The 115343-nt window shown below is 61.1% G+C and carries 101 protein-coding genes, 3 pseudogenes and 1 riboswitch (1 of these 105 running past the window's edge); of the genes and pseudogenes, 70 read left to right on the top strand and 34 right to left on the bottom strand.

All coding sequences use genetic code 11. The features are described from left to right. Window positions 1-187, bottom strand: partial view of a serine/threonine transporter gene (locus NPS56_RS20720; protein ID WP_274076336.1) — the 5' end (the start) only. 1094 nt of this gene lie to the left of the window's left edge; 187 of the gene's 1281 nt are visible here — the first part of the coding sequence; the start codon lies at window positions 185-187; the stop codon falls past the left edge of the window. A 342-nt stretch (window positions 188-529) separates the two neighbouring features. On the opposite strand from NPS56_RS20720, the gene NPS56_RS20715 reads away from it, so the two are divergent. The 5 genes from NPS56_RS20715 (at window position 530) to NPS56_RS20695 (ending at window position 4736) form a co-directional block, all read left to right on the top strand. Beyond that, window positions 530-913 (top strand): tautomerase family protein, encoded by a 384-nt coding sequence (locus NPS56_RS20715; protein ID WP_046817435.1) that lies wholly within the window; start codon window positions 530-532, stop codon window positions 911-913. A gap of 30 nt (window positions 914-943) precedes the next feature. Beyond that, window positions 944-1537 (top strand): TetR/AcrR family transcriptional regulator, encoded by a 594-nt coding sequence (locus tag NPS56_RS20710; RefSeq protein WP_274076335.1) that lies wholly within the window; start codon window positions 944-946, stop codon window positions 1535-1537. Between the two features lie 138 nt (window positions 1538-1675). Further along, entirely contained in the window at window positions 1676-2638 is a 963-nt protein-coding gene (locus NPS56_RS20705) for a 2-hydroxyacid dehydrogenase (RefSeq protein ID WP_274076334.1), read from the top strand. A gap of 146 nt (window positions 2639-2784) precedes the next feature. Next, window positions 2785-3852, top strand: a complete 1068-nt coding sequence (locus tag NPS56_RS20700; protein WP_274076333.1) for a phosphotransferase family protein — start codon at window positions 2785-2787, stop codon at window positions 3850-3852. A 116-nt stretch (window positions 3853-3968) separates the two neighbouring features. Then, window positions 3969-4736 (top strand): SDR family oxidoreductase, encoded by a 768-nt coding sequence (locus tag NPS56_RS20695; protein WP_007976320.1) that lies wholly within the window; start codon window positions 3969-3971, stop codon window positions 4734-4736. A 487-nt stretch (window positions 4737-5223) separates the two neighbouring features. Here the strand turns inward: NPS56_RS20695 and NPS56_RS20690 are convergent, their stop codons facing one another. The 5 genes from NPS56_RS20690 to NPS56_RS20670 form a co-directional block, all read right to left on the bottom strand. Next, window positions 5224-5475, bottom strand: coding sequence for a DUF1652 domain-containing protein (locus tag NPS56_RS20690; RefSeq protein ID WP_274076332.1), 252 nt, complete (start codon window positions 5473-5475; stop codon window positions 5224-5226). 172 nt (window positions 5476-5647) lie between these two features. Beyond that, window positions 5648-7144, bottom strand: a complete 1497-nt coding sequence (locus NPS56_RS20685) for a helix-turn-helix transcriptional regulator (protein WP_274076331.1) — start codon at window positions 7142-7144, stop codon at window positions 5648-5650. Window positions 7145-7191: 47 nt separating this feature from the next. Continuing rightward, window positions 7192-8100, bottom strand: a complete 909-nt coding sequence (locus tag NPS56_RS20680; RefSeq protein ID WP_274076330.1) for a LysR substrate-binding domain-containing protein — start codon at window positions 8098-8100, stop codon at window positions 7192-7194. A 5-nt stretch (window positions 8101-8105) separates the two neighbouring features. After that, window positions 8106-10310, bottom strand: a complete 2205-nt coding sequence (locus tag NPS56_RS20675; RefSeq protein WP_274076329.1) for a xanthine dehydrogenase family protein molybdopterin-binding subunit — start codon at window positions 10308-10310, stop codon at window positions 8106-8108. Next, a complete protein-coding gene (locus NPS56_RS20670) occupies window positions 10310-10774 on the bottom strand; it encodes a (2Fe-2S)-binding protein (RefSeq protein ID WP_274076328.1) in 465 nt (154 codons plus the stop codon). The genes NPS56_RS20675 and NPS56_RS20670 overlap by 1 nt, the downstream gene beginning before the upstream one ends. A 118-nt stretch (window positions 10775-10892) precedes the next feature. Here NPS56_RS20670 and NPS56_RS20665 point away from each other — a divergent pair, with 118 nt between their 5' ends. From NPS56_RS20665 to NPS56_RS20620, 9 genes are all read left to right on the top strand, one after another. Beyond that, the gene (locus NPS56_RS20665) at window positions 10893-11783 is read left to right on the top strand and encodes a LysR substrate-binding domain-containing protein (protein WP_274076327.1); all 891 of its coding nucleotides are present in this window, start codon (window positions 10893-10895) and stop codon (window positions 11781-11783) included. A gap of 305 nt (window positions 11784-12088) precedes the next feature. After that, on the top strand, window positions 12089-13018 hold the full coding sequence (locus tag NPS56_RS20660) for an amidohydrolase family protein (protein WP_274076326.1): 930 nt from the start codon (window positions 12089-12091) through the stop codon (window positions 13016-13018). A 4-nt stretch (window positions 13019-13022) separates the two neighbouring features. Further along, entirely contained in the window at window positions 13023-13928 is a 906-nt protein-coding gene (locus tag NPS56_RS20655; RefSeq protein ID WP_008059304.1) for an amidohydrolase family protein, read from the top strand. Between the two features lie 140 nt (window positions 13929-14068). After that, window positions 14069-15454: a UbiD family decarboxylase gene (locus NPS56_RS20645; protein ID WP_274076325.1), complete on the top strand. Its 1386-nt coding sequence runs from the start codon at window positions 14069-14071 to the stop codon at window positions 15452-15454. Continuing rightward, entirely contained in the window at window positions 15451-16089 is a 639-nt protein-coding gene (locus tag NPS56_RS20640) for a UbiX family flavin prenyltransferase (RefSeq protein WP_274076324.1), read from the top strand. Before NPS56_RS20645 ends, NPS56_RS20640 begins: the two co-directional genes overlap by 4 nt. Window positions 16090-16162: 73 nt before the next feature. Beyond that, the gene (locus NPS56_RS20635; protein ID WP_274076323.1) at window positions 16163-17209 is read left to right on the top strand and encodes a CobW family GTP-binding protein; all 1047 of its coding nucleotides are present in this window, start codon (window positions 16163-16165) and stop codon (window positions 17207-17209) included. Between the two features lie 245 nt (window positions 17210-17454). After that, window positions 17455-18816: a nucleobase:cation symporter-2 family protein gene (locus NPS56_RS20630; RefSeq protein ID WP_274076322.1), complete on the top strand. Its 1362-nt coding sequence runs from the start codon at window positions 17455-17457 to the stop codon at window positions 18814-18816. 12 nt (window positions 18817-18828) lie between these two features. Next, window positions 18829-20217 carry an amidohydrolase family protein gene (locus tag NPS56_RS20625; protein WP_274076321.1) on the top strand — a complete coding sequence of 463 codons (1389 nt, stop codon included), beginning with the start codon at window positions 18829-18831 and terminating at the stop codon, window positions 20215-20217. A gap of 140 nt (window positions 20218-20357) precedes the next feature. Then, on the top strand, window positions 20358-21503 hold the full coding sequence (locus tag NPS56_RS20620) for an XdhC family protein (RefSeq protein ID WP_274076320.1): 1146 nt from the start codon (window positions 20358-20360) through the stop codon (window positions 21501-21503). 53 nt (window positions 21504-21556) lie between these two features. Here NPS56_RS20620 and NPS56_RS20615 read toward each other — a convergent pair whose 3' ends face one another. Next, window positions 21557-22840: a Zn-dependent hydrolase gene (locus NPS56_RS20615; protein WP_274076319.1), complete on the bottom strand. Its 1284-nt coding sequence runs from the start codon at window positions 22838-22840 to the stop codon at window positions 21557-21559. Between the two features lie 139 nt (window positions 22841-22979). After that, window positions 22980-24464 (bottom strand): NCS1 family nucleobase:cation symporter-1, encoded by a 1485-nt coding sequence (locus NPS56_RS20610; protein WP_274076318.1) that lies wholly within the window; start codon window positions 24462-24464, stop codon window positions 22980-22982. A gap of 541 nt (window positions 24465-25005) precedes the next feature. Between NPS56_RS20610 and hydA the strand changes: the two genes are divergently transcribed. The 4 genes from hydA to NPS56_RS20590 all read left to right on the top strand — a co-directional run bounded on the left by hydA (window position 25006) and on the right by NPS56_RS20590 (window position 30611). After that, window positions 25006-26445 (top strand): dihydropyrimidinase, encoded by a 1440-nt coding sequence (gene hydA, locus NPS56_RS20605; protein WP_274076317.1) that lies wholly within the window; start codon window positions 25006-25008, stop codon window positions 26443-26445. A gap of 153 nt (window positions 26446-26598) precedes the next feature. Continuing rightward, entirely contained in the window at window positions 26599-27966 is a 1368-nt protein-coding gene (locus NPS56_RS20600) for an NAD(P)-dependent oxidoreductase (RefSeq protein ID WP_274076316.1), read from the top strand. Further along, window positions 27967-29241 carry an NAD-dependent dihydropyrimidine dehydrogenase subunit PreA gene (gene preA, locus NPS56_RS20595; RefSeq protein WP_274076315.1) on the top strand — a complete coding sequence of 425 codons (1275 nt, stop codon included), beginning with the start codon at window positions 27967-27969 and terminating at the stop codon, window positions 29239-29241. It begins immediately after the preceding gene. A gap of 296 nt (window positions 29242-29537) precedes the next feature. Then, on the top strand, window positions 29538-30611 hold the full coding sequence (locus NPS56_RS20590; protein ID WP_274076314.1) for an RHS repeat-associated core domain-containing protein: 1074 nt from the start codon (window positions 29538-29540) through the stop codon (window positions 30609-30611). 21 nt (window positions 30612-30632) lie between these two features. Here the strand turns inward: NPS56_RS20590 and NPS56_RS20585 are convergent, their stop codons facing one another. Further along, a complete protein-coding gene (locus tag NPS56_RS20585) occupies window positions 30633-31253 on the bottom strand; it encodes a TetR/AcrR family transcriptional regulator (protein ID WP_046817413.1) in 621 nt (206 codons plus the stop codon). Window positions 31254-31391: 138 nt separating this feature from the next. Here NPS56_RS20585 and copC point away from each other — a divergent pair, with 138 nt between their 5' ends. From copC to NPS56_RS20540, 9 genes and pseudogenes are all read left to right on the top strand, one after another. Further along, window positions 31392-31757, top strand: coding sequence for a copper homeostasis periplasmic binding protein CopC (gene copC, locus NPS56_RS20580; protein ID WP_274076313.1), 366 nt, complete (start codon window positions 31392-31394; stop codon window positions 31755-31757). Window positions 31758-31760: 3 nt separating this feature from the next. Then, window positions 31761-32108: pseudogene (locus tag NPS56_RS20575) on the top strand (copper homeostasis membrane protein CopD); the annotation flags it as partial. An 837-nt stretch (window positions 32109-32945) separates the two neighbouring features. Continuing rightward, window positions 32946-34244: an OprD family porin gene (locus NPS56_RS20570; RefSeq protein ID WP_425313640.1), complete on the top strand. Its 1299-nt coding sequence runs from the start codon at window positions 32946-32948 to the stop codon at window positions 34242-34244. Between the two features lie 276 nt (window positions 34245-34520). Further along, window positions 34521-35345 (top strand): NAD-dependent epimerase/dehydratase family protein, encoded by an 825-nt coding sequence (locus NPS56_RS20565; protein ID WP_274076312.1) that lies wholly within the window; start codon window positions 34521-34523, stop codon window positions 35343-35345. Between the two features lie 38 nt (window positions 35346-35383). Next, window positions 35384-36271: an SMP-30/gluconolactonase/LRE family protein gene (locus NPS56_RS20560; RefSeq protein WP_274076311.1), complete on the top strand. Its 888-nt coding sequence runs from the start codon at window positions 35384-35386 to the stop codon at window positions 36269-36271. 60 nt (window positions 36272-36331) lie between these two features. Further along, window positions 36332-37303: a TRAP transporter substrate-binding protein gene (locus NPS56_RS20555; RefSeq protein ID WP_274076310.1), complete on the top strand. Its 972-nt coding sequence runs from the start codon at window positions 36332-36334 to the stop codon at window positions 37301-37303. A gap of 78 nt (window positions 37304-37381) precedes the next feature. Beyond that, on the top strand, window positions 37382-37909 hold the full coding sequence (locus tag NPS56_RS20550; RefSeq protein WP_274076309.1) for a TRAP transporter small permease: 528 nt from the start codon (window positions 37382-37384) through the stop codon (window positions 37907-37909). Continuing rightward, on the top strand, window positions 37910-39190 hold the full coding sequence (locus NPS56_RS20545) for a TRAP transporter large permease (RefSeq protein ID WP_056852883.1): 1281 nt from the start codon (window positions 37910-37912) through the stop codon (window positions 39188-39190). Between the two features lie 130 nt (window positions 39191-39320). Beyond that, a complete protein-coding gene (locus tag NPS56_RS20540; RefSeq protein ID WP_274076308.1) occupies window positions 39321-40187 on the top strand; it encodes an aldose 1-epimerase in 867 nt (288 codons plus the stop codon). 67 nt (window positions 40188-40254) lie between these two features. Here NPS56_RS20540 and NPS56_RS20535 read toward each other — a convergent pair whose 3' ends face one another. Beyond that, the gene (locus NPS56_RS20535; protein WP_274076359.1) at window positions 40255-41061 is read right to left on the bottom strand and encodes a sulfite exporter TauE/SafE family protein; all 807 of its coding nucleotides are present in this window, start codon (window positions 41059-41061) and stop codon (window positions 40255-40257) included. A 161-nt stretch (window positions 41062-41222) separates the two neighbouring features. On the opposite strand from NPS56_RS20535, the gene NPS56_RS20530 reads away from it, so the two are divergent. Beyond that, a complete protein-coding gene (locus tag NPS56_RS20530) occupies window positions 41223-42086 on the top strand; it encodes an MBL fold metallo-hydrolase (RefSeq protein WP_274076307.1) in 864 nt (287 codons plus the stop codon). Window positions 42087-42207: 121 nt separating this feature from the next. Here the strand turns inward: NPS56_RS20530 and bkdR are convergent, their stop codons facing one another. After that, window positions 42208-42696, bottom strand: coding sequence for a Bkd operon transcriptional regulator BkdR (gene bkdR / locus NPS56_RS20525; RefSeq protein ID WP_008005367.1), 489 nt, complete (start codon window positions 42694-42696; stop codon window positions 42208-42210). 185 nt (window positions 42697-42881) lie between these two features. On the opposite strand from bkdR, the gene NPS56_RS20520 reads away from it, so the two are divergent. The 5 genes from NPS56_RS20520 (at window position 42882) to NPS56_RS20500 (ending at window position 49112) form a co-directional block, all read left to right on the top strand. Further along, the gene (locus NPS56_RS20520) at window positions 42882-44117 is read left to right on the top strand and encodes a 3-methyl-2-oxobutanoate dehydrogenase (2-methylpropanoyl-transferring) subunit alpha (protein ID WP_274076306.1); all 1236 of its coding nucleotides are present in this window, start codon (window positions 42882-42884) and stop codon (window positions 44115-44117) included. Between the two features lies 1 nt (window position 44118). Further along, window positions 44119-45177 (top strand): alpha-ketoacid dehydrogenase subunit beta, encoded by a 1059-nt coding sequence (locus NPS56_RS20515; RefSeq protein ID WP_274076305.1) that lies wholly within the window; start codon window positions 44119-44121, stop codon window positions 45175-45177. Then, window positions 45178-46449 carry a dihydrolipoamide acetyltransferase family protein gene (locus NPS56_RS20510; RefSeq protein ID WP_274076304.1) on the top strand — a complete coding sequence of 424 codons (1272 nt, stop codon included), beginning with the start codon at window positions 45178-45180 and terminating at the stop codon, window positions 46447-46449. It begins immediately after the preceding gene. An 18-nt stretch (window positions 46450-46467) separates the two neighbouring features. Then, the gene (gene lpdA, locus NPS56_RS20505; RefSeq protein ID WP_274076303.1) at window positions 46468-47850 is read left to right on the top strand and encodes a dihydrolipoyl dehydrogenase; all 1383 of its coding nucleotides are present in this window, start codon (window positions 46468-46470) and stop codon (window positions 47848-47850) included. 242 nt (window positions 47851-48092) lie between these two features. After that, window positions 48093-49112, top strand: coding sequence for a branched-chain amino acid aminotransferase (locus NPS56_RS20500; protein ID WP_274076302.1), 1020 nt, complete (start codon window positions 48093-48095; stop codon window positions 49110-49112). Window positions 49113-49176: 64 nt separating this feature from the next. On the opposite strand, the gene NPS56_RS20495 is transcribed toward NPS56_RS20500, so the two are convergent. Further along, window positions 49177-49518 carry an FKBP-type peptidyl-prolyl cis-trans isomerase gene (locus tag NPS56_RS20495; protein ID WP_274076301.1) on the bottom strand — a complete coding sequence of 114 codons (342 nt, stop codon included), beginning with the start codon at window positions 49516-49518 and terminating at the stop codon, window positions 49177-49179. Window positions 49519-49663: 145 nt separating this feature from the next. Here NPS56_RS20495 and NPS56_RS20490 point away from each other — a divergent pair, with 145 nt between their 5' ends. The 4 genes from NPS56_RS20490 (at window position 49664) to NPS56_RS20475 (ending at window position 54101) form a co-directional block, all read left to right on the top strand. Beyond that, window positions 49664-50719, top strand: coding sequence for a M4 family metallopeptidase (locus NPS56_RS20490; RefSeq protein ID WP_274076300.1), 1056 nt, complete (start codon window positions 49664-49666; stop codon window positions 50717-50719). Next, window positions 50716-51039 carry a protealysin inhibitor emfourin gene (locus tag NPS56_RS20485; RefSeq protein ID WP_274076299.1) on the top strand — a complete coding sequence of 108 codons (324 nt, stop codon included), beginning with the start codon at window positions 50716-50718 and terminating at the stop codon, window positions 51037-51039. Before NPS56_RS20490 ends, NPS56_RS20485 begins: the two co-directional genes overlap by 4 nt. Before the next feature lie 104 nt (window positions 51040-51143). Further along, window positions 51144-52952 carry a monovalent cation:proton antiporter-2 (CPA2) family protein gene (locus NPS56_RS20480; protein WP_274076298.1) on the top strand — a complete coding sequence of 603 codons (1809 nt, stop codon included), beginning with the start codon at window positions 51144-51146 and terminating at the stop codon, window positions 52950-52952. A 48-nt stretch (window positions 52953-53000) separates the two neighbouring features. After that, window positions 53001-54101, top strand: coding sequence for a DNA alkylation repair protein (locus tag NPS56_RS20475; RefSeq protein WP_274076297.1), 1101 nt, complete (start codon window positions 53001-53003; stop codon window positions 54099-54101). 180 nt (window positions 54102-54281) lie between these two features. Here the strand turns inward: NPS56_RS20475 and NPS56_RS20470 are convergent, their stop codons facing one another. Further along, window positions 54282-55187 carry a LysR family transcriptional regulator gene (locus tag NPS56_RS20470; RefSeq protein WP_274076296.1) on the bottom strand — a complete coding sequence of 302 codons (906 nt, stop codon included), beginning with the start codon at window positions 55185-55187 and terminating at the stop codon, window positions 54282-54284. 120 nt (window positions 55188-55307) lie between these two features. Between NPS56_RS20470 and NPS56_RS20465 the strand changes: the two genes are divergently transcribed. Then, window positions 55308-56954: a GMC family oxidoreductase gene (locus NPS56_RS20465; RefSeq protein WP_274076295.1), complete on the top strand. Its 1647-nt coding sequence runs from the start codon at window positions 55308-55310 to the stop codon at window positions 56952-56954. Between the two features lie 204 nt (window positions 56955-57158). Then, window positions 57159-58781, top strand: a complete 1623-nt coding sequence (locus tag NPS56_RS20460) for an MFS transporter (RefSeq protein WP_274076294.1) — start codon at window positions 57159-57161, stop codon at window positions 58779-58781. A 237-nt stretch (window positions 58782-59018) separates the two neighbouring features. Here the strand turns inward: NPS56_RS20460 and NPS56_RS20455 are convergent, their stop codons facing one another. Further along, a complete protein-coding gene (locus NPS56_RS20455; protein WP_272606185.1) occupies window positions 59019-59387 on the bottom strand; it encodes a DUF427 domain-containing protein in 369 nt (122 codons plus the stop codon). A gap of 243 nt (window positions 59388-59630) precedes the next feature. On the opposite strand from NPS56_RS20455, the gene NPS56_RS20450 reads away from it, so the two are divergent. Further along, a complete protein-coding gene (locus NPS56_RS20450) occupies window positions 59631-61574 on the top strand; it encodes a DNA topoisomerase III (protein ID WP_274076293.1) in 1944 nt (647 codons plus the stop codon). Between the two features lie 94 nt (window positions 61575-61668). Here NPS56_RS20450 and NPS56_RS20445 read toward each other — a convergent pair whose 3' ends face one another. After that, entirely contained in the window at window positions 61669-62544 is an 876-nt protein-coding gene (locus NPS56_RS20445) for a LysR substrate-binding domain-containing protein (protein ID WP_274076292.1), read from the bottom strand. 202 nt (window positions 62545-62746) lie between these two features. Between NPS56_RS20445 and NPS56_RS20440 the strand changes: the two genes are divergently transcribed. The 8 genes from NPS56_RS20440 to NPS56_RS20405 all read left to right on the top strand — a co-directional run bounded on the left by NPS56_RS20440 (window position 62747) and on the right by NPS56_RS20405 (window position 73142). Beyond that, the gene (locus NPS56_RS20440; RefSeq protein WP_274076291.1) at window positions 62747-64180 is read left to right on the top strand and encodes an ABC transporter substrate-binding protein; all 1434 of its coding nucleotides are present in this window, start codon (window positions 62747-62749) and stop codon (window positions 64178-64180) included. Window positions 64181-64255: 75 nt separating this feature from the next. Next, window positions 64256-64927, top strand: coding sequence for a dimethylsulfonioproprionate lyase family protein (locus tag NPS56_RS20435; protein ID WP_274076290.1), 672 nt, complete (start codon window positions 64256-64258; stop codon window positions 64925-64927). Beyond that, a complete protein-coding gene (locus tag NPS56_RS20430) occupies window positions 64924-65877 on the top strand; it encodes an ABC transporter permease (RefSeq protein WP_274076289.1) in 954 nt (317 codons plus the stop codon). The genes NPS56_RS20435 and NPS56_RS20430 overlap by 4 nt, the downstream gene beginning before the upstream one ends. Next, window positions 65874-66767, top strand: a complete 894-nt coding sequence (locus tag NPS56_RS20425; protein WP_274076288.1) for an ABC transporter permease — start codon at window positions 65874-65876, stop codon at window positions 66765-66767. The genes NPS56_RS20430 and NPS56_RS20425 overlap by 4 nt, the downstream gene beginning before the upstream one ends. 23 nt (window positions 66768-66790) lie before the next feature. Then, window positions 66791-68833: an ABC transporter ATP-binding protein gene (locus NPS56_RS20420; RefSeq protein ID WP_274076287.1), complete on the top strand. Its 2043-nt coding sequence runs from the start codon at window positions 66791-66793 to the stop codon at window positions 68831-68833. 275 nt (window positions 68834-69108) lie between these two features. Beyond that, the gene (locus NPS56_RS20415; RefSeq protein WP_274076286.1) at window positions 69109-70848 is read left to right on the top strand and encodes a dipeptidase; all 1740 of its coding nucleotides are present in this window, start codon (window positions 69109-69111) and stop codon (window positions 70846-70848) included. A 484-nt stretch (window positions 70849-71332) separates the two neighbouring features. After that, window positions 71333-72310: an alpha/beta fold hydrolase gene (locus tag NPS56_RS20410; RefSeq protein ID WP_274076285.1), complete on the top strand. Its 978-nt coding sequence runs from the start codon at window positions 71333-71335 to the stop codon at window positions 72308-72310. A 271-nt stretch (window positions 72311-72581) separates the two neighbouring features. After that, window positions 72582-73142, top strand: a complete 561-nt coding sequence (locus NPS56_RS20405) for a lipid-binding SYLF domain-containing protein (RefSeq protein WP_274076284.1) — start codon at window positions 72582-72584, stop codon at window positions 73140-73142. A gap of 74 nt (window positions 73143-73216) precedes the next feature. Here NPS56_RS20405 and NPS56_RS20400 read toward each other — a convergent pair whose 3' ends face one another. From NPS56_RS20400 to NPS56_RS20385, 4 genes are all read right to left on the bottom strand, one after another. Continuing rightward, window positions 73217-74470, bottom strand: a complete 1254-nt coding sequence (locus NPS56_RS20400; RefSeq protein WP_274076283.1) for an OprD family porin — start codon at window positions 74468-74470, stop codon at window positions 73217-73219. A 92-nt stretch (window positions 74471-74562) separates the two neighbouring features. Further along, window positions 74563-75867 (bottom strand): CitMHS family transporter, encoded by a 1305-nt coding sequence (locus tag NPS56_RS20395; RefSeq protein WP_274076282.1) that lies wholly within the window; start codon window positions 75865-75867, stop codon window positions 74563-74565. Between the two features lie 126 nt (window positions 75868-75993). Then, window positions 75994-77313: a dicarboxylate/amino acid:cation symporter gene (locus NPS56_RS20390; RefSeq protein WP_274076281.1), complete on the bottom strand. Its 1320-nt coding sequence runs from the start codon at window positions 77311-77313 to the stop codon at window positions 75994-75996. A gap of 42 nt (window positions 77314-77355) precedes the next feature. Further along, window positions 77356-78438 carry a 4-oxalomesaconate tautomerase gene (locus NPS56_RS20385; RefSeq protein ID WP_274076280.1) on the bottom strand — a complete coding sequence of 361 codons (1083 nt, stop codon included), beginning with the start codon at window positions 78436-78438 and terminating at the stop codon, window positions 77356-77358. A 160-nt stretch (window positions 78439-78598) separates the two neighbouring features. Between NPS56_RS20385 and NPS56_RS20380 the strand changes: the two genes are divergently transcribed. Then, window positions 78599-79489 carry a LysR family transcriptional regulator gene (locus NPS56_RS20380; protein WP_274076279.1) on the top strand — a complete coding sequence of 297 codons (891 nt, stop codon included), beginning with the start codon at window positions 78599-78601 and terminating at the stop codon, window positions 79487-79489. Between the two features lie 51 nt (window positions 79490-79540). On the opposite strand, the gene NPS56_RS20375 is transcribed toward NPS56_RS20380, so the two are convergent. Genes NPS56_RS20375 through NPS56_RS20360 form a run of 4 tightly spaced genes read right to left on the bottom strand, consistent with a single transcriptional unit; the run spans window position 79541 to window position 83643 of the window. Next, window positions 79541-80434: a polysaccharide deacetylase family protein gene (locus NPS56_RS20375; protein ID WP_274076278.1), complete on the bottom strand. Its 894-nt coding sequence runs from the start codon at window positions 80432-80434 to the stop codon at window positions 79541-79543. A gap of 55 nt (window positions 80435-80489) precedes the next feature. Further along, window positions 80490-81398: an NAD-dependent epimerase/dehydratase family protein gene (locus tag NPS56_RS20370; protein ID WP_274076277.1), complete on the bottom strand. Its 909-nt coding sequence runs from the start codon at window positions 81396-81398 to the stop codon at window positions 80490-80492. 50 nt (window positions 81399-81448) lie between these two features. Then, complete coding sequence (locus tag NPS56_RS20365) at window positions 81449-82183, bottom strand: SDR family NAD(P)-dependent oxidoreductase (protein ID WP_274076276.1); 735 nt, start codon at window positions 82181-82183, stop codon at window positions 81449-81451. A 41-nt stretch (window positions 82184-82224) separates the two neighbouring features. Beyond that, window positions 82225-83643 (bottom strand): APC family permease, encoded by a 1419-nt coding sequence (locus NPS56_RS20360; protein WP_274076275.1) that lies wholly within the window; start codon window positions 83641-83643, stop codon window positions 82225-82227. Window positions 83644-84076: 433 nt separating this feature from the next. Between NPS56_RS20360 and NPS56_RS20355 the strand changes: the two genes are divergently transcribed. The 6 genes from NPS56_RS20355 (at window position 84077) to NPS56_RS20330 (ending at window position 88007) form a co-directional block, all read left to right on the top strand. Beyond that, entirely contained in the window at window positions 84077-84892 is an 816-nt protein-coding gene (locus NPS56_RS20355; protein WP_274076274.1) for a winged helix-turn-helix domain-containing protein, read from the top strand. Then, window positions 84889-85371, top strand: coding sequence for a hypothetical protein (locus NPS56_RS20350; protein WP_274076273.1), 483 nt, complete (start codon window positions 84889-84891; stop codon window positions 85369-85371). The genes NPS56_RS20355 and NPS56_RS20350 overlap by 4 nt, the downstream gene beginning before the upstream one ends. A gap of 264 nt (window positions 85372-85635) precedes the next feature. Further along, a complete protein-coding gene (locus NPS56_RS20345) occupies window positions 85636-85797 on the top strand; it encodes a hypothetical protein (RefSeq protein WP_274076272.1) in 162 nt (53 codons plus the stop codon). A gap of 83 nt (window positions 85798-85880) precedes the next feature. After that, a complete protein-coding gene (locus NPS56_RS20340; RefSeq protein WP_274076271.1) occupies window positions 85881-86252 on the top strand; it encodes a hypothetical protein in 372 nt (123 codons plus the stop codon). Continuing rightward, the gene (locus NPS56_RS20335) at window positions 86249-87235 is read left to right on the top strand and encodes an AraC family transcriptional regulator (protein ID WP_274076270.1); all 987 of its coding nucleotides are present in this window, start codon (window positions 86249-86251) and stop codon (window positions 87233-87235) included. The genes NPS56_RS20340 and NPS56_RS20335 overlap by 4 nt, the downstream gene beginning before the upstream one ends. Before the next feature lie 271 nt (window positions 87236-87506). Beyond that, entirely contained in the window at window positions 87507-88007 is a 501-nt protein-coding gene (locus NPS56_RS20330) for an outer membrane beta-barrel protein (protein WP_274076269.1), read from the top strand. Between the two features lie 59 nt (window positions 88008-88066). Here NPS56_RS20330 and NPS56_RS20325 read toward each other — a convergent pair whose 3' ends face one another. The 7 genes from NPS56_RS20325 to NPS56_RS20295 form a co-directional block, all read right to left on the bottom strand. Beyond that, window positions 88067-89386, bottom strand: a complete 1320-nt coding sequence (locus NPS56_RS20325; RefSeq protein ID WP_274076268.1) for an OmpP1/FadL family transporter — start codon at window positions 89384-89386, stop codon at window positions 88067-88069. A gap of 148 nt (window positions 89387-89534) precedes the next feature. After that, window positions 89535-91427, bottom strand: a complete 1893-nt coding sequence (locus tag NPS56_RS20320) for an acyl-CoA synthetase (protein ID WP_274076267.1) — start codon at window positions 91425-91427, stop codon at window positions 89535-89537. Continuing rightward, window positions 91427-92383, bottom strand: coding sequence for a fumarylacetoacetate hydrolase family protein (locus NPS56_RS20315; protein ID WP_274076266.1), 957 nt, complete (start codon window positions 92381-92383; stop codon window positions 91427-91429). The genes NPS56_RS20320 and NPS56_RS20315 overlap by 1 nt, the downstream gene beginning before the upstream one ends. A 64-nt stretch (window positions 92384-92447) precedes the next feature. After that, window positions 92448-93539, bottom strand: coding sequence for a VOC family protein (locus NPS56_RS20310; RefSeq protein ID WP_274076265.1), 1092 nt, complete (start codon window positions 93537-93539; stop codon window positions 92448-92450). Window positions 93540-93627: 88 nt separating this feature from the next. Beyond that, the gene (locus NPS56_RS20305) at window positions 93628-94242 is read right to left on the bottom strand and encodes a TetR/AcrR family transcriptional regulator (protein ID WP_274076264.1); all 615 of its coding nucleotides are present in this window, start codon (window positions 94240-94242) and stop codon (window positions 93628-93630) included. 191 nt (window positions 94243-94433) lie between these two features. Continuing rightward, the gene (locus NPS56_RS20300) at window positions 94434-95078 is read right to left on the bottom strand and encodes a TetR/AcrR family transcriptional regulator (protein WP_274076263.1); all 645 of its coding nucleotides are present in this window, start codon (window positions 95076-95078) and stop codon (window positions 94434-94436) included. 2 nt (window positions 95079-95080) lie between these two features. Continuing rightward, the gene (locus NPS56_RS20295; protein ID WP_274076262.1) at window positions 95081-96739 is read right to left on the bottom strand and encodes a bifunctional 3-(3-hydroxy-phenyl)propionate/3-hydroxycinnamic acid hydroxylase; all 1659 of its coding nucleotides are present in this window, start codon (window positions 96737-96739) and stop codon (window positions 95081-95083) included. Window positions 96740-96970: 231 nt separating this feature from the next. Here NPS56_RS20295 and NPS56_RS20290 point away from each other — a divergent pair, with 231 nt between their 5' ends. The 9 genes from NPS56_RS20290 (at window position 96971) to NPS56_RS20250 (ending at window position 104959) form a co-directional block, all read left to right on the top strand. Next, window positions 96971-98143 (top strand): DUF1624 domain-containing protein, encoded by a 1173-nt coding sequence (locus NPS56_RS20290; RefSeq protein ID WP_274076261.1) that lies wholly within the window; start codon window positions 96971-96973, stop codon window positions 98141-98143. A 33-nt stretch (window positions 98144-98176) separates the two neighbouring features. Further along, a riboswitch (cobalamin riboswitch) is annotated at window positions 98177-98371 on the top strand. Between the two features lie 138 nt (window positions 98372-98509). Continuing rightward, window positions 98510-99523: an ABC transporter substrate-binding protein gene (locus NPS56_RS20285; protein ID WP_274076260.1), complete on the top strand. Its 1014-nt coding sequence runs from the start codon at window positions 98510-98512 to the stop codon at window positions 99521-99523. A gap of 8 nt (window positions 99524-99531) precedes the next feature. Beyond that, the gene (locus NPS56_RS20280; protein WP_274076358.1) at window positions 99532-100536 is read left to right on the top strand and encodes a FecCD family ABC transporter permease; all 1005 of its coding nucleotides are present in this window, start codon (window positions 99532-99534) and stop codon (window positions 100534-100536) included. Then, window positions 100533-101324: an ABC transporter ATP-binding protein gene (locus tag NPS56_RS20275; protein ID WP_274076259.1), complete on the top strand. Its 792-nt coding sequence runs from the start codon at window positions 100533-100535 to the stop codon at window positions 101322-101324. The genes NPS56_RS20280 and NPS56_RS20275 overlap by 4 nt, the downstream gene beginning before the upstream one ends. A gap of 23 nt (window positions 101325-101347) precedes the next feature. After that, window positions 101348-102682 (top strand): OprD family porin, encoded by a 1335-nt coding sequence (locus NPS56_RS20270; RefSeq protein ID WP_274076258.1) that lies wholly within the window; start codon window positions 101348-101350, stop codon window positions 102680-102682. A 108-nt stretch (window positions 102683-102790) separates the two neighbouring features. Further along, complete coding sequence (locus NPS56_RS20265) at window positions 102791-103399, top strand: trimeric intracellular cation channel family protein (protein WP_274076257.1); 609 nt, start codon at window positions 102791-102793, stop codon at window positions 103397-103399. A gap of 72 nt (window positions 103400-103471) precedes the next feature. After that, entirely contained in the window at window positions 103472-103837 is a 366-nt protein-coding gene (locus NPS56_RS20260; protein WP_274076256.1) for a hypothetical protein, read from the top strand. Next, on the top strand, window positions 103774-104292 hold the full coding sequence (locus NPS56_RS20255; protein ID WP_337994671.1) for a GFA family protein: 519 nt from the start codon (window positions 103774-103776) through the stop codon (window positions 104290-104292). Before NPS56_RS20260 ends, NPS56_RS20255 begins: the two co-directional genes overlap by 64 nt. Window positions 104293-104344: 52 nt before the next feature. Then, window positions 104345-104959, top strand: a complete 615-nt coding sequence (locus tag NPS56_RS20250) for a LysE family translocator (protein ID WP_274076254.1) — start codon at window positions 104345-104347, stop codon at window positions 104957-104959. A gap of 55 nt (window positions 104960-105014) precedes the next feature. Here NPS56_RS20250 and NPS56_RS20245 read toward each other — a convergent pair. The 3 genes and pseudogenes from NPS56_RS20245 to NPS56_RS20235 form a co-directional block, all read right to left on the bottom strand. Beyond that, a pseudogene (locus NPS56_RS20245) lies at window positions 105015-105212 on the bottom strand (GNAT family N-acetyltransferase); the annotation flags it as partial. 151 nt (window positions 105213-105363) lie between these two features. Further along, window positions 105364-107265 carry a potassium transporter Kup gene (locus NPS56_RS20240; RefSeq protein ID WP_274076253.1) on the bottom strand — a complete coding sequence of 634 codons (1902 nt, stop codon included), beginning with the start codon at window positions 107263-107265 and terminating at the stop codon, window positions 105364-105366. Between the two features lie 193 nt (window positions 107266-107458). Next, window positions 107459-107917 carry a winged helix-turn-helix transcriptional regulator gene (locus tag NPS56_RS20235; RefSeq protein ID WP_274076252.1) on the bottom strand — a complete coding sequence of 153 codons (459 nt, stop codon included), beginning with the start codon at window positions 107915-107917 and terminating at the stop codon, window positions 107459-107461. Window positions 107918-108016: 99 nt separating this feature from the next. On the opposite strand from NPS56_RS20235, the gene NPS56_RS20230 reads away from it, so the two are divergent. After that, window positions 108017-109264, top strand: coding sequence for an MFS transporter (locus NPS56_RS20230; protein WP_274076251.1), 1248 nt, complete (start codon window positions 108017-108019; stop codon window positions 109262-109264). Here the strand turns inward: NPS56_RS20230 and NPS56_RS20225 are convergent. Continuing rightward, window positions 109246-111168 carry a sigma-54-dependent Fis family transcriptional regulator gene (locus NPS56_RS20225; RefSeq protein ID WP_274076250.1) on the bottom strand — a complete coding sequence of 641 codons (1923 nt, stop codon included), beginning with the start codon at window positions 111166-111168 and terminating at the stop codon, window positions 109246-109248. The two genes, NPS56_RS20230 and NPS56_RS20225, sit on opposite strands and share 19 nt — an antisense overlap. A 258-nt stretch (window positions 111169-111426) precedes the next feature. Here NPS56_RS20225 and NPS56_RS20220 point away from each other — a divergent pair, with 258 nt between their 5' ends. The 5 genes and pseudogenes from NPS56_RS20220 (at window position 111427) to pqqD (ending at window position 115277) form a co-directional block, all read left to right on the top strand. Then, complete coding sequence (locus NPS56_RS20220; RefSeq protein WP_274076249.1) at window positions 111427-112359, top strand: transporter; 933 nt, start codon at window positions 111427-111429, stop codon at window positions 112357-112359. A 55-nt stretch (window positions 112360-112414) separates the two neighbouring features. Then, entirely contained in the window at window positions 112415-114511 is a 2097-nt protein-coding gene (locus NPS56_RS20215) for a PQQ-dependent dehydrogenase, methanol/ethanol family (RefSeq protein ID WP_274076248.1), read from the top strand. Between the two features lie 80 nt (window positions 114512-114591). After that, window positions 114592-114663: a pyrroloquinoline quinone precursor peptide PqqA gene (pqqA, locus tag NPS56_RS20210; RefSeq protein ID WP_003243383.1), complete on the top strand. Its 72-nt coding sequence runs from the start codon at window positions 114592-114594 to the stop codon at window positions 114661-114663. A 200-nt stretch (window positions 114664-114863) separates the two neighbouring features. Further along, window positions 114864-115140, top strand: a pseudogene (locus NPS56_RS20205) (pyrroloquinoline-quinone synthase PqqC); the annotation flags it as partial. After that, window positions 115140-115277: a pyrroloquinoline quinone biosynthesis peptide chaperone PqqD gene (pqqD, locus tag NPS56_RS20200; protein WP_274076357.1), complete on the top strand. Its 138-nt coding sequence runs from the start codon at window positions 115140-115142 to the stop codon at window positions 115275-115277. The pseudogene NPS56_RS20205 and the gene pqqD, both read left to right, overlap by 1 nt. Window positions 115278-115343 lie beyond the last annotated feature (66 nt).

Raw genomic sequence — 115343 nt, 5'->3', positions numbered from 1 at the left:
GCGCCAGCACCAGCAGCGGCCAGAAACCGCCCAGGCCCGCGTTGATCGGTAAAAACAGGGTGCCCGCACCAATCGCCGTGCCAAACAGGCCCAGCATCCAGGTGGTGTCCTGGCGATTCCAGCTCGAAAGCGTTGCGGGTGTCGCTGCTACAAAGCGTTCGTTAACGCTATTGGCCTGATCATTCATCCGGTGGGATCTCCACATTCCGGTCACTTGCCACCCGGCCAGAACGCGTCGGAATACCCGACAGGCAGCGCCCTGGCCGAAACAGGGGCGCGATTCTGGAGGATTAATGAACAGATGCAAAGACTTAGGTGAGGAACGGTGGTGCCAGATTGGCGTTTTCTCCCCCTGTAGGAGCTGGCTTGCCAGCGATTGGCCCTCAAGCCATGCGTCGATCGCACCGACGCAATCGCCAGCAAGCCGGCTCCTACAAATGGCGTTTCATCGCGCGATCGTATGATCGGCTTGATAAAGGTCATCCATCATGTATTTTAAATGAACCTGCCCACCTTCCGGAGTCTTCCCATGCCACTGGTTCGCGTCGATCTCAAAAAACAGCAGGACCCCACCTACGCCAAACGTATCGGCCAACAGATCTACGCCGCCCTGCGCAGCGCCATTGGCGTGCCGGAAAACGATAACTTCCAGATCCTCGCCGAACACGACGAACAGCATTTCATCTTCGACCCCCAATACCTGGGCATCCAGCGCAGCGACGGTCTGGTGGTCATCCAGATCACCCTGAGCGAAGGCCGAACCCTGGAGCAGAAGAAGCTGCTGTATAAAACCATCGTCGAAAACCTCAACACGCAACTGGCCGTGCGCCTGGAAGATGTTTTCATTAATCTGGTGGAAGTGAAGAAAGAGAACTGGTCGTTCGGCAACGGCATCGCCCAGTACGCCCTCTGACAGCCAACCCATAGACCTTGTGAGCCGCCCATGCCCCGCGTTTCCCGCAAACAAGCCGACCTCAACCGCGAAATCATCGTCGAGGCCGCCACCCGGCTGTTTCGCGAACGCGGCCTGCACGGGATCAGCGTCGTCGACGTGATGGCGGCGGCGGGCCTGACCCATGGCGGTTTTTATGGCCACTTCGAATCCAGGGAAGCGCTGGCCAGAGAGGCCAGCGAGCGGGCATTCAAGGAGGTGGGGGCGAAATGGCGCGAACGGATCACCGGCGAAGACAAAGCGCAGGCGCGGCGAGCCTTGATCGAACCTTACCTTTCGATCGAAAGCCGCGACAATCCCGGTGAAAGCTGCCCGGTGGTGGCCTTTGCCGGCGACATGTGCCACGAACCCACCGACAGCGGCTTGCGCGAACCCTTCATGGCCGGCCTGAACCGGCTGCTCGAGGCCTTCGGCAACCTGATGGACTCGGACGATGCCGTGCAAAACCGGCAGCAGGCGCTGGTGCAATATTCGCTGATGGTTGGCGCACTGACACTGGCACGGGCTACCCGTGGCGAGGCCCTGTCGGAGGAAATCCTCGAGGCGGCACAGACCTTCCTGACAGAGCCCCCTGCTCCGGTTTGAAATTTCGGTGCGATCAAAAAAGATCGCAGGCTGCGCCAGCTCCTACACTGAGGAGCATGGCTGTTGCCAATCTGCCCCGCAGCCAGCACTCTCAACCGACTTTCGAGCCCGACGTTCCGCTGCCCACAGGAGCAAAGCATGCCTGCAACCGTTCTGGTACTGGTTGAAACCATCAATGATTACCTGCCCATTCTCGAACGCCAGGGCTTTCACCTAATCCTGGCGCCCACGCCCGCCGAGCGCGCCGAGGCCATCAGCCGGCACAGTGGCCAGATCGATGCGGTCCTGACCCGTGGCCCGCTCGGCCTGTACGGCGATGAAATCGCCGCCCTGCCCAACCTCAAGATCATCTGCGTGATTGGCGCGGGCTATGAACAGGTCGACCTGCAAGCCGCCGCCGACCGGGGCATCACCGTCACCAATGGCGCCGGGGTCAACGCCTCCTCGGTCGCGGACCATGCCATGTCGCTGCTGCTGGCGCTGGTACGTGACATCCCCCGCTGCGATGCCGCCGTACGCCGGGGTGAATGGCCGAAAATCATGCGCCCTTCCCTCGCCGGCAAGCGCCTGGGCATTCTCGGCCTCGGCGCGGTCGGCATGGCCATCGCCAAACGTGCCGGCGCGGGCTTCGACATGAGCGTGAGCTACCACAACCGCCAGCACCGCAGCGATGTACCCTACAAGTTCTGCTCGACACCCACTGAACTGGCCCGGGCCTCGGACTTCCTGATCGTCGCCACCCCGGGGGGGCTGGGCACCAAGCACCTGATCAACAAGCAGGTGCTCGAGGCCCTCGGGCCCAACGGTTTTTTCGTCAACATCGCCCGGGCCAGCGTGGTGGTCACCGCCGACCTGATCAGCGCGCTCGAGCAACGGCGCATTGCCGGTGCCGCCCTGGATGTCTTCGATGCCGAGCCCAAGGTGCCGGATACCCTCAAGGCCCTGGCGAACGTCATCCTCAGCCCGCACGTAGCCGGACTGTCCCCCGAGGCCACCCAGGGCACCGTGGAACTGGTGGGCCGTAACCTCGTGGCGTTTTTTTCCGGCCAGCCGGTGCTGACCCCTATCGAGCTGCCGAAGGGCGTGACCCAGGCCGTCTAGCCGGACAATTCAAACAGGTGTATCAAAAGCAATGATTGCCCGGCAACACGCTCACCTATAAGGGCGGGCGGAGGTTGTGGGTGCCGGGTGCGCGCATTAGATTAGCCAATAGTTTCAGGCCACCAGAATAAGCAGAAGGGATAAGCATGGCGCTTACTGACCAATCCACCCGCACCCGCACCGGCGAAGAACTCGATGCCAGCCTGATCGACCCCTACCTCAAGGCCCACATTCCGGGCCTGAGCGGCCTGCCACGGATCAGCCAGTTCCCGGGCGGTGCGTCCAACCTCACCTACTTGCTCGAATACCCGGAACAGGAATTCGTCCTGCGTCGGCCGCCCTTCGGTCACAAGGCCAAGTCCGCCCATGACATGGGCCGCGAATTCCGCATCCTCAATCAATTGCGCGACGGTTTTCCGTACTGCCCGAAGGCCTACGTGCACTGCACCGACGAAGCGGTGATCGGCGCCGAGTTCTATGTGATGGAGCGGGTCAACGGCATCATCCTGCGCTCCGAACTACCGCCGGAACTGGGGCTGGACTCGGCGAAAACCCAAGCCCTGTGCAAAAGCTTCATCGACAAGTTCGTCGAGCTGCACCGGGTCGATTACAACGCCTACGGCCTGGGCGACCTGGGCAAGCCGCAAGGCTACGTGGCACGGCAGATCAAAGGCTGGAGCGAGCGCTACGAGAAAGCCCTGACCCCCGACGCGCCGCACTGGGAAGCGGTGAAAGCCTGGCTCAACGACAAGATGCCGGCCGATCACCCGACCTCCAGCATCGTGCACAACGACTACCGCTTCGACAACGTCATCCTCGACCCGAACAATCCGATGCAGATCATCGGCGTGCTCGACTGGGAACTGACCACCCTGGGCGACCCGCTGATGGACCTGGGCAACACCCTCGCCTACTGGATCGAAGCCGATGACCCGGCGCCGGTACAGCTGATGCGCCGCCAGCCCAGCCACGCACCGGGTATGCTGACCCGCCGTGAATTCGTCGATTACTACGCCGAGCGTTCAGGCATCAAGATCGACAATTTCGACTTCTACTACACCTACGGCCTGTTCCGCCTGGCCGGCATCGTGCAGCAGATCTACTACCGCTTCTACCATGGCCAGACCCAGGACAAACGCTTCGCGCAGTTCATTCACATGAACAAACTGCTGGAGCAGATGAGCCTGCAGGTCATCCAGAAATCCAGCCTCTGATACGACACAGCACTTGTAGGAGCCAGGCTTGCCTGCGAAGGCTGCCTCAAGTACGCCTTCGCCGGCAAGCCGGGCTCCTACGAACAGCGATTTCGGCTCCATAACAAGGAAAAACCATGTCCAAGACTCAGTTGTTCGACCTCGACGGCAAGATCGCTTTCGTCTCCGGCGCCAGCCGCGGCATCGGTGAAGCCATTGCCAAACTGCTGGCCCAGCAAGGCGCCCACGTGATCGTCTCGAGCCGCAAGCTCGAAGGCTGCCAGCATGTGGCCGACGCGATCATCGCCGCCGGTGGCAAAGCCACTGCCATCGCCTGCCACATCGGCGAGATGGAACAGATCAGCCAGGTCTTCGCCGGCATCAAGGAACAGTTCGGGCGCCTGGACATCCTGGTCAACAACGCCGCGACCAACCCGCAGTTCTGCAACGTGCTGGACACCGACCTCAGCGCCTTCCAGAAAACCGTCGACGTCAATATCCGCGGTTATTTCTTCATGTCGGTGGAAGCCGGCAAGCTGATGCGCGAAAACGGCGGCGGCAGCATCATCAACGTGGCCTCGATCAACGGCGTGTCGCCGGGTATTTTCCAGGGCATCTACTCGGTGACCAAGGCCGCGGTGATCAACATGACCAAGGTCTTCGCCAAGGAATGCGCGCAGTTCGGCATCCGCTGCAACGCCCTGCTGCCGGGACTGACCGACACCAAGTTCGCTTCGGCGCTGGTGAAGAACGAGGCGATCCTCAACACCGCGCTGCAGCAGATCCCGCTCAAGCGCGTGGCTGATCCGAGCGAGATGGCCGGCGCGGTGCTGTACCTGGCGAGCGATGCATCGAGCTACACCACTGGCGTTTCGCTGAACGTGGATGGTGGCTTCCTGTCCTGACGCTGACTTCCCGAATCACACCCACACTGTAGGAGCTGCCGCAGGCTGCGATCTTTTGATCTTGTTCTTTAAAGCAAAATCAAAAGATCGCAGCCTGCGGCAGCTCCTACAGGGGGGCATCGTCGTTCGGGTTACTGGGTGACACATCGCGTCACGGTGGTTTCGCGTGTCACTTGCCCTTCCGCCCGCACATCGCCCATCACCTGGGTGCTATCGGAGGTCTGGCAGGTCTTTTCAGGCGGTGGCGGTGGCGCGGCAGGTGGTGGCGGTGGCGGACTGCTGCAGCCGCCGAGAATGATTGCACAGAGCGACAGTGGTGCAAAAATGCGTTTCCCAAGACTTTTCATAGGATGACCCGCGAATAGGATGGACACATTTCTGTGACAACAGAACACCGCCGTAAAGTTCACGGGTGGTCGCAGAAATATCACTTCTGTCCATTATTATCGCGTATTCAATCGTCCGGGCAGGGCAAACCTGACAGTTTCTACACTACCGGGTCCGGGCGTTGCAGGCTGTTGCATTGCAGCTCGTAGCGCAGTTCTTCGAGGAGCGCGGCCACTGATTCGGGGGACTGCAACCTCGCCACGTTCAAACCGCTGACCACCAGATCGACTTGTCCGGACACCGGGTGGTAGAGCTTGATGGTCAATGAGTGATCGCCACTGACAGTGCACTCACAGGCCAAGGGCGACAAGGTCCGCTCGATTTGCGTGCGCAACTGGGACACCTGGATCATTGCGATAGCCCGGTGCGGCAATCAATGGTGCGGGTAATAAGCATGGCTGTTCCTTTTGCGGTTCAAGGCAGACGAATGCTCCGAAACTGTCATTCGCCCGCTCTTAGCCTAAGGTTTACCTCCTGCTTGCCAGAACCTGAATTTGCACCCCGGCGACTAGTGCATTTGCACCTTAACGCTGGCCCTTCGGACCCCATGCACTTGAAAACAACCCACGCTCGCGCGCCCAGACTATCGCCTCGCTGCGACTGTGCACATCGAGCTTGGAATACACCGTCGCGACGTGATTGCGCACGGTATTGGGCGCCAGTTTCAGGCGTGCGGCGATCTCCTTGTCCGCCAGGCCTTCACAGATCAATTCCAGCACATCGCGCTCCCTGGCCGTCAGGTCGGTAAAGGACACGCTGGGTAACTGCGGCGACTTGACGTGCTTCACGTTAGCGAGTTTCTCGATCAGGGTACGACTGAACCATGAGGCGTCTTTCATCACCTCTTCAATGGCCGACAGCAACTCAAGCTCGGTGCGTTTGCGCTCGGTGATGTCCATCAGCACCAGCAGATAGCAAGGGCTGTCCTGGATGTTCACGGTATCGGCACAAACGACACAATCGATCAGTTCCTCGTCTTTCCTGCGCACGCGTATATCAACGCGGTCCAGGCTTGCGGCTTTCTCCAGGGCGGTAAAGAGCCGTGTCCGCGCGCCTTTGTCATGGAAGAAGTCAATCTCGACGATGGTTTTGCCGAGCACTTCCTCGTTGGCGTAGCCGAGGGTAACGAGGAACGCCTCATTCACATCCATCACCACCTGATCGCTGGCGCCGCACACCAGAATCGGTACCGGGCTCAGGCGAAACGCCTTGGCAAAGCGTTCCTCGCTCTGGCGCAGGGCGACCTCGGCCTTGTGCCGGGGCTCTATGTCGACAAAGGAAAACAGCATGCAGGCTTCGTCATTGAGCTCCAGCGGCTGGCCGGCCACTACCACTTGCTTGCTGCCACCGTCGGACAAACGCAACTCGGCCTGCATCTGCGGTATGGTCGCGCCTTCCAGAAGGCGCTGCTTGGCCAATTCCTTATTTTCGGCCAGCTCCAGCACATCCAGCTCATAGGTCGAAGTACCGATCACCTGGTCGCGGGAGTAACCGGTCATTTCGAGGAAACCGGGGTTGACCTTGATGTAGCGCAAATCACTGAGGCGGCAGATCACCGCCGGTGCCGGGTTGGCGGCGAAGGTTTTCTCGAAGCGTTGCTCGGCACTGGCCCAGTCAGTGACGTCGTCCATGATCAACACCAGCGATTCCGGCTCATCCTCACTGTCGGCCAACACCATGCTGCGTACGCTATGGACCCAGGTGCGCTCTTCGTCCGCAACCGACGTCACTTCCACCAGTACATCGCTGAACGTCTCGCCCCGCGCCACCCGGTTGATCGGGTAGCTGTCGGCCGGCACCGGGTGATGGTTGCGATAGCGCAAGGCAAAACGCTTGGCGTACGCCTTGGCATCGGCGCCGAGTTCGCTGACCTGCGCGACTCCGTGCATGGCCAGCGCCGCGTCATTGGCCCACAGGATGCTCTGGTCGGGGTCGAGCAGAATCACCCCGTCGGACAGACCGGCGATGATCTGCTGCAACTGGCGGCGGTTGGTTTCCCGGGTCAAGACGTCCTGGCTCATTGGATCTCCACGTGTAGTGCCTTTGTGAAGATTACGACCACAGGCGTTCATGATCGTGCAGCCTGCCCATCGCGGTCTTGGAGGACCAGTTCACGCAGCGTATCGAGAAACAGCTTGAGCACCGGCGAATCATCATCCGCACGGTAGGTGGCGTATAACGGCACCTCCGGCAACGCCGGGGTCAGGCGCCGGAATACCAGCCCGGCGGGTGCCAACTGCTCGATGGACGCCGGCAGCAGTGCCACGCCAAAGCCGGCCCTGACCAGGCTGAGCAAGGTTTGTACTTCGATCACCTGTTGGCGGATCTGCGGTGTGAAGCCGGCCTGGATACAGCACTGGTAAAGAAAGTCGGCAAACCGCGACTGTTTCAGTTCCAGCGCCACGAACGGCTCCTGGGCAAGGTCCGCCGGTGCCAGGCTGTCGCGGCGGGCCAAGGGGTGGTCGACCGGCATGACCACCCGGATCGGCTCGTAGATCAGCAGCTCGTTGCGCAGTTGCGGATCGTCATAGCCGACCCGGAACACACAGGCATCGATGCGTTTTTCCTTGAGCGCCTTGACCTGTGCGGCAGGGGTCATTTCATGCAGGCGCCAGTTCACCTGCGGGTAGCGCTCGCGAAACAGGTGCAGGGCCCGTGGCAACACCCCCACCATCACCGAACTGATCATGCCGATTTCCAGCTCGCCCAACTGACCGCGGCCGGTTTGCCGCGTCAGGTCGAGGGCACGGTTGAGCTGCTCGAACACCAGCGGCGCCTGTTCCTTGAGCATCTGCCCGGCGGCGGTCAGCTCGACCCGGTGGTGGCTGCGCTCGAACAGCGGCGTGCCCAGTTCCTCTTCCAGCAATCGAATCTGCTGGCTCAGTGGCGGCTGGCAGATGTGCAGGCGGGTGGCGGCCCGGCCGAAATGCAGCTCTTCGGCCAGCGCCATGAAGTAACGCAGCAGTCGCAAGTCCATGCCGGTTATCCCAGGTTCAGCGGTGTAGAGCGCTGCCGCACCCCGGTCAGGCTGAACAGCGCATTGGCGATGGCCGGGGCCACCGATGGGCTGCCCAGTTCACCGACACCCCCGGGCTTGGCCGGATCGCCCTCGACCAACAGGATGTCGACCTCTGGCATGTCCGACATGCGCGTCACCCGATAGTCATGAAAATTGCTCTGCACCACCCTGCCCTGCTTGATGTCCAGTCGATCGAACAGGGCATGACCGAGGCCCCACATCAGGCCACCGTAGATCTGTTCTTCGACACCGCCGGGCGACACCGCCAGACCACAATCGACCACGCAGGTGAGCTTCTCGACCTTGATGGCGCCGTCCTGTTTCGACACGCGCGCCACGATGGCGATGAAACTGGTGTAACCCTGATTGGTGGCGATCCCCAGCGCCGTGCCATCGGGCAGCGGCTGATCCCAACCGGCACGCTCGGCGGCGCTTTTCAACACGGCGACATGCCGTGGCCGGTCCTGCATGTTGGCCAGGCGGAAGGCCAACGGGTCTTGCCCTGCGCCATGGGCCAGCTCATCCATGAAGCTCTCTACGGCGAACACATTGGGAATGAAGCTCACCGAGCGATACCAGCCACTGGGCACCTGGCTCTCGTGCCTGACCCAGGTCAGGTCGAGGTTGGCCGGGCGATAGGCGAAATCCCAGGCGGTGATGGCTTCCGTGGTGCTGTAGTCCATCTTGTCCGGACGCTCGAAATAGCCTGGCTCCCACTGTTCCGGCGAGGCTGGCGAGACCGCCTCCAGCTGCAACGCGGTCAGACGGCCCTGAGCATTCAGCGCTCCTTTGGCCCGGTGCAGCGTGGCCGGGTGCATGAACAATGAACACATTTCGTCTTCGCGGCTGTTCATCAGTTTCACCGGCACCCTGGCCTGCTGCGCCAGGTAAGCCACTTCGAACAGCCAGTATTTGGCCTCCCGCGCACCGAAACTGCCGCCCGACACCATCTCGTTGATGGTGACCTTGTCCTTGGCGATCCTGCACACCGTTTGCGCCGCTTCCAGCGCCGACGACGGCACCTGCACCCCACCCCAGTAAGTGATGGCGCCGTCCTTGACCTGTGCGGTGATGCAGATGGGCTCCAGTGGATTCTGCACCTTGTAGGGCATGCGGTAATCGGCTTCGAGCAGCTTCGCGGCGTTCGGCCACTGGCCGCTCACATCCCCGGCGGCCATGGCGGACACCCGTTGCGCGCCTTTGTCAGTCAATGCCGCTGCCTGGGCCTTGACCAGTTCATCGCTGTCGAACCCGGTCAGCGGCGAGTCGCTCCACTGCACCTTGAGCAATTCGCGCCCCTGGTGCGCGGCCCAATAATTGTCCGCCAACACCGCCACACCCGCGACGTTACCGCCCAGGACATCGGGCCGACCCGGCACCTCGATCACCTTGCGCACACCCGGTACTTGCAGCGCCGCCGCGCTGTCCACCGACACCACATTCGCGCCCACCACGGGAGTCCGTTGAATCACCGCCACCAACATGCCCGGCAGCACCACGTCGATGCTGTACTTGAAGCGCCCGCAAACCTTGGCCTGGGCATCGCGCTTGTGCCGCAGCTTGCCGATGTACTTGAACTGCGCCGGGCCCTTGAGCGTGACCTTGGCAGGCGCCGGCAAATGCGCGGCGACGCCCACCAGTTCGCCGTAGCCGAGGCTGCGTTTGCTCGGCGCATGAACGACGCGGCCTTCTTCGGTACTGCAGCTGTCGGGGCTGACCTTCCACTGTCTGGCCGCCGCCGTGATCAACAGCGAACGCGCCGTCGCGCCGGCCATGCGCAGGCGGTCGTACTCCAGCGATACGCTGGTGCTGCCGCCCGTGGAAAAGACTTTCCAGATCGGGTGAATGTAGGTGTCGAAAAACGGATCCTCCGGCGAGATTACCTGTACGGTCATCGGGTTGACGTCCAGTTCCTCGGCCACGCACGCGGCCAGCGCGGTATGCGTGCCGGTACCGGAGTCGTGCTTGTGCACCACCAGTTTCACCGTGCCGTCAGGCAGGATGCGCACCCAGGCGTTGGGTTCGAATTCACCGGCGGGCGCCGGGGCTTTAGGGTCCGTCGCAGCCATGCTCGAAGGCAGGTAAAACGCGACGGCCAGTCCAGACGCAACGGTCGCCGATTGCTTGAGAAACACACGCCGCGAAAGATTCACCTGAGAGGTCGTCATCACGCCTCCTTCGGCGCGTTGGCCGCTCGCTTGATCGCCTTGTTGATCCGCCCGTAGGTTCCGCAGCGGCACAGGTTGCCGGACATGGCATTGCGGATCGAATCGTCGGTGACCGCCGCACCGGTGTTGAGCAACGCGGTGGCGGACATGATCTGACCGGATTGACAGTAGCCGCATTGCGGCACATCTTCGGCAACCCAGGCCAGTTGCAGCGGATGCTGTGCGGTGGGCGACAAGCCTTCGATGGTGGTGATGCTGTGCCCCGCCACGGCGGCGACCGGCAACTGGCAGGAACGCACCGCGACACCGTCCAGGTGCACGGTGCAGGCACCGCACAGGCCCATGCCGCAACCGAACTTGGTGCCGGTGAGTTTCAAGTGGTCACGCAACACCCATAACAAGGGCGTGGAGGGCGAAGTCTCTACCAGCTCGCGTCGTTCGCCGTTTACCGTGAATTCGATCATTGTCAGGCTCCAAGAGAGCGGCCCGTCTTTGTGCAGGCCTGGTGCTCGATTATTGGGAGCCTTGGGAAAATCGGGCCAGCGACGATTTCTGCCATCCTGTGTAAGTAGGACTAACAGCATGTACAAGCGATACCCGTCGGTGCAGTCCATGAGTGCTTTCATCCAGGCAGCCCGCAGCGGCAGCTTCTCCAGCGCTGCGCGCAAGCTCGACCTCACCCACAGCGCCATCAGCCAGCAGATCCGCGCCCTGGAAGACTTCATCGGCCAGCCACTGTTCGTGCGCGAAGGCGGCGGCAGCAACCTGACCGACGCCGGGCAACTGTTCGCCAGCGTGCTGTCCGACGGCCTGGCGCAGATCGACCGGGCGCTGTCTTCGGTGAAAAACCGCAGCGTGGCGCAGCGGCTGACCCTGGATGTCGACAGTGAGTTGGCCCAGAGCTGGCTCAATCCGCGCCTGCCGCAGTTGCTGGATCTGCTGCCCGAGCATGAGGTGGTGTTGCTGTCGATGCCGCGCTCGGATCGCAGTGCGTTCGAACGCGTGGACCTGGCCTTGCGCTACGGTTATGGCGACTGGGAAGACTGCGAGATGACGCAGATTTGCGGGGATCGGGTGATGGCGGTGGCTGCGCCGGCACTGCTGGAACGCCATGGTGTGCAACTGCCGTTGAGTGCGCAGCAGATCCTTGAACTGCCGCTGTTGGGCTATACGCGACGGTCGTGGATTCCGTGGCTGGATGCGGCGGGTTTGCCTGCGGTCGAGCCTTCGGCACGGGTGGTGTTCGACAATGCGGCCAACCTGATTGCTGCGGCCGAAGCGGGTGTCGGCGCCGGGCTGGTGCGCGGTTTGCTGGCCGCCGATGCCTTGCGCAGCGGGCGGTTGGTGGTGTTGAACGAGGCGCAGATTGCGGCGCATTACAACCTGTATGCGGTATGGCCGCCGGGGCATGGTGAGCGGGTGGCGCCGGTGGTTGAGGCGATCAGGCAGTTGGCTTTGCGTACACATTACTGACGCCATCGCCAGCAGGCTGGCTCCCACATTGGAATGCAATCCCCTGTGGGAGCCAGCCTGCTGGCGATGAGGCCGGCCCAGCCAATACAAAACCATATCGAACGCATATCAAACCCCCGCCCAATTAATATTGTACGAACCCCACACCCCCTTCCAATACTTCCCCCCAAGCAGCCAGCGTCCCGAGCCGGATGCGACCAGGCGAGGGAATGCGTGAGTCTTCACGCATAGAAATGGCCGATTGCCCGGACGTGGCTGCTTGTGAACCGCAAGGTTCCCTTCCCGCTATCAGGAGATCGACTTCAATGATCATCGATATCAGTTGCTATCCCACGGATCTCGTGGACCTCGCCTGGAGGCATGACGGTGACCCGTTCACCGGCGAGCGTCTGCTGCAGATGATGGATGGCCCGTACATGGTCAACGGCAAACCTCGCCGCATCGACAAAGCCTTCATCCAGCCGCCCCAGGGCAACACCATCTACACCTGGACCGACGGCGATCTTAGCGGCCGCGAGTCCATCGACGCCTACATGGCCTACACCCTGAAGATGGTCCAGACCTACCCGGACCGCTTCATCGGCTGCTTCGTCTACAACCCGCGCTGCGGCGTGGAAAACGGCGTCGAGGCGATCGAGCGCTACGTCAAGGAACACGGTTTCAAGATGGTGCAGATGCAGGCCAACATGCACGCCTACCGTCCCGACCGCGCCCTGGACTGGGTGCGTCCGGCCTTCGAGAAGTGCGCCGAGCTGGGCATCCCGGTCAAGCTGCACACCGGCGACGGGCCCTACAGCATCCCGTCGGAATGGGTGCCGATGATCAAGGAATTCCCCAACGTCGATTTCATCATGGCCCACTTCGGTGTGCAGACCGGCGGCGTCTACGTGTTCGAACCGATGCAATGGGCGATGGAGCTGCCCAACGTCTACTGCGAATCCGGCTGGTGCCTGCAATCGCGGATCGTCGAGTTCGCCAAGGTCCTGCCGACCCACAAGATCCTCTTTGGCACCGACACCCCGCCGAACGAACCGGGCATGTGGCTGCGCCTGCTGGAAGTGCTGTGCCACGAACCGCCCCAGGGCCTGAACCTCGACGAGGACACCCTCGAGGAATACCTGGGTAACAACACCGCACGGATGATCGGCCTCGAACCGACCCCGCCGCCACGTTCCGTTTCCGAAGCAGAGGCGCAACTCAAGCGCCCCATCACCACACAACTGGCCAGGAGCTGAACCGATGATCATCGACACCCATCTGCACCCCACCAACCTGGTCGACGAGGCCTGGCGCCACACCGGCGAACCCTTCACCGGCGAGCGCATGCTCAAGCTGATGGACGGCCCGTACATGATCAACGGCAAGCCGCGCCGCATCGACATGGGTTTCATCCAGCCGCCACCGGGCAACACCGGTTACCGCGACGGCAACCGCCGCGGCCGTGAAGGCGTGCGTGACTACATGTCCTACGTCGCCGAACTGTGCGTGAAGTACCCCGACCGCTTCATCGGCAACTTCAACTTCAACCCGCGCTGGGGACCGGAAAACGGTGCGGCGGAGCTGGAATTCCACATCAAGGAATACGGCTTCAAGATGCTCAAGCTGCACGCCAACATGCACGGTTATCGCCCGGACCGGGCGCTGGACTGGCTGCGTCCGGCGATGAAGGTGTGCGCCAAGTACAACATCGTGGTGCTGATCCACACCGGCGACGGCCCCTACACCATTCCGACCATGTTCTACCCGATCATCCGCGAGTTCCCGATGGTCAATTTCATCATCGGTCACTTCGGCATCCAGACTGGTGGCAACTACTCGTTCGAAGCGTTCTGGATGGCCATGGACACGCCGAACGTGTACTGCGAATCCGGGTGGTGCTTCCAGTCGCGGATCGTCGAGTTCGCCAAGGACCTGCCGCGCAACAAGATCGTGTTCGGCACCGACTCGCCACCCAACGAACCGGGCATGTGGCTGCGCGAACTGGAGGTGTTGTGTTCACCGGCACCACAAGGGCTGGGCATCGACGAGGATCACCTTGAGGACTACCTGGGCAACAACATCGCCCGGTTGTGCGGCATCGAACCGACGCCGCCACCCAAGGACCTGGCCGAGGCGGACATTCGTCTGACCACGACCTACCTCTAGGTTCACGCGCCCCCCTGTGGGAGCGGGCTTGCTCGCGAAAGCGCCGGGTCAGTCGCTATCGCCGTTGAATGACACACCGCATTCGCGAGCAAGCCCGCTCCCACAGGGGCCGCGCCAATCTCATTCTACGAGGTGAAACCATGACCCTCTCGACGCTCGGCGATTCTCAGGATTTTCACGATTTTCTTGACGCCTATCGCCGGCAATACCCGGACGATGTGCTCACCATCGCGCAATCCCTTAGCGCCGATCAGGACGTCACCGCCCTGGTCGACGCCCTGGCCACCCAGGGCCGCGACCCGCTGTTGATCTGCGAAAAAGTCGGCAACTTCGGCGCGCCGGTGGTCACCAACCTGTTCGCCTCCCGCACCCGCATCGCCAGGATGTTCGGCGTGCCCCCGGCGCAACTGCACGAGACTTTCCAAAACCGCGCCAACCACCCCATCGCCCCGCGCTACGTGGAAACCGGCCCGGTGCTGGATGAAATCTTCGAAGGCGAAGCCGTGGACCTCGCACTGCTGCCGATGCTCAAGCATTTCGCCAGCGACCGCGGCCCCTACATCACCAACGCGATCATCATTGCGCAAGACCCGGTCACCGGCATCGCCAACATGAGCTATCACCGCTCGATGCGCCACGCCCGGCAGACCCTCGCCACCAGCCTGCACTCGCGCGGTCACCTATGGCGCATGCTGCAAACCGCTCGCGAGCGCGGCGAGGAATTGCACGTGGCCATGGTGGTTGGCGCGCATCCGCTGTTCATGCTCGCCGCGGCGGCACGCCTGCCCTTCGGCAGCGACGAACGCGCGGTGGCCGGCGGTCTGTTGGGCGAGCCGCTGCAACTGGTCAAGACGCCCCGCTATGGCATCGGCGTGCCGGCCTTCGCCGAGTTTGTGCTCGAAGGCGCCATCGACCCGACGGCCTACGCCGAAGAAGGCCCGTTCGGTGAATTCAGCGGCTATTCCTCGGACCGCTCGACCAACAATGTGCTGCGGGTCGACACCCTGATGAGGCGCAAGGACGCCTGGCTGGTGGACGTGGTCGGCGGTCGCTACGCCGAACACCTGACCCTGGCGCGGCTGCCCCGGGAAGCGGAAATGAGCGAGAAACTCAAGGCGCGTTTCCCGGCCGTCACCGCCGTGCACTACCCCAATTCCGGCACCCATTTTCATTGCTACGTGGCCCTGGAGCAGAGCCGCGACGGCGAGGCGCGGCAGATCATGCTCGCCCTGCTCGGCTGGGACCCGTACCTGAAAACCGTGATCGCGGTGGACAGCGACATCGACATCAGCGACGACAGCCAGGTGCTGTGGGCGCTGGCCACGCACTTCCAGCCGCACCAGGACATCTTCGTCATCGATGGCTTGCCCGGCAGCCCGCTGGACCCGTCGTCCTCGGTCAACGGCACCACCTCACGCATGGGCCTGGACGCCACGCGCGGTTCGGGATTCGACGGGATCAAGGCGCAGCTGGACCAGGACGTGGTCGAGCGTGCCCGTGATCTGCTCAAGAGCTTTGAGTCATGAACCGCCAGCGCCTGGTGGTCGGCATCAGCGGGGCGTCGGGTTTCATCTACGGCGTGCGCCTGCTGCAACTGCTCGCCGAACTCGACATCGAAAGCCACCTGGTCATCAGCCGCGCCGCACTGCTGACCATGGCCCACGAAACCGACTACAAACTGGCCGACGTCACAGCACTGGCCAGCCATTACCACCGCGCCGATGACGTGGCCGCCGGGATCGCCAGCGGTTCGTTCCGCTGCCTGGGCATGGTGGTCGCGCCCTGTTCCATGCGCACCCTGGCAGAGATCGCCACCGGCACCTCATCGGGCCTGATCGGCCGCGCCGCCGACGTCACCCTCAAGGAGCGTCGCACCCTGGTGCTGATGGCCCGGGAAACCCCGCTGACCCTCGCCCACCTGCGCAACATGACGGCGGTCACCGAAATGGGCGGCATCATCGCCCCGCCTGTTCCGGCCTTCTACGCCCGCCCGCAGGACCTGGCGCAAATGGTCGACCACAGCCTCGGCCGCGTCCTCGACCTGTTCGGCCTCGACGCCGGTACGGCAACGCGCTGGCGAGAACCATCAGTCACACAAATCCCCTGTGGGAGCCAGCCTGCTGGCGATGGCGATAGATCAGTCGCCATCGTCGCTGAATGACCCACCGCCATCGCCAGCAGGCTAGCTCCCACATTTGATCGCATTTCGGCAAAACACAGGTAAGGAGCTCTACATGAACACCCCCTTCAACGCCCCAACCCCCAACACCAAGATCCCCGTGACTATCCTCACCGGCTTCCTCGGTGCCGGCAAAACCACCCTGCTCAACTACATCCTCAAGGAAAACCACGGGCGCAAGATCGCCGTGATCGAGAACGAGTTCGGCGAAGTCGGCATCGACGGCGACCTGGTGCTCAGCTCGGAAACCGAAGAAATCTACGAGATGGTCAACGGCTGCGTGTGCTGTACCGCCGAGGTCCGCGAAGACCTGGTGCGCATCGTCCGTGAGCTGGTGGCGCGGCCGGTGCGGCTCGATCACATCCTGATCGAGACCAGTGGCCTGGCCGACCCGTACCCGGTGGCCCAGAGCTTCTTCATCAACGACCCAATTGCCGATGAGGTGGAACTGGACGCCATCGTCACCATGGTCGATGCCAAGCACATCGCCCAGCACCTGGAAGACCTGCAACTCGATGGCGTGGACAACCAGGCCGTGGACCAGATCGTATGCGCCGACCGCATCGTCATCAACAAGGTCGACCTGGTCAGCGAGGCCGAAGTGGAGGCCCTGAGCAAGAAAATCCGCTGGCTCAATGCCACGGCGGAGCTGGTGACCTCCAGTTATGCCGAAATCGACCTGTCGAAAATCCTCGGCATTGGCGCCTTCGAGTCCACGCAAAAACTCATGGAGATCGGCGCCGGGCACGATCACCACGCCGATGAACATCACCATGCCCATGACGAACCCGACCATGAGCACGACCCGAGCGTGACGTCGGTCGGCATCGCCGTGGATGGCGCGGTGAACCTGGGCGACTTCCATCGCTGGATCACCAGGCTGCGCACCGAACAGGCCGACAACCTGTACCGCATGAAGGGCGTGCTGGCGGTGGCCGATCAAGACCAGCGCTACGTGCTGCAGGGGGTGCACAGCCTCGTCGAGTTTCGCGCATCAACCTTGTGGGGCAGCGAACCCCGCTCGAGCAAGATTGTGTTCATCGGCCGCGACCTGGACCGCGCGGCCTTGAACCAGGGCTTCGCCGCCTGCCTGGCAGGCTGAACAAGGCATCGGAGCCGGTGGATGGCGGTTCCGGGCACATGAATGATTGATGCCCATTTTTCAGGACGACACAAACCCTGTAGGAGCTGGCTTGCCAGCGAAAGCGGTGCGTCTGTTGGCATGGATGTCGACTGATACGCCGCCTTCGCTGGCAAGCCAGCTCCTACAGGGGATGAGGCGCACTGAAAGGGCATCAGAACGAATACCCCTCTGTACCGAATAACAACAGCTAGAGGTGATTCCCCATGTCGTCAGCCAATACCCCCGCAACATCCACCGTCCATCCCGTCGACCGGATTCTGCCGGTCCGGCAAATGCTCACCCTCGGCCTGCAGCACATGGCCGTCTCGTACATCGGCGCCATCGCCGTGCCGTTGATTGTCGCCAGCGCCCTGAAAATGTCTCACGCCGACACGGTGGTGCTGATCAGCACCACGTTGTTCTGCTCAGGCATCGCCACCCTGCTGCAAACCGTCGGCTTCTGGAAATTCGGTGTGCGCCTGCCGATCCTCCAGGGCGTGGCGTTCAGCAGCGTGGGGCCGGTGATCGCCATCGGCACCAATCCGGAGGTCGGTTTCGCCGGGGTCTGCGGGGCCGTAATAGGCGCAGGGATTTTCACCATGTTGATGGCGCCATTCGTGGGTCGATTACGCCGGTTTTTTCCGCCGGTGGTTACTGGCTGCATCGTCACCGTGATCGGCCTGCAGCTGTTTCCCATCGCCTATGAGTGGGTCGGCGGTGGTCGCCATGCCAGCGACTTCGGCGCACCGGCGTACCTGGCAGTCGCCGCCGTGGTGTTGCTGAGCATCCTGCTGGTCAACCGCTACGGCAGCCCGATGTTGCGCAACATGGCGGTGCTGGTGGGCATGCTGGTGGGCGCGGCGCTGGCTTACGGGCTGGGCATGGGAAGTTTTCACAGCGTGCAGGAGTCGCCGTGGCTCACCGTGCCCTACCCGTTCTACTTCGGCCTGCCGACCTTCAGCCTGATCCCCATTGCCACCATGGTGGTGGTGATGATCGTGCAGATGGTCGAGTCCATGGGGCTGTTCGTGGCCATCGGTGACATCGTCGAAAAACCGGTCGAAGACAAGCAGGTGATCAACGGCCTGCGCGCCAATGGCCTGGCGAGCACCATCGCCGGCATGTTCGCGGCGTTTCCGTTCATTGCCTTCATGGAAAACGTCGGGCTGGTGATCCTCACCGGCGTGCGCAGTCGCTGGGTCGTCGCCGTCAGCGGCTTGCTGATGTGCTCGGTGGCGCTGGTGCCAAAGGCCGGGGCGATCATCGCCTCGATGCCGACTGCGGCCCTCGGCGGTGCCGGGGTCGCCATGTTCGGCGTGGTCGCCGCGGCAGGGATCCAGACCCTGGCCAAGGTCGACTACGAGCGCAATCGCTACAACGTGCTGATCGTCGGCTTCACCCTCGCCGCCGCCCTGGTGCCGGTGCTGGCGCCGGCCCTGTTCAAGCAATTGCCCGAGTGGTCGCAGCCGTTCCTGCACAGCAGCGTTGTCATCGCCTGCCTGGTGTCGGTGCTGCTCAACGCCACCCTCAACGGCGTCAGCGTGCCTGATGCCGCCGCCAGCAAATCCGCCACCCACAGCCTCTGACCGGAGCCGACCATGACTCAACTGCAAAACATCCTGATCAAGAACCCGGCGGCAGTGATGACCGGCCTGCGTGGCCCACGGGCCAGGGCCGGCGCCGTGGACATCCGCATCGTCAACGGGCGTATCGCCGAAATGGCCGCAGGCCTTGAAGCGCAACCCGGTGAGCGGGTGATCGACGCGCGCCATTCGTTGGTGTATCCGGGCTGGATCAACACCCACCATCACCTGTTCCAGAACCTGCTCAAGGCCGTACCCGAAGGCCTGAACCAGGACCTGCAAGGCTGGCTGGCCAGCGTGCCCTACCCGCGCCTCAACCGCTTCACCCCGCAACTGGCGCGGATCGCCGCGCAGCTGGGCATGGCCGAATTGCTGCTGTCGGGCGTGACCACCTGCGCCGATCACCATTACCTCTACCATGCCAACGGCACCACCGAGACCGGTGACCTGCTGTTCGACATGGCCGAAGCATTCGGCCTGCGTTTTGTCCTGTGCCGGGGCGGCGCGCTGGAGTCGGCCAGCGCGCATCCGGGGTTCTCGAAAACCGCGCTGCAACCGGAAACCCTCGAGCAGATGGTCGGTGACATCGAACGGCTCAAGTCGCGCTATCACCAGGACACCCCGGACGCCCTGCGCCGGGTGGTGGTCGCGCCGACCACGCCGACTTTTTCGCTGCCACCGACGCTGCTGCGGGAACTGGCCCACACCGCCCGTGGCCTCGGCTTGCGCCTGCACACGCACCTGTCGGAAACGCAGAACTATGTGAATTTCTGCCGCGAGAAATACAACTGCCTGCCGGTGGAATTCGTCGCCGAACACGAATGGCTCGGCCCGGACGTGTGGTTCGCCCACGCCGTCCACCTGCAACCCGGTGAAATCCGCATGCTCGCACAAACCGGCACCGGCATTTCCCACTGCCCGGTGAGCAATGCGCGCCTGGGCAGCGGCGTGGCGCCAGTGCCGCAGATGTTCGAGGCCGGGGTGCCAATTTCCCTTGGCGTGGATGGCGTGGCGTCCAACGAGTCCGGGAGCATGGTCGGCGAAGCCAACACTGCGTGGCTGATTCACCGGGCGGAGCAAGGCGCCTCGGCGACCACCGCCGAAGATGTCATCCACTGGGGCACGGCCGGCGGCGCGCAGGTGCTGGGGCTGGGGGCGGTCGGCACGCTTGAGATCGGTCAGGCGGCGGACCTGGTGGTCTACGGTCTCGACCACCCGCGCTTCTTCGGTTTCCACGACATCGCCGTGGCGCCGGTGGTGGCCGGTGAGCCGATTGCGGTGAAGTACAGCCTGGTCGGCGGCCGGGTGGTGGTCGATGACGGCGTGATCCCGGGGCTGGATGTGCAGCGGATGCGGGCCGAGGCGTGGGAGGGAGTGCGGCAGTTGATGAAGGTAGACGACTGACCTACCACCCCAAATCCCCTGTAGGAGCTGGCTTGCCAGCGAAAGCGGTGTGTCAGTTAGCAGAGATGTTGCCTGACCCGCCGTCTTCGCCGGCAAGCCAGCTCCTACAAGGGATCTCCGTCATTTTCGGGAGCGATTGCATGTCCGGCCTCAACGAACTCTTGCAAGCCATCGACACCGCCGCCCAGGCCGGCGAAGAAACCATCCTCGCCACCGTGGTCAAGGTCGAAGGCTCGGCCTATCGCCGTCCCGGTGCGCGGATGCTCATTCCCTTGCACGGTCGCACCGTCGGCACCGTCAGCGGTGGTTGCCTGGAGCAGGACCTGGCAAAAAAAGCCTGGTGGCTGACCGACTCCGGCGAACCGCTGGTGCGCCGCTACAGCACCGGCGCCACCGAGGACGAAGACGATGAGCAAAGCGCCCTGACCTTTGGCCTGGGTTGCAACGGCACAGTATTCGTCTTGCTCGAGCGCCTGCGCGCAAAATCCCCTGCACCGGCCATCGAACTGCTGCGCCGGGTGCGCGACCGTCAGCAACCGGCCGCCATGGCCACGGTGATCGGCACCTCTCGTTATGCCAGTGTCCGGGTCGGTGACCGCTTGCTGTCCGACACCGTGGGAAGCCTGCGCAACCTGCAATTGACCCATGGGATTCGTCGTGACCTGCACAAGACACTGACGCAGAAAAAGTCCTCGACACGGCTCTACAGCGACGCCCGTGGTGAGGTCGAGGTGTTTTTCGAGTACATCGCCCCGCCGCCGCGCCTGGTGATTTTCGGCGCCGGTCACGACGCACAGCCGCTGGTGCGCATGGCCAAACTATTGGACTGGCACGTTAGCGTCGTCGACAGCCGCAGCCACTTCGCCCGCGCCGAACGTTTCCCGCAAGCCGACGCCGTGGTCTTCGCCAGCCTCGACAACCCGTTGGACCTGTCCCCGCTGATCGATGGCGCCTTTGTGGCGGTGATGACCCACAGCTACCGCCAGGACCGGCACTGGCTTGGGCTGGCCCTGCAAGCCTCGCCCGCCTACCTCGGCCAACTCGGCCCCAGGGAGCGCACCGAACGCCTGCTGGCCGAAATCGGCCTGGGCACCTCAGCGCTGCACTACCCGATGGGTCTCGACCTGGGTGGCGATGCGCCGCAGAGCGTGGCGCTGGCGATACTCGCCGAGATGACGGCGGTGATGAGCCAGCGCCAGGGCGGGATGCTCAGGCATCGGAGCAAACCGATTCATCAGGTGGATCTGGTGGTCAGTGAAAAGCTTGAGCAGGCGACAAGCGTTTGATGATCAGGAAATCGCAGCCTGCAGCTGCTGCCGCAGGCTCGATCCTTTGCGTTTCAAGCAGCCTTCGCCCCCTTGGCCACCGCTGCCGAAGCCGCCAGCATCGCCCGCAACAACACCGCACACCCAGCCGCCAGGTCATCCGGGTTGGCATTCTCGATCTCGTTGTGGCTGATGCCGCCTTCGCACGGCACGAAGATCATCCCGGCCGGTCCCAGCTCGGCCAGGAAGATCGCGTCGTGCCCTGCGCCGCTGACGATATCCATGTGCGAAAGGCCCAGCCCTTGCGCCGCACCGCGTACTGCCTCAACGCAGCCCTTGTCGAAATACAGCGGCGGGAAGTCGGCGGTGGGGGTCAGTTCATAGGTCAGGCCGTGTTCTTCGCAGGTGGTTGCTATGACCTCGCGCACTTCGGCGATCATCGAGTCCAGTCGCGCCGGTTCGAGGTGGCGGAAGTCCAGGGTCATGCGCACTTCGCCGGGAATGACGTTGCGCGAGCCGGGATAGGCTTGCAGGCAACCGACGGTGCCGCAAGCGTGGGGCTGGTGACCGAGGGCAGCGCGATTGACCGCACCGACGATCACCGCGGCGCCCACCAGGGCGTCCTTGCGCAGGTGCATGGGCGTCGGGCCGGCGTGGGCTTCGACGCCGCGCAGTTTCAGGTCGAACCATTTCTGGCCGAGGGCGCCCATGACGACGCCGATGGTCTTGCGTTCATCCTCGAGAATCGGCCCTTGCTCGATATGCGCTTCGAAATAGGCGCCCACGGCGTGGCCACTGACTTGGCGGGTTCCCGCGTAGCCAATGGCATTGAGCGCTTCGCCCACCGTCACGCCCTCGGCGTCGACCTTGGCCAGGGTTTCTTCCAGGGTGAATTTTTCCGCGAACACACCGGAGCCCATCATGCACGGGGCAAAACGCGAGCCCTCTTCGTTGGTCCACACCACCACTTCCAGCGGCGCTTCGGTCTCGATGCCCAGGTCATTGAGGGTACGCAGCACTTCGACGCCGGCCAGCACGCCGAAGCAGCCATCGAACTTGCCGCCGGTGGGCTGGGTGTCGATGTGGCTGCCGGTCATCACCGGTGGCAGGTCCGGATTGCGTCCGGGACGGCGGGCGAAGATATTGCCGACGGCGTCGATGCTGACAGTGCAGCCGGCCTCCTCACACCACTTGACGAAAGTGTCCCGGGCCTGGCGATCGAGGTCGGTAAGGGCCAGGCGACACACACCGCCCTTGACCGTGGCGCCGAGCTTGGCCAGTTCCATGAGCGACTGCCACAGACGGTCGCGGTTGATGTGCTGATGGGTGGACTGCAGAACGTCTACGGCCGCGTTCATGGGGATCTCCTCAGGCTGTTCTTATGAGTTTTTCAGGCAATTCTGCGGTGTGTTTGAGGCCGCCTTCGCTGGCAAGCCAGCTCCTACAAGGGATCGCGATCACCTGTAGGAGCTGGCTTGCCAGCGAAGAGGCCCTCCCTTACACCGCAGATTTCACGACAGATGGACTGGGCCGCATCACGCACAACCCGTAATAAATCAACCCGCCAAGGGCCGAGCCGGTGAACCAGCCATAGCTGTAGAACCAGCTGAACACGTCGCTGCCCAGGGACAGCAGCGTCAACACCACCGGCACGCCGAACGCGAGAAAACCGTTCCAGTTCCACGCCGGGTACACGTCGTCGCGGTAGAGGCCGGCCAGGTCCAGCTGCTGTTTCTTGATCAGGAAATAGTCCACCACCATGATCCCGGCAATCGGCCCCAACAGACTGGAATAGCCGAGCAACCAGTTGGAATACACCGTTTCCAGGCTGACATCCGAAACAATCAGGCCAAGCTTTTTCAGCAGTTCATGGGCCATCAATGCCAACCCCACGAACCCCGTGAGCATCACCGCTTTGGTCCGGTTGATCGCCTTGGGGGCGATGTTCTGGAAGTCGTTGGTGGGTGAAACGATGTTGGCCGCGGTGTTGGTCGACAGCGTGGCGATGATGATCAGCGCCATGGCCAGCGCCACCCAGACCGGGCTCTGGATATGGCCGATCAGGGTCACCGGGTCGGACACCGTCACGCCCACCAGCTTCACCGAGGCAGCGGTCATCACCACGCCCAGGGAGGCAAACAGGAACATCGTCAGTGGCAGGCCGATGATCTGCCCGACGATCTGGTCTTTCTGGCTTTTCGCGTAGCGGCTGAAGTCGGGGATGTTCAGCGACAGCGTGGCCCAGAACCCGACCATCGCGGTCAGCCCGGCCGCGAAATAGCTGGCCACACCCGCGCCTTCTGGACGCTTGGGCGGGATCGCCAGCAGCTCGGTCATCGACACATTGGGCATGGCCCACACCAGCAACCCGACCCCCACCAGCACCAACAGCGGTGCCGAGAGGGTTTCCAGCCATTTGATCGACTCGGCGCCGCGAATCACCACCCACAGGTTCAGTGCCCAGAACACCATGAAGCCGATGACTTCGCCTGTGCCGCCCAGGGACTTCCAGCCCTCGAACACCGAGCCCAGGAACAGGTGGATCGCCAGGCCACCGAACATCGTCTGGATGCCGAACCAGCCACAGGCCACCAGGGCGCGGATCAGGCATGGGATGTTAGACCCGAAGATACCGAAGGACGAGCGCAGCAACACCGGAAACGGAATGCCGTACTTGGTGCCGGGAAAGGCGTTGAGCGTCAGCGGGATCAACACAATGATGTTGGCAAACAGGATGGCCAGCAGCGCCTCACCGACACTCAGGCCGAAATACGCCGTCAGCACCCCACCCAGGGTGTAGGTCGGCACGCAAATCGCCATGCCGACCCATAACGCCGTGATGTGCCATTTGTTCCAGGTTCTTTCACGCACCTTGGTTGGTGCAATGTCGTGGTTGTAACGGGGACTGTCGAGGACATCGCTGCCGGCTTCCAGCTCGAACAAGCCGTCGCGCTCGGTCACTTGCGATCTGATCTGTTGCATGGCCGCTCCACTGTTCTTTGAGTTATTTTTTGCTCATCGAGGGCTGGCGGCATCAATAAACGTGCCGGGTGCCCCGCTTGCGCATCGGGCAGTTCCATAAACACTCTGCAACTCACTGATGTTTATCAGTTTTATTGGGTCACCTCGGTTACTCGGCATGCCTCTCAGGCCAAATGCCCGCCAAGTTGTCCGAACAGTCAGGACTCAAACTGGTGCATCGATATTTTTTTCAAAGTCGCGCATCAACCATAGACCATCCTCAAACGGCTGATTTCACATAAGAAATCTTGACCATATTTGGATCCTGTCAAGTGCGTCAAAATGGTGAGAGGCCGCACCATTTTGCTGTTTTTTGTTTATATTTGTTATTTATCAAACAGTTAAAACAGTCATAAGCTTATAAAAAATAATCTTGCTCATTCCTATAACTAAGACTAGTTTTTATTCCTGACAGCGTTGACAGGATTAAGCCGGTTACCGCTCACGTCTATAAAACATCTAGAACCGGCATCAGCCGGTCATTGCCTGCGAGGAACTCGGAATGTCTCTGTTGATCCGTGGCGCTACCGTTGTTACCCATGATGAAAGTTATCGCGCCGATGTGTATTGCGCAGACGGCGTGATCAAGGCCATCGGCGAAGACCTCGACGTTCCCGCAGGTGCCGAGATACTCGACGGCAGCGGCCAATACCTGATGCCTGGCGGCATCGACCCGCACACCCACATGCAACTGCCCTTCATGGGCACCGTGGCCAGCGAAGACTTTTTCAGCGGCACGGCGGCGGGTCTTGCCGGCGGCACCACGTCGATCATCGATTTCGTGATTCCCAATCCGCAGCAGTCATTGATGGAGGCCTTCCATCAGTGGCGCGGATGGGCCGAGAAGTCGGCGTCCGACTACGGCTTCCACGTCGCCATCACCTGGTGGAGCGAGCAGGTTCGCGAAGAAATGGAGGAGTTGGTGATTCATCACGGGGTCAACAGCTTCAAGCATTTCATGGCCTACAAGAACGCCATCATGGCGGCCGACGACACCCTGGTGGCGAGTTTCGAGCGCTGCCTGGAACTGGGCGCGGTGCCGACCGTGCATGCGGAAAACGGTGAGCTGGTGTACCACCTGCAGCGCAAGCTCATGGCCCAGGGCATGACCGGGCCGGAAGCGCATCCGTTGTCACGCCCTTCGCAGGTGGAAGGCGAAGCGGCAAGCCGGGCCATCCGCATTGCCGAAACCCTCGGCACGCCGTTGTATCTGGTCCACGTCTCGACCAAGGAAGCCCTCGACGAAATCACCTACGCCCGCGCCAAGGGCCAACCGGTCTACGGCGAAGTGCTGGCCGGGCATCTGCTGCTGGACGACAGCGTCTATCAGCACCCGGACTGGCAGACCGCCGCAGGGTACGTGATGAGCCCACCGTTCCGTCCACGCGGCCATCAAGAAGCCCTGTGGCACGGTTTGCAGGCGGGTAACCTGCACACAACCGCCACCGATCACTGCTGCTTCTGCGCCGAGCAGAAAGCCGCCGGCAAGGACGACTTCAGCAAGATCCCCAACGGCACTGCCGGCATCGAAGACCGCATGGCGGTGTTGTGGGAGGAAGGCGTGAACACCGGGCGTTTTTCGATGCAGCAATTCGTCGCGCTGACCTCCACCAACACCGCGAAGATCTTCAACCTCTATCCGCGCAAAGGCGCGATCCGCGTCGGCTCCGATGCCGACCTGGTGCTGTGGGACCCGCAAGGTTCGCGCACGATTTCCGCCAAGACCCATCACCAGCAGGTCGACTTCAATATCTTCGAAGGCAAGACCGTGCGCGGTGTACCCAGCCACACCATCAGCCAGGGGCGCGTGGTCTGGGCCGACGGCGACCTGCGCGCCGAGCGCGGTGCCGGGCGGTACATCGAACGGCCGGCTTATCCGGCGGTGTTTGATTTGCTGAGCAAGCGGGCGGAGTTGAATCAGCCCGTTGCGGTGAAACGCTGAGAGCGGCCTGCGGCCTTTCGCGAGCAAGCTCGCTCCTACAGTTTGAAATGCATTCCCCTGTAGGAGCTGGCTTGCCAGCGAAGAGGCCGGCCCAGTCAACACAAAAACAATGCCCGACAGAGGCAGCACCTCAATTACCGTGAGGCCAACACCGTGATCAAGACCCTGACCCACCTCCCGCATCCCCATGAGAACGCGGCCGCCCTCGCCGGCCATTTCACCGACCTGGCGCCGCCACTCAACGATCGCCAGGCGCATCTGGAAGCCTCGCGTTGCCTGTATTGCTACGACGCGCCCTGCGTGAATGCCTGCCCGAGCGAAATCGATATTCCCTCGTTCATCCGCAACATTCACCAGGACAACGTCCAGGGGGCGGCGCAGAAAATCCTCTCAGCCAACATCCTCGGTGGCAGTTGCGCCCGGGTCTGTCCGACCGAGATCCTTTGCCAGCAGGCCTGTGTGCGCAACAACGCCCATGAATGCGCGCCGGTGCTGATCGGCCTGCTGCAACGTTACGCCGTGGACAACGCGCACTTCAGCGAACACCCGTTCGCCCGCAGTGCCGCCACCGGCAAGCGCATTGCCGTGGTCGGTGCCGGCCCCGCCGGGTTGTCCTGCGCCCACCGCAGCGCGATGCACGGCCACGACGTGGTGGTTTTCGAGGCCCGGGAAAAGGCCGGCGGCCTGAATGAATACGGGATCGCCAAATACAAACTGGTGGACGATTACGCACAGAAGGAGCTGGATTTCCTCCTGGAAATCGGCGGCATCGAAATCCGCCACGGGTACAAACTCGGGGATAACCTCAGCCTCAGCGACCTGCATCAACAATTCGACGCCGTGTTCCTCGGCATTGGCCTGGCGGCCAGCAAACAGCTGGGCCTGCCGCATGAAGACGCGCCCGGCCTGGTGGCGGCCACCGACTATATCCGCGAACTGCGCCAGGCCGATGACTTGAGCCAGCTGCCGCTGGCCGACCACTGCATCGTGCTCGGTGCCGGCAACACGGCTATCGACATGGCGGTGCAGATGGCCCGGCTCGGCGCCCGCGACGTCAACCTGGTCTACCGCCGTGGCGCCGAGGACATGGGAGCGACTCACCATGAACAGGACATCGCCAAGGCCAATCAGGTACGCCTGCTGACCTGGGCCCAACCGGAAGAAGTCCTGCTCGACGACCAGGGCCAGGTGCGCGGCATGCGCTTCGCTCGCACACACCTGGTTGAAGGTCGCCTGCAAACCACCGGCGAAACCTTTGAACAGGCCGCGGATGCCATCTTCAAAGCCATCGGCCAAAGCTTCGATTCCAGCGCCCTCGCCGATCCTTTAGCCCGAGAACTCAAGCGTCAGGGCGATCGCATAGAGGTGGACGAACACCTGCGCACCAGCATCCCCGGGGTGTATGCCGGCGGCGACTGCACCAGCCTCGACCAGGACCTCACCGTGCAGGCAGTACAGCACGGCAAACGCGCCGCCGAGGCGATCAACGCGCAACTGATGCTCAACGTGGAGGCTGCATAAATGGCCGATCTGTCGATTGTCTTCGCCGGCATCAAGTCCCCCAACCCGTTCTGGCTGGCCTCCGCGCCGCCGACCGACAAGGCCTACAACGTGGTCCGCGCCTTCGAGGCCGGCTGGGGCGGCGTGGTCTGGAAAACCCTCGGGGAAGACCCGGCGGCGGTCAACGTGTCATCGCGCTATTCGGCGCACTTCGGGGCTAACAGAGAAGTCCTCGGTTTCAACAACATCGAACTGATCACCGATCGCTCGCTGGAGATCAACCTGCGGGAAATCACCCAGGTCAAGAAGGACTGGCCGGACCGCGCGCTGATCGTGTCGCTGATGGTGCCCTGCGTCGAAGAGTCCTGGAAACACATACTGCCCCTGGTGGAAGCCACCGGTGCCGACGGCATCGAACTCAACTTCGGTTGCCCCCACGGCATGCCGGAGCGCGGCATGGGCGCGGCGGTCGGCCAGGTGCCGGAATACGTCGAGCAGGTCACCCGCTGGTGCAAGACGTATTGCTCGCTGCCGGTGATCGTCAAGCTGACGCCGAACATCACCGACATCCGCGTGGCGGCCCGCGCGGCGCACCGTGGCGGCGCGGATGCGGTGTCGTTGATCAATACGATCAACTCCATCACCAGCGTCAACCTGGAGCGCATGGTCGCCAATCCCATCGTCGGCAGCCAGAGCACCCATGGCGGCTATTGCGGCTCGGCGGTCAAGCCGATCGCCTTGAACATGGTCGCCGAAATCGCCCGCGACCCGCAGACCCTGGGCCTGCCAATCAGCGGCATTGGCGGCATCGGCAACTGGCGCGACGCCGCCGAGTTCATGGCCCTGGGCAGCGGTTCGGTGCAGGTGTGCACGGCGGCGATGCTGCACGGCTTTCGCATTGTCGAAGAAATGAAGGACGGCCTGTCACGCTGGATGGACAGTCAGGGCTACGCCAGCATCGCCGAGTTTTCCGGGCGTGCGGTGGGCAATACCACCGACTGGAAGTACCTGGATATCAACTATCAGGTGATCGCGAAGATCGACCAGGAGGCGTGCATTGGTTGTGGGCGCTGTCATATCGCTTGTGAGGACACTTCGCACCAGGCGGTGGCCAGCCTGAAAAAGGCCGATGGTACGCACGCGTATGAAGTGATCGATGAGGAATGCGTGGGTTGCAACCTGTGCCAGATCACCTGCCCGGTCGAGAACTGCATCGAGATGGTGCCGGTGGACACTGGCAAGCCGTTTCTGGACTGGAATCATGACCCGAGAAATCCCTATCACGTCAGTCCTTGAAATCTGCGGCCTCTGAACCGACGCCATCGCGAGCAAGCTCGCTCCCACAGTGGATTTGTGTCGTACATCAATCCTGAGTACACCAATGATCCCTGTGGGAGCGAGCTTGCTCGCGATAAAGCCGGTACAGTCACCATAAGCCTCAAGCCTTCAATCCAATCTCCTGCGACTGCACCCAGCGCTGATACCCCTGATCATCGCCGACACACCTTCCTGACTATCAGTTCTGCTAGTAGACGCCCCCCGAATTAACTACGAAGCTGACACGCATTCATTTCGCCAGCGAGGACTGCGCCATGTCAGCCCCAGCATTGAAGATTTTGCGCCGTTATGTATACGACCCATTGGATCGACTTATTGGTGTGGGACTTTTGCAGACCGAGGGCACCCAGCGTTTCTATCAAGAGAACCACCTGGCTACCGAGCTGGGACAACAGATACAACGAACAATCTTCCGCCATCAAGCCCAACCATTGGCGCAGAGTCAAAATGAAGCTGGTGTGAGCCAAACCACGTTGCTGGCAACCGACCAGGCGCATTCGCTGATGAAAACGGTGTCACGGATTAATCCACAGCAATTTGCCTATTGCGCCTACGGGCATCATCCTGTGAAAAGTGGTTTAAGTGCCTTGATCGGGTTTAACGGGGAATGTCCTGACGCTACAACGGGTCACTACCCACTAGGACAGGGCAATCGCTTTTTTAATCCTGTTCTGATGCGTTTTAACAGCCCGGATGAGCTCAGCCCTTTTAGTGAGGGCGGCATTAATCCTTATGCGTATTGTGGATGGGACCCGATCAACTTCGGAGACCCTACCGGAAATTCTCGCCTCGCGCACTTCAAAGCTCTATTGAGGAAAGCATCGCAAACCGCAGATGTTAACCGCGCTTCGGTTACCACAGCCACTTCTAGTGCCCGAGCAAATGCCCCATCACCAACACCCACTGCCATCGGTCACGCCACCTCGCTAAGTTCTGGCAGTTCACAAACAAAGTACCGGATACTGCCTCAGGAAGCGTCAACACCTAGCAGTTCGGCGCAACCATTTCCGCACCAACTAGGTCCTTTTAAACTGGACTCAAAAACCAAAAAAATATCAAAAAAAACATCAAAGAAAAATATCCAATACAAGGACAAACTCTACAACAACGCAAAAAAGTACGAAGAATTCAAAGAATCGTCGAATCTTCAGGCAATGTATACTGGATCACAAAAAACACACTGGGAAGACTTAACAAGTCAAATAGCATCTGAACCGAGTTCAATAAAGCGATGGAAACTAAGACAAAAGAGGATCTTCCTGGAGGTTAAGATCAGAAGCGTTACCATCGAAGAACTTGAAAGAACCAATAAATCAATCAGAAATTAACACTCTACAGAAGTATTAATCTCAAGGCTCCAACCCAATCCCCCGCAAAATCACACTGGTCACCGTCTGCACTGCCCGTTCAAACTGCATGTCCGACAGCGGCTGATGATCGTTGAGAATGTTCACCTGATGATCAAAGTCGGCGTAGTGCTGGGTCGAGGCCCAGATCATGTACAGCAGGCTTGAAGGCTCCACTGGCAGGATGCGGCCGTCGTCGACCCACTGGCGGATCTTCGCTTCCTTCATCTTGGCCCAGTCGTACAGGCTCGCGTCGAGCTTCTCGCCAAGGGTCGGTGCGCCGTGGATGATTTCGTTGGCCCAGACTTTCGAGCCGTAGGGGCGGCTGCGTGAGTGGTTCATCTTGGCGCGGATATAGCTGCTGAGCACCACGCGCGGGTCGTCGAACATCTCGAAGCACAGCGCATCCTGCTTCCACACTTCCAGCAGGTCGAACAGCACGGCGCTGTACAGTTCGGTCTTGGTGCTGAAGTAGTAATGCAGGTTGGAACGCGGCAGTTGCACTTCGGCGGCGATATCGGCCATGGCGGTGCTGCCAAAGCCTTTTTCGGCGAAGACCTTCTCGGCCCCCAGCAGAATTTTCTCGACGTTACTGCGACGGATCTCGATCTTGTGATTGCCCATGAGGGCTCCCTGACAACAACATTGAACAAGACTAGCACCGCTCTACGGCGCGGCGACAGAGGACAACCAAACTTCGTATAACCGCTCTGGCGCGGCTAGACTGACCACCACTTGAAACCTGCCGCCGAGGGACCCGACATGCGCTTGAAGAACACCCTGACCACCATCGCTCTGCTCGGCGCGCTCCTGTGCGCCTCATCTGTATGGGCTCACGCCCACCTGCAAAGCCAGACACCTGCTGCCGACAGCACCGTGAAGCCTCCCGCGGAACTGAGCCTGGTGTTTTCCGAAGGCGTCGAGGCCGACTTCTGCAAAGTCACGATCAGCCGCGACGGCGACGAGATCCTGGTCAAAAGCCTGGTCACCCAGGGTCCTGATAAAAAGACCCTGATTGTCACGCCGGCGGTCCCCTTCACCGCTGGAGACTACAAGGTCGAGTGGCATGTGGTGTCGGTCGATACCCACAAAAGCGAAGGCGCCTACGCGTTCAAGGTGGGCCAGTAATACATGGCGGATGCGATGGTGCTGTGCCGCTTCGTACATTTTTGCGTGGTGCTGATGTTGTTCGGGGCGTGGGTGTTCCGGCCGCTGCTGTTGGGTCGCCTCACAACGCTGGATCAGCCACTGTTGCGCCTCAGTCAGTGGCTGGCGGTCGTGGCGCTGGCCAGCGGTGTCGGCTGGTTACTGCTGGTCACCGCGAGCATGGCGGGCACCTGGGCGGCGGCGTTCGAACCGGCGATTTTGCTGCGGGTGCTTGGTCGTACTTTTTTCGGTGAAGTCTGGGGCTGGCACCTGCTGCTCAACGCATTGCTGGTGATCCTGCTGCTGACGCCATGGCGCTCCAGCCTCCCCTTGGCGCGGTAGCTGCCGTCTCTTTGCTGGGCACCTTGGCACCCATGTTTCCGGCTGACAAACCCTGTCCCTGTGGGAGCCAGACTGCTGGCGATGGCGGAGTATCAGCCTGCATCAATGTTGAATGTGAGATGGCTATCGCCAGCAGGCTGGCTCCCACAAATTACAGTGTGCTGCTGGGAGTGGTTGCTGGGAGTGGTTGCTGGGGCTTGGCGAGGTAGCTGCCGTCTCTTTGCTCGGCACCCTGGCACCGATGATTTCCGGCTGACAAACCCTGTCCCCTGTGGGAGCCAGCCTGCTGGCGATGGCGGAGTATCAGCCTGCATCAATGTTGAATGTGAGATGGCTATCGCCAGCAGGCTGGCTCCCACAAATTACAGTGTGCTTCTGGGAGTGGTTGCTGGGGCTTGGCGCGGTAGCTGCCGTCTCTTTGCTGGGCACCCTGGCACCGATGATTTCCGGCTGACAAACCCTGTCCCCTGTGGGAGCCAGCAGGCTGGCTCCCACAAATTACAGTGTGCTGCTGGAGTGGTTGCTGGGGCTTGGCGCGGTAGCTGCCGTCTCTTTGCTGGGCACCTTGGCACCCATGATTTCCGGCTGACAAACCCTGTCCCCTGTGGGAGCCAGCCTGCTGGCGATGGCGGAGTATCAGCCTGCATCAATGTTGAATGTGAGATGGCTATCGCCAGCAGGCTGGCTCACACAGGTTTTAACCATTGCCTTAAAGTCATCGTATAACTTCCGATTGACAACCCCTTAAAATCCCGCAAATATCTGCGCCAATGTTGTACGACGACGTATGACAAAAATAAAAACAAAAAGCAGCAAGGGAGCGTCACAGTGAGCAAGCTCGTCCGCGATTCGTCCGCCCGTACCCCACGCCCGTCCTTTACCCGTTTGCAGACGCTGAGCCTGATCGGTTGCAGCAGCCTGACCCTCGCCCTGCCCATCGCCTGCCAGGCCGAAGGCTTCACCGATGACGCCAAAGCCACGCTGAACCTGCGCAACGCCTACATCAATCGCAACTACACCAACCCGGCCTACCCCCAGGGCAAGGCGGAAGAATGGACACAGAACTTCATCCTCGACGCCAAGTCCGGCTACACCCAGGGCCCGGTCGGCTTCGGTGTCGATGTGCTTGGCCTGTACTCGCAGAAGCTCGACGGCGGCAAAGGCACCGGGGGTACGCAGTTGCTGCCGATCCACGGCGACGGCCGCCCGGCCGACAACTTTGGGCGCCTGGGCGTGGCTCTCAAAGGCAAGATCTCGAAAACAGAACTGAAGGTCGGCGAATGGATGCCGGTGCTGCCGATCCTGCGTTCCGACGACGGTCGCTCGCTGCCGCAAACCTTCCGCGGCGGCCAGGTGACCTCCACCGAGATCAGCGGCCTGACGCTCTACGGCGGGCAGTTCCGCCAGAACAGCCCGCGCAACGATGCGAGCATGGAAGACATGTTCATGAACGGCAAATCGGCCGCCTTCACCTCGGACCGATTCAACTTCGGCGGCGGCGAATACGCCTTCAACGACAAACGCACCCAGGTCGGCGTCTGGTATGCCGAACTCAGCGATATCTATCAGCAGCAGTATTTCAACCTTAGCCACAGCCAGCCCATCGGCGACTGGACCCTGGGCGCCAACCTCGGCTACTTCATCGGCAAGGAAGACGGCAGCGCCCTGGCCGGCGACCTCGACAACAAGACCGCGTTTGCCCTGCTCTCGGCCAAATACGGCGGCAACACCTTCTACGTCGGCCTGCAAAAACTCAGCGGCGACGACGTGTGGATGCGGGTCAACGGCACCAGTGGCGGGACCCTGGCCAACGACAGCTACAACTCCAGCTATGACAACGCCAAAGAGAAGTCCTGGCAGGTGCGTCACGACTACAACTTCGTCGCCCTCGGCATTCCCGGCCTGACCCTGATGAACCGCTACATCAGCGGCGACAACGTGCACACCGGCACCATCACCGACGGCAAGGAATGGGGCCGTGAATCGGAACTGGCCTACACCGTGCAGAGCGGTGCGCTGAAAAACCTCAACGTGAAATGGCGCAACGCGAGTATCCGCAAGGATTTCAGCACCAACGAATTTGATGAGAACCGGATTTTCATCAGCTATCCGATTTCGTTGTTGTAATTCCCGAAGATCGACCTCGTTCCTGTAGGAGCCGGCTTGCCGGCGAAGGCGATCTCGCGGACGCCTTCGCTGGCAAGCCAGCTCCTACAGGTCCGAGTGCCATCAGGGATCAATCACAGGGATCGAGATTTTCTCGGAGAATTGATCGTGACAACCCTCCGTCAAATTCCACCAATGTCGCGTTGACAAAAACCGGAAATCCTAACGATACTTCAGCAATGTCGTACGACAACCTACAACGACCCAATAATAACAACTGCTTGTCCAGGAATTCCCATGACAACCACTGCAACCGCCCAAACGCCCTTCAATCGCCTGCTGCTGACCGGTGCCGCCGGTGGCCTGGGCAAAGTCCTGCGCGAGAGCCTGCGCCCGTACGCCAATGTCATTCGCCTGTCGGACATCGCCGACATCGCCCCTGCCATTGATGATCGCGAAGAAGTCGTGCCCTGCGACCTCGCCGACAAAAACGCCGTGGATCAACTGGTCGAAGGCGTGGACGCGATCCTGCATTTTGGCGGCGTGTCGGTTGAGCGCTCGTTCGAAGAAATCCTTGGGGCCAATATCTGCGGCGTGTTCCACATCTACGAAGCTGCCCGCCGCCACGGCGTCAAGCGCGTGATCTTCGCCAGTTCCAACCATGTGATCGGCTTCTACAAGCAGGACGAAGTCATCGACGCCCACTCCCCTCGCCGCCCCGACAGCTACTACGGTTTGTCCAAGTCCTACGGCGAAGACATGGCCACCTTCTACTTCGATCGCTACGGCATCGAGACGGTCAGCGTGCGCATCGGCTCTTCGTTCCCCGAACCGCAGAACCGCCGGATGATGAGCACCTGGCTGAGCTTCGGCGACCTTACCCAGCTGCTGGAACGTGCGCTCTACACCCCGAACGTCGGCCACACCGTGGTCTATGGCGCGTCCGACAACAAGGACGTCTGGTGGGACAACCGTTACGCCAGCGCGCTGGGTTACAAGCCCAAGGACAACTCCGAAGTGTTCCGTGAAAAAGTCGAAGCCCAGCCGCTGCCGGCCGCTGATGACCCGGCGCGGATCTACCAGGGCGGTGCCTTTTGCGCGGCCGGCCCGTTCGGCGACTGATCGTCCTGATCCCCCCACAACCAAGGGAATGAGTTGCCATGAAAGCCGAATTGATTGTCGATGCGCGCAACACGGTAGGTGAAAGCCCGGTGTGGGTGTCTGAGGAAAACGCCCTGTATTGGGTCGACATTCCCGCCGGCGGCCTGCAGCGCTGGAGCGCGCTGACCGGTCATGTGCACGCCTGGAAAACCCCGCAAATGCTCGCCTGCATCGCCCGCCATCCCGACGGTGGCTGGGTCGCAGGCATGGAGAGCGGGTTCTTCCATCTGCATGCGCATGCCGACGGCAGCCTCGACAGCGAACCCCTGGCCCAGGTCGATCACGCCCGCCCGGACATGCGTCTCAACGATGGTCGCTGTGACCGCCAGGGCCGCTTCTGGGCCGGCAGCATGGTGCTGGACATGGGCGCCAATGCCGCCGTGGGCTCGCTCTATCGCTACAGCGCCGGCGAGCAAGGACCGCTGCCGGCGCAATTGAACGGCCTTATCGTGCCCAACGGCCTGGCCTTCAGCCCGGACGGCCGGACCATGTACCTGTCCGACTCCCATCCGCTGGTGCAGCAGATCTGGGCCTTCGATTACGACATCGACAGCGCCACCCCTACCAACCGCCGCCTGTTCGTCGACATGAACCAGCACGCCGGTCGCCCTGATGGCGCGGCGGTCGATGCCGAAGGTTGCTACTGGATCTGCGGCAACGATGCCGGGCTGATTCACCGCTTCACCCCCGACGGTCGACTGGACCGCTCCCTGGCCGTCCCGGTGAAAAAACCGAGCATGTGCGCCTTCGGTGGCACTCGCCTGGACACCTTGTTCGTGACCTCGATCCGCCCGGGAGACGACCAGGATGAACAGTCCCTGGCCGGGGGCGTGTTCGCCCTCGATCCCGGCGTCAAGGGTCTGCCGGAGCCGCACTTCAAGCAGTAAACGCAAACGTTTCACCGCTGTGCCTTGAATAAAAAAAACAACAAGACTGGAGACACCCCCATGGACTTCAAACGCACCTTGCTCGCCGCAGCACTCCCCCTCGCCTTCACCCTCAGCAGCGCCGCCCATGCGCTGGAAATCAAATTTGCCGACATTCACCCTGCGGGCTATCCCACCGTGGTCGCCGAAGAACAGCTGGGCAAGACCCTGGTGGCCGACAGCGACGGCAAGCTGACCTTCAAGATGTTCGCCGGTGGTGTACTCGGCTCGGAAAAGGAAGTGGTCGAACAGGCCCAGGTCGGCGCCATCCAGATGGCCCGGGTCAGCCTCGGCATCGTCGGCCCGGTGGTACCGGACGTTAACGTGTTCAACATGCCGTTCGTGTTCCGTGACCAGGCGCACATGCGCAAGGTCATCGATGGCGAAGTGGGCGACGAGATCCTCGCCAAAATCACCGATTCCGAATTCGGTCTGGTGGCCTTGGCCTGGATGGATGGCGGCACGCGCAACATCTACACCAAGAAACCGGTGCGCAACCTGGAAGATCTCAAGGGCATGAAGATCCGCGTGCAAGGCAACCCGATGTTCATCGAAACCATCAACGCCATGGGCGGCAACGGCATCGCCATGGACACCGGCGAAATCTTCAGCGCCCTGCAGACTGGCGTGATCGACGGCGCGGAGAACAACCCGCCGACCCTGCTCGAACACAATCACTACCAGAACGCCAAGTTCTACAGCCTGACCGGGCACCTGATCCTGCCTGAACCTATCGTGATGTCGAAAATCACCTGGGAAAAACTCACCCCCGAGCAACAGGCGTTGGTGAAGAAAACCGCCAAAGCCGCGCAGGCACAGGAACGTACCCTGTGGGACGCAAAATCGGCCAGCAGCGAAGAAAAACTCAAGGCAGCCGGCGTCGAGTTCATCACCGTCGACAAGAAACCTTTCTATGAGGCGACCGCCTCGATTCGCGAGAAATACGGCGCACCTTACGTCGACCTGATCAAGCGCATCGAAGCCGTTCAGTAACCCTCCCTGCACTCAAGAAAGGCCCGGCGCCACTGACGTGGGTATCTGTCAGTGCGCGCCCGGTTACGGTGGAACCCGATGAAGAATCTGCTGCTACGTTTCAATGACAAGCTCTACATGACCTGTATCTGGGTCGCCGGGCTCTCCGTGCTGGCCATTGCGCTGATCATTCCCTGGGGCGTGTTTGCCCGTTATGTGCTCGGCACCGGCTCCAGTTGGCCCGAGCCTACTGCAATCCTGCTGATGATGGTCTTCACCTTCATCGGCGCAGCGGCCAGCTATCGTTCCGGCTCGCACATGGCAGTGGCGATGCTCACTGATCGGATGTCGCCGCAACTGCGCCAGGCCATGAGCGTGTTTTCACAATTACTGATGGCGACCATCAGCCTGTTCATGGCGATCTGGGGCACCAAGCTTTGCTTGTCGACCTGGAACCAGTTCATGAGCGCCCTGCCGACCCTGCGAGTGGGCATCACCTACATGCCGATTCCCGTGGGCGGCGTGCTGACGCTGATTTTTGTTCTGGAAAAACTCTTGCTCGGCGATCAGAGCAACCGTCGGGTCGTGCGTTTCGACCTCGTTGAAGAAAACGAAGGGGCTGCCTGAATGGACGCTTTTATTCTGTTGGGCAGTTTTATCGCGTTGATCCTGATCGGCATGCCGGTCGCCTACGCACTGGGGCTCTCGGCGCTGATCGGCGCGTTCTGGATCGACATTCCGTTCCAGGCGCTGATGATCCAGGTCGCCGGTGGCGTGAACAAGTTTTCCCTGCTGGCGATTCCGTTCTTCGTGCTGGCCGGTGCGATCATGGCCGAGGGCGGAATGTCCAGGCGTCTGGTGGCGTTTGCCGGGGTGCTGGTCGGGTTCGTGCGCGGTGGCCTGTCGCTGGTCAATATCATGGCTTCGACTTTCTTCGGCGCGATCTCCGGCTCCTCGGTGGCCGACACCGCCTCGGTCGGTTCGGTGCTGATCCCGGAAATGGAGCGCCGCGGCTATCCCCGTGAGTTCGCCACCGCCGTGACCGTCAGCGGTTCGGTGCAGGCCCTGCTGACCCCGCCGAGCCACAACTCGGTGCTCTACTCGCTGGCCGCTGGCGGTACGGTGTCGATTGCCTCGCTGTTCATGGCCGGCGTGGTACCGGGCCTGTTGATGAGCGCGTGCCTGATGGTGCTGTGCCTGATCTTCGCCAAGAAGCGTGACTACCCCAAGGGCGAAGTCATCCCGATGCGCGAAGCGCTGAAGATCTGCGGCGAAGCGTTGTGGGGCCTGATGGCGATGGTCATCATCCTCGGCGGGATCCTGAGCGGGATCTTCACCGCGACCGAGTCCGCGGCCATTGCCGTACTCTGGTCGTTCTTCGTGACCATGTTCATCTACCGCGACTACAAATGGAGCGAGCTGCCGAAACTGATGCACCGCACGGTGCGCACCATCTCGATCGTGATGATCCTGATCGGCTTCGCCGCCAGCTTCGGCTACATCATGACCCTGATGCAGATCCCGGCGAAGATCACCACGATGTTCCTGACCCTGTCGGACAACCGTTACGTGATCCTGATGTGCATCAACGTCATGCTGCTGTTGCTCGGTACCGTGATGGACATGGCGCCGCTGATCCTGATCCTCACGCCGATCCTGATGCCGGTGATTCTCGGCATTGGCGTGGACCCGGTGCAGTTCGGCATGATCATGCTGGTGAACCTGGGGATTGGTTTGATAACACCGCCGGTGGGCGCGGTGCTCTTTGTGGGGTCGGCCGTGGGTAAAGTCAGCATCGAATCTACCGTCAAGGCCCTGCTGCCGTTCTACGGCGTGCTGTTCCTGGTGCTGATGGCCGTGACCTACATTCCTGCGCTGTCGCTGTGGTTGCCGCATCTGGTGTTGTAACCCGGCTGATCTTGCAACGCTTTGACTGTAGGAGCCGGTTTGCCGGCGAAGGCGTACTCAAGGACGCCTTCGCCGGCAAGCCGGCTCCTACATAGGGTAATCCGTGCATCTCTTTCCCTTGCTGGTGAACATGAAACCCACACTGCTCGAACTCGAAGACTCCTTCACCCGCCTCACCCTCGCCCCCGAACTCGGCGGCAGCATCGTCAACTGGACCGTGCGCAGCACCGGCCAGCCCTTGTTGCGCCACGCCGATGAGCAGGCCTTGAACACCGGTCTTCCCGGCAAACTGGGCTGCTTCCCTTTGGTGCCGTGGTCCAACCGCATCGCCGAAGGCGGCTTCGATTGCCCGCACGGCTGGCTGGCCCTGACGCCCAACAGCCCCGATCCGTTACCGATTCACGGCAGCGCCTGGCAGCAACGCTGGCAGGTGGTTTCCTCAACCGCTGACGAAGTGGTGCTGCAACTCGATAGCACCGAGCCCTTTGCCTATTGCGCCCGTCAACGCTTCCATCTGAGCGAAGGTCGGTTGAGCATCGAATTGAGCGTCACCCATCTGGCCGAACACCCTGCCTGGCATGGCCTCGGGCTGCACCCATACCTGCCGCGCAACGCCAACACTCTATTGCAGGCTACCGCCCGACAGGTCTGGTTGTGCGATGAGAGAAAACTGCCGACGCAACTGAGTGCGTTACCTGCCGAATGGGATTTCCAGCAGCCCAGGGCGCTGCCCCCCGCACTGGTCGACAACGGTTTCTGCCAATGGGATGGCCACTGCCTGATCCAACAACCCGACCTCGGTTACGAGCTGGACTGTCAGGCCAGTGGTAGCGATTACTATTTGCTCTATTGCCCGCCAGGCCTGGCGTTTTTCTGCATCGAACCGGTCAGCCACCCGGTCAACGCCCATCACTTGCCCGGTCGCCCGGGGTTGCGATTGCTGGAGCAGGGGCAATCCACTGAACTGGCCTTCACGCTGCAGTACCGCCCCTTGTAGGAGCCCGGCTTGCCGGCGAAGGCGTCCTGAAGTGCGCCTTCGCCGGCAAGCCGGCTCCTACAATATTTCAGAGGCCCGCCCGGAACAGCATGTAGGCTGAAACCACCAGGCAGATACTCGCAAACCCAACCTGCAACGCCCGCGCCGGCACGCGCGCGCAAAGTCTGCGGCCGACGATCATGCCGACGATGCTGGAAACGATGAAGGCCACGCCCAGGCCGTCGATGCGCACCCCGGCATGCAATGCGCCGATCACGCCGATGGCCGAGATCAGGCTGATGACCATCAGGGACGTGGCGATGATGCCGCGCATCTGCACGTCGGTCAGCTGCTTGAACGCCGGCACGATCAGAAAGCCGCCGCCCACGCCCAGCAATCCCGAGACCACACCGGTCACCGCACCCAGGGCCGCAAGGGTCGCGGTGCATTTGGCAGTCCAGGAGAAGCGCCCGGTTTGCTGGTCGAGCATGCAGTTCTTCTGGCCCCAGTTGGCATGGCCGTGGTCGCTCGGGCCTTCATCCTTGCGCTCGCGGCGCAACATCCGCGCGGCAACCATCACCATCAGCAGGCTGAACAGGATCATCAGGATTTTTTCCGGCAGCTGATGGGCGAAATAGATGCCCAGCGGCGAAAAAATCGCCCCCAGCAGGGCAATCAACAGCGCCGCGCGATAGCGCACCAGGCCATGGCGCAAGCCATCGATGGCACCGACCGCCGCCGCGCTGCCCACCGCAAACAACGCGACTGGCGCGGCCGCGGTCATGCTCCAACCCAGCCCCAGCACCAGCGCCGGCACCGCCAGAATGCCGCCCCCTGCCCCGGTCAAACCGAGCACCAGGCCCATGACCACCCCAAAAAAACTCGCCAGCAACATATAACGCTCGTAATCCATGACAGAGGCCGGGAACGCCCGGTATCGATAGAGTGACAGGATAGAGTCCGCCCGGATTTTTCGTTAGCAGAATTGTCGCAGGGCTGGTCAGCGCAGGGAAAATGAAACTACCCTCATGACTTACCTCTAAAGAAACAATCCACATGCCTGCCCTGATTGAAGCCTTTTTCGACGATGCCTCGTCCACCTACAGCTACGTGATCTACGAAGATGACGGCGGGCAGTGTGCGATCGTCGACCCGGTGCTCGACTACACCCCGGCAGCCGGACGCACCGGCACCCAACAGGCCGACCGGATCATCGCTTTCGTGCGCGAGCACCGCCTGCAGGTGCAATGGCTGCTGGAAACCCACGCCCACGCCGATCACCTGTCCGCCGCGCCCTACCTGCGGCGGGAACTGGGGGGCAAGATCGCCATAGGCCAGTCGATCTGCAAGGTACAGGGCGTGTTCAAGACCCTGTTCAACCTTGAGCCGGAGTTTTGCATCGACGGTTCACAGTTCGATCACCTGTTCGCCCCGGACGAGTCCTTCCGCATCGGCAACCTCAAGGCCACTGCCCTGCATGTGCCGGGCCATACCCCGGCGGACATGGCCTACCTGATCGGCAACGACCTGATCCTGGTCGGCGATACCCTGTTCATGCCGGACGTCGGCACCGCCCGCTGTGACTTTCCCGGCGGCGACGCCCACCAGATGTTCGCCTCGATCCACAAGCTGCTGGCCTTCCCCGCCAGCGTGCGCCTCTACGTCTGCCACGACTACCCGCCCGAGGGCCGTGAACCGCACTGCATGACCACCGTGGGCGAGCAACGCAAAAGCAACATCCACGTGCGCGACGGCATCGACGAAGCCGCCTTCGTCGACATGCGCACCCGCCGCGATGCCGGGTTGGGCATGCCGACGCTGCTGCTGCCGGCGATCCAGGTGAATGTGCGGGCGGGGAATCTGCCGCCGGCGGAAGACAATGGCGTGACTTACCTGAAGATTCCCCTGAATAAATTCTGACCTGTGGGAGCGAGCTTGCTCGCGAAAAACCTGAGAACACCGCGGGGGGTCAGGCTCCCCACGTCATCGTTGACCTCCATCGCGAGCAATCGAGCGTCGACCGGCTGCTCCTACAGGAGCTTCAATTATTCAAGGTCAAGCCATTGGCAGGCAACGGCAGCGCCGTCTTGTACCGCACCTGCTTGAGCGCAAAGCTCGACCGGATGTTCGCCACCCCCGGCACCTTGGTCAGGAAGTCCATCATGAAGCGCTCCAGCGACTGAATGGTCGGCACCAGCACCCGGATCAAGTAATCCGGATCGCCAGCCATCAGATAACACTCCATCACTTCCGGGCGATCGGAGATGGCCTCTTCGAAATGCTGCAACGCCTCCTCCACCTGTTTTTCCAGGCTGACATGGATGAACACATTGACGTGCAGCCCTAGCAAGTCGGCATCCAGCAGGGTCACCTGCTCACGAATCAGCCCCAGTTCCTCCATCGCCTTGACCCGGTTGAAACACGGCGTCGGCGACAGGTTGACCGAGCGTGCCAGGTCGGCGTTGGTGATGCGTGCGTTCTCCTGAAGGCTGTTGAGAATGCCGATATCGGTACGGTCCAGTTTGCGCATGAGACAAAAACACCTGTTTTTTATGTTTATGCAGATTTTTTATCTGCAAATGATCTTGAGCGCAATGAAACAGAGAGAAATATTCTTCTTGGCCGGGCCTATGATTGTTGTAGGACAAGATTTCTTCCACAGAACGAAATCTGTCAGCTCACTACAAGAAATTCACAAGATCGAGCGTAGAAGCCATGACCCAAGCGTACGAACCGCTTCGCCTGCACGTTCCCGAACCCTCGGGCCGTCCCGGCTGTAAAACCGACTTCTCCTACCTGCACCTGACCGACGCCGGCACGATGCGCAAACCCCCTGTTGACGTTGAACCGGCTGACACGGCTGACCTGGCCCGTGGCCTGATTCGCGTGCTCGACGACCAGGGCAACGCCTTGGGGCCGTGGGCCGACGGCGTGCCGGTGGAGATCCTGCGCAAGGGCATGCGCGCCATGCTCAAGACGCGGATCTACGACAACCGCATGGTGGTCGCCCAGCGTCAGAAGAAAATGTCGTTCTACATGCAGAGCCTCGGCGAAGAAGCCATCGGCAGCGCCCAGGCCCTGGCCCTGAACATCGACGACATGTGCTTCCCGACCTACCGCCAGCAAAGCATCCTCATGGCCCGTGACGTGCCGCTGGTGGACCTGATCTGCCAACTGCTGTCCAACGAGCGCGATCCGCTCAAAGGCCGTCAGTTGCCGATCATGTACTCGGTGAAAGAGGCCGGTTTCTTTACCATTTCCGGCAACCTCGCCACCCAGTTCGTCCAGGCTGTGGGCTGGGGCATGGCCTCGGCGATCAAGGGCGACACCAAGATCGCCTCGGCCTGGATCGGCGACGGCGCCACCGCCGAGTCGGACTTCCATACCGCCCTGACCTTCGCCCACGTGTACCGCGCGCCGGTGATCCTCAACGTGGTCAACAACCAGTGGGCGATCTCCACCTTCCAGGCCATCGCCGGTGGTGAAGCCACCACGTTCGCCGGTCGTGGCGTCGGTTGCGGCATCGCCTCGCTGCGAGTCGATGGCAACGATTTCTACGCGGTCTACGCCGCTTCCGCCTGGGCCGCCGAACGTGCGCGCCGCAACCTCGGCCCGACCATGATCGAGTGGGTCACCTACCGCGCCGGCCCGCACTCCACCTCGGACGATCCTTCGAAATACCGTCCTGCCGACGACTGGAGCCACTTCCCGTTGGGCGACCCGATCGCGCGCCTCAAGCAGCACCTGATCAAGGTCGGCCAGTGGTCCGAAGAGGAACACGCCGCCGTCAGCGCCGAACTGGAAGCCGAAGTGATCGCCGCACAGAAAGAAGCCGAGAAATTCGGCACCCTCGCCGGCGGCCAGATTCCAAGCGCCGCGACCATGTTCGAGGACGTCTATAAAGAGATGCCGGAGCACTTGAAGCGCCAGCGTCAAGAGTTGGGGATCTGACATGAACGATCACAACAACAATATCGAGCTGGAAACCGCCATGACCACAACCACCATGACCATGATCCAGGCCCTGCGCTCGGCCATGGATGTGATGCTTGAACGTGACGACAACGTCGTGGTCTTCGGCCAGGACGTCGGCTACTTCGGCGGCGTGTTCCGCTGCACCGAAGGCCTGCAGACCAAATACGGCACCTCCCGCGTGTTCGACGCGCCGATCTCCGAAAGCGGCATCGTCGGCGTGGCCGTGGGCATGGGTGCCTATGGCCTGCGTCCGGTGGCCGAGATCCAGTTCGCCGACTATGTGTACCCGGCGTCCGACCAGATCATTTCCGAAGCCGCGCGCCTGCGTTATCGCTCGGCCGGCGAATTCACCGCACCGATGACCCTGCGCATGCCCTGCGGCGGTGGCATCTACGGTGGCCAGACCCACAGCCAGAGCATCGAGGCGATGTTCACCCAGGTTTGCGGCCTGCGCACCGTCATGCCGTCCAACCCCTACGACGCCAAGGGCTTGCTGATCGCCTCCATCGAAAACGATGACCCGGTGATTTTCCTCGAGCCCAAGCGCCTGTACAACGGCCCGTTCGACGGCCACCACGACCGCCCGGTGACCCCGTGGTCGAAACACCCGGCCGCACAAGTACCGGACGGCTACTACACAGTGCCGCTGGACGTCGCCGCCATCACCCGTCCGGGCAAGGACGTGACCATCCTGACCTACGGCACCACCGTGTACGTCTCGCAAGTCGCCGCTGAAGAAACCGGCATCGACGCCGAAGTGATCGACCTGCGCAGCCTGTGGCCGCTGGACCTGGAGACCATCGTCAAGTCGGTGAAGAAAACCGGCCGCTGCGTGGTGGTTCACGAAGCCACCCGTACCTGCGGTTTCGGCGCCGAACTGGTGTCGCTGGTGCAGGAGCACTGCTTCCACCACCTGGAAGCGCCAATCGAACGCGTCACCGGCTGGGACACCCCCTACCCGCACGCGCAAGAGTGGGCGTATTTCCCTGGCCCGTCCCGAGTGGGCGCGGCTTTGAAACGGGTCATGGAGGTCTGAATGGGCACGCACGTCATTAAAATGCCGGACATTGGCGAAGGCATTGCAGAAGTTGAATTGTCGGTTTGGCACGTCAAGGTCGGCGACATGGTCGTCGAGGACCAGGTACTGGCCGATGTCATGACCGACAAGGCGATGGTGGATATTCCGTCGCCGGTGCATGGCAAGGTCATCGCCCTGGGCGGCCAGCCCGGTGAAGTGATGGCGGTCGGCAGTGTGCTGATCAGCATTGAAGTCGAAGGCGCGGGCAACGTTAAAGAGTCCGCGCAACCGGCTCCGGTTAAAGAAGCGCCAGTTGCTGCGCCGAAAGTCGAAACCGTGGTGGAAACCAAACCGGTCGCTGCCCCAGCGCCGAAAGCTGCCGTCTGCCAGGGCCCGATGGTCGCCCGCGAAGCCGATGAGCGTCCGCTGGCCTCTCCCGCCGTGCGCAAGCATGCGCTGGACCTCGGTATCCAGTTGCGTCTGGTCCGTGGCACTGGCCCTGCCGGTCGGGTGCTGCACGAAGACCTCGATGCCTATCTGGCTCAGGGTCAGTCCAATGCGTCGACCGTCAGCAGCGCTTACAGCCAGCGCACTGACGAAGAACAGATCCCGGTGATCGGCATGCGCCGCAAGATCGCCCAGCGCATGCAGGACGCCACCCAGCGTGCCGCACACTTCAGTTATGTCGAGGAAATCGACGTGACTGCCGTGGAAGAACTGCGCGCGCACCTCAACGAAAAACACGGGGCCAGCCGCGGCAAGCTGACCTTGCTGCCGTTCCTGGTCCGCGCCCTGGTCGTCGCCCTGCGGGATTTCCCGCAGATCAACGCCCGCTACGACGACGAAGCCCAGGTCATCACCCGCCTCGGCGCGGTGCATGTCGGCATTGCCACCCAGGCGGATATCGGCTTGATGGTGCCGGTGGTGCGTCACGCCGAAGCCCGCAGCCTGTGGGACAGCGCCCAGGAAATCTCCCGTCTGGCCACGGCTGCCCGTAACGGCAAGGCCAGCCGCGATGAACTCTCCGGCTCGTCCATCACCCTGACCAGCCTCGGCGCGTTGGGCGGCATCGTCAGCACCCCGGTGCTGAACCTGCCGGAAGTGGCGATCGTCGGCGTGAACAAGATCGTCGAACGGCCGATGGTGATCAAAGGCCAGATCGTGATCCGCAAGATGATGAACCTCTCCAGCTCCTTCGATCACCGGGTGGTCGACGGCATGGACGCGGCGCAATTCATCCAGGCCGTGCGTGGCCTGCTCGAACAACCCGCCACCTTGTTTGTGGACTGATTTTTGTTGGAGAGCATCATGCAAACTCTGAACACCACGCTGCTGATCATCGGCGGCGGCCCTGGCGGTTATGTGACGGCGATCCGTGCTGGCCAGCTGGGCATTCCAACCATTCTGGTGGAAGGCCAATCCCTGGGCGGCACCTGCCTGAACATCGGCTGCATTCCGTCCAAGGCGCTGATTCACGTCGCTGAACAGTTCCACCAGACGCAGAACCATAGCCAGCATTCGGCCCTGGGCATCAGCGTTGCGGCGCCGACCCTCGACATCACCAAGAGCGTCGAGTGGAAGGACGGCATCGTCGACCGCCTGACCACCGGCGTCGCAGCCCTGCTGAAAAAGAACAAGGTCCAGGTCATTCAAGGCTGGGCCAAGGTTGTCGACGGCAAAACCGTCGACATCGGCGACACGCGCGTTCAGTGCGAGCACCTGGTGCTCGCCACCGGGTCGAAAAGCGTGAACCTGCCGATGCTGCCGATTGGCGGGCCGATCATCTCCTCCACCGAAGCCTTGGCTCCGACGTCGGTGCCCAAACGCCTGGTCGTGGTGGGTGGCGGCTACATCGGCCTGGAGCTGGGCATTGCCTATCGCAAGCTCGGCGCCGACGTCAGCGTGGTCGAAGCCCAGGAGCGCATCCTGCCAGCCTACGACGCTGAACTGACCCAACCCGTGCACGACGAACTGAAAAAGCTCGGCGTGAAGCTTTACTTGAAGCACAGCGTGCAAGCCTTTGATTCACAAGCCAATACCCTGCAAGTTCTTGACCCGAATGGCGACACCCTGAACCTGGAAACCGATCAGGTGCTGGTGGCCGTCGGTCGCAAACCCAACACCCAGGGCTGGAACCTCGAAGCGCTGAACCTGGATATGAACGGCGCGTCGATCAAGATCGACAACCGCTGCCAGACCAGCATGCGCAACGTGTATGCCATCGGCGACCTCAGTGGCGAACCGATGCTCGCCCACCGGGCCATGGCCCAGGGCGAGATGGTGGCTGAGCTGATCAGCGGCAAGCACCGCGAATTCAACCCCACCGCCATCGCCGCCGTGTGCTTTACCGACCCGGAACTGGTGGTGGTCGGCCAGACCCCGGACGACGCCAAGGCCGCTGGCCTGGACTGCATCGTCTCGAACTTCCCGTTCGCCGCCAATGGCCGGGCGATGACACTGGAGTCCAGAAGCGGCTTCGTGCGCGTGGTCGCTCGTCGGGATAATCATGTGATTGTCGGCTGGCAGGCAGTGGGTGTCGGCGTCTCCGAGTTGTCCACGGCGTTCGCGCAAAGCCTGGAAATGGGCGCGCGGCTGGAAGACATTGGTGGCACCATCCATGCGCATCCGACCTTGGGCGAAGCCGTTCAGGAAGCGGCGTTGCGTGCCTTGGGGCATGCGCTGCACCTGTGATTCGGAAAAATTGATGGCGGCAGGGATGGCCCCATCGCCAGCAGGCTGGCTCCCACATTTGCAATGCGTTCCCCTGTGGGAGCCAGCCTGCTGGCGATTTCTTGAGGCCAACCCGATTTATCTGCCTGTCATCCGATAGTCCGGGCTGCGAAATGGGCCCGGAATGAAGTATTGTTGTCCCCATCCAGAAAACGTCAGAAACATTGAACCGTTTCGGCGGTTGTTAAGTGATAGAGGGTGTCATGGGTAACGAAAGCATCAATTGGGACAAGCTGGGTTTTGACTACATCAAGACCGACAAGCGCTATCTGTCGAACTGGCGTAATGGCGAGTGGGACAAGGGCACCCTGACAGAAGACAATGTGCTGCACATCAGCGAAGGCTCCACGGCCCTTCACTATGGCCAGCAATGCTTCGAAGGCCTGAAGGCCTATCGTTGCAAGGACGGTTCGATCAACCTGTTCCGCCCGGACCAGAACGCCGCACGCATGCAACGCAGCTGCGCGCGCCTGCTGATGCCGCAAGTGTCCACCGAGCAGTTCATCGAAGCGTGCAAGGAAGTGGTCCGCGCCAACGAGCGTTTCATCCCGCCTTACGGCACCGGCGGCGCGCTGTACCTGCGTCCGTTCGTGATCGGCGTGGGTGACAACATCGGCGTGCGTACCGCCCCCGAGTTCATCTTCTCGATCTTCTGCATCCCGGTCGGCGCCTACTTCAAGGGCGGCCTCACCCCGCATAACTTCCTGATCTCCAGCTACGACCGCGCCGCGCCACAAGGCACCGGTGCGGCCAAGGTCGGTGGCAACTACGCCGCCAGCCTGATGCCAGGTTCCCAGGCCAAGAAAGCCCACTTCGCCGACGCCATCTACCTGGATCCGATGACCCACACCAAGATCGAGGAAGTCGGTTCGGCCAACTTCTTCGGGATCACCCACGACAACAAGTTCGTGACCCCGAACTCGCCGTCGGTGCTGCCGGGCATCACCCGCCTGTCGCTGATCGAGCTGGCCAAGTCGCGCCTGGGCCTGGAAGTGATCGAAGGTGACGTGTTCATCGACAAGCTGTCGGACTTCAAGGAAGCCGGCGCTTGCGGTACGGCTGCCGTGATCACGCCGATCGGCGGCATCAGCTACAACGACCACCTGCACGTGTTCCACAGCGAAACCGAAGTCGGCCCGATCACCCAGAAGCTCTACAAAGAGCTGACCGGCGTGCAAACCGGCGACGTCGAAGCGCCAGCCGGCTGGATCGTCAAGGTCTGACCTGACGCCCCCCCTGCCATAAAAAACGCCGCCCTCGAATTCGAAGGCGGCGTTTTTTTATGCCTCATCCATCATCCCGCGTCAGCACTTCCAGCAACTCGATTTCGAAAATCAGGTTCGAATTAGGCGTGATCCTGCCCATCGTGCGCTCGCCGTAGGCCAGGTGCGCCGGCACCAGCAGTTTGCGCTTGCCACCGACCTGCATGCCCATCAGGCCCTGGTCCCAGCCCTTGATCACCCGCCCGGTGCCGATCACGCACTGGAACGGCTTGCCTCGACTGTAGGAAGAGTCGAATTCGCTACCGTCTTCCAGCCAGCCACGGTATTGGGTGGTGATCAGCGCGCCTTTGACGGCGGCCTTGCCGTCACCCGGCTCAAGATCAATGATTTGCAGTTCGTCGTTCATGTTCTTAACTCATCTACAGTGCCCTGGACTTGCGGGCGCGGACGCAGGTTTTCGCAGAATCCGCCGCGGATGGCAACCGGCGGAACCGCAAGAGCCCGTTCCGCTCAGAATAAGTATCGATTTCGCGCTCAGAAAGGATGCTCTGATGAACGATCTGCGCAGTTTCATTCCGCCGTACATTCTGCATCGTATCGTCGCGCACGGCTCTGAACGCCAGCGTTCCAGCGCCATGAGCACGCTGGCCCACGTGCGCACCCTGTGGCACCCGCCTGGCCCACCGGTGCGCACTGCTGCTGCCGCGATCCTGCCAGCCCCCGGCAAACCTGGCCAGGCACAGCGCAGCGTGCATGATGTCCAGGGCAAGATGCTCTTGCCCGGCATGCCGGTACGCCTTGAAGGCCAGGCAGCGAGCGGCGATCCGGCGGTCGATGAAGCTTACGACGCCTTGGGAGCCAGCTACGATTTCTTCTGGAAGGTGCTGGGCCGGGATTCGATCGACAACAAGGGTTTTGCTCTTATCGGCAGCGTGCATTATGGCCAGGACTACGAAAACGCCTTCTGGAACGGCTCGCAGATGGTCTTCGGCGACGGCGATGGCGAGATCTTCGAACGCTTCACCCGCTCCCTCGACGTGGTTGCGCACGAGCTGACCCACGGCGTGGTCGAGAGTGAAGCGGGCCTGGTGTATGCCGACCAGTCCGGGGCATTGAACGAATCGCTGTCGGACGTGTTTGGCGTGCTGACCAAGCAATATCTACTGCAGCAGACCGCCGAGCAGGCGGACTGGCTGATCGGCGCGGATTTGCTGACACCGCGCATCAAGGGCATCGGTTTGCGCTCGATGGCCCACCCGGGTACCGCCTACGACGACCCGCTGCTGGGCAAGGACCCGCAACCGGATCACATGCGCAAATTCGTCATCACCCAGGAGGACAATGGCGGCGTGCACATCAATTCAGGCATACCCAACCGGGCGTTTTACCTTGCCGCCAAGGGTTTGGGCGGCTTTGCCTGGGAAAAGGCCGGGCTGATCTGGTATGACGCCCTGTGCGACAAGCGCTTGGTCCGCGAGGCGTCGTTCAGCGCCTTTGCAGAACTGACCGTGGAGCATGCGCGGCGGCGCTTCACGGCCAGGGAAGCCCTGGCGGTGCAGCATGGCTGGTCGCAGGTGGGTGTCGATTCGACACAGGAGGAACCATGAAAACCCTGCCAACACTGGACGACCGGGCGGTTGTGCGCCTCTCTCGCCAGGGCGGCTTTGCCGCGATCCAGGCCACGACTCGGCCCCGGGAGATTGCATTCGCGCAATGCAATATCGAGGAACGCTCGCGCATCTGTGTGCTGCTGGAAGGTTGCCTGCCGCTGGCCAGCCCGGTCGCTGGCGGGGGCGACCAGCGCTTTTACCAGATCGAACTGCGCTACCGCGAAGGCGATCAGGATGACCAAATGGTGATGAAGGTCCCGGAAGACCAGGCTCCTGCTGAGCTGGTACGGCTCTGGAACCTGGGCGAATTGTTGTAGCGGCGCGGCATTGCCCGCGCAAAACTTCCCTCCTGCGATAGCGTTGACCCAAGACCAGCCTTTATCCTTGTCGACCGCCGTACCGAGTTGATGGAGTTTTTCTCATGCCCCATGAAGGCAGTCTGTTGCAAGCCGCAGTCGTATTCCTGCTCGCGGCCGTACTCACCGTTCCCCTGGCCAAGCGCCTGCAACTGGGCGCGGTGCTGGGTTATCTGTTTGCCGGGGTGATCATCGGCCCCTCGGGCCTGGGCCTGATCGGCAATACGGAAAGCGTTGCGCACATCTCGGAACTTGGCGTGGTGTTGCTGCTGTTCATCATCGGTCTTGAGTTGTCGCCACGCCGCTTGTGGGTGATGCGCAAGGCGGTGTTCGGCGTCGGCTTGGCGCAGGTGCTGCTGACCGGAGCGCTGCTGGGCGCGTTGGCCCTGTATGTGTTTGGGCAACCCCTGAACACCTCGATCGTGCTGGGCCTCGGGCTGGCCCTGTCGTCCACCGCCTTCGGCCTGCAGAGCCTGGCCGAACGCAAGGAACTGACCAGCCCCCACGGGCGTCTGGCGTTCGCGATCCTGCTGTTCCAGGACATCGCCGCGATTCCGCTGATTGCCATGGTGCCGCTGCTGGCGGGCAGCGCTGAAAACGTCAGCGCGGCCGACGATGTGAACCAGGGCCTGCGCGTATTGATCAGCATCGCCATCGTGGTAGTCGGCGGACGCTACCTGCTGCGTCCGGTGTTCCGCGTGGTGGCCAAGAGCGGCTTGCCGGAAGTGTCCACCGCGACTGCGTTGCTGGTGGTGATGGGCACCGCCTGGCTGATGGACCTGGCCGGCATTTCCATGGCCCTCGGTGCCTTCCTTGCGGGCCTGCTGCTGGCGGACTCCGAGTATCGCCACGAACTGGAAGCGCAGATCGAACCCTTCAAGGGCCTGCTGCTGGGGCTTTTCTTCATGAGTGTCGGCATGGGCGCCAACCTCAGCCTGCTGCTGAGCGAGCCCATCGTGGTGCTGGGACTGACCCTGCTGCTGATCGCCGTCAAGCTGCCGTTGCTGTTCATCGTGGGCAAGCTGGCTGGCGGTTTGAACCGGATCAGCGCCATTCGCCTGGGCATCGTGCTGGCCGCCGGTGGCGAGTTTGCCTTCGTGGTGTTCAAGATCGGCCGTGACCATGGCTTGTTCGATCCGCGCCTGTACGACTTGCTGGTGCTGGCGATCACCCTGTCGATGGCGATGACCCCACTGTTGCTGCTGCTGTGCGCCCGCCTGGCCAGCCCCAAGGTACAACCGGTGGCAGTGCCGGAGCAATTTCGCGAAATCGATGCCGATGAACCCCGGGTGGTGATCGCCGGCATGGGCCGCATGGGGCAGATCGTTGCGCGTATCCTGCGGGCCCAGAACATCAAGTTCGTGGCGCTCGACACCTCGGTTGAAACCATCGAACTGTCGCGCAGCTTCGGCGGCGTGCCGGTGTACTACGGCGACCCGATGCGCCCTGAAATCCTCAACGCGGCCAAGGTCGGCGATGCCGAATTCTTCATCATCGCCACCGACGACCCGGACACCAACATCAAGACCGCTGAGCTCGTGCACAAGCTCTATCCGCACATCAAGATCATTGCCCGCGCGCGCAACCGCCAGCATGTGCATCGCCTGGTGGACCTGGGCGCTCACGCGGTGCGCGAAACCTTCTACTCCAGTCTAGAAATGAGTCGGCAGACCTTGATCGGCCTGGGGCTGACCCCCGAGCAGGCCGATGCACGGATCAAGCGGTTCAAGCATCACGACGAGCAGGTGCTCGAAGCCCAGCATGCGATCTACGACGACGCGGTGAAGGTCAAGCAGACGGCGCAGGAAGCGCGGGCGGAATTGGCACGGCTGTTCGAGTCGGACCAGCTGGAAGAGCAGGCGAAGAACGGTTGAGATGAACCTGGCCTCTACGCGATAAACCACAATCACAGGGATCACACCATGGCTGGCGATACCGCCTCCCCCGCGCTCAAGGAAATCTTCAACGCCGAACGCCTGCGGCACATCGCCGCCGAGATGACGGCGGTGTATCCCGGCTTCGATGCCAAAGAATTCCTCAAACTGGCCAACGACGGCCTGGCCGAGCTGTCAGTGATGCAGCGCATGGCCCGCGTCAGCGAATGCCTGCACGCGGTACTGCCAGCCGGTTATGAAGCGTCGCTGGGGCTCTTGCGCGCCCTCGCCCCGCGCCTCAACAGCGGCTTTGTCAGCATGTGCCTGCCGCAGTACGTGGCGACCTATGGCGCGGACCGGTTCGAACTGTCGATGGAGGCGCTCAAGTACTTCACCGCGTTCGGCTCCTCGGAATTCGCCATCCGCCATTTCCTGCGCGCCGATCTGCAGCGCTCGCTGCAGCTGATGCATGACTGGTCGCTGGACGCCAACGAACATGTCCGGCGCCTCGCCAGCGAAGGTAGCCGGCCACGCCTGCCGTGGTCCTTTCGCCTGGAGCAGATCCAGGCCGACCCGCGCCTGGCCGCCGGCATCCTCGATAATCTAAAGGCCGACCCCAGCCTTTACGTGCGCAAATCGGTGGCCAACCACCTCAACGACATCACCAAGGACCATCCCGAGTGGGTGCTGGAGCTGATCGAGGGCTGGTCGCTGGACAACCCGCACACCGCGTGGATCGCCAGGCATGCCCTGCGCAGCCTGATCAAACAGGGCAACCTGCGTGCGCTGGCAATCATAGGTGCCGGCGGCAAGCCTGAAGTGCAGATCATCGACGTGCAGGTCAATCCGCCGGTAATTGGCCTCGGAGAAAAGATCACCCTGTCCTTTGCGGTCAAGTCCACGGTCCACACCAGCCAGCGTCTGGTGATCGACTACGCCATCGATTACGTCAAGGCCAACGGCAGCACCTCGGCCAAAGTCTTCAAGCTCAAGGCCCTGACGCTGCCGGGCAACGCCACACACGCCATCGCCCGTGGCCAGCACATCAAGGAACTCACCACCCGCCGGCATTACGCGGGCAAGCACGCAGTGCATGTGCTGGTGAATGGGGAGCGGCTGGCCAGTACGGCGTTTGAAATACTGGGCTGAGATGCGCTACTGAACCCTGCGCTGCTCTTTCGGACGCCCCCTCAAAGCTACACCCGATCTACTGTGGGAGCTGGCCTGCCGGCGATGGCGCCCGAAAGATCAACGCAATGTTCAAGACCGCCATCGCCGGCAGGCCAGCTCCCACAATGGATCGAGTCCAGCCCGCAAGTGACAGGATCTTCACCCGCCGTGAGGGGGATTGGGCCCCAGCAACAATTCCTGCTCCCGCTCGCACAACTCCACCACGTAATCCCACATCACCCGCAGCCGCACCGATTTGTGCAGCTCGCGGCGGGTGCTGATCCAGTAGCTGCGCAGGATGCTCTCCTGGGGGAACAACGGCACCAGCGCGGAATCGGCGCTGGCCATGTAGCACGGCAGCACGGCGATGCCCAGGCCCGCGCGCGCCGCCTGTTGCTGGGCGATGACGCTGGTGCTGTGGAAGACCACCCGGGGGTTGCGGCAGAAGCTGTTGAGGAACATCAGCTCCTGGCTGAACAGCAAGTCGTCGACGTAGCCGATCCAGGCATGCCGCCCCAGGTCTTCGCGATTGCGCAGCGGCGGCGAACGATCGAGGTATTCCTGGCTGGCGTAGAGCGCCAGGCGATAGTCGGCCAGTTTGCGCGTGACCAGCATGTCGGCGGCCGGGCGCTCCAGGTGGATGCTGATTTCCGCCTCGCGGTTGAGGATGCTGACGAAACGCGGCACCGCCACCAGCTCCACTTCCAGCCCCGGGTAACGCTCGAACAGGCCGTTCATGCGGCTGGCGAGGAACATGATGCCCAGCCCTTCCGTCACCCCCACGCGGATCTTGCCCAGCGGCGCCGTGGACTGGGTGATTTCTTCCTGCGCCAGCAGCGCGACGTTCTCCATGGCCTCGGCGTGCTTGAGCAAGGCTTCGCCGGCCGGGGTCAGCTCGTAACCCTGGGCATGCTGCACGAACAGTGCCGTGCCAAGGCTCTTTTCAATGGCCTCGATGTGCCGCGCCACGGTGGCATGGGTGGTGTTCAAGCGGCGCGCGGCGGTGAGCAAACGCCCGCTACGCTGGAGCTCGAGAAAGAAGCGCAGGTCATTCCAGTCGAACATCGTCCATCCTTTGGTCAGCGTTGTTTAAAAACGCACAGCAGCTGGGTAAAAACTAACATTCTTTAAACGAAAGCTAACAACTAGGATGAACTCCAACAAGAACAACAAGCGAGGTCAGGGATGCACGCTTCCCTTGATGAATACGACTACATCGTGGTCGGGGCCGGTCCCGCCGGTTGTCTGCTGGCCAATCGCCTGTCGGCCAACCCGCAACACCGCGTCTTGCTGCTCGAAGCCGGCGGTCGCGACAACTATGCGTGGATCCACATCCCGGTGGGCTACCTGTTCTGCATCGGCAACCCACGCACCGACTGGTGCTTCAAGACCGAGGCGCAACCCGGCCTGCAAGGCCGCACCCTGAGTTACCCACGCGGCAAGGTCCTCGGTGGCTGCTCGTCGATCAACGGCATGATCTACATGCGCGGTCAGGCCGGCGACTACGATGGCTGGGCGGCCGAGGGCAACCCCGGCTGGCGCTGGCAAGACGTGCTGCCGTTGTTCAAGAAAAGCGAAAACCATTTTGCCGGCGAATCAGATTTTCACGGCGCCAGCGGCGACTGGCGGGTGGAACGCCAGCGCCTGTCCTGGCCGATCCTCGATGCCTTCCAGAGCGCCGCCGAGCAGAGCGGCATCGCCCGCATCGACGACTTCAACCAGGGCGACAACGAAGGCTGTGGCTACTTCCAGGTCAACCAGAAAGCAGGCATCCGCTGGAATGCCGCCAAGGCGTTCCTCAAGCCGATTCGCCAGCGCCCCAACCTGACGGTGCTGACTGGCGTCGAGGTCGATCGCGTGTTGTTGGAAAACGCTCGCGCGTCGGCGGTCAGCGCCCGTTGGCAAGGTCAGGCGAAAACCTTCAAGGCGCGCAAGGAAATCATCCTGTGCGCAGGTTCCGTCGGCTCACCGAGCATCCTGCAACGTTCCGGCATCGGTCCGCGCCCGCTGTTGCAGCGCCTGGGCATCGGCGTCGCGCATGAACTGCCCGGCGTTGGCGGCAACCTGCAGGATCACCTGCAACTGCGCCTGATCTACAAACTGGAAAACGCCCGCACCCTGAACCAGATCGCGGGCAGCCTGTGGGGCAAGATGGGCATGGGCCTGCGCTACCTGTATGACCGCAGCGGCCCGTTGTCCATGGCGCCGAGTCAACTGGGGGCCTTCGCCCGTTCCGGGCCGGAGCAGACTTCGGCCAATCTGGAGTACCACGTGCAACCGCTGTCGCTGGAGCGTTTCGGTGAACCGCTGCATGCCTTCCCGGCGTTTACCGCCTCGGTCTGCGACCTGCGCCCGCAAAGCCGGGGTCGGGTGGAGATCCAGTCAGCCAACCCGCAGCAGGCGCCCCTGATCCAGCCCAATTATCTCAGCCATCCCGAGGACTTGCGCGTCGCCGCCGACGCCATTCGCCTGACCCGGCGCATCGTCGCCGCGCCGGCCCTGAAGGCGTTCAAGCCGGTCGAGTACCTGCCCGGCGACAGCCTGCAAACCGAAGAACAGCTGCATGAAGCCGCCGCGCGGATCGGCACCACCATCTTCCATCCCGTCGGCACCTGCCGCATGGGCAATGACGCGGACGCGGTGGTCGATGCCGAACTGCGCGTGCACGGCATCCCCGGCCTGCGCATCGCCGACGCCTCGATCATGCCGCGCATCACCTCGGGCAACACCTGTTCGCCTACGCTGATGATCGCGGAGAAAGCCGCACAACTGATCCTTAACCCCGCCACAAGGAGCATCACCGAGACAGAGGAACTGGTCACAAACGCCTGAACGCACTCACACGGACATGTAGGAGCCGGCTTGCTGGCGATTACGGTGGATCAGTCAACGTCAATGTCGCCTGATTCGCCGCCATCGCCGGCAGGCCGGCTCCCACAGGGAACGCGTACACCCGCATCGACAGTAGCGGCACCCGCCCACAAGGCCGGCGCCGACAGTGGAACAACAAAAACAATCACTGTGAGGGATACCGATATGTCAGAACACGTTCAACCCCTGGAAGCCGTGCGCAGCGCGGGCACCAGCCAGGAAACCCAGAAAGTCATCTTCGCCTCGTCGCTCGGGACGGTCTTCGAGTGGTATGACTTCTTCCTCTACGGCGCCCTCGCGGCGGTGATCAGCAAGCAGTTCTTCGCCGGGGTCAACGACACCACGGCGTTCATCTTCGCCCTGATGGCGTTTGCCGCCGGTTTCATCGTCAGGCCGTTCGGTGCCCTGGTGTTCGGCCGGTTGGGGGACATGATCGGGCGCAAGTACACCTTCCTCGCCACCATCGTGCTCATGGGCCTGGCCACCTTCTGCGTCGGCTTGCTGCCCACCTACGCGAGCATCGGCATCGCCGCGCCGATCATCCTCGTGGTGCTGCGCATGCTCCAGGGCCTGGCACTGGGGGGTGAGTACGGCGGTGCCGCGACCTACGTGGCAGAACACGCGCCAATGGGCAAACGCGGATTCCACACGAGCTGGATCCAGTCCACCGCCACCCTGGGCCTGTTGCTGTCGCTGCTGGTGGTACTCGGCTGCCGGTACTTCACGGGCGATCAGTTCGAAGTCTGGGGCTGGCGCATTCCGTTCCTGTTCTCGATCATCCTGCTGGGCATCTCGACCTGGATTCGCCTGAGCCTGCACGAGTCGCCTGCGTTCGTGAAAATGAAAGAGGAAGGCAAGCTCTGCAAGTCGCCGATCCGCGACTCCTTCGGTAAGTGGGAAAACCTCAAGGTGGTCCTGATCGCCCTGTTCAGCATCAACGCCGGGCAAGCGGTGACCTTCTACGCGGCGCAGTTCTATGTGCTGTTCTTCCTCACCCAATTCCTGAAAATGGACCCCGCCGTGGCCAACGGGCTGCTGATCGTCAGTGTGACCATCGGCGCGCCCTTCTTCATTTTCTTCGGCTGGCTGTCGGACAAGGTCGGGCGCAAACCGGTGCTGATGCTCGGCCTGCTGCTCGCCACGGCGTTGTACTTCCCGATCTTCAAGACCCTGGCCCACTACGCCAACCCGGCTATCGACCAGGCCAGCCGCCAGGCCCCGATCACCGTGCTGGCAGACCCGGCCACCTGCACCTTCCAGTTCGACCCGGTAGGCAAGGCGAAATTCGACAGCCCCTGCGACAAGGTCAAGACCTTCCTGGTCAAGCAGGGCCTGCCGTATCAAAGCGAAGCGGCCCCGGCCGGCAGTGGCGTGCAGGTTAGTGTCGGTGACGTGAAGATCGACGGTTTCGACGAAGCGGCCCTGCGTGGCGCGGTGACCCTGGCCGGTTACCCGCAACAGGCCGACATGCAGCAAATCAACAAGCCGATGATCGTGGCGCTGATCGTCGCCCTGATCATCATCTCCGCCATGTGCTACGGCCCGCTGGCGGCGCTGATGGTCGAACTGTTCCCGACCCGCATCCGCTACACCTCGATGTCCCTTCCCTACCACATCGGCAACGGCTGGTTCGGCGGGTTCCTGCCGACGGTGTCGTTTGCCCTGGTGGTCTATACCGGCGATATCTTCTACGGGCTGTGGTATCCGGTGGTGATCACCGGGGTGAGCCTGGTGGTGGGGCTGCTGTGCCTGCGTGAGACGCGTAACGTCGACCTTGATAAAAACTGATGTAAACCCTCAATGAGCCTTCGCCTGCAGGAACCAACTGCCGGCGAAGGCGGACCTATAGCCGCTACGGCCGCACCCCATCCACTGTAGGAGCTGGCTTGCCAGCGAAAACGCCCTCACATCCGCACAATCTCCCACGGCTACACCCGATCCCACTGTAGGAGCTGGCTTGCCAGCGATGGGGCCCGAAAGACCAGCAAAAAATTCAAGACCGCCTTCTCCGCCTTGCCCACGAACTCACTCATCAATATCAATCAACTCAAACGTCACCTGATCCGGATAGAACGCCACATACTCCTGGATCTGCCTGACCGACACCTTGGGGTTCTCATAGCTCCACACCGCATTGGCGCCCTCATGTCCCGGCACCTGCAAACTGAAATAACTGGCATCGCCCTTGTACGGGCAATAGCTGGTGTGGTCGGTACGGGCGTAATACTTTTCGTCGATGTCCTCACGCGGCACGTAGTACACCGGAGGGTAATTGGCTTCCAGCAGCACCAGCGCACGAGCGGACGCTGCCACTTGAAAGCCGTGAAACTTCACCAACAGGCAGCCGGGCTGCTCGGCGATGGTGATGACAGGGCTGGGACCGGAGCTTTTCATGGAATGCGCACCTCTCACGGTGATGGACCTGTAACAGCAGGGCTGCACAACGCCCCGGAAATCTCGGTTTATCAGGTATAACCCAAGTTGCGGACCCGCGACGACTGCGCAGCCGAACGGATTCATCCGGTTGGGTAACCACGCGCAACGCTTTTGCTGTACATCCATACAGATAAAGATTGCTCTCGCGCCCGACTCCCGCCATCCTGTGCTCCTCCCGGACACTGATCGACGATGGTGGTTATGCGGCTGTACCTCTGTGAAAAACCTTCCCAGGCCAAAGACATTGCGGCCGTGCTCGGCGCGCGGCGGCGCGGTGACGGCTGCTGGCTGGGAACGGACGTCACGGTAACCTGGTGCATCGGCCACCTGCTGGAAACTGCGCCCCCGGATGCCTATGACGCGCGCTACAAGCGCTGGGTGCTGGCCGACCTGCCGATCATTCCCGACAAATGGAAAATGACCGTCAAGCCGCGCACCGCCAGCCAGTACAAGGCGGTCAAGCGCCTGCTCGGCGAAGCGTCCGAGCTGGTGATTGCCACGGACGCCGACCGTGAGGGCGAAATGATCGCCCGGGAACTGGTGGAACATTGCCGCTATCGCGGGCCGATCCAGCGGTTGTGGCTGTCGGCGCTGGACGATGCCTCGATCCGCAAGGCCCTCGCCGCACTCAGGCCCGGTGCGCAGACCTTCAGCCTTTATCATTCGGCACTGGGACGCTCCCGGGCCGACTGGCTGATCGGCATGAACATGAGCCGGCTGTTCACCTTGCTGGGACGCCAATCCGGTTATCAGGGCGTGCTGCCGGTCGGCCGGGTGCAGACGCCTACCTTGCGCCTGGTAGTGGATCGCGACCGCAGCATTGCCGACTTCGTGCCCGTGCCCTACTGGGCTGTCGAGGTGCAGTTGCTGCACGACGGCAGCACCTTCACCGCCCAATGGCGGGCCGCCTCCGACGTGTGCGACGACCAGGACCGCTGCCTCAACCAGGCCCTGGCGCAACGGGCGGCAGAGGCCATGCGCACCGCCGCCAGCGCCAGGGTGGTCAAGCTGCGGACCGAGCGGATGCGCGAAGTGGCGCCGCTGCCCTTCGATCTCGGCACCTTGCAGGAAGTCTGCTCGAAAAAGCTCGGCCTCGGAGCCCAGGAAACCCTCGACATCGCCCAGGCGCTCTACGAAACCCACAAGGTCATCACCTACCCGCGCAGCGACTGCGGCTACCTGCCCCTCAGCCAGCACAGCGAAGCACCGGGCATCCTCACGGCGCTGCGCCAGGCCGACCCGGCACTGAACGTCTTGCACGACTACCTGGAACCCCAGCGCCGTTCACGGGCCTGGAACGATGCCAAGGTGAGCGCGCACCACGGCATCATCCCCACCGCCGCGGCGAAAAACCTCGATCGCCTGATGGGCAAGCAGCGCGCGGTCTACACCTTGATCCGCGCCCGTTACCTGGCGCAGTTCCTGCCCAATCACGAGTTCGACCGCACCCAGGCCGACTTCGATTGCGCCGGCGAGGCCTTGCGCGCCGTGGGCAAGCAAATCGTCGAACCGGGCTGGAAACGCGCCCTGCCCGAAGCCCTCGCACCGGCCAAGGGCCGCGAGGCCCCCGCCCCGCAAACCCTGCCCAGCCTGCGGGAAGGGCTCGATTGCGCGGTGGCCGACGTGCTACTCAAGGACCTCTGGACGCAACCGCCCAAGCCGTTCACCGAGGGCGACCTGATCAAGGCCATGAAAAACGTCGCCAAACTGGTGGAAGATCCCTTGCTCAAGCAAAAGCTCAAGGACACCACCGGCATCGGCACCGAAGCGACCCGCGCCTCGATCATCCAGGGCCTGCTCGACCGTGGCTACCTGATCAAGAACGGCAAGGCGCTGGCGGCGACCCCGGCCGCGTTCAGCCTGATCGACGCGGTCCCGCGCGCCATCGCCGACCCCGGCACCACGGCCATCTGGGAGCAAGCCCTGGACATGGTGCAGAGCGGCGAAATGAGCCTGGACGAGTTCGTCACCAAGCAGGCGGCCTGGATGAGCAAACAAGTCAGCCGCTGCGCCGGCCTGAGCCTGACCATCAGCGGTCCTGCCAGCCCTGCGGGGCGCGGTGCGACGCCGTGGAAAAACAAGCGCAAGCCGGCCAAGCGCAAACCGGCGGGCACCCCCAAACGCAAGGCAAAAGCGCCCTTGTAGGAGCTGGCTTGCCAGCGAAAGCGGAGCTACAAACGACACAAATGTCGCCTGACAAACCGCCATCGTCGGAACGCCGCCCGCAGGAAGCCGGCTCCTACACCGACTGTATCCACTCAAGGAAACAGCGGATCGGCGGCTCCTGGCCCCGGCGTTGCACATGCGCCAGGTACCAACCTCCGGCCTGCATCACCTGCGTCTGCACCGGTATGACCAGGCTGCCCGTACGCAGATCGGCCTCCACCAGGAATTCGGGAACCACCACCACGCCCTGTCCGCTGATGGCCGCTTCAATCGCCAGCAAACTGCTGTCGAATCGTGGCGCGTTCTTTTGCACAAGGTCGGGAAGACCGATGCTCTGCGCCCACATCAACGAATCTTCATTGGTGCCCGATATCGCCAGCAACGGAACCTGGCGCAGGTCCTCTGGTGTGGTTATCACCTTGGCAACGTCCTTTGAGCAAACTGCCACCAGCCGCTCCTGCTTCAACAACGTGTACGCAAGGTTCGGTCGATCAGGCGTGCGCGTGTAGATGATCCCTACATCGGCGCGAGCTGGATTGAACTCCCAATCCAGCAGGCTGGCATCCAGGCTGACCGCAATCCCGGGCGAGGCTTCCTTGAATGCCTGGAGCCTCGGGATGAGCCAGCGCACGGCCACGGTGACATAGACCTGCACGGTCAAGGCCGTCTGTGTCTGCTTCTCACGGATGAGGTCGGTGGTGAGCGCGATGCGATCCAGCGCATCCTGGATCACCGGAAAGTACAGTTCGCCCTTTTCATTAAGCTCTACCCGGCCGGGCAATCGGCAAAAGAGCGCCGTCCCAAGGTAACGCTCAAGCGAAGCGATCTGGTGACTGATCGCCGACTGGGTCAGGCTCAGTTCCTCCGCAGCGCCTTTGAAGCTGCGCAATCGCGCAGCGGATTCGAAGACTTTCAGCGTCGACAGGGGGGGTAGCGATCTTTGAATCATGCTTGCTCGCGACGTTATAAAAATTCAAGCGGGGGTTAAATATACTCGTTTGCCCAGCCATCAACGCAATCACATACTCGGCCCATAAAAATAAACCAGGGGCACAGAAATGAAACGTAGTTTGCTTGCATCCTCAGCTTTTGCACTGGCTTTCGGAACATGTTTCCTGTCGTCACCCACGGTCTTGGCCACCGAGCAATGCGTGCGCGTACTGGGGTATGAATCGGACGGCGAGAAACAGACGATGGACCCCGCCGCGTTGATCGGCACCGACAGCGTCTATCACATCCGCGCCGTCTATGAGCCCCTGGTCGACCGTAGCAACACCATGATGCCCATACCGGTCCTGGCGCAATCCTGGGAATCGAACGCCGATGCAACCGAATGGACGTTCCATTTGCGCGAAGGCGTGAAGTTCCACGACGGCTCCGATTTCGATGCCGCGGATGTGGCCTATTCCTATCGTCGCCTGCTGGACCCAGCCATCTCGCCCGGCGGTTTTTCCACCCTCTCCTTCCTCGACCCTGCCGGTATCACCGCGGTCGACAAGAACACCGTGCGCTTCAAGGTCAAGTCCCCGGTGGTCGAACTGCCGATGCTGATCGCGACCAAGTATGCATTGATGGTTCCCGAGGGCGCCAAGGGCACGGACCTGCGCACCCAGGGCAACGGAACCGGGCCATTCGTTCAGCAGACCTTTACCACCAACGGTCCGGTGCGGGTCATGCAGCGCAACCCGCATTACTGGCGCGCCGGCTTGCCCAAGGCGGACTGCCTGGAGATCACCACCAGTCTCGAAGCCACCTCACGGCTGTCGGCGCTCTTGTCAGGCTCCATCGATCTGTCGCTGGTGGTCGATCCGGCGAGCCTGATCACGCTCAAAGGCAACCCGGCGGTCGATCTCGTATCGACGCCTGGGGCAACCTCGCTGTACATCGCGGTCTGGACCGACACGGCGCCCTTCGACAACGTGAAGGTGCGTGAGGCGATGAAGCTGGTCATGGATCGTCAAACCATCCTCAATACCGTGCTGCTGAGCTATGGCGAGGTCGGTGTCGATACACCGATACCACCGAGTTCGCCGCTGGGTCTCAATACACCAGCGCCCGCAGAAGACATCAAACGGGCCAAGGCCTTGCTGGCCGAGGCGGGTCATCCTGACGGCATCGCCTTCGATCTCTATACGTCCGACTCCTACCCCGGCATGTTGTTGCTGGCGCAGGTCTATGCCCAGATGGCCGCGTCGGCCGGCATAAAAGTCAACGTCATTACCTCGCCGGCCGAGGGTTACTGGGACACCATCTGGCTGAAAAAGCCGGCGGTCATTTCCTACACCAGTGCGCGTCCACCGGCAGAAGCCTTGACGCTGTCGCTCAACAGCGCATCGGAATGGAACGAGACTCACTGGAAACGCGCGGATTTCGACGCGCTGGTGGCCAAGGCCGGGCAAACCCCGGATGAACAAGCGCGCAACCAGCTCTATCGCGACGCCCAACGCATGGTTGCACAGGAAGGCGGCATGATCCTTCCGGTGTTTTCATCGGTCGTGGCGGGCCTGCGCAAAGGCTGCAGCGGCTACTCACCGAACGTCGACGTCAACCGCATCGATTACGCGCAGCTGGACTGCGCAAAGTAGCCCCTCGCCCCACTCTTCCCCTTTGAATTCAATCCAATCCCGGAGCCCGCTGGCTCCGGGGAGGAGCCTGTGCGAATGACACACTCTAATCTGTCCCGATTTCTCCAATGCTTTGCCGACGTGCTGGATCGCGAGGGTCAGCCCGTCGCAAAATCCCACGCCAAACGCCTGCGCTATTTGCAATCGCGCCTGTCGGCCCTTCAGGACGTGCCTGCCGCCCGGGTGCCTGTGCAAACATCCTGTGAGGCCGAGCTACGGACTTATGCCTCGGGTTGCCCATTGGCCGACGCGCTGTCCAGGCTCATGCCCGCGCTCCACCTGACTCGCAGCGAGACCTACCTGGCCGCCCCGCCCAGCGCGGACTTTGGCAACAACTACGGCTACGGCGTTATCTGCGGGCCCGAGAGCGGACCACCGGCGCTGATCAAGGACAGCGAAATCTCCTTCGGCCTGATGTTCCTCGGCCCTGCAACCCACTATCCGCTGCATAGCCACCCGGCCGACGAAATCTATTACGCCGTCACCGGACCGTCGTTCTGGCGAACCGGTGACGACGCGTGGTCATCACGGCAGGCCGGTGAGATCATTCATCATCCTTCGTGGATTCCCCATGCCACGCTCGCAGCAGACCGGCCTTTGGTGCTCCTGTACGTCTGGCAAGGCGATCTGGACACCGATGCGGCCTTTCTCCCGGACTGGATGGCGTCGGACTCAACCTTGACCACTCAGGGGGCTGGATCGAAATGACCATTGTGCGGCTTGTCATCAGTAGGATCATGCTGTCGGCGCTCACGCTGCTGCTGGTCTCTGTGCTGATTTTCGTGATTCTCGAAGCCCTGCCGGGCGATGTGGCGACCCGTATCCTCGGCCGCGACGCCACCGCCAAGGCCCTGGAAGTGCTGCGTGCGCAACTGCACCTGGGTGATCCCCCGTTCAGTCGTTACCTGCACTGGCTAGGGGATTTGCTCCAGGGCAACCTGGGGGTTTCGATTGCAACCGGGCGACCGATCGCCGACGTGCTGGGCCCACGCATCATCAACACGCTGTTGCTGTCGCTTCTGGCCTTCGCTCTGTACCTGGTACTGGCCATCGTGCCGGCGGTGATTCAAGCCACACGGCGTGGCAGCAAGGTCGACCACATCATATCGGTGGTAACACTGGTACTGCTGTCGCTACCCGACTTTCTGCTGGCGACGATCTTGCTGTTCATCTTCGCCGTGGCCATGCCCATCCTGCCCGCACTGGCCACGGTTTCCGATGCCAGCACCTGGCTGGACAACCTGCGCGCCATGATCCTGCCGGCCGTGACCCTCGCCATCATCATGGCGGTGTATGCCATCCGGGTGTTGCGCGACAGTCTCATCGAAGTCCTGCGCTCCGACTACGTGCGCCTGGCCGAACTGAAAGGCCTGCGCCCCCATGCAGTGCTTTGGCGCCACGCGATGCCCAATGCGATCGTTCCGGCGCTCAACATCACTGCGCTCAACCTCGGCTTCCTGATTGGCGGCGTGGTCATTGTCGAGCGGGTTTTCTCCTACCCGGGCTTCGGCACCCTGCTGATCGATGCCCTGCAACTGCGTGACCTGCCCTTGATCAAGGCCACCGTGATGATCAGCGCGGCCGTCTACATCGCCGCCAATCTGGTGGCCGACATCGGCGCGGTTCTTCTTCAACCTCGCCTGAGGACAACTCGATGAGTCTCACCAACGCGATGTCCGGATCGCCCACGCAAACATTCCGGGCTTGTCTCGCACACTGGCAAGCGATGCCCGGTGCCTTCAAGGTCGGCTCGATCATCCTCGTGGCCCACGTGCTCTTTGCCCTCCTCGGCGTGTTCTGGACACCCTATGGGTTTGCGCAAATGGGCACCGGCATGCCGCTCTCCGGCATGTCGTGGCTACACCCCATGGGCGTCGATCAAATCGGCCGCGATGTCCTCAGCCGGTTCATGCATGGCGCGCACATCGTCCTGCTGCTGGCCCTGGCCGGCACGACGCTGGGCATGCTCGCCGGTACCACGCTGGGGCTGGTGTCCGGCTATCTCGGCGGCCTGTTCGACGAGATCGTGCAGCGTCTGGTCGAAGCCATGATCAGCATTCCGTTCCTCGCCTTGGCGCTGGTGACGATCATTGCTGCCGGCCCTGCCCTGGCCGGTGAACCGGCGTTGATCGTGCTGGTGGTCGGGCTGGTCTACGCACCGCGGATTGCCCGGATTGCACGGGCGGCCTCGATGGAAATCGCCACGCGCGAGTATGTCGCGGCAGCCCAGCTGCGGGGTGAGGGAACCTGGTCCATCGTCCTGCGGGAAATTCTCCCCAACACCGCCAACGTGCTGCTGGTCGAGTTCTCCCTGCGGATCAGCTATGCGCCCATCCTGATCGGCGCACTCGGGTTCCTCGGTTTCGGTATCCGCCCGCCCACACCGGAATGGGGCCTGATGATCAGCGAGAACCGTGGCCTGCTGATCGCTTCGCCGGTGACGGTGTTCGGCCCGGGCCTGGGCTTCGCCTCCCTGGTGGTGGGCCTCAATCTCTTTACCGACGGGTTATCGAGAATGCTGGGCCAACGCTCAGTGGTCGGTGCATGAATAACAATAAAGAGGTTGGAACCATGACCAAGCTGATCGAGATTCAAAACCTCGGCATCGCCTACGCCGGCCAAACCGGATGGACCGATGTCGTGGAAGGGGTTTGCTTCGACATTGCCCGGGGCGAGACATTCGGCCTCGTCGGCGAGTCGGGTTGCGGAAAATCCACGGTCGCCTATCGGCTGCTCGGCTATGGTGCCGGCAACAGCCGCGTGCAGACCGGCCAGGTGGTGTTCGAAGACACCGACCTGCTCAAGCTCGACACCCGTGCGCTGGCAACGCTTCGCGGCAACCGCATCGCACTGGTCCCGCAGAATCCGACGACCGCGTTGAGCCCGGGCATGCGCGTAGGTCGGCAAATCCGCGAGATGATTGCGACCCATCGCGCCTTGCCCGACGGCATATCCATGGACAAGCGCATCACCGAGCTGTTTGCCCTGGTCGGGCTGCCCGATGTCAGCCGGCGCTATCCCCATGAGTTGTCCGGCGGTCAGCAGCAACGTGTGACGATCGCCATGGCCGTGGCCTGCAACCCGGATCTACTGGTGCTCGACGAGCCGACCACGGGACTGGACGTCACCACTCAGCGCCAGATCATCCAGCTGCTGTCAGATCTGCGCAGCCGCATCGGCATGGCGATGCTCTACGTCACCCATGACCTCGCGTTGCTCGCGCAAATCGCCGATCGCATTGGCGTCATGTATGCCGGCAAACTGGTCGAGGTCGCGCGTTGCGATCAGTTGCTGGCGCACCCAGCCCACCCCTATTCGCGCGGGCTGATCGCCTCGATCCCCACAGTCCTGCACGGCCATGGCGGTGCGCGCGGCCTGCGCGGCATGTTGCGGCGCGACCAGATGGCCGAGGGCTGCAAGTTCGAACCGCGCTGCGACTTCGCCACCCCCGACTGTCGCACGACCCCGCAGCACCTCATACCGGTGGCCGATGCGCAATCGGTCGCCTGCATGCGTTGGTCCGACGTGGCCGCCGCCCAAGCCCCGACACCTGCGCCGGTGATCGCCCTCGCTACCAAACGCGATGCGCACAAGGTGCTGTCGGTGGACGAACTCTCGCTGTCCTACGCGCAGCCGGGCTGGTTCACCCAGTGGCTGGGCAAGAAAATCGTCCCCATCGCGCGTGACATCGACCTTGAGTTGCACACCGGTGAGATCGTGGCGTTGGTGGGCGAATCCGGCAGCGGCAAATCCACCATCGCCCGCGCCATCAGCGGCCGGCTCGCGCCGGTGTCAGGCAGCATCAGCGTCGACGGCCAGACCCTGGCCCCGACACTCGCCGGCAGGTCCGTCCAGCAGTTGCGGCAGATTCAGTACATCTTCCAGAACCCCGATGCGTCACTCAATCCGCGCCGCAGTATCCGCGCCATCCTTGAGCGGCCACTGCGTCATTTCGGCATCGAATTGAAACCCGACACCCTGGAGACGGTGCTGGAAAGTGTCGGATTGCATGCGGGGTACCTCAGTCGGTTTCCCGAACAGTTGTCCGGCGGCGAACGGCAACGGGTGGCGATTGCACGGGCGTTGCTGGTCAATCCAAAGCTGTTGATCTGCGATGAAATTCTTTCGGCGCTGGATGTATCGGTGCAAACCAGAATCGTCGAACTGCTGCTGGCGCTCAAGCAGCAGCACGGCGTCGCGATGCTGTTCATCTCCCACGACCTGGCGGTCGTGCGGCAATTGGCCGACCAGGTCGCGGTGCTGTATCGCGGGGAACTGATGCAGCGGGTCGCCACCGACGCGCTCTTCGATTCGCCCTTGCACCCCTATACCGAAATGCTCCTGCACGCGGCCCCGGGCCTGTGCAAGGATAACTACGTGCCGCCACCGCCAGCCATGCCAGGCTCGCCCTCCATTGCGGGTCAGGGATGCCCCCTGGCGGGTCGCTGCCCCAGGCAGCTCGGAGAGCTATGCGCGCAGGTCCGCCCGCCTTCGCAGAAAACCCGCAGCGGGTTCATTCGTTGCCATATCCCGGTCGCCGAACTGGCACAGCAAACGGGAGCCGCAACGATTTCTGCACCTACTCAGGCATTGTCATTTCGGTTGAGAGGCTGATGGGCAATACGTAGGCGCACGGCTTGCCGGCGATAGCGATCCTGTGGCCGCCATCGCCGGAACGCCGCGCAGCAAGCCGTGTTCCTGCACGCTGTTGAACGAGATTAAACATCGACACTCAGGTTTTTCGATTCTGCGCCGCTTTTGCATTTCTGTGCGACAGATCCCACTTCAGGGGCTGCCCCATCCCACCTTCGCGGTGTAAGTTTGCAGATCTTTCTGACTAAACGATCAGAAGTTTCCTACAACCCACCTGCAAAGGAATGCCTCCAGCAATGGACTTTTCACTCAAAAAACTGGCCGCGGCCACCCTGATGTTCGCCAGCCTGACGTCGTTCACCCTTGCTGCACAGGCCAACATCACCCCGCAACAGAGCGCGATCATCCTCAAGACGTTCAGTGATGCCTCGGTCACGGATTTCCGCCAGTTCCTGGCCAGCCTGGCCAAGAGCGACGTCGCCAAGACGGACAACCTCGGCCCGGCCATCAGTGCCTTCCAGGACAACAAGACGCTGACGCCTGAACAGCAAAACGAAATCCACCGCCTGCTCGGCCTCTATGCCCGGATCAAGTACGGCAGCGCGGCCACCGAAACCCTGCGTGAACTGGTGGCCATCCCAACCGTGCGCGTCGAGGGCGTTGCCCAGCACGACAATCCCGAGTTCATCAAGATCGCCGGGAAGATCGAGAGCTTGGCCAAGGCGTTCAACCTGAACTTTCGCAACATCGACAACCGCGTCTATGAGATCTCCCTGGAAGGTACGGGCGATGAAGTCGTCGGTATTCACGCCCATGCCGACGTGGTACCGGTGACGCCAGAGAACTGGGTGCTGCAGGATGGCACCCGGCTCGATCCGTTCAAGGTGACCCTGGTCGGCGACCGCATGTATGGCCGGGGCACCGAGGATGACAAGAACGGCATCGTGGTCGCGCTCTACGCCATGAAGGTCATCAAGGAAGAAAAGCTGCCGCTGGCACGCAACTTCAAGCTGCTGGTAGACACCACCGAGGAAACCACGGGCGACGCCATCCCCTACTACTTCGAACGCAACCCGACGCCCAACTACAACCTGGCGCTGGACGGCGGCTACCCGGTGGTGATCGCCGAGAAAGGCTACGGCACCGTCATGGCCAGCTTCGCCAAGCGCAAGGGTCAGGGCAATGGCGCCGAAATCACCTCGATGACCGGTGGCCTGGCTACCAACCAGATACCGTCGACCTCGGTCGCCACCCTGGTGACAGACAAGCCCGCAGAGCTGGCCGCCAGCCTGCAACAGGCCGGCAGCGAGTATGCCAAGCGCAATGGCGGCAACTTCGAAGTCACCGCCAAGGTGGATGGCAAGGACGTCAAGCTGACCGTCACCGGCGTCTCCGCCCACTCCTCCGAGCCCGAGTCCGGTGTCAACCCGGTGGCCAGGATGCTCGACTTCATCAACAGCCTCGACGGCAAGGTCGCACTCAAGCACAACCACATCACCGACGCGGCCCGCTACGCCGCCGACAACTGGGGCCTGGACTACCTGGGTGGCAAGTTGGGGGTGGGTTTCTCCGATGAATTCATGGGCCCGCTGACCACCTCCCTGACCTATGTCGGGATGGATGAAAAAGCCTTCAAGCTGGCGGTCAACCTGCGCGTGCCGAAGGGCAAATCGCCGGAAACGCTCAAGACTGAAATCGCTACAAAACTGGATGCGTGGAGCAAGCAGAGCAAGATCGCCCCAGCCTTCGACTACTCCATCGCCGAACCGATGTTCCGCAACCCCGAGGGCGAATGGGTCAAGGCCCTGCTCGCCGTGGCCAGCGAAAACCTCGGCATGGAGCACAAGTTCGGCACCTCCGCCGGCGCCACCTCGGTGCATGAACTGCCCAACGGCGTGCAGTTCGGCCTGGCCATGCCGGACGTCAAGTACACCGGTCACAACGACAACGAGTTCAAGACCACCGAGCAGTTCCTGCTCGACCTGCAGATCGTGACCGAGATGATGGGGCGTATCGGGCAGTTGCCGAAGCTTTGATCCACCTGGCGTCCCGCCTAGGGACCTCAGTAAATTGTAACCACACAAGTACCCCTCTCCGAGGGGTATTTTTTTCGCTAATGTGCTGATTAGTTGGCCCGGTTCACAGGCGCTGCCGAGGGGTGGATAGCGATTGATATTGGCGGGGACAATCTCAGGCCGCAAGCATTCGTTTCGGACAGGCCCACGCTTTCCGGGAAAGCTCGGATACAGGTCCACATCCCGCCCGGTAAATTGGAACGCTCCGACGATGGACGCTAACGATGACGCGGGAAACCTGACGCCCCGTGGCGTTCTCTGGTTTTTCGCGAGCAAGCTCGCTCCTACAGGGGGGTTGCCCATACCAAAGCGTTAATCCCACACACCCATGTCCAGTGTTCAGTGCCTTGGTTTGCTCATAAATTCTGAGCTGCCAAAGCGTCGCCGGATGGCCTGTCCCGGGCCCCGCCGGCGCTACCTTCAAAACACACATGAGGTGTCGATCATGACAGATGAGACAAGCGGAACTACCCGCAGAGGATTGATGACCACCGGCGCCATGGCCGCCGCCCTGGCCGTGACGCTACCTGCGCTCGCAGCGCAATCGACCCCGGCAGCGGTGCCGGCGGGCAGCAAGAACGACGGCCATGCCAGCGGGTCGGGGATACTCACCGTCAAGGACGGCACGCAGATTTTCTACAAGGATTGGGGCACCGGACAGCCGCTGGTGTTCCATCATGGCTGGCCCCTGTCCAGTGACGACTGGGATGCACAGATGCTGTTTTTCTCAGGCAAGGGCTTTCGCGTCATTGCCCACGATCGCCGTGGCCATGGTCGTTCCTCGCAGACCGCCATGGGCAACGAGATGGATACCTATGCCGCCGACGTGGCGCAGCTGATGGCGCATCTCGACATCAGGAACGCCGTGCACATCGGTCACTCCACCGGTGGCGGTGAGGTGGCGCGTTATGTGGCGCGTCATGGCCGCGGTCGCGTCGCCAAGGCGGTGCTGATCGGTGCCGTGCCGCCGATCATGCTGCGCACCGCGAACAATCCGGGCGGCCTGCCTCTGGACGTCTTCGATGGTCTGCGCAAGGCCCTGACCGACAACCGTTCAGGATTTTATCGTGATTTTCCGAGCGGTCCCTTCTATGGCTTCAATCGCCCGGGCGCGAAAGTCTCCGAGGCGATCATCGACAACTGGTGGCGCCAGGGCATGAATGGTGGGGCCAAGGCGCAGTACGACTGCATCAAAGCCTTCTCGGAAACCGACTTTACCGACGACTTGAAGGCCATCGACGTGCCGACCCTGGTGCTGCACGGCGAAGACGACCAGATCGTGCCGATCGCCGATTCGGCGCACCTGGCCATCAAGCTGCTCAAACAGGGCACGTTGAAAACCTACCCCGGCCTGCCCCATGGCATGTGCACCACCCATGCCGACGTGATCAACCAGGATCTGCTGTCCTTCATCAAAGGCTGACGCTCGCTTCGCAGGTGCCCGATCGCAATGAACCGGCACCTTGCGCGCCCACCGGGAACAGACAATACGAACGGCAGTGATGAACTGCTGCCATCACTCAGTGGTCACAACAAGTGATGGCATCGCAACTGATCACTTGTTCCACTCAGCCGCGACGCTTGAAATCCACACATTCCAGGGTGCGCCGGATAACGTTCAGTGATTTCGGTTCCTGCCGCAAGTAGGCGCTGACTGCTACTGCCATCCAATGCTCCCTTATCGGAGTACGCAAATGACTCAATCCATACGGATGTTCCTGACGGCTTTGCTTGCGGTTGTCGCATTGGCCTCGGCCAGTTTCCTGAATACGGCAGGCGCCGCGACCGCCGAGGACCTCACCACCGACTCCAAGCAAGCGCTGCAAACCCTGTACAAGACCAATCCCGCTGCCGAAACCATTGGGAAACAAGCCAAGGCGATACTGGTCTTCCCGAAAATCATCAAGGCGGGCCTGGTGTTCGGCGGCAGCTACGGCGAAGGCGTCTTGATGAAAGGCAACACAGCAGTGGATTACTACAACTCCGTCGGCGGCTCCTGGGGCTTGCAGGCCGGCGCCCAGTCCTATGGCTATGTGGTTTTCCTGATGACCGACAAAGCGGTGAAATACATCACTGAAACCAAAGGTTGGGAAATCGGTGTAGGGCCAACGGTGGTCGTGGTGGATGAGGGGCTTTCGAAGAACCTGTCCAGCTCGACGTTGAAAGACGACGCCTACGCGTTCATCTTCTCCCAGCAAGGTTTGATGGCCGGGATCAGCATCGAAGGTACGAAGATTTCCCTGATCAAGCGCTAAAACCGGCAGTTCAGTGGATCGTCGGACGAGTGATGGCAGCCTGGTCCAATCAGGCCAGGCTGCCAACGTGCGCTCTACCAGAGCGCGATGTCATAGGTGATGTAAATCCGGTTGCTGTCGCGCCCACGTGCGAAGTCCGCGCGGTAGACATAGTTGCGCAGCTTTACACCGACGCCTTTGAACGCACCACTCTGGACCACGTAGGCCAGTTCGGTGTCACGTTCGGATTCCTTGATCCGGGTGTCGGACTTGCCATCGTTGCCCTTCAGGTATCGGGTCAGGAACGTCAGGCCTGGGACGCCCAGGGGCGCAAAGTCGTACCCGTAGCTGAGCATCCAGGTTTTCTCGTCCTCCTCGATGAACTTGCCGATACCGGCGTTGCTGAACGAGTAAACCGTGGCACCGCTGATGTAGGGCAGCCCTGCATCACCGCTGAGGGTTTGATAGCCGCCGCCAAAGGTGTGGCCTGCCACCGCGTAGGACACCAGGGCACTGAGCATGTCGTTGTCAATCTTCGAGGCGTAGGCGCGGCCCGCGTCATGGCTGTTGAAATAGCGCAGGTCGCCGGTCAGGGTCCCGCGACCTAACGCCAGATCGTGCTGGATGCCGGCGAAGTCCTGGCGATAGAAGTCTTCCAGCTCGCCGTGGAAGTAGCTCAGGCGCGTGTTCTTGCCGAGTTTGTAGTCGGCGCCGGCGTAGGTGAAGTCCCCGCCTCTGTCGCCCGAGAAGCCATCAGGCACGATCGACACACTGTCCGTGGAATCACGCTGCTTGAAGCGGTCCAGGCGTCCGCCGGTCAGGGTCAGGTTGTCGATATCCGTGCTGGTCAGCTGGCCGCCCTCATAGGTCTGCGGCAACAGGCGTGCATCGTTGTAGATCAGTACGGGCGTCTTCGGCAGCAGTGTCCCGTACTTGAGGGTGCTCTTGGCCAGCCTGATCTTCGCCGTGGCGCCGGCGCTGGAGAATTCATCGGCGGCGCGGCCATCGTCATGCACCGGCAACAGGCCGGTACCGCTGCGCCCTCGCCCCGAATCCAGCTTCACCCCCAGCAAGCCCAGTGCATCAACACCCAGACCCACTGTCCCCGGGGTAAACCCCGACTGGTAATCCAGAAGGAAGCCCTGCGCCCATTCGGTGCGCTCACTTTTTGCGGTGCTGGCCGCACGGGCACTCAGGCCATGCTCATCACGAAAGTTTTCGTTGAAGTAGACATTGCGCAGCTGCAGCTTCAGCTTGCTGTCGTCGATGAAATCGCTGGCATCAACCACGGCAATCGGGAATACCCCAAGAAGAGGTAAAAGCGCCCTGCCAATCAGAGAATGGGTCATGCGGAACTACTCTTGTTGTTTTTCAGGATGCAGGAATCCGCGCGCCGGCGAACGGCGCGTGGACAGGCGTCTAGCCGTGCGTCAGGGATAACTCAGGAGAACAGCGTCAAGGCGCCGGTCAGCAGGGCCAGTGCGGTGATCACCAGGGAGGTGAGCACGGCCCATTTCACGGTGGCGCGCTGGAAGTCGCCGATATCGCGATCGACCATGCCCACCAGCAACAGGGTCGACGCTACCAAGGGGCTCATCAGGTGCACCGGTTGGCCCAGCACCGATGCCCGGGCGATTTCCACCGGGTCGATGCCGTAGGCGGCCGCTGCGTTGGCGAGAATCGGCACTACGCCGAAGTAATAGGCATCGTTGGACAACACGAAGGTCAAGGGCATGCTGGTAATCGCCACCACCAGCGGAAACAGGTGGCCCCAGGACGGTGGAATCCACTCCACCAGCGTCTGGGCCAGGGCATCGACCATTTTCGTGCCGGAGAAAATCCCGGCGAAGACACCGGCGGCGAACACCAGCAGGACCACGGTCATGGCGTTGCCGGAATGGGCGAGGATGCGTTCCTTTTGGATGTCCAGCTGCGGGTAGTTGATCATCAGCGCCAGGACAAAACCGATCAGGAACAGGATCGCCGAATGGGCCAGGCCCATCACCAGCGCGATCATCACGCCGATCACCAGCATCAGGTTCACGTAGGCCAGCTTCGGGCGTTTGTGCGGTGTGTCTTCAAGAATGGCCTTGATGTAGCAATCACCACCGCCGCTCTGCAGCTGGATGTTACCGATGCGCTTGCGCTCGGCGCGACCCAGCAGAAAGGCGGTGAAGACCACCCAGGCGGCGCCGCCGATCATGGTCGGCAACAACGGGATGAAATATTCCCCCGCATCCACCCCCAGCGCGGCAATCGCCCGGGTGGCCGGCCCGCCCCAGGGGCTCAAGCCGCTCATGATGCTCAGCGACAGCATGGCAATGGTCGCCAGGATCATCGGATTCATGCCGATGCGCTTGTACAACGGCAGCATCGCCGCGCAGGTGATCATGTAGGTGGTCGTGCCATCGCCGTCCAGTGCGACCGTCAACGACAGCAGCGCGGTGCCGATGGCGATTTTCATCGGGTCGCCGTTGACCCGCTTGAGAATCTTGCGGATCAGCGGGTCGAACAGGCCCGAGTCGATCATCAAGCCGAAAAACAGGATCGCGAACAGCAGCAACGCGGCCGACGGCGCGACCATCTTCAGGCCGTCGAGCATCATTTTCCCGGTGGACCCGCCAAAACCGCCGATCAAGGCAAAGACGATCGGCACAACGGTCAACGCAACGATGGGCGACAAGCGTTTGGACATGATCAGGTAGGTGAACACTACCACCATGGCCAGGCCGAGTAAGGCGAGCATAGGGCATCTCTCTTGTTGTTATTGATGGCGAGATCGACGCGCAGGCGAACGACCCCGAGACTACCAGACGTTGCAATCGGCAACGTCCGGCAATGGGCGGCGATTAACGGTTTTTGCGGGTAGCGGTCAGCTGCGGTGGGCGACTTCGACAGGCTCCCAGGCCTGGTCCCCGGCCAGCGGCGTCGCGGTTTTTCCGTCCAGGGTATCGAGCAGCACCTGACGGTCGCAGGCGTTCTCGGAGATGGCGATGACCACGGTCGCCACGGCATTGCTGGCCAGGCTGGTCAATGCACGGGCTTCGGACATGAAACGATCGATGCCGATCAACAAGGCCAGGCCCGCCAGCGGAATGTCATGGATCACCGACAGCGTCGAGGCGAGGGCCACAAAGCCGCTGCCGGTGACCCCTGCGGCGCCTTTGGAGGACAGCAGCATGATTGCCAGCATGGTCAGGGTCTGCGTGAGGCTCAGCTCGATATTGCAGGCCTGGGCAATGAAGACCGCCGCCAGCGACAGGTAGATCGCCGTGCCATCGAGATTGAACGAATACCCCGTCGGCAACACCAGCCCCACGACACCCTTCCTGCACCCCAGCGCCTGGAGCTTTTCCAGCATGCGTGGCATCACCGGTTCCGTGGAAGACGTGCCCAGCACCACCAGGAACTCTTCGCGCAGGTAGCGCAGCAACTTCCACAGGCTGAAACCATGGGCGCGACAAATGCTCCCCAGCACCACAAAGACGAAGAAAGCGCAGGCGATGTACAAGGTCATGATCAACTTCGCCAGGGAGCCCAGCGAGGTGATGCCGTACTGTCCGACCGTGAACGCCAGCGCCCCGAAGGCACCGATCGGCGCAAAGCGCATCAGGTAGGAAAAAATCTTGAAGACCATCTGCGATGCGGCTTCCAGTACATCGAGCACGGGCTTGCCGCGCTCACCCAGGGATGACAGGGCAAACCCGCACAGCACTGCGATAAACAGCACCGGCAGCACTTCGCCTTTGCTGAACGCACCGATGAACGTATCGGGGATGATGTGCATGAAAAACTCGACGACCCCGAGTTTGGCTGCCGACTCCATGTACTGGGACAACCCTGCGGTGCTCAACTGGCTGGGATCGATGTTCATTCCCGCGCCCGGCTTGAACAGGTAGACCGCCACCAGGCCGATGATCAGGCTGACCACCGTCAGCCCGAGGAACAGCAGCATGGTCTTGCTCAACAAGCGCCCGAGCGAGCGCTTGTCGCTCATCCCGGCAATGCCGGTGACGATGGTGCAGAACACCACCGGGGCAATCATCATCTTCACCAGTTTGATGAAGGCATCCCCCAATGGCTTGAGGGCGACGGCTTGCTGGCCCCAGAAATGCCCGACCACGACACCGAGCAGGACCGCGCAGAGGATTTGAAAGTAGAGCGATTTTACGATTTTCATGGCATCACCCATTTTTAGAATTGTGCTGATGCAAACCCAGGCAGCGTCAGATCACTACCCGGCGAGTCGCTGGGAAGCCGGGGCATAGACGAAACCGGAAAACAGCCGTCGCGCGGTGCGCACAACCGAGGCACGGATGGTCTGGCCGTTGTCGCCGATGTAGGACAACACCACATCGATGCCGCCGCTCGGGTGCTCGATACGCACCTGTTGCAGGCGCGGACCACCGCTGTTGCCGAGCATCCGCGCGACGACGCTGCCTTCGCTGACACAGGCCGTCGCCAGGCCGATGGAGCCGGTAATGGCCAACGCGCGATGGCAGTTGTGGGGCATGAAGTAGCGAACCTGCAGGGTGCCACCGGCCTTGGCCGGGGACACCAGCACCGGCTTGGGGATGACCTTGTCGCTGACATCGCCCAGCCCCATCGCCCTTCCCGCCTGCAACCGCAAGGCTTCGAGCCGACGCAGGAAATCCTTGTCGGCGTCCAGCTCGGCCGGGGTTTCATCGCCGCGCTTGTGCAGATGACGGGCCTCGATGATCACCATCGGCATGGCCATGTCGATGCAGGTCACAGGCACCCCGTCGAACACATCCAGGGTGTTGCCGGTGGGGAAAAGCTTGCCGGTCTTGCTGCCAGCCGCATCGAGGAAGGTCAACTGCACCGGGGCCGCGCTGCCCGGCACGCCATCGATGACCGTGTCGCCCTCGTAGCTGACTTTGCCGTTGGGCGTCAGCACGTCGGAGGTGACGAAGGTGCCGGTGTTGAGGTTGCGAATGCGCACCCGGGTGGAGTCGCCGGCTGCCTTGACCAGGCCCTGCTCGATAGCAAACGGGCCGACGGCGCAGAGCATGTTGCCGCAGTTGGGCGCCGTGTCGACCCGACGCTGGGACACCATGACCTGGACAAACAGGTAATCGACGTCCGCCTCGGGATGCAACGAAGGACTGACGATCGCGACCTTGCTGGTCTGCGGGCTGCCGCCGCCGATGCCGTCAATCTCCAGTTCGTGACCGGAACCCATCACCGAGAGCAACAGTTCATCGCGCTCTTTAACGCAGACCGGTAGATCCCAAGCGAGAAATACCGGGCCCTTGGAGGTACCACCGCGCATGAGAACACAAGGAATACGTTGCATGGCTTATCACTCTTGTTGATCAATCGGGTTAATTGATGTCTTGCAAACAAGAGTGACAGGGAAGCACTGGTGTTTCCAATGCAAAGATTGGCGCTATTATTCCACTTCACGAATGAATCTTTCCGGCCGTGGCCAAGCCTCTTTTGGGTGAGACAAGCACATGGAATATGAGCTTCAGGACATCAGGTCCTTTGTAAAAATCGCTGAGCTGGGCAGCTTTCACGAAGCCGCAGAAGCCTTGCATCTGTCGCAGCCCGCCTTGAGCCGGCGGATCAAGAAACTCGAGGAGGGGCTGGGCACTGCGCTGCTCGATCGAACAACGCGCAAGGTCAGCCTGACCAGCGTCGGACGTGATTTCCTGCCCAAGGCACGTCGATTGCTGGACGACTTCGACGACTCGATTCTCAATATCCGCGAATTGGCGGAACGGCAGATCGGTCGGGTAACGCTCGCCTGCATCCCCACCGCGGCGTTCTACTTCCTGCCCTCGGTGATCCGCATCTACAACGAACGTTACCCGAAAATCCGCATTCGCCTGCTCGACCTGAGTGCCAATGAAGGCCTGGAAGCGGTGCTGCGCGGTGAAGCGGATTTTGGCATCAACATGATGAGCGGCCAGCACCCCGACATCGAGTTCGTGCCCTTGGTCAACGAACCCTTTGTCCTCGCCTGCCGGCGCGACCATGAGTTGGCCGGGCGCAGTTCGGTCAGTTGGTCTGAACTGGGCGACTATCGGTTGATCGGCGTGGGCCGGCTGAGCGGCAACCGCATGCTGCTGGATCACGCGCTGTCAGGCCTGAGCTGGCGTCCGCAGTGGTTCTACGAAGTGCAGCATCTTTCCACGTCATTGGGATTGGTCGAAGCAGGGCTAGGCGTGTCGGCGATGCCCAGCCTGGCGATGCCCGCAGGCGATCATCCAACACTGGTCAGCGTTCCTCTCATCGACCCCGTGGTCAACCGGTCGTTGGGGCTCGTCTATCGACGGGGCGCTTCACTCTCCCCGGCCGCAGAAAAGTTCGTGTCGATACTGCTTGAGCAGTGGCCGCAATGACCGGGGATCAGGCAAAGCAGCGACCCTCCCTCGAGGGTCGCCTCTCCCCTGTTATCGATGGGCCTTAACCGGTCCCTGATAATAAGGCAGCCTGTCAATCCGCGGTTCATAGGCCCCTGTGGCCACACTGCGCTGGACATGCGCGGCGATCTCGTCCATCCGGGCAAACCAGACATCACCCTTGGCCATCATGTATTCGATCAGCTTCGACACCTCATGCCAGCGTGACAATCGACCGGAAAGGAACGGATGCCAGACCGGCACGAAGAGCGCGCCATACTCCCAGGCGGCATCGAACTCGGCCTTGAACACCTCGACGGCGCGTTGCGGCGACTGGATCGGCATCTGGAAATCCAGGTCGATGCTGTGCATGTACTGCGGCCAGTCATCCAGCGCCCAGCTTGAGGGCAACTCCACCAAGTCCCCCGCTCCCGTGCGCAACAGATAAGGCACATCATCGCCCATCAAGGAGGCGTCATAACTGAAACCGCGTTCGATCAACAGGTCAGCCGAGTGCTCTGACATGTTGTAAAGCGGCGCCCGCCAGCCGCGCGGTGCCTGACCGGTAAAGCGCTTGATGGTGTCGCAACCACGATCGAGCCAATAGGCTTCCTCTTCCCGACTCAGCTCGTTGGGATGCTCATGGATGTAGCCGTGGTGGGCAATTTCGTGCCCACCTTCGACGATCGCCTCGATGGCCTGCGGGTATTGCTCGATGCACCAGGCTGGAATGAAAAACGTCTGCTTGATCTCGAAGCGTCGATAGGTTTCCAGGATCCTTGGTATCGCCACTTTAGGGCCGTAGTGCAGCATCGAAATACTCGCAACCCGTGTCGCGGAATCCTTGGGGTGCGCCACATGCAGAATGCTGTCTGCATCCATATCAAAGGTAAAGGCCACGGCGCAGCGTGCACCGTTTGGCCAGACAATCGGATTTTCAATCATGCGTAATCACCCGTGAGTATTGAACGTTCACCAACAACAGCGACCCAGCGCCCGATCAATACTCGTGATCGACCAACCACTTGGAATAATGGGTGAGTCCTTTTTCCAGCGTCCACTGCGCGCGATAACCCAACTCCCGCTCGGCGGCACTCAGGTCCCATTCGCCATGGCGATCGAGGTGCCAATAACCGCCGCCCACTTCGATACGCGCTTGGGGAATGATCTTGCGGATGATTTCAACGGCTTGATGCAGCGTCCAGGAGCGATCACCGGCAATATTGAAGACGCCGCCTTTGAGGTCCCGGGTTTCGGCCGCCATCAATACGGCACGCACGACGTCTTCCACGTGGATGTAGTGGAACCTGTGATCGCCGCCCGAAGCCAAGGTAAATGTTTCACCACGGTGGACGGTTTTGAGGATGTCCCTGAGCACCTGGGGCATCTTGTTTTCCGGGCCATACACTTCGGCGATTCGCAGGGAAATCACTTCCATGCCATAGAGATCGTTGTAGACCCGGCCAAAGTGCTCGGTGGCAATCTTGGTGACGCCGTAGGGAGTCGTTGGGTAGGTCGGTGTTTGCTCATTGATCTCTCCTTCGTAATGTCCATAGACCGTTTCCGAAGAAAAGTTGACCAACTTCTTGATGCCCGCCAGGCGCATGGCTTCAAGCAAATGGATGGTGCCATCGATGTTCGCCGTCACCGTCGTGATGGGCAGGTCGATGGACAAGTCGGGATGGGACATGGCCGCCGTGTGAATGACTCGATCAACGCCATGTTCCTTGATGGTCCTGACAATCCTCGGGATATCGAATAACTCCCCCTGCACAGGCGTCATGAATTCAGACCTGGCTTCGGAGTAGTCACGGTTGTAACTCACCACCTTGACGCCTTGCTCGCTGAGCTTCCTGGTCAGGTATCTGCCCACATAGCCCAAACCACCGGTAATCATTACAGCGCTCATGATGTTTCCTTCTTGTTATTAGCGGTGAAGTCAAACTTCAAGACACCCAGCTAGATCGCAGCGCCGCCATTGGGGCTGATGATCTGTCCAACCATGTAATCACCGGCGGGCCCGGCCAGGGCTTCGACCATGGCGGCGATTTCATCCGGCTTGCCGAAGCGCCTCAACGGCAGGCTCGCACGGGTTTCATCGTTGAATTCGAGGGTGTCGTTGATCAGCATGTCGGTCTCGATCGGCCCCGGCGCCACCGAGTTGACCAGTACACCTTTGGGGGCCACTTCCTTGGCGACCGCCTTGGTCAGCGCGATCACCCCGCCCTTGGAAGCGCAGTACGCGGCATAGGTCGGGAAGCCGATCAGCCCCAGCTCGGAGCTGATGTTGATGATCCGCCCCTGACCGCGTGCGAGCATGCCCGGCAACACCGCCTGCATGCAGGCCCAGGTCCCGCCGAGGTTGGTACTGATCATCTGCTCCCACTGCGCCCAGGTCGTTTGCTCGACGGTCGCTGAAACCAGTCTGCCGGCATTGTTGACCAGGATATCGACCCGCCCGTAGCGACCCTCGGCTTCGCGAATGATCCCGGCCGCGGCTTCGGGATGACTGATATCGGCCTGGACGGTGATCCCGTCGCCACCGTTGGCTTCGGCTGTGCGGATGACCTCGTCCAGTTGATCCCTGGTGTCGAAGTAGTTGAGCACCAGATGATCACCACTTGCCGCAAAACGCCTGGCGATGGCCAGCCCAATACCCCTTGCAGCGCCCGTGATAACGACTACACGTTTCATAAGTTCTCCCATGATTTTTAGATGAAAGCCGTGCGTGCAAATCAGGCTTTGGAAAGTACGGGTTTCCTGGAGACACGCGATTGCCAGACCAGGATCAGTGCGCCAGACAGTATCGTCAGCGCGCCCAGGTACCAGGCCGTGTATTGATCCTCTGGCGAGACCGGATTGGCGCCGGCGGTGTAACCGATGTATCCCAGGACGAGAATGGCGAGAGTTGCAGGGATCGACAGTGCGAACGCGATTGCCAAACGCTGACGGCGGAACGTCATGACAATGAAGGCAGCAATGGCGGCCATGTAGGACATCACCAGCGTGATAGTCACCACGTCGTAGTACCAGACGATCTTGTCCAGCGGCTTCCACCACAGCAGTGCAATGGCGTCGGCCGCGACGATCACGCTGGCGAGCCAGGGCGACTTGGTCTTGTTGACGGCACTGAGCGCCAACGGCAGATGCCCTTCTTCACTCATGCGATAAAGCGTGCGCGCCGCTGCACTCGAAGAGATCTGCATGCCGGCACAGGCCGACGTAATCACCACGAACAAGGCAATCCACGCCATGGCCGGTGGCAAGTAGACGTTTGCCACCGCGGCGATTGGCCCACCGTTGCCGTCCTCGATGATGGCCGCCAGTGTCTCCACGGGCACGGCGTACTGCCAGCCGATGGCCGCGAGGGTGTAGATGACGAAGGCGGACGTCAGCACGAGCAGCATGGAGCGTTGCACGGTACGAACCGGAATCCGCGACTCCTCGATGTAGTTGATCGCCGAATCGAAGTTGGCGAGCATCCATACACCGAACAGCACCCCTGGCCCGATGGCTGACCAACCGTCCGCCCCTTCTGGCGTGTACATGGACAGCACCGACAGATCCGGTACCTGAGGGTCGATGATGCCCATCAACCCGAGCCCGGCAACGACACCGATCTCGAAAATCAGGAAAATGCTGGCAATTTTCGCGGTGGCATTGACGCCCTTGCAGGAAATGGCCAGGAAGACCAGGACCATGCCCGTGCCAATCAGTTTGGCGTTGAGCGCACCCGCCAGGGCCGGGAACAGCGCCTGGATATATTCGGTGCCGATGATTGCGCACATGGCCATTACTGCCGTACAGGCAACGGAGTAGGCCCAGCCGAGAATGGTCCCGACGCTGGTATGCAGGAAACGCGAGGTGAAGGTAAAGACGCCGCCTGCCGAGGGGGCCTGGCGAGTGAGGGAGATCATGCAGAACGCCATGACCAGCATGGGGAAGAAGTACGCAATCAATATGGCCAGCGGCGCATGGTGGCCCGATATCGAGTAAAGAATCGACATCGAAGAGGCGGCAATCCAGCCCGGAGCATTAAAACCAAGTGCGGAAAACGTTACATCCCTGGTGGTGAGCGTCCCCTTGTTCAGCGCTGTATCAAGTTCACGAACAGTTCCGTCACGGTCATAACCGATGATTTCATAGAAGTTCATTTGTCAGGCTCTGATTAATAGCTATAGAAGATCTTGTAGCGTCAAGCCGTGGGAATCGGTTTGAACACCGCTCTTATTATTCAACTATGCAAAATGCAGATACTCACAACCCGAACAAGCCAATCAAATAGCTTATTCAGAGTTGACTTGCAGCTTTGTTGTTTTTATCGCTGTGGTTTTTAAACCTTTGAATGGGTGGCCAGTATAGAAACAGCCAAAAAAAACCTACCATCAGGAATTTCCGATCTTTGCATCTGAATGGGCGAAGTAAGGCTCGCCCACCTTGCAGTTTTCGGATAGCGCCGGTCATTCGATCCGCGCATCATCACCGCCCCCGCTCATAGCCGTTCCCTTCGACAAGAATGCACTGCGTCAAATCGGCCTCTGAAACCGTCTCTATACTCAGCCAGAACCACCTGAACGGAGGACTCCCATGCGCTACGCCTTCACATTGAAAAATGGTGCCATGGCCCTTTTCGATCCAGACACCGCCTTGCTTACCCTCACCACGCCCCATGGGGAAGTACAAAGCACTACGATAGGCAGAGCAGAATCGCGTCTATTGGAGCTGCTGCTCATGGAGCCCGGGCAGACTAAAAGTCGTGAAGAGATCATCGACTACACCTGGAATGACCGCGTCGTCGCCTCCGGCAGTTTGAACCAGGCGGTTTTCTCCCTTAGAAACATTCTCAATGACAGCCGTGATCACGAGATTCTGATGACGGTTCCGCGAAGAGGTTATTGCTTCAACCGTCTTTATGTAGTCGATGTCCCCACAAATCCCCCAACGCCCTCGGAAGAAGCTGCGCCTGTGCTCGCCGTTGAAGAGCCGGCGCCGTTCGGGAATGACGATCTTGCGGTGCCTTCAGCAAAGACCAGGAAATCAACTTACCTGACAAAAGCCCATTTAATCGGCTATGTGCTGACCTTGGCAGTCTGCGCCTACACGGGTTTCCACTCAGGTTTCGACACATCGAAAATAGAAGTCTCCACCCTCAAACAAAATGAACTGGTCATCCATGCATTAGGCGAGAGTGTCGCCGAAGCTGAATCGCTGAGGGATCTCTCGGCGACCCAAGTGCAACAGCTACCGCCAAACTTGAAAGGCGAAGTCTGGTTGAACCTGTTTAAAACAAACTACTCTGTTTCGTGCGTTCGTCCGGATCTAAGCACTGCAAACCTGCAATTGAATAGCGGGCAAAAAGACCTTGCCCCGATGATCCGGCAATGTTTGGAAGCCACCCTATGAAGTCAATGACCTCTTCAACTGTTCACTGGATCGTGCTTGCAATCATCAACGCGGCCTGTGTCTTTTCCCTGACCTATTCGCCCTCTTATTACATGGAAAATATCAGTTATCAAACCATGACTCGTCAATGGCTGGAGGACTCCAATCAACTCAATACCGAAGAGTACCTGACCATCGGCCATGGCCGACTGACACAAACCACGATTGAAAGCCTGAACGGAAAGATTCGTAATGCAACCATCTCGGCGCAGATTGTCCGGGAAAGCAAACACCATGTGCAAATAAAGATCAGCAACGTCAAACTCAGCCAGGACACTGAATTATTCGCCATTGAAAAGACTCCGGATCTGTTTTTCAGGCGTCAATTCGTTCTACAGGAAGGCGCCGTTCTCAACTATGAGTTGCTCCCCACCTCCAATAAAAACGCCGTATGCTTTTATGTACATGACATTGGCCGCTTGCGCTGCATGAATCACTGAGACATCTGCAACCCATCACATCAGAACAAAAATAATAATTACTAATTTGAATCAAACCCCCTCCCCCCGCAACATCCCGCCTTTGTAGCGCTCGAAGTCGTTCCTGCTGACATCAGCGTTGAAAACATACATTTTCCGCGAGTCGTCAAATCAATGATAACCAGGATCCTGGCAGCTCTAGCGCTGGCTGCACTATCGTTTCCTTGCGCGGCACACAATGAATATTCAGTCGGCAGTACGGAAATCGAACTCTACGAATTGGAAATGAGCCCCAACGAAACAATCAAGCTCAAGCACTTGAAAATCTACTCTGAAAAGCAAGCCCATGACGATGAAGACGCTTTTGACAACGCCTTGCCTGCCCCGCCACAAAATCAACAATCAGAGTCACGACCTGTCGCTGACTCCAGTTTGAGCAAAATATGAGTTTTTGACTTCAACCAGCACCGTGGGAGCAGGACTATCCGCAGGCACTGCCTGAAAACATCATCAACAAGGAACGCACGTCAATGCTGCTAAAAAACCTCGCTACCGTATCCTTTGGTGTATTGCTGTCTCTCAAGGCCTTGGCTGATGACAAGGAACTCTATGGCGCCGACCTGACGCGTATTGAAAGCAACAAGAACAAGCTGAGCGATGAAAAGTCCGATTACAGGATTGTCACAGCCTATCGTGCTGAGGATTTTTTTGCTTTTGATGCGGCAGCCATCGGCCCGGCCAGCCAGAAAACCGCGATCTTTGGATCGAACCTGGCACCCGATAAACTTCAAGGCCTGGTGGAGTTATCCTCGAGCGACGCGTACGTCTTTACTGCGGCATTGTCGATGCCTGAGAAAAACCCGGGCACTGTCCAATTAGCTGAAGAGCAATCTATTCCATGAGCATCATGATCCCTGATGAAGTCTTTCACGTAACGGCCACGCCTGCGGACCAAACCGATAGAACAGTTGGCCGTTGGCAGCTGAGCCTCGCACCGTTGGAACACGAAGCAAACATCAGGCAGCACAAGCTCTTTCAGGGTTCCAGGCTGCAATGCAGTCGTCTGGAGTTTGACTCAACCGTCACCTTGATGGGTTGTGTCCCTCAGGGCTTTGTAACCCTTGCCATTTCACAGGCTTTGATGGGTCGACCCACGGTCAATAATCATCATTTGTGGCCTAACGAAATCATCGTGTTGTATAGCGGTGAGCCCGTGCACTACACCTGCGAGCCGAATGAAACGCTTTTCACCCTGACCACGACTCTCGAACATTACGTACATTGCCTTGGAAACCATTCTTCCATCGATATGCTGCGGGATAGAAAGGAGCAGCGCTTTCAGGTTGCACATTACCAGTTGGTGCAATCCGCCATTCAGGCGATCAACGCCTACTCCATGGACGCCACCCCGCCTCGTTTGCAACCGCTCAGCTGCGCTGAAACTTCAGCGGCTGAAAGTGCGTTGCTGATTTCTCTGCTACGGGCCCTGATACCTGTTGGCCGATCCACGCTTACTCCCCCGCGAAGAAGAAAGATCGCAATAGAGGCCATGCAATACATTCATGAAAACACCAAAAAATCCCTCAGCATGAAGGCGTTGGTCAAACAACTTCAAACCACAACTCGCAGCTTGCACCATGGCTTCGTCGAAACGTTCGGGATTTCGCCGATCGCTTACATCAAGAACCTGAGACTCGCTCGTGCCCGTCGGGACTTGATCCGCAACACTTGGCCGACGGTCACTGAAACCGCCATGTATTGGAATTTTCACCATCTGGGCCGGTTTTCCAAAGCGTATCAGGATGCTTATGGAGAAACCCCCTCGGAAACGGCCAGGCGTAATTCTGCAAAACTGGCCACGGCCGCCAAAAATAACAATCAATAATTTTCATCCCACAGCCTGAATGGTCAGCATGCTTGTTTCTACCCAAGGGGATAAGCATGCGCTATCGACTGAATTCGCTACCACTCAAACAGAAAGTCATCTTTTGCCTGGCCGCCTATTTATCGGGCGTTGCCTTAGCCTGGCTGGTTAACACCTATCAAACCCTTTGAAGCCATTCATAAATATCAATCAATGACTTCAATCATTCTTCACGTTCATTCAAATTCTCGGCCAACACCCATCGACAACCCGTAGAAGGACCCTGCCTCACATGCTATTTCGAAACCTTGGCTTCGTTTCACTGCTTTCGTTACTGTCTTTTCAGGCGCTCGCTGATGACAAAGGTTTATATCTTGGCGCCGGCGTCAGCAGCATTGAAACCGACAAAGTCCATTTGAACGATGAAGACACCAGTTATAAGGTTTTTGCAGGTTATCGCCTCAACAACTATCTGGCCTTCGAAGGCGCCTTCGTTGATCTCGGCCAATTCGAAGACAGCAATCTGGATTTCGACGGTAAGTCTGTCCAGGCCAGTGCCCATCTCGGCTTTCCGTTAGGAGACCGAGTGCGAGTATTCGGCATTGTCGGTGCCCATGCCTGGGATGCCGACGGCAATGCCGCCGATGACGATACGGGCGTGGACCTGACCTACGGTGCCGGCGTTGAACTCGATGTATTTCGCAACATCGGTGTCCGCGCTGAATATGAAGTACTGCAGGTCGGTAACATGGACCTGAATCAAACAACGGCATCCGCTTACATTCTCTTCTAAACCCCTCCTGAATTGAGCGGCCAGGCGGGTCGCTCAACCTCAAGCCTTCTTCTCACCGATCAGTACCGCCAGGTCGCCTGCACAGAAAGACCATTCGCACTGTTTTCATAGTTGGCGCTGTATTGCGGCTGAAGACCTGTGTTGTTCGACTGTTTCACCGAGACTTTGGAATCCCAGAGATAACCGTAGGCAAAGTCTATTGTCAGGTCGGCATTCGGCGAATAAGCACCACCCAGGGTCACGGCCTGGCGATTGCCAACCGGTATGCGCACGCTGCGATCGGCATTCCTGATGGGTGACGGATCATAGGCATAGCCTGCCCGCAGCAGCCATTGCGGGTTCAGTTGAAAGGCTGCGCCAACCGCGGTGGACCAGGTGTCGCGCCAGTTCATTTCTTCGGTTACACGTCCCAGGCCAGCCGCCTCGCCCAGGGGCGAAAGTCCACTGTTGACGGCCTCGACCTGCTGGATCCGGCTCCAGCGTTTCCAGGTAGCCCCCAGGTATCCCGTCCAGCGACTATTGAAATGATGGGTGATGGACGTATCCACCGATTCGGGCATCGTGAGGTCTATCTTGTTGTCATACTTTCCGTCCAACGGAATGGCGCTTGGGGAGCCAGACACCTCGGTATGCCCTTCAAGTGTGTAGTCCACCTTCGAGTGATAGTTGATCCCCCAACTCGTTGCCTCGGTAAAGTCGATCAGGATGCCGACGTTGTAGCCAAGCGCCGTGTCATCGCCCTTGATGGTCACCAGTGTGTCCTGGCCGTTGTTAAGGGCGCCGGTAGCCAAATAATTCTGCAGCTTTGCATTGAAGCGGTTGATCGTTGGTCCGCCACCAATGGACAGGTAATCATTGACCCGATAGGCAATGGTGGGCTGCAGGGTTATTTCCCTGGTCGTGCTATAGGAGCCATGGTAGCGACCTTGAAAAGAGCCCTCGTAATCGTTGATCAAACCACTCGGCGCATAGAGGCCCAGCCCTATCGAAAGACGATCATCAAGCGGCGTCGACATGTAGGCGAAAGGGACAACGCCCAAGGGTACCGAGTCCCCCTTGTTCGTACCCGTGGCACTGCTCTGCGCATCGCTGATGTCGTCGCTCACCGAGACGACGGCGGCGCCGCCGGAAATCTCACTGCGCTTTAACCTGGTCAAGCCTGCGGGGTTGCCAAAGATGGTGCTGGCATCCAGCGCCGAAGACGACCTTCCCGCATAAGCGGTTCCCGCACTGCTTGCGCTTTGCTCGTTCAGGGCAATGCCATTGGCGCCTGCAGTTGTTGATGCGCCAATCAGGGCCAAGGCACCGGTTAACCTGACCCAGGATGCAAACGCTTGCCAAGCAGAAAAACACGGGAGCGCAGGGTTATTCACTTTCATTGTCCACCTCTTGTTCTTTTTGTGGGTTGAATGCGGGCAAGGCTTCGCCTTCCCGTGCACTTGGCAGTGCGGGTTGGCGTTGATCGAAGTTGTGAAAATGGCCCTGGTTACCAGGGCATCATTTTGACTTAGGGAGGCGTACTCACACTCATTCAAGCCACTCCACTTGAAAGCTGAAGCGCCCTAGAAGAAGCGCCAGGGTTTGTTGGTTGTCTCCCGCGCGGATGCAGGCGACCAACCCGCGTCGTGCATCCTGTACCACCTCAACTTCCACTCCCTGCAGACACATTCGTTGCACTTCCTGCTCGACTACCCTGGCAATCTCCCGCTGCTGCAAAGCGGGCTTGAATATCTTGCCCACGGCAGTCAGGGGCAACGCTTCGAGGATTTCAATGCGCTTGGGCACGGCGGCCCGTTCGCTGATGTTGAGATGGGCGAACGCCTCCAGTTCTTCGGCGTTGCAGCCGTGCCCGGGACGCAGTTGAACATAGGCAACCGGCACCTCGCCCGAGTAGGCATCGGGGCTGCCGATGGCAGCAGCCAAGGCGACGGCGGGATGCGCCTGCAGAGCCTCCTCGATTTGCTTGGGATCGATGTTGTGGCCGCCACGAATGATCAGCTCCTTCCTGCGTCCGGTCAGCCAGAAGTAACCCTGGGCATCCTGGCGGCCCAGATCGCCGGTATTGAGCCAGCGCTGACCGTCGATATCGATCCACAGGCCTTGGTTATGGCGCGCCTCCAGATAGCCATTGAAGAGGTTCGGGCCACTGATCGTGATCAGACCGATTTCATCCACATCGGCATCGCGCAGGTACTCCCCGCAATCATCGAGCACGACCGCGCGCATAGGCTGGTAGGCGATCCGGAGGCCGATGGAGCCGATACGGCGCTCGCCATGGGGCGGATTGATCGAGGAAACGCAGGTGCCCTCGGTAAGACCGTAACCTTCAAGGATCCTTACCCCTGTGCTGCGCTCGAATTCGCGCAAGAGCTCGGCTGGCATTGGCGCGGCGCCACATATGGCAAAGCGCAGGCTGGACAGGTCGCGGCCCTGCCATTCATGTTGCAGCAGTGCTGCATAAACAGTCGGCACGCCGGAAAAGAGGTTGATACCGAAGTGCTCGACCATCTCCCAGAATCGTGGGATGACTCCCTCGCCACGGTACCCATGGGGCGTGCCGAGGATCACATGGTCGCCTTGGGTCCAGGGCATCAGCCCGGTCACCAGTTGGCCATTGACATGGAACAGCGGCAGGCCACAAAAGATGACCTGGCCACCACTGCGTGGCTGCAAATGAGCAGACACAGACCATGCGTTGAATACTTCCGAACCATGGGTACGCGCGGCGATCTTGGGCAGCCCGGTGGTGCCGCCTGTACAGATGTAGGAGGCGCATTCGTCCGGGCGAATTTGCCGACCGCTCTTGAGGTGTGTGTGCGGCTGGGCATCCATCAACGATTGCCAATCGTGGATCGCGATATCGTCTCGTTCCTGCAGAGCCGTGGCTTCGGAAGTCCCACGTATTGATGCGTCGACACAGGGCTCCATGCTGACCCAGACCACGGACTTGACCGTGGGCAACTGGTCCAGCTGCGAAGCCAGCTTGGGCCACAGATCACTGCCCGCCGTCGGCGCGAGTGTCACCACCACGGATGCCTTCGCTGCATTCAGCAAGCCAGCCATCTGCCTGGCCTCAAGCAGCGGATTGATCGCCATGACGATGCCTGCGGCCTCCCCGCCCCAGATCGTGAAATGGGTTTGCGGCAGGTTGGGCAAGATAAAGGCAATCACCTCACCCGGTCTAATGCCCAGGTCATGGAAGGCATTGGCCGCGCGGGTGATATCGGCGAAGAGCTGGGAATAGTTCCACTCCAGGGTGTGTTTGAAATGGGCGGCATCGGCGAAGAAGCTCAGCGCCGGTGCCTGCGGGGTGCGCTCGGCCGCCTGGCGTAGTGCTTCATACGTGCTGGAGGCCAGCCCTCGCTCCGACAAGGGGACTCGTTCGAGACGTTCGATGTCGTTCAGGGTCTGCATCACCATCAGGCTTGCTCCACGACACGGTTGCGCTGCACACCGAGGTCGATCACGCCATCGGCGCTGCGAATACGCGCCTCGACCACGTCACCGGGCTTGAGATATTGCGTGCGGCCCTCCTGCGCCTTGAGAAACAGTTTCCACTTGGTGGCTTCCGGCAGCAGCGCCGCGATGCGCTGTTTGGCAGGCGAAGGAATCGTCAGCGCACAGCCGGCAGGCGTACCGGTGGCAATCAGGTCGCCGACGGCGAGATCTTGCACTTCGGAAAGTTCGGTAAGGGTTTCGGCGGGACCGTAAACCAGGTTGGCCGTGCTGTCGCTCTGTCGCAGCTGGTCGTTGACGGTCAGGCGCAGCTGCAGTGCCTTGAGGTAATGCATGTCCCTGGCACCCAGCAGGCAGAGGTAAGGACCGACCGGGCCGAACGTGCGGAAGCTCTTGCCCTTGTAGAACTGCATCTGGGGAATCTGGATGTCGCGGGCCGAGTAGTCATTGACGATGACGACGCCGGCAATGAACTCATGCAGATTGGCGTCGGTGACAGAAACAGCCCCGCTGATTGCGCGCTTCATCACCAGCCCCAGTTCGATCTCGTAGTCGAGGAAGCGCACGGTGCGCGGCTTGATCAGGTCGCTGTCAGCTGCCACCAGGCAACTGGTCGCCTTGGTGAAGATCATGTTGAATTTCTTCGCGTCCGGGTCCATGCCCGACTCGATCATGTGCTGACGGTAGTTGGCACCCTGGCAGACGAACTGCTGGTTACGGGTCACCGGCGACAGCAGTTTCACTTCTTCCTGCGCAAGCTCCGGGCCTTCGAGTTGAGCGAGGTCGTCGATACTGTTCTGGGCAATGAAGTCACCGGTGGTTTCGAAAACACCGGGGACAACCGTGATACGGCCCTGGCGAAGCACGCCCCAGTGGATACCGTTCTGAAATTCAAAGCGGACTACGTGTACAGCAGACATTGAAGGTACTCCTGGAGCAGGCTTGGTGGTGTTGTTCTGTGGGGGGACCGTCATGGCGGTGGCGCTACCCGAACATCCGCATGAGGGTTATCAACTTGCGAATGGACAAGTCCGGGCTGCGTCGCAAGTTGCGGATCAGCGCCAGCAGATGGGTGAAGCTCAGTCTGGGTTTGGTAAAACTCCTGGGCATGCGCTGCCCCCACTGCGCCATGGCTTCGGGGCTTACAGGGTGAATGCCGATAGGGTGTGCGGCCGTGAAGATGTCCCCGTCGCAGTAATGCTCGTGCTTGTCACCCCAGGGGTCTTGCCAGTAATCGAAGATCTGACTGCCCAGAATGTGTCGACCGATGCCCCAGGAGTGCTTCCAGCCGCGCTCGCGCAGGACGCGCTGGCCCATGCCCACAGCGTCTGCATCGACGACCTCGAAGGCGCTATGGCTGTAGGCAGCCATGAACCCCTGCGCTATCGCGAGCGTATGGTGCGCCGTTGGCGTTCCACCCAGGTCAAGGCGCATGAAGGTGACGATGGGGGTGCCATCGGGGAGCGTCTGCACATCGCTGGGAATGAAGCCGAAATGCCGCGTGTACCAGGCACAGGTCGCCTGGTAGTCGGCCACTTCAATCACGATGTGGCCAAGCTTGAGCACGTCGGGCGGCGCAACGGGCGGGCGTTGCGTGGCATTGATGCGCGGTTGCTCGTGCGCCAGGTTCCAGCGCAGAGGCGCTCTGTGATCCAGCGCTTTGCCTGGAGACTGCTCGCAAACCGCTTCCACCATGAAGCCGGAAGGATCGGTCAGTCTGACGTAACAGCCTTTGCCAGGATGTTCCGACTTCTGCACCGGTGACGCACCCGGGATTCGAGAGAGTTTTTCCAGATCGCCGATGGACTGGACCGCCAGGCCGAACCCGACAAAACGCGAACGTTCGGCACGCTCGACACGGTAACAGTACGAAGTGGCATCGGTGGCGCGCAGATAGAGCGTATCGGCGTCCTGGCGACTGACCTTCAGGCCGAAGTCGGTGAGGAAACCCGCAGCCTCATTCAAGTCCGGCCTTTGAAAGATCAGATGCGTCAGGTCCCGGGCCTTCACCGTCGGCTGCGGATGCCGGGCGGGTTGTTGTGTCGTCAACCGGTGCAATGGTTTTTTGTCGTTCATTGTTGTTGTTTTCCGGGTTTTTAGGGCGAAGCAGTCCCGACCCCCTGTAAAAACAGGGGTTTTGTCTGGTTGAGTCAGTGAGGGGGCGTCAGTCCAGAGGCGGCAGTTCCGGCAGCTCCAGAGTCGCCAGCACACGCGCCTCCTCGGGTGGTACCCCCAAGGCGCGCAGCACCAGCTCGGCGGTGTCGGAACCCGATTCGCGCCAGGTCCGGTGACCCTCCAGCACGAGGAAAATCGAACCCAGGACGCTGCTCGATATCAGGGTCAGCACTGAGAGCAATTGCTCCTGCGCAAACCTGTAGCGCCCGCTGGAAAGCCCGCTGAGAAGATCCGTGGTCGCCTGGCTGCTGAACATTTCGCGCAACGCAGAATTGCTCATGGCGAACTTGTGGATGAACGCCCCCCATTGGGAGTCTTCGTGAGCTCGACGAATGAACAGGCGAATGCCATTGGCCAGGCGCTGGGCGGGATCGGACACTGAGTCGAAGCTCTTGTTGACGCGCTCATGCATCTCCTTCGCAAGCTGGCTGGCGACCGCCTCGAACAGGCCTTCCATGCTGTCGATGTTGCTGTAGACCGTTCCGCGCGCCACGCCGGCCGCTTGTGCGAGGTCGAGGATATTGACGTTTGAGGTGCCTCTTTCAGCGAACAGGCGAAAGGCGGCTTGATGAATGCGGCGCTGTGTTGGATTCAGGGATTGCACGGTTCACTCTCCAGAATTACCTTATGGAGCAATTGAACACGCGTGTTCAGTTGGCGTCAACAAGGTTTTTCAATAAGTGAATTTTTCCCGACGAAAACCGGCATCCACCCTCTTATTCCACCGAGAAGGCAGGATCAATTGATGAACACACATGTTCATTGCGTTAAGCGTCTTCGGCAGGAGGAGAAAGATCAGGCAGGTAGCGGCTTGCCCGCGATTTTCCTGGCCTTGGCAGGTGTTACACCCAAAGCCTGGAGAACCATTTCGGCGACCCGCACATCGTGTTCCGCCACTGCACGTCCCTCGACAACCGCGCGCATCGCCCCGGTTGTGCAGGACAAGACCAGGTCCAGGGCGATCCCTTCGTCCGCGTAGGCAAAAGTGCCCGCACGCAGCCCCTCACGCAGATCGCCCAGCACATGGGCCGCCAGGCGCGAGCGCATGGCCTGGTCGAAATGGATAATGCGCAGCAGCGCATTCGCCCATGGGTGGTCGGCGGCGGCCCGACAGACGAACAGGCGAACGCCAATCGACAGCCGCTGCGCACCGCACTGCACGTCGGCGTTCAAGACGGAAATGGCGTCGGAAAACTCGGCGGCCATGGCGATGCCCACCGCCTCCAGTACTTCGTCGCGAGTGCGAAAATAGTTGTAGATGGTGCCATTGGAGACGTCTGCCTCCGCGGCCACTTCGAGCAGTGCGATCTCCCCCACCTCCTTGCGTGCGACAAGACGCAATGCCGCGTCCACCAGGCCGCGCCGGGTGCGCTCACGCTTCTTGTGGCCTCGCGTGAGAGGTGGTGGCGCAGTCGCTTCTACAGGAATGGGGGAATGCATGATCAAGCTCGTAATCGGGTGGGCTCGTCGATGGTAACGGAAATGCCGTCAAGGGTGACATCTTCGCTAGCCAGCAGGCCCTTGCAGTCTAGAAGCAGACGGCTTGCCTGCGCGCCAGGGACCTGGTGCATGATGATACGGTCAGGACGAACCGCAACGAGCGTCCCCTTGGCAGCCAGCGGCAGGATCTCATGGTTCATGTCTTCGATGAAATCACAGCTGCCGCCGTTACGTTGGCCTCGAGTCCTGACTTCCAGGAAGTGGCCGCCCATTTTTTCCCATGAAACAATCTGCTCGGTTGTCAGCAGCGACAAGGGGTCGACACCCAATCCAACCAGGGTCAGGTTGTCGCCAAGGGCATCGTCGCTGAGTTTGATCTGCCTTTGCATGGTGCGAACCCAAGCCTGGGGGAACAGGCTGCCACAGACCAACGTTTCGCCCCGACGCTGCTGCATGAACAGGCCGTGTTTGAAGGTGTTCTTCGGCTTGATGTCCAGCTGTTCGAAGTACTTTCTGGTAGCGGGCGTCAACGCCAGGGTGCGCATCAGGCCGTGAATAAGGAAAGCGGCGACCTTGTTCTTGGGCATCACCAGGCGGCCCATGAGCTTCGCCAGGTTGATCATCGCCTGGGCGTGGGGGCGGCGCTCTTCGTCATAGGTCTCGAGTATTGCAGGCGCGGCATGACCGCGAAGGACCCAGGCCAGTTTCCAGGCAAGGTTGGCACCGTCTCGAAGGCCCGCGACCAGACCTTGCCCGACAAAAGGCGGTGTGATGTGCGCCGCGTCGCCGACGAGGAAAGTGCGGCCCTTGCTGAACCTGTTGCAGCAACGGGCGTGGAACCGATACACCGCCTTGCGCTCGATTTGCAGCGCCTGCGGGTTGATCCATGGCGCGATCAGCCGGGCGATGCTTTCCGGGTTTTCCAGTTCTTCCCGGGATTCACCGGGTTGCAGCATGAACTCCCAACGCTCCCTGCCGCCGGGTGCGGGCATGTGCGGTGTCGGGCGCCGTGGATCACAGAGAAATTCAATGTGATCGATCGCTGACTGATGCCGGTTCATGACATCGACAATCAGCCAATCCTGCGCATAAGTCTGCCCCTCGAACTCCTGGCCAATCAATGCCCTGACCCTGGAGCTTGCGCCGTCCGCCCCCACCAGGTACTGGGCGCGAACGTTATGCGCCTGCCCATTCTGATCCCGCACAGTGGCAATGACGCCATCCGCCTCCTCGACCAGGCTTTCAAGTTCGAAGCCGCCCAGACTGGTCACCGACTTCAACCGCGATACCTGGCCGCGCATCGCGTGCTCGAGATCGGGTTGATAGAAGGTCACGAGTTTCGGGTGGCCGTCGATGCAGCCCTGGGTATTGGCTCGACCGAATTGCCCGAGTACCGGGGAGTGCATCCTCACTTCAGGAATGACGATCTTCTCGAAAGCGTCTTCCGCCAGGCCGGCGAGCTGCAGGATGCGCAGCGCCTCGTTGTCCAGGGCAATGGCACGCGGCATCAGCAGGACCTCATGGGTCTTGTCCAGCACCAGGGTCGTTACCCCATAGCGGCCCAGCAGCGCCGCGATGGTTGCACCGACCGGGCCGTTACCGATGACCAGCACGTCGACGGTGGAAGGAAGCGATTCGCAAACTTTCTTGTTGTTGTTCATCTCGAGCCCTTGTTGTGATTGAAGTCGTGAGACGCGCAGGTCTCATCGTCAGGCAAGGTCAAGGTATGCAATATTGAGAGATATTTCAATATTGACGTAATTGTCATTTCATAAGGACCTGCCGCTGGCGTCGTGCTTTTCTTTTGCCAGGCTTTAATGTTACGTTATATCAACACCTTGGCTGCCGGTCGCATACCGACAGCGCTGTCCACTCCCTGCCTGCGACTTTCGATGACCGACCTCATACAAACCCCGCCCGTCACCCGCGCAAACCAACGCCTGATGTCCATCGACGCCCTTCGGGGATTGGTGATCATCTTCATGCTGCTGGATCACGTGCGCGAAACCTTCTTCCTGCACCGCCAGGTCACCGACCCGATGCTCATCGACAGCACTGAACCGACGTTGTTTTTCAGCCGCACGCTCGCCCACTTGTGTGCGCCGGTGTTCGTCCTGCTCACGGGCTTGTCTGCGTTTCTGTACGGGGAAAAGCACCAGGGCACGCACGCCGTGTCGACCTTCCTGTTCAAGCGTGGCCTGTTCCTGGTGGTGCTGGAGTTCACCCTGGTGAATTTCGCCTGGACCTTCCAGTTCCCGCCCACCGTGATTTACCTGCAGGTGATCTGGGCGATCGGCGTCAGCATGATTGCCCTCGCGGCACTGGTCTGGCTGCCGCGACCCATCCTCTGCGGCCTGGGGCTGATCATCGTGGGCGGGCACAATCTGCTCGACTCCCTGCACTTCCCGGTTGGTTCGGCGCTGCACATCCCTTGGGCCATTCTGCATGATCGCGGCTGGATCGAATTCTCCGACAGCCTGCGCCTGCGCACGTCCTACCCGGTGCTGCCGTGGATCGGGGTCATCGCCCTGGGTTACTGCATCGGCCCCTGGTTCGCGCGCCCCGCCTCGACCGCCCAACGTCAGCGTTATCTGTTGCTGGCGGGGGCCGGCGCACTGATCGGTTTCGTCCTCCTGCGCCTGGTGAACGGTTATGGCGAGGCACACTGGGCGGTCCATGAAAGCACCACACACACCCTCATGAGCTTCTTCAACATCACCAAATACCCACCTTCCCTGCTGTTCCTGGGCCTGACGCTGGGCATTGGGCTCTTGCTGTTGCTGGGCTTCGAGCGCGCCCAACAACGCAAGTGGATCAGCACCCTGGCGGTCTTTGGCGCGGCACCGATGTTCTTCTACCTGCTCCATCTTTATGTGCTGAAAGTGCTGTACCTGGTCAGCGTGGCGTTGTTCGGTCTGAACCACGGCGACTACTTCGGGTTCGATGGCATTTGGGCCGTGTGGTTGACCGCCGTGCTGCTGGCTGCGGCGCTGTATCTGCCGGTGCGCTGGTTCGCCGCATTGAAGGCGCGTCGGCGTGATATCGGCTGGCTTAAATACTTCTGATCAGGAGATGGGTTCGCCTCGGGCGGCATGATCGACTACCATGCCGCCGCCGGTTTCCACATGGGATTAATAGGGAATCCGTGATGCTGCCAACGCATCAAACGGAACTGCCCCCGCAACTGTAGGTGCTGAGCCTGCTCCTCAATTGCCACTGGGATCGAATCCCGGGAAGGCTGGAGCAGGCGATGACGCACCAGTCAGGAGACCTGCCGGCCAAGCAACAATCACTAACCGGCGGGGTGTCCGGGGAGGACATCCTTGTGCGCGCGTCACCCAGGTGACGGGCCCTGCTCTGCCTTTCCGGCAGCGTTCGATGATGTGTTTCCAGACCCTTGCGCCGAGTACGGTTCAAATGGAGATTGCATCATGCTGCTGCCCCGCTTTGTCGCCCTGGTCACTGGCCTGGGTCTTACTTCCCTCGCCTGTGCCGCACCGACCCATTACCCGCTGACGGTGGAGAACTGCGGGAGTACGCTGACCTTCGCCCACGCCCCTGCCCGGGCGGTGACCATCGGCCAGGCCGGCACCGAGATGCTCTTCGCCCTGGGATTGGGCGACAAACTGGTCGGTACTTCGCTGTGGTTCAATGATGTGCTCGCTCAGTACAAGGCGCAGAACGACAGGATCGAACGCCTGGCCGATAACGAGCCGAGTTTCGAGTCTGTGATCGGCAAGCGCCCGGAAATGGTCGCCGTGGAGCTTGAGTGGATGGTTGGCCCGCAAGGCGCAGTCGGTACTCGCGAGCAGTTTCACGAGCTGCAGATTCCCACTTACCTGATGCCCTCGGACTGCGAGTCCAAGGACAACCTGGTCGGGGCCGACGGCACTCGCCTGCAGCCGTTTCGGATTGAAAGCATTTACAAAAGCGTCACCCAACTGGCCGAGATCTTCGACGTCCAGGCCCGTGGGCAGCAGCTGAACGCGCAACTGCAGGCCAGCCTGGCCAGCTCCATGGCCCTGGTGCAAGGCAAGGACCTCAAGCACACCAGCGCGCTGGTCTGGTTCTCCAGCGCCAGCCTGGATATCGACCCCTATGTCGCCGGGCACAAGGGCATTCCCGACTTCATACTCAACACCCTGGGCGTGCGCAATGTGGTGCAGTCCGACGAAGAGTGGCCAACCGTTGGCTGGGAAACCATCGCCAAGGCCAACCCGACGTTCCTGGTGATCGCGCGCATGGATCGCCGGCGCTTCCCGGCTGACGACTATCAAAAGAAACTGCAATTCCTGCGCAGCGATCCTGTGACCCGCAACATGGACGCGGTGAAAAACAACCGCATCATCATCCTCGACGCCATGGCCATGCAGGCCAGCCTGAGAACGTTCGAAGGTCTCGAAGCGCTGGCTACCGCCATCAACGGCTACGACCTGCCGCAATGACCAGGACGCTGATTCGCACCCTGCTCGCGTTGCTGATACTGCTGCTGGCCGTGACCGCCGGTGTGGCCATCGGTGAAACCAACATTGAACCGGCGGTGGTGTTCCAGGTGCTGGCCAACAAACTGTGGTCTGCAGGTTTTGCCGTCGATCCCATCGACGAGGGCATCGTCTGGAACTACCGCCTGACCCGCGCGCTGGTGGCTGCTGCTTGCGGTGCGGGCCTGGCGACTTGCGGGGTGATCCTGCAATCGCTGCTGCGCAACCCCTTGGCCGATCCTTACCTGCTGGGCATTTCCGCAGGGGCCTCGACGGGCGCGGTGCTGGTGGCGTTGCTGGGCTTGGGCGCCGGAGCCATTTCGATGTCGGCCGGGGCGTTTGCCGGGGCCGTTACGGCCTTTGCCGTCGTTGTCTTGCTCGGCCGGGCCAGCGGTTCGCCTGGCAGCACCTCGCAGATCATCCTGGCGGGGATCGCCGGTTCGCAATTGTTCAATGCGCTCACGGCGTTCCTGATCACCAAGTCGGCCAGTTCCGAACAGTCCCGCGGCATCATGTTCTGGTTGCTGGGCAATCTCAGTGGCGTGCGTTGGCCTTCGGTGTGGCTGGCGGTGCCGGTTGCGCTCGCCGGCCTCGCGGTTTGCCTGTGGCACCGGCGTGCGCTGGATGCCTTCACCTTTGGCGCAGATTCTGCGGCCTCGCTCGGCATCGCAGTGCGTCCCGTGCAATTTCTTTTGATCGGTTGCGCCGCCCTGGTGACGGCGGTGATGGTGTCGATCGTCGGCTCCATCGGTTTCGTTGGATTGGTCATTCCCCACGCCGCCAGGCTGTTGCTGGGCACTGGGCATACGCGCCTGCTGCCGGCGAGCGCGCTGGGTGGCGCGGTGTTCCTGATCGCCGCCGATGTGCTCTCGCGCACACTGATCAAGGGCCAGGTGATACCGGTCGGTGTGATTACTGCGTTGGTTGGGGCACCGGTGTTCGCGCTGATCCTGGTCGGTCGGAGGAATGCCCGATGAACGCGGCTGCACCTGTTCTCCACGACCCCGTGCTGAGTTGCTCCGGTGTCGGGTTCTCGATCCGCGATGCCGAGTTGCTGCGCGACGTTCACCTGGACATTCATGCTGGCGAGACCCTGGGCCTTGTGGGGCCCAATGGCTCGGGAAAGTCCACGCTGCTCAAACTCCTGGCTGGCGTGCGCAGCCCCAGCCGGGGGGACATCCACCTCAACGGCCAAAACCTCAAGACCCTGTCACGGCGAACCATCGCGCAAACCCTGGCGGTGGTTGAACAGCAGGCCGACACCCTGGATGCGATCAGTGTGTTCGATGCCGTGGCCCTGGGCCGCACGCCGTGGCTGTCGGCCATGAGTCCATGGTCGACGGCGGACGATGACATCGTCCATCAAGCCTTGCTCGACGTGGATGCGACGCATCTGCGCAAGCGCACCTGGCGCAGCCTCTCCGGTGGCGAGCGCCAGCGCGTGCACATCGCTCGCGCCCTGGCCCAGCGCCCGCGGATCCTGCTGCTGGACGAACCGACCAATCACCTGGACATCCAGCACCAGCTGGCGATCTTGCAGGTTGTTCACGCGCTGCCCGTGACCACCGTGATTGCCCTGCACGACCTCAACCAGGCACTCACCTGTGATCGTTTGGCCGTTCTGGAAAAGGGCCGCCTGGTGGCCCTGGGCAAACCGCTTGATGTATTGACCCCACAACGCCTGCTGGACACCTTCGGCGTCCATGCGCACTACCTCATCGACCCCTTTGACGGCGCGCAGATCCTGCGCCTGCGTTCATCCTGATCTTGTTTGTGGACACCGCGAAAATGCCTACCCGATCCGCCTTTCTCCTCGCCCTGGCCAGTCCATTCACGCTGGCTGATTCGGCGCAATCGCAAGCCAATGGCTTTGTCCAGGACAGCGCCTGGAGTGTGCTCAATCGCACGGTCTACGACCATCGCGAGTACCGTCATGGCGCCCGCAACAGCGCTGCGCGTAACGCCTACAAGCCGCGTGACGAGCGTAATGGCTACGCCGAGGAATGGGGCTACGGGCTGATGGGTACGCTGCAATCGGGCTTCACCCAAGGCCTGATCGGGGTGGGTTTGGATGCCCATGCCTATCTGGGCATACAACTGGACAGCGGCGGTGGCCGCGCAGGGAAAGCGCGATTGCTTGGGCTCGACAACCAGGGGCATCCCAAGGACGAGTTCAGCCGTGGCGGTGCCGCGATCAAATTCCGCGCGTCATCGACAGTGCTGAGCTACGGCGAGCAGCGGGTGAAAACCCCGGTGTTCAGTTCATCCGACAGTCGCCTGCTGCCGGAAACCGCCACCGGCCTGTTCCTCACCAGCAACGAGTTCGCGGCACTGAAGCTGGTGGCAGGACACTTCACCGAAAGTACCGATCGAAATGCCAGCAGTCATGACCAGGGCTTTGTAGTCAATTACTCCAACGCCGTGAAAGGCAAAACCTTCGATCTCGCGGGCATGGTTTTCGCACCGGCAAAGAACCTGAACCTCAGCCTCTATTCATCGCGCTACGAGGACACCTGGAACCAGCATTACCTGGGTGGCACCTTCCTCCAGCCGCTGGGTGAACAGCGCTCGTTGGCATTCAACCTCAACCTGTACCGCACCACTGATGAGGGCAAGTCGTTATCCGGAAAAATCGACAATACCACCTGGAGCCTGATGTCCACTTACACCCAAGGGCCCCATGGCTTCAGCCTCGGATATCAGCAGGTCGATGGAAACACGCCGTTCGACTACGTCACCCGTGGTGCGATCTTCATCAGCAACGCCGTGCAGCTGTCGGACTTCAACGCACCCAATGAACGATCCTGGCAGGCTCGCTACGATCTGGATGCCAGCCCTTGGGGCGCGCCGGGCCTGTCCATGAGCGCCGCTTATGTACGCGGCAGCCAGATCGATGGCAGCCACGTCGACCCGCAAGGTGGTTATGCCTATCTGGGTTATGGCGAAGGCGGCAAACATTGGGAGCGCGACCTGGAGATGCGTTATGTGGTGCAAGGTGGCGCGGCGAAAGGCACCACGTTTTCGCTGAGACACAATGTGCATCGGGGCAATACGGCCCAGGCTGAGCTGGACACGGACCAGATACGCCTGGCGGTCGAATACCCGCTGACAGGCAGGTTGTGAAAAGGTCGGTTATCGTTGTGACAAGCGCAAATCCGGGCTTGCACTGAATTACACTCAGGAGGCTGCTCGCAGGCGCATTGGCCAGCCGCCACCTGAAAGGAATACCAGATGCTTTATTTCCAGCAAATGTTGGGCATTGCCGTGTTTTCCATCACCGGCGTGCTGGCAATCAAGAAAGCCGATGTGGATTTATTTGGTGCCGTAGTGCTGGGGATCATCACCGCCATTGGGGGTGGCACGATAAGGGACCTGCTGCTCGATCTGCCGATCTTCTGGATCGCCGACTTCAACTACATCTGGGTCGCCCTGTTCGCTGCGCTGTTGGCGTTCTTTTGCACGCAACGCCTGCAACGACGTTACCGTATCCTGCTGTATCTCGACGGTCTGGCAGCGGCGCTGTTCGGCTTGTCGGCCACCGAAAAAGTCCTGGCCTTGCAGCTGGCTGCCCCCCTGGCGGTGATGATGGGCGTGCTGACCAGCATCGGCGGCGGTATCGTCCGGGATGTCCTGGCTGGTCGGGTTTCGCTGCTGATGTCGCGGGAGATCTACGCCACGCCCATTCTGTTGGGCTGCACCCTCTACGTCCTGTTGCGAGACGTGTTCCCGACCATCTGGGTCGCCGGCTGGATTGCCTTGGTCTTCACCTTCGGCCTGCGGTTTTTGGCCATTTACAAGCATCTGCAGATGCCGGCAATCTTTTCCACCCGGCAGGGATGATTCGTCGGTAAATTACGACCAGCGATGCAGCCAACGCGGAATGGACCCTCTCCACTACAAGGACGCGACATTATGCAAATCCCCTTTTCTCAACTCAGCGAGCGCTTGCACGATCGCCGATTTACGGTAGCGGGCAACACCCACGGGCTATCCGGCGCAGGCACGGTCTTTCATTACCAGGTCGAGGGCGATGCCATTTCGGGGACTTACCAGGGCGGCAAGATCCGCATGGGCCACCAAGTCGGCCGCGTGACAGGCCCCGATACCATCGAGCTGCTGTTTCATTGCCTGACCACGGAGGGCGAGATTCTTTCCGGCTGGTCCCGTGGCACGGTGGGCGTTGATCACACGGGATATACCACGCTGGCCTTCGTATGGGGCTGGTTATCCGGTGCGACTGGTGGTGGCGAGTCGAGCTACGTCGAACTTGCTGCGTAGCAAACCGCAAAAACGAATCACACCCTGATCTGCGCACACTGGCAAAACCGGAGGATGAAATGAAAGGAAGCTGCGCCTGTGGGGCGGTAGGTTATGAGATCGACAGCGTCGATATGCCCATCAGCCATTGTCATTGCAGTACCTGTCGCAAGACCCATGCCGCCGCTTATGTTTCCACGGCAGGCGTGCTGAGAGCGCATTTCCGATGGACTCGAGGCCGGGACGCATTGCGGGCTTTCGAGTCATCACCCGGGAAGCTGCGACACTTCTGTTGCCACTGCGGATCGCACCTTGCCGCTGAGCGTATCGGCTCAGCTGCAATGATCGTGCGCGTAGCCACGCTGGATGAGGAGCCTGGCGCCAGGCCCAAGTACCACATCTGGACGGAGCAGGACGTAGCGTGGCTGAATGGGAAAGGACTGCCTGAGTATTCACAATGGCAGCCCGGACGATAATGGAATGTTTGCCTGGTCATAATCACCGTCCGCGGGACTTGCGAGGAAGCACATGATCGATGGTTCTGCCGTTTTGACGGTTTTTCTGGTGTACCTGGCCGGCGTCGTTATCCCTGGACCCAATTTCGTCGCAGTGGTCCACAAAGCGGTTGCGGCTACACGGTCGCAAGCCCTGGCCTTGGTAGCAGGGATCGTGCTGGTCAACCTGTTCTGGTCCACCTGTGCCATTGCAGGTCTCGGGATTGTCTTTGCTGCGCTCCCCTGGGCTTCGCTTGTGGTGAAGGTTCTGGGGGCCGCCTACCTGATGTGGTTCGGCTTGCGCCTGCTGATCAATGCGGGGAAGCATGCGCCTGGCCTGCCAGAGGATGCCGTCGCCGGTAGTTGCAGGCAGGCCTTTATCCAGGGGGTAGTGACCAACATTGGCAACCCCAAGTCCATGGCCTTCTATGCCGCGGTTTTTTCAGCCGCCGCCCCCGCCCACGTTTCGCCAGGCACCTTTGCGTCGATGCTGGCGGTTGTCGTGGTGGTGTCGATGGCCTGGTATGGCATGGTCGCCATCGCCCTTTCGCAACCCAGGATTGCTGGCGCATATCGAGGGAGGAAAAAAGCCATCGATCGACTGTGCGGTGGGTTGATTTTGTCCCTGGGAATTCGCCAGCTGGTTTAGCAATCTGGCAGATTGGTGCCGGATTTGCGCGTCACGACGCATCAGCTACTGCTCAAATGCGCTTCTCCAGACGCAATGCAGGCGCATGGTCTTCGTAGTAGTCGCGAACCACAGCGAAGCGTCGGTAACCGTTACGCTCATAAAGGCTGATCGCGACGGGATTATCCGGCCGCACTTCCAGTCGCAGGTAGGCGCGGTCGTGAGCGCGCGCACACGCTTCCGCCTGATCCAGGAGCTGTTTGCCAAGGCCGAGGCGGCTCGCGAGTTGCAGCAGAAATTCAACGCGGCCTATCCGCTTTTTCTCACGGGAATGCTGGTTGCGGGGGGGCTGATGGTCGTCGCGCTCAAGCGTCTGACACGGGGCTCATCCAGCATCCATGGTCCGCATTGAACGCTCGAGATCTTTACATCTCAACCTGTGTGCCCAGCTCAATCACCCGATTCAACGGCAACTTGAAGTACTTCAGATTGCTGTTGGCGTTCTTGAGCAAAAACGCAAACAGGCTTTCTCGCCAACGGGCCATGCCGATGCGCCTGGTCGGAATCACCGTTTCCCGGCTGAGGAAATAGGTCGTGCGCATCGGGCTGAAATCCAGCTCCGTCAAGTGGCACAGACTCAAGGCCAAGGGGACATCGGGCTCCTCGATAAAACCAAAGTGCAGGCTGACCCGGAAGAACCCTTCACCATAGGCTTCAACCTCGAACCGCTGTTGCGCACTCACGCGAGGGCTGTCCTCAGACACTACGGTGAGCAGTACCACCTGCTCATGCAAAACCTGGTTATGCAGCAGGTTGTGCAACAGCGCATGAGGAACAGCATCGGTCCTGGCCGTCAGGAACACTGCCGTGCCTTGCACACGATGGGGAGGTTGCGAACGGATGCTGTCGATGAATAGCGGGAGCGGCAGTGCGGTTTCATCCAAGCGCTCGACAATGATTTTCCTGCCGCGCTTCCAGGTCGTCATCAAAATGAACAGGCCAATGCCGGCAATCACCGGGAACGCGCCGCCCTGGAAAATCTTCGGCGCATTGGCCGCGAAGTACAGGCTGTCGACCAGCAGGAAACCGAGCAGCATTGGAATGGCCAACCAGCGCGGCGTTTTCCATAGCAGCAGGACAACCGCCGAGGACAATATTGTCGTGATCAACATGGTCCCCGTCACTGCGACGCCATAGGCTGCGGCCAACGCACTGGACGACTCGAAGCCGATGACCAGCAGGACTACACCGACCATCAATGCCCAGTTGACCGTGCCGATGTAGATCTGCCCTTGCTCCTGACTGGAGGTGTGCTGGATAAACATGCGGGGGATATAACCCAGCTGGATGGCCTGGCGAGTCAGGGAGAACGCACCGGAAATCACTGCTTGAGAAGCGATGATGGTGGCCAGTGTGGAGAGCGCGACCATCGGCAGCAGGGCCCAATCAGGCGCCAGCAGATAGAACGGGTTGCGCACAGCCTCCGGGTTACCCAGGATCAAGGCGCCCTGGCCAAAGTAATTGAGCACCAAACCGGGCAGTACGAGGATGAACCACGCGCGCGAGATCGGTTTGCGGCCAAAGTGGCCCATGTCGGCATACAGTGCTTCAGCACCGGTCAGTGCCAACACGACAGCGCCCAGAATCACCACCCCGATTCCCGGATGAACCACGAAGAACTGCACGGCCCAGGCAGGATTGAGCGCTTGCAACACTTCTGGGCGCTGCAAGATCCCATAGATCCCAAGCGCACCCAACACCACGAACCACAGCACCATGACCGGACCAAACAGGATGCCGATTCGAGCCGTGCCGTGTTTTTGTATCAGGAACAGCGCCACCAGCACGATCACTGACAAGGGCACGACCCAGTGTTCGATTCCGTCAAACGCCAGCTGCAGTCCTTCAACCGCGGAGAGCACCGAAATGGCCGGGGTAATCATGCTGTCCCCGTAAAAAAGTGCCGCGCCAAACAGGCCGAGCAGCACCAGTGCCTTGCTCATGTACGGATAAGGTGCTGCCGCGCGACGGGCTAACGCGGTCAACGCCATGATGCCGCCTTCACCCTGATTGTTGGCACGCAGGATGAACAACACGTACTTGATCGAGACCACCCAGATCAGCGACCAGAAGATCAACGACAGAATGCCCAGCACTCCGTCGTGATTGACCTGGACGCCGTAGTGGCCGGAAAAGACTTCTTTGAGCGTGTAGAGGGGGCTGGTGCCAATGTCCCCATAAACCACCCCGACAGCGGCGACGAGCAAGCCGACCCCTGAGGTTCTGGATGGGGAATCTGTGTGTGCAAGGGTCACTGTTTTACTCAAGGGCCGCTTCTCTCGTATGGTGGGGGAAGAAGTTCACGTCATCCTTGGGCAATACATTGCCAGTGCCATTAAAAATGCAGATGCATGGACCGTTGAAAATCGCGGCCAGTATCGTTGCAGACTGAACCGCCTACCGTAAAAAAAGCGTAAAAATTAATCGGCGGGCGCCAAAGGTGCCGGTCTGCCCCTCAATTCACGATTCGCCATCAAGGCGCCTAACCCTGTGGCAATCAGCAGGTCCCAGCTTCTGCCCGCTTGCTGAGCGAACCTCAATCGGCATCAGCGGCTGGCCGGACCTGTTGTCCAGCAGCACGGAACGGGTCTCCTGGGGCTCGAACAGAAAACGTTCGCCCCACTGCCGCATGCTGACCACCACCGGAAAGATCTCCCGCCCTTTTTCCGTCAGCACGTACTCCTTGTAGGCACTGCCATCCGACGCCGGTCGAACGTCGAATATCCCGACCTCGACCAGCGCCTTCAATCGCGACGCCAGAATATTCTTCGCCACGCCCAGGCTCTTTTGAAATTCGCTGAACCGGCGAATATCGTCGAAAGCGTCGCGGATGATCATGAGTGACCAGCGATCGCCAATGACTTCCAGTGTTCTGGCTACCGGGCATTCGTTGCCTGGCGGTGAGGTGTCTTCGAGCATTTTGTTGACCTTGCGGAATGTGGTTGCAATTTGAAACCGAATACACCAACAATTGAAACCAGTTTTCAATTGAAACCAGTTTAGCCCATGGAGGCGCACATGACAGCAGATGTCGATTCAGCCAGCCAATGTCTGGTCAGGGAGCCTTCGCCAATATCGCCTGCGGTAACCGACCGCTTTCAAGGGCTCTCGCCATCGCTCACGTTGTTGTTTTCCATCACCTGCGCGCTGGCAGTGGCCAATGTTTACTTCGCCCAACCACTACTCGACTCCATGGCGCAGAGCCTGGGTGTGGCCTCATCAATGATCGGGGTTGTGGTGACGGCCACTCAGGTCGGCTACGCATTGGGGTTGCTGTTCATCGTCCCGCTGGGGGACCTGGTCAACCGCAAGCGACTGATGTTGACGCAAGTCCTGCTGTCTGCGGTGGCACTGGCGGCGGTCGGTGCAGCACAGCAATGGCTGGCCCTGTTGGCTGCCATGATCGTGATGGGTTTGCTGGCAGTGGTCGTTCAGGTGCTGGTGGCCTACGCCGCTGTGCTGGCAACGCCCTCGCAACGCGGGCAAGCAGTCGGGACGGTCACCAGTGGCATTGTCCTGGGCATCCTTCTGGCGCGATTTACTTCCGGCTTGATCGCAGACATCGCAGGCTGGCGCGCTGTCTACTTTGTGTCTTCAGGTTTGATGCTGACCCTCGCGGCAGTGCTGTGGAAAGTAGTGCCTGTCACACCCTCCCCCAGGCAAAAGGATACCTACCTCGCGCTCATCGGCTCGCTGTTCAAACTGTTCATCAGCGAACCCACGTTGCGCGCCAGGGGCCTGCTGGCGCTGCTGATCTTCGCCGCTTTTTCCGTGCTGTGGACAGCCATGGTCCTGCCGTTGAGCGCCCCGCCGCTGTCGCTTTCACACACCGCCATCGGCCTGTTCGGCCTGGCCGGTGTCGCCGGTGCCCTGGCTGCCAGACGCGCCGGTCGCTGGGCCGACCAAGGCCTGGGGCAACGCGTGACCGGCATTGCGCTAGGGCTCCTGACGCTGTCCTGGTTGCCCATCAGCGTTGCCGAGACGTCGCTGGTCGCGCTGGTCTGCGGCGTCGTCCTGCTCGACTTCGCGGTGCAGGCCGTGCACGTCACCAACCAGAGCATCATTTTCGCCGCACGACCCGACGCCCAAAGCCGCATGGTCGGCGCCTACATGTGCTTCTACTCGGTCGGCAGCGCGCTGGGGGCCGCCGCCGCGACCCAAGTTTATGCGTTTTGGGGTTGGGAGGCCGTCAGCCTGCTGGGGGCCTTGATCAGTGTCAGTGCCTGGATTCTGTGGTTTCTCACGTCTCAATCCGACGGCAGTTGATAACCCTCCTCGATTGCCTTGAGCTTGCGGTACAGGGTCGCTCGCCCGATCCCCAGGCTGCGCGCGGCGGCCGAGAGGTTGCCGCCGCTCGCTTCCACCGCCGCCTTGATCGCGCGCAGCTTCGAGACCTGCAGGGTATCCCCCGCCTTCGGCTGCGGCTGCGGCGTACCTGGCGCTGATTCGACCGGGGTATCACAATCCTCCAATACGTCGTCCGGCAGGTGCTGCAGGCCGATTTCCTCTTCATTCTCGGCCAGGGCAGCGGCCAGGCGCAGGGTCTGGTAAAGCTGACGAACATTGCCCGGCCAGCGGTACGCCAACAGCGCCTGCAGCGCCACCTTGCTCAGCCTGGGCGATGGGTGCGCGTTGGTTTCGGCGCGCAGCAGGTGCTGGATCAGTGCGTCGAGATCGTGGCGTTCACGCAACGCCGGCAGGACCACGCGCAGGCCGTTGATGCGGTAATAGAGATCCTCGCGAAACCCCTGGTTGGCGCTGAGCTGCTTGAGGTCGCGATGAGTGGCGCAGATCAACGCGCAATCCACCTTGATCAACTGACTGCTGCCAAGCCGGGTCAGGCTGCGCTCCTGCAGCACGCGCAGCAGGCGACCCTGCAGCTCCGGGGGCATGTCGCCGATCTCGTCGAGGAACAGGGTGCCCTTGTGCGCCTGTTCGATCTTGCCGCTGGCGCCGCCCTTGCGGCTGCCGGTAAAGGCACCTTCGGCGTGGCCGAACAATTCCGACTCGATCAGGCTGGCGGGGATGGACGAACAGTTGATCGCAACGAAGGCTTCGCCGGCGCGCCTGCTGCCTTCGTGCAACAGACGGGCGAAGACCTCCTTGCCCGTGCCGGTCTCACCGTTGATCAACACCGGGATGTCGCGGGCGAAGGCCTTGCGTGCGCGGGACAGAGCGTCCTGCAGGGCCGGATCCTGCAGGCACGGGCCCGATTGCGGCGCTGGCAGCGGCTCGGCGGTACTCGCAGGCAAGGGTAGCCGACGTTGTCCCCGTTCCGGTTTGCGCTCGGGACCGAGGGTGATGCAAGCATGCAGGTCGCCGCAGTGGTGACCGCGCAGGCGCAACGGTGCGCTGAGGTCGTGGCGGCAATAACAGGTGGCATGGACGAAGGGCATGTCGAACAGCTCGGTAAAGTCCAGGCCGGCGTGGTTCTCGCCGAGCTTCAACAACTGACCGGCGATGCGGTTGGCGCAGCGAAGCTTGCCGGCCGGGTCGAAGGCCAGCAGACCTTCCAGTGGCGTGCCGAGGATGTCCAGGCGATGGTGCAGATGCACCAGCAGCACGTCGCCAAGTTGGGCGAACATGCGGTTTTCGATGGCGCGAGCGGCGAACACCAGGCTATCGAGGGTATAGACCGAGGGCACGCCATGTTTGCTGCTGGCGTCCAGTACCCCGACGATGCCGCCGTCCAGGCCAAAGATCGGCGTGGCCAGGCAGGAGAATTGGCGAGCCTCCTCCAGGTAATGCTCCTCGCCGACAAAAAACACCGAATCGCGCTCGGTCAGGACGCAACTCGGCGCGGTGGTGCCCACGTTTTGTTCAGAGATCTGCGCACCGACACGGAACACCTGATTCAACTCGCGGTTGTCCGGGCTGAGTCGACCCAGGCTGCTGAGCACCACGCCTTCCAGATCGAGGCAGGCCAGCACCCAGTCTTTCGGCGACAGGGCGGCGTGCAGCTGCTCCATCTCCGGGGCGGCGCAGGTCAGCAACAGGCGATTGCTTTCGGCGATCTGCGCGCGACTGGCAACCACTGGCGCGTCAAACAGCAGATTGTCGCGCGGGCACAGGCCGTAGTTCTGCGAGCGCTGCCAGGATCTCTCGATCACTTGTGAATCGACGAAACGCTTGCGCGAGGAAGGTGTCGCGGGGCTATTGAATTTGGGCATGGCATGCGTCTCGCGGCCGAATGTCTCGAAGTGGGCCAGCTCGACCCCAAGCCACTGTCTCAATTTGAGCCAGCGATACAGCGGGACAATTCCCGCGCGGCCTTCGACACTTCTTATTATTACTCAAGTCATTGATTTAAAAGCTTTTCTTACAAACCATAAAAAGCTGGCACAAGCTCTGCTCAATGACTTCACGTTAGTCCGGATAACCGCTCCGGCACTAAGTCGATCATAAACAAAAACAATAAAGGTAATGTCATGAAAATGAGCACAGGGCCGGCTCGTCGCAGCCCGGGCTGGCCGTCACACCAGTGTCGCCTGGTCCATCTGTTTCACGCTTCGCTCTTCGGCCTGTTGGCCAGTTTCTCTTGCAGCGCCATGGCGGTGGACGTCGATGCCGGCGATTACACCGCCCTTCCCGAAGGCACCAACCTGGGCCTGGTCTATTACCAACATGCCGAGCGCAATGCCCTCTACTCCGACGGCCACAAGGTGCCGATCGATGCCGGTCTGGATTCCGACATCGGTATCCTGCGCGGCGTGCACTTCACCAGGATCGGCGATTACATCGTCGACCCGCAGTTTCTCCTGCCGTTCGGCAACGTGCGGGCCAAGGATGATCTGCAAGACCTGGGCAACGACAGCGGCACTGGCGACCTGATCCTCGCCGCCACCGTCTGGCTGCTGAATGAACCGAAAAATCGCCGCTACTTCGGTATCACCCCGTTCCTCTACGTGCCCACCGGCAGCTACGACAAGGACCGCGCGATCAACCTCGGCGAGAACCGCTGGAAGCTCGCCCTGCAAGCGGGCTATATCACCGGCCTGACCGAAAAGCTGACCCTCGATCTGGTCGGCGACGTGACTTTCTTTGGCCACAACCACGACTTCGGTAGCGCTGGCGACACCCAGAAGCAGGACCCGCTCTACCAGGGCCAGGCTTTTCTACGCTACAACTTCACCGAGCGTTTCGATGTGCGTGCGGGCATTTCGAAGCTCTGGGGCGGTGAAAGCAACATCAGTGACATAGATATGGACGACAAGCCGGGCACCAGCAAATTCACGGTCGGCACGTCGTACTTCGTCACCCCGGGCACCCAGTTGATGGTCAATTACGGGCAGGACATCGCGGTGGACAACGGCTTCGAAGAGGACAGCCGCATCAACTTGCGCATCCTGCAGCTGTTCTAGCCATCGCCGCTCGCCAGGGTCTCATTCCAATTCAAATAACAGGAGTCCTGCGTCTATGAACACGCAGTCTGCATCCCGAATTCTCGCTGGCCTGGCCTTCGCCTTGCTGGCGCCGCTGGCCGTCGCCGCACAGGTCAACCAGGCCGCCATCATTGCCAGTAAGCAGGACGGTAGCCAATGGCTCAGCCACGGCCGCACCTATGACGAACAGCGCTTCAGCCCACTGGACCAGATCACCGCGAAGAACACCGACAAGCTGGGCCTGGCCTGGTCCGTCGACCTTGATAACCATCGCGGCCTGGAAGCCACGCCGCTATTCGCCGACGGCGTGCTCTACGCATCGCTGTCCTGGAGCCGCGCGATCGCGGTGGATGCACGCACCGGCAAGACGCTCTGGACCTTCGATCCGCAGATCGCCCGCGACAAGGCCCGCGACGCCTGCTGTGACGCGGTCAACCGCGGAGTCGCGCTGTGGAACGGCAAGGTTTTCATCGGCACCCTGGACGGCCGGCTGATTGCCCTCGACGCAAAAACCGGCCAACAGGTGTGGAGCCAGCAGACCACCGACAACAGCAAGCCCTACACCATCACCGGCGCGCCGCGTGTGGTGAAGGGCAAGGTCATCATCGGCAACGGTGGCGCCGAGTACGGTGTGCGGGGCTATTTCTCCGCCTATGACGCCGAGAGCGGCGAGATAGCCTGGCGCTTCTACACCGTGCCCGGCGACCCGAACAAACCCTATGAACATCCCGAGCTGGCCGAGGCGGCCAAGACCTGGAAAGGTAACGAGTACTGGAAGCTCGGCGGCGGCGGCACCGTATGGGACGGCATGGCCTATGACCCTGAACTGGACCTGCTGTACGTCGGCACCGGCAACGGTTCGCCGTGGAACCGTGAACTGCGCAGCCCCGGTGGCGGCGACAACCTCTACCTGTCCTCGATCCTTGCGCTCAACCCGGACACCGGCCGGCTGGCCTGGCACTATCAGGTGACACCGGGCGACTCCTGGGACTTCACCGCCACCCAGCAGATTACCCTGGCGACCCTGGAGATCGCCGGCAAAATGCGCAAGGTGCTGATGCAAGCGCCAAAGAACGGCTTCTTCTATGTCATTGACCGCCAGACCGGCGAGCTGCTCTCTGCCGAGAAGTTCGGCAAGGTCACCTGGGCCGAGAAGATCGACCTGGCTACCGGCAAGCCGGTGGAGGCGCCCGGTGTGCGCTACCAGAAAGAGCCCATCGTCATGTGGCCGAGCCCCTTCGGCGCTCACGGCTGGCATTCGATGTCGTTCAACCCGCAAACCGGCCTGGTGTATATCCCCTACCAGGAGATCCCGGGTGTCTATCGCAACGAAGGCAAGGACTTCATCAAGCGCAAGGGCTTCAACACCGGCGCGGGCTTCTCCGACGCCACCGAGATCCCCCGCGAGGCCGTTTCCGGTGCCCTGCTGGCCTGGGACCCGGTCAAGCAGAAGGAAGCCTGGCGCGTGCCCTACGCTCACTACTGGAACGGCGGCACCTTGAGCACCGCCGGCAACCTGGTGTTCCAGGGTACGGCCGACGGCAACTTCATCGCTTACTCTGCAGACAAGGGCAAAAAGCTCTGGTCGTTCGGCGCACAGACCGGCATCGTCGCCGCCCCCATGACCTACAGCCTGGAGGGTGAGCAGTACATCGCCGTGATGGCCGGCTGGGGTGGGGTCGCCCCGCTGATCGGAGGCGATGCCGCCTTGGCGCCGGGGGCGGGTAACGTCAGCCGCCTGCTGGTGTTCAAACTCGACGGCAAGGCCTCTCTGCCGCCGCTACCAGAAAAAACAGTGGTGGCGGTAAACCGCACGCCAAAACCGGTCGACGCTCCCGCTGCGGATATCGCGGCCGGCCAGCAGCTGTACGGTGCCTACTGCTCCGTCTGCCACGGTGTGGGTGCGATCAGTGGTGGCTTGATCCCCGATCTGCGCAAGTCCGACGAGTCCCATCGAAACCTGTTCCAGCAGATCGTCCTGGATGGCGTACTGCGGCCTCTGGGCATGCCCTCCTTCAAGGACAGCCTCGAGCCCGCCGATGTCGAGAAGATCAAGCACTACGTAATGAGCCAGGAGTACGCCCAATACCTCAAGGCACAGCAACCGGTTGCGACCAAGGCCACGCCGTGATTGCACAGAGGTAGCGCAAAGGGGCAAGGATGCCCGATCAGCTTTTGAAACCATCCATTCAAAAAAAGAGGAACTCGATCATGTGGACCAAACCTGCCTACACCGACCTGCGCATTGGCTTCGAAGTCACCATGTACTTTGCCAACCGCTAACCCTTTAGCGTGGTGCTGCGTCTGCGTCCGTGAAGTTGAAGTGGCGTATGACGGCATGAGTATTGTGTTGTAACTGACGGCCCCTTCGCTGGCAAGCCAGCTCCTACAGTTGACCGCATTCCCCTGTAGGAGCTGGCTTGCCAGCGAAAGGGCCAGAGCAGCCACCAAAGAATCCACCGGCTGTACTCCGGAGAACCCAGATGACCGACACCCCGATGTCCCCCGCCGAATTCGAAGCCGCCCTGCGCGCCAAGGGCGCCTATTACCACATCTATCACCCGTATCACGTGGCGATGTATGAAGGCCGGGCGACCCGCGAGCAGATCCAGGGCTGGGTCGCCAACCGTTTTTACTATCAGGTGAACATCCCGCTGAAGGACGCGGCGATCCTGGCCAACTGCCCGGACCGCGAGATCCGCCGCGAGTGGATTCAACGCCTGCTGGACCACGACGGCGCTCCCGGCGAAGACGGCGGCTTGATCGACGGCGAGCGTGACGTCGCCGCGATTATCAATGAGCTCGACACGCAGTTCCCGGGCGTGCCCGAACTCGCTGACGACATCGAGCAGTTCATGGAGGTTGCCCGTGCGCAGCACTGGATCGAACTTGCCTGATTCATCCAGGCAAGTGCCGCCCACACCCGAGATCGGCCTGCCCCTGTGGCTGCTGGCCGAGCTGAC

The organism is Pseudomonas putida (genome assembly GCF_028682635.1).
Lineage (GTDB): Bacteria > Pseudomonadota > Gammaproteobacteria > Pseudomonadales > Pseudomonadaceae > Aquipseudomonas > Aquipseudomonas putida_AE.
The sequence above is the reverse complement of the archived record's forward strand: the minus strand, read 5'-3'. Positions and strand labels throughout refer to the sequence as shown.

Excerpts from the sequence above, each read along its gene's own strand:
- preA (WP_274076315.1), top strand. The coding sequence starts at position 27,967 with ATGGCCGATCTGTCGATTGTCTTCGCCGGCATCAAGTCCCCCAACCCG.
- NPS56_RS20390 (WP_274076281.1), bottom strand. The coding sequence starts at position 77,313 with ATGGGTGATGCCATGAAAATCGTAAAATCGCTCTACTTTCAAATCCTC.
- NPS56_RS20670 (WP_274076328.1), bottom strand. The coding sequence starts at position 10,774 with ATGATCGAATTCACGGTAAACGGCGAACGACGCGAGCTGGTAGAGACT.
- NPS56_RS20710 (WP_274076335.1), top strand. The coding sequence starts at position 944 with ATGCCCCGCGTTTCCCGCAAACAAGCCGACCTCAACCGCGAAATCATC.
- NPS56_RS20385 (WP_274076280.1), bottom strand. The coding sequence starts at position 78,438 with ATGCAACGTATTCCTTGTGTTCTCATGCGCGGTGGTACCTCCAAGGGC.
- NPS56_RS20550 (WP_274076309.1), top strand. The coding sequence starts at position 37,382 with ATGAAGAATCTGCTGCTACGTTTCAATGACAAGCTCTACATGACCTGT.
- NPS56_RS20370 (WP_274076277.1), bottom strand. The coding sequence starts at position 81,398 with ATGAGCGCTGTAATGATTACCGGTGGTTTGGGCTATGTGGGCAGATAC.
- NPS56_RS20405 (WP_274076284.1), top strand. The coding sequence starts at position 72,582 with ATGACTCAATCCATACGGATGTTCCTGACGGCTTTGCTTGCGGTTGTC.
- NPS56_RS20325 (WP_274076268.1), bottom strand. The coding sequence starts at position 89,386 with ATGAAAGTGAATAACCCTGCGCTCCCGTGTTTTTCTGCTTGGCAAGCG.
- NPS56_RS20560 (WP_274076311.1), top strand. The coding sequence starts at position 35,384 with ATGAAAGCCGAATTGATTGTCGATGCGCGCAACACGGTAGGTGAAAGC.
- NPS56_RS20615 (WP_274076319.1), bottom strand. The coding sequence starts at position 22,840 with ATGAACGCGGCCGTAGACGTTCTGCAGTCCACCCATCAGCACATCAAC.
- NPS56_RS20435 (WP_274076290.1), top strand. The coding sequence starts at position 64,256 with ATGACACACTCTAATCTGTCCCGATTTCTCCAATGCTTTGCCGACGTG.
- NPS56_RS20470 (WP_274076296.1), bottom strand. The coding sequence starts at position 55,187 with ATGTTCGACTGGAATGACCTGCGCTTCTTTCTCGAGCTCCAGCGTAGC.
- NPS56_RS20485 (WP_274076299.1), top strand. The coding sequence starts at position 50,716 with ATGAAAACCCTGCCAACACTGGACGACCGGGCGGTTGTGCGCCTCTCT.
- NPS56_RS20285 (WP_274076260.1), top strand. The coding sequence starts at position 98,510 with ATGCTGCTGCCCCGCTTTGTCGCCCTGGTCACTGGCCTGGGTCTTACT.
- NPS56_RS20695 (WP_007976320.1), top strand. The coding sequence starts at position 3,969 with ATGTCCAAGACTCAGTTGTTCGACCTCGACGGCAAGATCGCTTTCGTC.
- NPS56_RS20675 (WP_274076329.1), bottom strand. The coding sequence starts at position 10,310 with ATGACGACCTCTCAGGTGAATCTTTCGCGGCGTGTGTTTCTCAAGCAA.
- NPS56_RS20685 (WP_274076331.1), bottom strand. The coding sequence starts at position 7,144 with ATGAGCCAGGACGTCTTGACCCGGGAAACCAACCGCCGCCAGTTGCAG.
- NPS56_RS20415 (WP_274076286.1), top strand. The coding sequence starts at position 69,109 with ATGGACTTTTCACTCAAAAAACTGGCCGCGGCCACCCTGATGTTCGCC.
- NPS56_RS20215 (WP_274076248.1), top strand. The coding sequence starts at position 112,415 with ATGAACACGCAGTCTGCATCCCGAATTCTCGCTGGCCTGGCCTTCGCC.
- NPS56_RS20295 (WP_274076262.1), bottom strand. The coding sequence starts at position 96,739 with ATGAACAACAACAAGAAAGTTTGCGAATCGCTTCCTTCCACCGTCGAC.
- NPS56_RS20255 (WP_337994671.1), top strand. The coding sequence starts at position 103,774 with ATGGGGCTGGTTATCCGGTGCGACTGGTGGTGGCGAGTCGAGCTACGT.
- NPS56_RS20355 (WP_274076274.1), top strand. The coding sequence starts at position 84,077 with ATGCGCTACGCCTTCACATTGAAAAATGGTGCCATGGCCCTTTTCGAT.
- NPS56_RS20380 (WP_274076279.1), top strand. The coding sequence starts at position 78,599 with ATGGAATATGAGCTTCAGGACATCAGGTCCTTTGTAAAAATCGCTGAG.
- NPS56_RS20690 (WP_274076332.1), bottom strand. The coding sequence starts at position 5,475 with ATGATCCAGGTGTCCCAGTTGCGCACGCAAATCGAGCGGACCTTGTCG.
- NPS56_RS20680 (WP_274076330.1), bottom strand. The coding sequence starts at position 8,100 with ATGGACTTGCGACTGCTGCGTTACTTCATGGCGCTGGCCGAAGAGCTG.
- NPS56_RS20625 (WP_274076321.1), top strand. The coding sequence starts at position 18,829 with ATGACTCAACTGCAAAACATCCTGATCAAGAACCCGGCGGCAGTGATG.
- NPS56_RS20630 (WP_274076322.1), top strand. The coding sequence starts at position 17,455 with ATGTCGTCAGCCAATACCCCCGCAACATCCACCGTCCATCCCGTCGAC.
- NPS56_RS20545 (WP_056852883.1), top strand. The coding sequence starts at position 37,910 with ATGGACGCTTTTATTCTGTTGGGCAGTTTTATCGCGTTGATCCTGATC.
- NPS56_RS20410 (WP_274076285.1), top strand. The coding sequence starts at position 71,333 with ATGACAGATGAGACAAGCGGAACTACCCGCAGAGGATTGATGACCACC.
- NPS56_RS20365 (WP_274076276.1), bottom strand. The coding sequence starts at position 82,183 with ATGAAACGTGTAGTCGTTATCACGGGCGCTGCAAGGGGTATTGGGCTG.
- NPS56_RS20645 (WP_274076325.1), top strand. The coding sequence starts at position 14,069 with ATGACCCTCTCGACGCTCGGCGATTCTCAGGATTTTCACGATTTTCTT.
- NPS56_RS20705 (WP_274076334.1), top strand. The coding sequence starts at position 1,676 with ATGCCTGCAACCGTTCTGGTACTGGTTGAAACCATCAATGATTACCTG.
- NPS56_RS20700 (WP_274076333.1), top strand. The coding sequence starts at position 2,785 with ATGGCGCTTACTGACCAATCCACCCGCACCCGCACCGGCGAAGAACTC.
- NPS56_RS20660 (WP_274076326.1), top strand. The coding sequence starts at position 12,089 with ATGATCATCGATATCAGTTGCTATCCCACGGATCTCGTGGACCTCGCC.
- NPS56_RS20310 (WP_274076265.1), bottom strand. The coding sequence starts at position 93,539 with ATGAACGACAAAAAACCATTGCACCGGTTGACGACACAACAACCCGCC.
- NPS56_RS20335 (WP_274076270.1), top strand. The coding sequence starts at position 86,249 with ATGAGCATCATGATCCCTGATGAAGTCTTTCACGTAACGGCCACGCCT.
- NPS56_RS20290 (WP_274076261.1), top strand. The coding sequence starts at position 96,971 with ATGACCGACCTCATACAAACCCCGCCCGTCACCCGCGCAAACCAACGC.
- NPS56_RS20555 (WP_274076310.1), top strand. The coding sequence starts at position 36,332 with ATGGACTTCAAACGCACCTTGCTCGCCGCAGCACTCCCCCTCGCCTTC.
- NPS56_RS20345 (WP_274076272.1), top strand. The coding sequence starts at position 85,636 with ATGAGCCCCAACGAAACAATCAAGCTCAAGCACTTGAAAATCTACTCT.
- NPS56_RS20270 (WP_274076258.1), top strand. The coding sequence starts at position 101,348 with ATGCCTACCCGATCCGCCTTTCTCCTCGCCCTGGCCAGTCCATTCACG.
- NPS56_RS20425 (WP_274076288.1), top strand. The coding sequence starts at position 65,874 with ATGAGTCTCACCAACGCGATGTCCGGATCGCCCACGCAAACATTCCGG.
- NPS56_RS20375 (WP_274076278.1), bottom strand. The coding sequence starts at position 80,434 with ATGATTGAAAATCCGATTGTCTGGCCAAACGGTGCACGCTGCGCCGTG.
- NPS56_RS20540 (WP_274076308.1), top strand. The coding sequence starts at position 39,321 with ATGAAACCCACACTGCTCGAACTCGAAGACTCCTTCACCCGCCTCACC.
- NPS56_RS20535 (WP_274076359.1), bottom strand. The coding sequence starts at position 41,061 with ATGTTGCTGGCGAGTTTTTTTGGGGTGGTCATGGGCCTGGTGCTCGGT.
- NPS56_RS20300 (WP_274076263.1), bottom strand. The coding sequence starts at position 95,078 with ATGCATTCCCCCATTCCTGTAGAAGCGACTGCGCCACCACCTCTCACG.
- NPS56_RS20420 (WP_274076287.1), top strand. The coding sequence starts at position 66,791 with ATGACCAAGCTGATCGAGATTCAAAACCTCGGCATCGCCTACGCCGGC.
- NPS56_RS20430 (WP_274076289.1), top strand. The coding sequence starts at position 64,924 with ATGACCATTGTGCGGCTTGTCATCAGTAGGATCATGCTGTCGGCGCTC.
- NPS56_RS20590 (WP_274076314.1), top strand. The coding sequence starts at position 29,538 with ATGTCAGCCCCAGCATTGAAGATTTTGCGCCGTTATGTATACGACCCA.
- NPS56_RS20515 (WP_274076305.1), top strand. The coding sequence starts at position 44,119 with ATGAACGATCACAACAACAATATCGAGCTGGAAACCGCCATGACCACA.
- NPS56_RS20395 (WP_274076282.1), bottom strand. The coding sequence starts at position 75,867 with ATGCTCGCCTTACTCGGCCTGGCCATGGTGGTAGTGTTCACCTACCTG.
- NPS56_RS20500 (WP_274076302.1), top strand. The coding sequence starts at position 48,093 with ATGGGTAACGAAAGCATCAATTGGGACAAGCTGGGTTTTGACTACATC.
- NPS56_RS20620 (WP_274076320.1), top strand. The coding sequence starts at position 20,358 with ATGTCCGGCCTCAACGAACTCTTGCAAGCCATCGACACCGCCGCCCAG.
- bkdR (WP_008005367.1), bottom strand. The coding sequence starts at position 42,696 with ATGCGCAAACTGGACCGTACCGATATCGGCATTCTCAACAGCCTTCAG.
- NPS56_RS20275 (WP_274076259.1), top strand. The coding sequence starts at position 100,533 with ATGAACGCGGCTGCACCTGTTCTCCACGACCCCGTGCTGAGTTGCTCC.
- NPS56_RS20610 (WP_274076318.1), bottom strand. The coding sequence starts at position 24,464 with ATGCAACAGATCAGATCGCAAGTGACCGAGCGCGACGGCTTGTTCGAG.
- NPS56_RS20480 (WP_274076298.1), top strand. The coding sequence starts at position 51,144 with ATGCCCCATGAAGGCAGTCTGTTGCAAGCCGCAGTCGTATTCCTGCTC.
- NPS56_RS20265 (WP_274076257.1), top strand. The coding sequence starts at position 102,791 with ATGCTTTATTTCCAGCAAATGTTGGGCATTGCCGTGTTTTCCATCACC.
- NPS56_RS20495 (WP_274076301.1), bottom strand. The coding sequence starts at position 49,518 with ATGAACGACGAACTGCAAATCATTGATCTTGAGCCGGGTGACGGCAAG.
- hydA (WP_274076317.1), top strand. The coding sequence starts at position 25,006 with ATGTCTCTGTTGATCCGTGGCGCTACCGTTGTTACCCATGATGAAAGT.
- NPS56_RS20400 (WP_274076283.1), bottom strand. The coding sequence starts at position 74,470 with ATGACCCATTCTCTGATTGGCAGGGCGCTTTTACCTCTTCTTGGGGTA.
- NPS56_RS20260 (WP_274076256.1), top strand. The coding sequence starts at position 103,472 with ATGCAAATCCCCTTTTCTCAACTCAGCGAGCGCTTGCACGATCGCCGA.
- NPS56_RS20360 (WP_274076275.1), bottom strand. The coding sequence starts at position 83,643 with ATGAACTTCTATGAAATCATCGGTTATGACCGTGACGGAACTGTTCGT.
- NPS56_RS20455 (WP_272606185.1), bottom strand. The coding sequence starts at position 59,387 with ATGAAAAGCTCCGGTCCCAGCCCTGTCATCACCATCGCCGAGCAGCCC.
- NPS56_RS20445 (WP_274076292.1), bottom strand. The coding sequence starts at position 62,544 with ATGATTCAAAGATCGCTACCCCCCCTGTCGACGCTGAAAGTCTTCGAA.
- NPS56_RS20565 (WP_274076312.1), top strand. The coding sequence starts at position 34,521 with ATGACAACCACTGCAACCGCCCAAACGCCCTTCAATCGCCTGCTGCTG.
- NPS56_RS20225 (WP_274076250.1), bottom strand. The coding sequence starts at position 111,168 with ATGCCCAAATTCAATAGCCCCGCGACACCTTCCTCGCGCAAGCGTTTC.
- NPS56_RS20665 (WP_274076327.1), top strand. The coding sequence starts at position 10,893 with ATGTACAAGCGATACCCGTCGGTGCAGTCCATGAGTGCTTTCATCCAG.
- NPS56_RS20715 (WP_046817435.1), top strand. The coding sequence starts at position 530 with ATGCCACTGGTTCGCGTCGATCTCAAAAAACAGCAGGACCCCACCTAC.
- NPS56_RS20475 (WP_274076297.1), top strand. The coding sequence starts at position 53,001 with ATGGCTGGCGATACCGCCTCCCCCGCGCTCAAGGAAATCTTCAACGCC.
- NPS56_RS20635 (WP_274076323.1), top strand. The coding sequence starts at position 16,163 with ATGAACACCCCCTTCAACGCCCCAACCCCCAACACCAAGATCCCCGTG.
- NPS56_RS20315 (WP_274076266.1), bottom strand. The coding sequence starts at position 92,383 with ATGTCTGCTGTACACGTAGTCCGCTTTGAATTTCAGAACGGTATCCAC.
- NPS56_RS20520 (WP_274076306.1), top strand. The coding sequence starts at position 42,882 with ATGACCCAAGCGTACGAACCGCTTCGCCTGCACGTTCCCGAACCCTCG.
- NPS56_RS20350 (WP_274076273.1), top strand. The coding sequence starts at position 84,889 with ATGAAGTCAATGACCTCTTCAACTGTTCACTGGATCGTGCTTGCAATC.
- NPS56_RS20530 (WP_274076307.1), top strand. The coding sequence starts at position 41,223 with ATGCCTGCCCTGATTGAAGCCTTTTTCGACGATGCCTCGTCCACCTAC.
- NPS56_RS20220 (WP_274076249.1), top strand. The coding sequence starts at position 111,427 with ATGAAAATGAGCACAGGGCCGGCTCGTCGCAGCCCGGGCTGGCCGTCA.
- NPS56_RS20450 (WP_274076293.1), top strand. The coding sequence starts at position 59,631 with ATGCGGCTGTACCTCTGTGAAAAACCTTCCCAGGCCAAAGACATTGCG.
- NPS56_RS20640 (WP_274076324.1), top strand. The coding sequence starts at position 15,451 with ATGAACCGCCAGCGCCTGGTGGTCGGCATCAGCGGGGCGTCGGGTTTC.
- NPS56_RS20235 (WP_274076252.1), bottom strand. The coding sequence starts at position 107,917 with ATGCTCGAAGACACCTCACCGCCAGGCAACGAATGCCCGGTAGCCAGA.
- NPS56_RS20490 (WP_274076300.1), top strand. The coding sequence starts at position 49,664 with ATGAACGATCTGCGCAGTTTCATTCCGCCGTACATTCTGCATCGTATC.
- NPS56_RS20510 (WP_274076304.1), top strand. The coding sequence starts at position 45,178 with ATGGGCACGCACGTCATTAAAATGCCGGACATTGGCGAAGGCATTGCA.
- NPS56_RS20465 (WP_274076295.1), top strand. The coding sequence starts at position 55,308 with ATGCACGCTTCCCTTGATGAATACGACTACATCGTGGTCGGGGCCGGT.
- NPS56_RS20340 (WP_274076271.1), top strand. The coding sequence starts at position 85,881 with ATGCTGCTAAAAAACCTCGCTACCGTATCCTTTGGTGTATTGCTGTCT.
- NPS56_RS20230 (WP_274076251.1), top strand. The coding sequence starts at position 108,017 with ATGACAGCAGATGTCGATTCAGCCAGCCAATGTCTGGTCAGGGAGCCT.
- NPS56_RS20585 (WP_046817413.1), bottom strand. The coding sequence starts at position 31,253 with ATGGGCAATCACAAGATCGAGATCCGTCGCAGTAACGTCGAGAAAATT.
- NPS56_RS20330 (WP_274076269.1), top strand. The coding sequence starts at position 87,507 with ATGCTATTTCGAAACCTTGGCTTCGTTTCACTGCTTTCGTTACTGTCT.
- NPS56_RS20250 (WP_274076254.1), top strand. The coding sequence starts at position 104,345 with ATGATCGATGGTTCTGCCGTTTTGACGGTTTTTCTGGTGTACCTGGCC.
- NPS56_RS20655 (WP_008059304.1), top strand. The coding sequence starts at position 13,023 with ATGATCATCGACACCCATCTGCACCCCACCAACCTGGTCGACGAGGCC.
- NPS56_RS20320 (WP_274076267.1), bottom strand. The coding sequence starts at position 91,427 with ATGGTGATGCAGACCCTGAACGACATCGAACGTCTCGAACGAGTCCCC.
- lpdA (WP_274076303.1), top strand. The coding sequence starts at position 46,468 with ATGCAAACTCTGAACACCACGCTGCTGATCATCGGCGGCGGCCCTGGC.
- NPS56_RS20460 (WP_274076294.1), top strand. The coding sequence starts at position 57,159 with ATGTCAGAACACGTTCAACCCCTGGAAGCCGTGCGCAGCGCGGGCACC.
- copC (WP_274076313.1), top strand. The coding sequence starts at position 31,392 with ATGCGCTTGAAGAACACCCTGACCACCATCGCTCTGCTCGGCGCGCTC.